The organism is Chryseobacterium sp. L12 (assembly GCF_056133985.1).
Window position 1 is genome coordinate 1 of sequence record NZ_JBVYOF010000028.1, and the last position, 97,162, is coordinate 97,162.

Below are 97,162 nucleotides of genomic sequence, written 5' to 3' on the forward strand. Positions count from 1 at the left end.
AATTTGTATATTATGAATTGATTTACAAACTAAACCGTAGATAGTTTGAAGACAGATTCTTTGAAAGGTTCGTTATTGCTAATATGACAGGATTATTATTAATTGCGGATATTCAAAATTAATTTTAATGTATTTGTTTTAAATGTCTTAATAAATTTAATTATATTTATAAATATTTATTTATTGCTATTAATTAATGTGGTATTTAGCTTTATTTAACCTATTCACAATATTTTAATTTTAAAAATGATTTTTATGAAAAAAAAATTACTTTTTCTAAATGCAGTTTTTCTGCTGAGCTCATCTTTATACAACGCACAGATCAACAGAATTTCTTTTGAGACCTCAGAAGGATATACTGTAGGAAATCTTGGCAGTCAACAAGGCTGGACTTATTGGGGTGGAATACCGCCTGCAAATGCACAGATCGTTAATAATAATGCAACGCACGGGGTAAATTCTCTGAATGTAATCAGTAACGAAGATGTACTTGATTTCTGCGGAATGGAAAAAAACATCGCTTCTTTAGTAACCAGCAATGATATTGAAATTTCTTTTGATTATCGTTTTAGTGGTCTTGACGGATCTGATTATGAAATGGCAGTGTATAATGATGGTACAAATTATTATTATACCGCAGCCTTTAAAATCAGTTATCTGACAGGAGCATTAAGTTACAGAACGTCAACCGCATTTGTGGCAGGTCCTGTTTTGGCACCTAATCAATGGCATAATCTGAAAATGGTTATTAAAAAATCTGACAATACATTACAATATTTTGCTAATGGAACTCAAATTTATACCGGCGCACTGGGAACATATAAGAATTCACAGATTATAGATTTTATTTACGATGATTATGGTACAGGTTTCAGGGTAGATAATATCAGTATTAATAATCTTTCCGTTCTTTCTACTCAGGATAGTTCAAAGAAAGAAAGAGTTAATGTTTTTCCTAATCCGGCTACAGAAAAAATAAGCATTGAAACCGAGAGTAAAATTGAAACGATTGCCATTTATGATGGTCAGGGGAAAATGATGAGAAATTACGCTGAAAATGGAATTTCGAACGGTAAAATTATTGATGTTTCAGATTTTGCATCAGGAATGTATCTGGTGAAAGTAAAAACCAAAACGTCTGAATTTACTAAAAAAATCATTAAGAAATAATATTGAGAAACTGTAATCAGCTGTCTTTTAAAAGCTCATAGTTTTAATTCTGATAAAATAATTTTTAAACAATTTGTTTGAAGGCTTTTTATTAAATTAGCACCAATAAAATTTTATTATATGATTTCCGGAAAATATCTAGAAAACCTACAGAACGAGTTGAAAAATATTGAGAATGACGGTCTTTATAAAAGAGAAAGAATCATCACATCTCAGCAAAGTGCCGAAATTGAAGCTAATGGAAAAAAACTGCTGAACTTTTGTGCCAATAATTATTTGGGACTTTCTAATCATCCGGAAGTAATGAAGGCTTCACAGGATATGATTGCTTCTCATGGTTACGGGATGTCTTCTGTACGTTTTATTTGCGGAACTCAGGATATTCATAAGCAGCTTGAAGAGAAAATTTCTACTTTTCTTGGTTTGGAAGATACTATTTTATATGCTGCTTGTTTTGATGCTAATGGTGGTGTATTTGAACCTTTATTTACCGAAGAAGATGCGATTATTTCAGATGAACTGAATCATGCTTCAATTATTGACGGAGTTCGTCTTTGCAAAGCGGCAAGATACCGTTATAAAAACAACAATATGGAAGATCTGGAAGCGCAGCTCATTGCAGCTTCTGAGAAAAATCACAGATTTAAAATTATTGTTACGGACGGCGTTTTTTCTATGGACGGAATTGTTGCTGATCTGAAAGGAGTGTGTGATTTAGCAGATAAATATGATGCTTTGGTAATGGTAGATGATTCTCACGCTACAGGTTTCATAGGGAAAACAGGGCGTGGAACTCATGAAGCTAATGAAGTAATGGGCAGGGTAGATATTATTACCTCTACTTTAGGAAAAGCTTTGGGAGGTGCTTTAGGCGGATTTACTTCTGGTAAAAAAGAAATCATTGATATGCTTAGACAGCGTTCCAGACCTTATCTTTTTTCAAATTCTCTGGCTCCGGGAATAGTTGGTGCAGCAATGAAGGTTTTGGATATGATTTCCGATGATACAAGCCTTAGAGACAAAGTGATGGAGAATGCAGAATATTTCAGAACAGAAATGAAAGCAAAAGGTTTTGATATTCCTGATGGTGATGCAGCTATTGTTCCTGTAATGCTTTACGATGCTCCTTTATCGCAAAAAATGGCAGAAAAACTGATGGATGAAGGTATTTATGTTATCGGATTCTTTTACCCTGTTGTTCCGAAAGGAAAGGCAAGAATCAGAGTTCAGCTTTCAGCGGCTCATACAAGAGAGCATCTTGATAAAGCAATAGCAGCTTTTGAGAAAGTGGGTAAAGAATTGGGTGTCATTTCATAACAAATTGCAGCGTATTTAATATTTGAGAATAATAATATCAAAGATTATATTGAAACAATAAAGCCAAAGCTGAAATTCAGCTTTGGCTTTATTTATATTGTAATATTTTTTAAACTAGAATTTCAAATCTCCGTTTACTTCTCTTACCGCTTTTGCAGCTTCAGCAAACTTCGCTTTTTCTTCTTCTGTTAAAGTAATGTCTACGATTTTTTCTACTCCGTTTGCACCGATGATTGCCGGAACTCCAAGGCAGATATCGCTTTCTCCGTATTCTCCGTCAAGCATCAGTGAGCAAGGGATCATTTTTTTCTGATCACAAGCAATTGCCTGAACCATTACAGAAACTGCTGCACCTGGCGCATACCATGCAGAAGTGCCTAGAAGTTTTGTTAAAGTAGCCCCGCCTACTTTAGTTTCTTCAATAACATATTTCTGCTTTTCATCATCAAGAAATTCTGTTACCGGAACACCATTTCTTGTAGCTTTGCTTAATAATGGTAACATTCCTGTATCACTGTGAGCAGCGATTACCATCCCGTCTACATCAGAAATCGGAGCTTCAAGAGCTTCTGCCAATCTGTATTTGAATCTGGCAGAATCTAATGCACCACCCATACCAATGATCTTATGCTTAGGAAGACCGGAAGTTTTGTGTACAAGATAAGTCATAGTATCCATTGGGTTAGATACCACAATAATGATTACTTCAGGAGAATTTTTTACTAAGTTTTCAGTAACTTCTTTTACAATTCCTGCGTTGATACCAATTAATTCTTCTCTTGTCATTCCCGGTTTTCTTGGGATACCAGAAGTGATTACTGCTACATGAGAACCTGCTGTTTTGCTGTAGTCTCCTGTTGTACCTGTAATTTTTGTATCAAATCCGTTCAAAGATGCAGTCTGCATCAAATCCATTGCTTTTCCTTCTGCGAAACCTTCTTTAATGTCTACTAAAACTACCTCTGAACAGAAGTCTTTCATTGCGATGTATTCTGCACAACTTGCTCCTACCGCGCCTGCACCTACTACAGTTACTTTCATAATGTGTACTTTTTAATTATTTATTTTTGTTTAGTCTTTCTTTTTATTTGAACTTCCCAAATGTACAAATTCCCGAAAAATTGAGCAATTTTTCAGGAATTTTAATTTTTATTTAAGATCTAACCGATGTTGATAAGAAATTCATACATTTTCTTTGCTCCGGACAAGACCTTATCATGGTTTTCTTCTTTTATCTGATTATCCAGAACTTCTTTAAAGCTTTTCCACATCGTTCCGGTCTTTTCCTGATAACATCCAAAAAAATAAAAGCTTATATCTTCAAATCCTTCAGTCTTAGAAAGCTGTTTAGCAATAACATTTCCACCCAAAGTAGATCCTTCAATCACATATAGAGCTCCCAAAGCTTCAGATTCATTAGAAATATCAAACGAAAATGTTGAATCATTTTTCAGCTGAAGTGATGAAAAATCCTTTTCGATAAGATGAAATTTTTTTCTGTTTTCCAGCTGAAGCTTTTCGCTGTATTTTTCATTTAAAAGATTAAAGATTTTCTCTTCACTATGAAGAAGCATCAGGTAATTGTTATAAATGATTTTCTTGTAATCTTCTAAGGTGAAAGTTTTACTGAATATTTTATGTGATTGAAAAAGTTTTTCGGCGGTATCGTGATATTCGGCTGTATTTTGTTTAAGATATTCAGAGAGCATTATTAACTTCGTTTTTGATGATGGAAGGTTTTTGAAAAGTAAGTATAAAACAGGTTCCGTTTTTATTGCTTTCATAATCAACACTTCCTCCCAGTCTCATCATGATTCTGTGCACGATAGATAATCCTACACCATTTCCTTTAAATTGTTTGGCATTATCCATCCTGTTGAAAATCTTAAACATTTTGTGTTTGTTTTCTTCAGGTATTCCGATTCCGTTATCTTTTATCCGGTAGATAATTTTATCACCTTCATCAGTTCCTTCAATCTGTACGACCGGCTTTTCCTGATTTGATGAATATTTTATTGCATTGTTAATAATATTTAAAAATACCTGATGCAGCATGGTTTTATCTGCGAGAACTTCAGGACATTCTTTTATAACGATCAGACTCTTCGGACTACCAAAAGTGATTTTGGCGTTTTCGGTTATTTTTTGAATGGTAGCATTCGTCTCAATTGTTTCCAGCTTAATCTCAATATGTTTTGCTCGGCTTAGCTGAAGGACATTCTGCATCATTTCCGCCATACTGTCAATTTCTTCTATGATCGAATTGATTTTGTTTTTCTCGGCAGTTTCGCCAAGAGATTTTAAAAGCATCTGTGCATTAAGTTTCATTACAGTAAGCGGAGTTCCCAGATCATGCGAAATGGTGTACGAAAAACTGTCGAGTTCTTCGTTTACCCTTTTGAGCTGATCGTTAAGTTTTTTTATGGTAATGTATTGCTTGTGCGAAGTCTCCAGAATTACGTCCCTGATCAGACTAACAGAAATAATGTTGTTGGAACTCCATTTTTTGGAGCTTCCTTTAATGTTTTCAGTAAATACTTCAAAAGATTTTCTTGGTGAAACGGTATGTTTTTCTATACCGTTATCCAGAAAAACATCAATTTCTTTCTTTGGATTTCCTGCCCAGTTAATATGTTCATCAAATTCTTTTCTGAACCAGATCATCATTTCGCGTTTTGTTCTTTCTACAAAATAAATAATGATACCTGCTGTTTTATAATCTAATCCTAGCTCTTCTCCGTGATTCTTCAGAAAACTGTTGCTGCTGAAAATATTATCTGTGGTATTTTTGTAAGCCCATTCAATAATTGAGAATATTTTTTTCTTATCAGGAGTAATTCCTTCAAGTACCATATCCTGATCCGAAACAATAGCGAGTCCGTCTGCTTTAGGGATTTTTCTTAGCTCTGCTTTGTTGGCATCAAGAGCTTCAAACAAAGTTCCGTGCTTCAAAAATTCAGATTTAAGAAAGTTTAATTTTTCGTTTAAATTAATCCTGTATTCCAATTCTCTTTTAGATTTAAAAGAAGAATAGGCATTAGAAGCTAAAACGGTAAAAATCCCGGCCTGCACTCGATCTTCAAGATCAATATGTTTTGGATCTTTGTTTTGGCAGGTTACCAATCCCCAAAGCTGATCTTCTATAATAATAGAAATGCTAAAACTGGATGAAGATCCTGAATTTTTGATATATTGCCCATGAATAGGTGCCATGGCTCTTGTTGCGGCGAAAGTAAGATCAATATCTTTTTTGGTATGGCTTAATATTTTTACTGGTTCGGAATAGACATTAGAAAAAATTCTTTTTCTCTTTTTTTTGTACAATTCTCTGGCTTGTCTAGGGATGTCATATTCGGGATAATTCAGCCCCAGATAACTTTCGAGGTTGCCGTTGTTTTTTTCAGCAACAACTCTTCCGGAACCGTCTTCCATAAACTGATAAACCATCATCCTGTCATAATTTATGATCTTCGAGATGGTTGTAAGAAGCTGATCCCAGATTTCCTGTTCAGTGTCAATTATATAAAAATTATCATATTTGCTGGTAATTCTTTTATTTCTGTTTTCAATAACCGCTTCGAACTCTAAAAATATATATTGATTGGATCTGAATACAGAAAAATGATAAATTTTCTCATTAATGGTAATTTTGTCAAAATAAGTTTCGTTTTCTCTTCTTGAAAGAAAATCTGCATTTTCAAATATATCTGATGCCAAAACTGTCTGAAAAGTTTCAGGGAAATCTGAAATTTTTTTACCTAAGAGAGAAGATGTGTTTTCAATTTTGAAAACATCTTTAATATTTTCGCTAAAAAAAGAAATGGTATGATAAGCTGTGTCAACGCCAATCAGATAACCAAAACTTTGGATGTAACCCGGTGTATGTATGGGTTCATCGTGGCATTCCACAAAATTCATATTAATATAATAATTACCAAAGATAAAAAAATATTATGCAAAATGACATATGGATAGTATGTAATATTAGATCTTTAATAATAATTAACAAAAATTAAAATTTATAAATATATTTTTGGTGGTTGAATTAGATTTATTATACATATTCTTTTATCAAAGTTAATTATTTATAAAAATAGATAAAAGAATGCTCTTAATAATTCATTAAAAATATTTAAAAGCTACAATATTTGCCTGCAATATCATAAAAGGCTATTTTAGTCTAAAATTTTTCAAAACATTTTTTTAAGAAAAATAAATCAAATTTAAAATGAAAATTTATACTAAAACAGGAGATAAAGGCGAAACAGCTTTGTACGGAGGAACAAGAGTTTCCAAAGCCAGTGCAAGAGTGGAAAGTTATGGTACTATTGATGAACTCAATTCTTTTATAGGAATTGCCAAGAGTCATATTGACGATGAGGAGGTTTTGAAGCAGCTTAAAAAAATTCAGTTTGATCTATTTACTGTGGGCTCTGAAGCCGCAACGCCCGTTGATAAACTTTTTTTGGCAAATGGAAAATCAAGGCTGACACTTGTTATTTCGGATAAAGAAATAGAAGAACTTGAAAACTGGATGGATGTTTTTGATGATAAGCTTGAACCTCTACAGTATTTTATTCTTCCGGGAGGCGGTAAATCTGCAACTTTTTTGCATGCAGCACGAACGATTTGCAGAAGAGCGGAGCGGTCTTTAGTTTTCTTAAATGAGTCTGAAGAAGTACGTCCTGAATTGATTAAGTATCTAAATCGTCTTTCAGATTATCTTTTTGTTTTGGCGAGATATATATCAAAATTAAACAACGAACCGGAAGAATACTGGAATCCGAATGAAAGATAAAGCATTACTTTTCATTAACGGAGAAGCTCCCAAATCTCTTCCGGATTTAGAGGACTATTCTTTTATCGCCTGTACAGACGGGGCTTTTCATTATTTGAAGCGATTAGGTTTTCCTTTAGACGAGCTAGACTTTATCTCCGGTGATTTTGACTCGCATTCCGGAGCAGACGAAAATGTATATGAAGATAAATTTATTTATACTCCCGATCAGAACAAAACAGATTTTCAGAAGGCTTTAGAAATTATTTCAGAAAAAGGCTTTAAAAATATTGATGTTTTGGGCGGAAGCGGCGGTGAGCAGGATCATTTTTTGGGAAATCTCACAGTTGCTTTTTCTTTTAAAGAAAATTTAAACATAAAGTTTTACGACGAGTTTTCTGAATATTTTTTTATTCCCGATAATTTTGTGTTGGAAAATGTAAAAGATAAAATGATATCTCTTTACCCTTTTCCCTATGTTGAAAAGATTTCTACGTCCGGACTTAACTGGGTTTTAGATAACGAAAACCTGAGCATGACCTCAAAAATCGGAAACCGTAATTTTGCGGTAGAGAATGAGGTGAGCATTAATTATGAAAAAGGAAACCTGCTTGTTTTTATAGGAAAAAAGTATGTGTAGATGCTGCAATTACAGTATTTTATTTTTTGAAAATTTTAATAGAATTTAAAACCCAAAAACCAAACTTTTTTAGCAATTTTGCATTCTTAATTTACTCGTTCAAAAATGAAGATAAAATACTCGGAACTTATTGATCAGACCTTATATTTTCCAACGGAAGAATTTAATGTTTCTGAGAACAATTTGTTGTTTCATGATATTCCGCTGATGGATGTCGTTGAAAAGTTTGGAACGCCTCTAAAGGTAAGTTACCTCCCGAAAATTTCTCAGAATATCCAGAAAGCAAAAGGCTGGTTTAAAGAAGCTTTCGAGAAAATTGATTATAAGAAAGAATACAGATACTGCTATTGTACCAAATCCAGCCACTTCAAGTTTGTAATTGAAGAAGCGTTAAAAAATGATATTTCTATAGAAACTTCATCGGCTTATGATATGGATATTGTAAAGTCGCTTTATAATGAAGGAAAGGTTTCTAAAGATATTGAAGTAATCTGCAATGGTTTCAAAACGGATGATTATCTGGCGAAAATTTCAGACATGATCAACAGCGGTTTTGAAAATATTACCCCGATTCTTGACAATTACCGTGAGCTTGATAAACTTACGGAAAGTATTGATAGTACTTTTGATATCGGAATCAGGATAGCTTCTGAGGAAGAACCGAAATTTGAATTTTATACTTCCAGATTAGGAATAGGATATAAAGACATTATCCCGTACTATAGCCAGAAAATTGCGGAGCATCCTAATGCAAGACTGAAAATGCTTCACTTTTTCATCAACACCGGGATAAAAGATACAGCTTATTATTGGAACGAATTATATAAGTGTCTTCGTGTATATGCGCGTCTGAAGAAAATTGCACCGGAAGTCAATTCTCTGAATATCGGAGGTGGTTTTCCAATCAAAACTTCTCTCAACTTTGATTATGACTACCAGTATATGGTGGAAGAAATTGCTTCCCAGATCAAAAAATTCTGCGAAGAGGAAGGAGTGGAAGAACCTAATATTTATACAGAATTCGGAAGTTTTACGGTAGGAGAGAGTGGTGCTAATTTATACAAAATTATTTCTCAGAAACGCCAGAATGACAGAGAAAAATGGAACATGATTGATTCTTCTTTCATGACTACACTTCCCGATACATGGGCAATTTCGAGACACTTTATCATGCTTCCTTTAAATCGTTGGGAAGATTCTTATGAAAGGGTTTTTCTCGGTGGATTAACTTGTGATTCAGACGATTATTATAATTCTGAGCAGCATACCAATGCTATTTACCTTCCTGTTTTCAGCGATACTAAACCTCTTTATATTGGCTTTTTCCATACCGGAGCTTATCAGGAAACGATAGGAGGTTATGGAGGTGTGCATCATTGTCTGATGCCACAGCCAAGACATATTCTGATCCAGAAAGATGAAAACGGTGAGTTTCAGTATGAAATTTTCAGAGAAAAACAGGAGCCGGAAGATGTTTTAAAATTATTGGGATATTAAACAATCTTCTCAACTACATAGTTTCTAAAAGGAATTTATAAACAGCCTTTATCATCAATAAAATTAAATTATCAGGTTTAGGCTGTTTATGAATAATACTTTAAAAAGGATTTTCTATCCTAAGTAATGTCTTTTGCAAAGCTGCAGTTTATAAAAAAGTAGAATCAAAATAAAACGGAAGCAAATCTTTTATAGATGAAACTTTGATGATATCATCATTCAGATTCGCAAAATACAGTTCAATATTTTCATTTTGTTTGGTTTCATATTCCATAATACTCTGTCTGCAGGCACCACAGGGAGGAATCGGTGGATTTTTTTCTGAAAATTCTTTCGGTCCGCCCACAATAAATATTTTCTTAATTTTTTGATCCGGATAATTTGCTCCAATCCAGAAAAGTGCTGTTCGTTCTGCACATAACCCGGAAGGAAAAGCTGCATTTTCCTGATTGTTGCCGGAAAAAATCTCACCATTCTCCAAAAGAACTGCACAACCGACAAAAAACTCAGAATAGGGAGCGTAAGCATTTTTTCGTGCGATTTTTGCCTGCTCGAAAAGTTTTTGTTCTGTTTCTGTCAGTTCAGTTTTGCTTTTAAAATGATTGTACTTTATTGCTATGTTTTTTTCCATAATGTATTTAAAAAGGGGGCGTAAATGTAAACTATTTTAATGACTTGGGCAATAAACCTTTCTCAATCTATTTTTTGTATTTTTAGTGCATTAAAAATTAAGCTTAATGTTATATTCTCCAATAAAATTCAGAAATGTAGAACTTAAAAACCGATGGGTAATGTCCCCTATGTGTATGTATTCTTGTGAAAACGGACTTGCAAATGATTTTCATTTTGTACACTACGGCAGCAGGGCTCAAGGCGGAACAGGACTTTTGATCGTTGAAGCAGCTGGTGTAGAACCGAAAGGAAGGATTACGAACCACTGCATGGGAATCTGGAATGACGAACAGGCTGAAGAATTAAAAAAAATTGTACAATTTGTACATCAGCATTCAGATAGTAAAATAGGTATTCAACTCGCTCATGCGGGAAGAAAGGCTTCAACGTGGAACAATGTTCAGACTTCATTGGAAGATGGCTGGGAAACTCTAGCTCCGAGTGCAATTCCTTATCAGCAAGGAGAAAGGGTACCTCATGTATTGACTCTTGAAGAAATAAAAGAACAAGTTCAAAATTTTAAAGAAGCTGCAAGAAGATCTGTAAAAGCAGGATTTGATGTGATTGAAATTCATGGTGCGCACGGCTATCTTATACATCAGTTTTTATCACCATTATCCAATATCAGAAATGATGAATATGGCGGGAGTTTTGAAAACAGAATCAGATTTCTGATTGAAATTGTGGATGCCGTGAACGAAGAGTTAAATGAAAATGTTGCGCTTTTTGTAAGGATTTCGGGTACAGAATATGCCGAAAATGGCTGGAATATTGATGACAGCGTGAAACTTGCGCAGGTTTTAAAGAATCATGGAGTAGATTTGATAGATGTTTCCAGCGGAGGAAATATCCACGGAGCTAAAATCTCTGTATTTGACGGTTATCAGGTGCCTTTTTCTTCAGCAGTAAAAAATCAGGCAAATGTACAGACAGGAGCAGTAGGATTGATCACTACAAGTCAGCAGGCAGAAGAAATTCTTCAGAATGGTGAGGCAGATCTTATTTTTGTAGCAAGAGAGATCCTAAGAAATCCTTATCTTGCTGTTCAAGGCTCATTTGAAATGAAAGAAGATTGTTTTTTTCCTCATCAGTATTTGAGAGCAAAAATTTCTTAGATTTGTGAAATAATAATTAACAGACGATGCACATAGAAGATTTTATGCTTCCGTGTCCCAGCAAAAAGTTTTTGGGAATAGAATGTTTTGGCTGTGGAACGCAGAGGGCAATTGTTTTGGTATTTCAGGGGAAGTTCTCAGAAGCATTTCAGATGTATCCTGCGGTGTACACTCTTCTGATGTTTTTTGGCTTTGTAATACTCAATTTTTTAGACAAGAAAAGAAATTACGGTCAGATATTGATATTTTTAGCCATAATTAATGCAGTCATTATGGTTTTTTCTTATTTTTATAAACATTTTTCAGCTTTTTAAACTAAACATTAAAAATTATATTATGAATCAACAAAAATTACCCAATGCTACAGCTGTTCTTGTTTTAGGAATTGTTTCCATTGTGGGGTGCTGCTGTTACGGAGTTTTAGGGCTTATTGCAGGTATTGTAGGACTTGTGCTTTACAAGAAAGATATTGCACTTTACAATGCCAATCCGTCTCTTTATTCTGATTACAGCAATCTGAATACGGGTAGAATCTTATGTATCATCGGTTTGATATTAAGTGCTCTTTACTTAGTAATTAATATCATTTTCATTGCGGTGTTTGGTCTTGAAGCAATTTCTGATCAGGAATTGATGCAGGAAAAAATGAGAGAGCTTTTAGGGCAATAAGATATTATAGATAGATATAATGGCTGTTTTATTCTAAATAAAGCAGCCATTTTTTTTGAGTAATCAGCCATTTTATTTAGTTGTTAATACATTGAATTTATACTTGTTTTTCTTTTTGGAATAATTATTGGCTTTTTATCAAAAAATTATTTTATGAATTCAGACACTATTAAAACAATCGCGAAATACGGATTAGGAGCAATGTTGATTACCGCAGGAATCGGACATCTGACCTTTGCAAGAAAAGAGTTCCAGGCGCAAGTTCCGGAATGGGTTCCGCTCGAAAAAGATGATACTGTTGTTTATTCGGGAATTGTAGAAATTGCGATGGGAACCGCCATTATTGCAGCACCCAAAAAATATGAATCTTTTGTAGGAAAACTTGCCGCAGGATTATTCACCGCTGTTTTTCCGGGAAACTATACCCAATACAAAGAAAGAAGAGATGCTTTCGGACTTGATTCTGATAACAAAAGATTAGCCAGACTTTTTATGCAGCCACTTCTTTTGCTTTGGGCGGTTAAATCTACGGATTAATCAATTAATGTTTTAATATATTGACCTGTTTTACAACAGGTTTTTTTATGATTGATATATAATATTGATTATATTTGTATCAGTATTAGACATTAAAATAAATAAGATTATGATAGCTGAAATTGAAAAATTTATTGAAATACAAAATAATATAGATGAGATTTTAAAAAAATCTCCTTTTAAAATGTCTTATATCATTGAAAAATCAGGAATTAAAAAACCAACATTTTTTAAAAAGCTAAAAGAGAAAAGATTTACTCCTGAAGAGCTTTTAAGAATTTCAAAAACTATTGAGCCCATTTGGAAAAATGAAACTAAAGAAGAGATTCTTGAATCACTAAAAAAAAGTGAAGAAGATTTTCGAAATGGTAGAGTTCATGATTACAAAGAGGTAATGAAAATGACAAGATTACGTTTGGAAAACTATAAACATGGAAATTAATTTTTCTGACGAATCACTTTCTGATTTAAAAAATATTGAAGAATACCTTCTCAAAAAATGGAATATCAGCGTTTTTGAAACTTTCTAATAAAATTAGATGAAGTTATTGATATTATTACTGAAGGTAATGTAGTTTTCCAAAATTACGAAAGTACTAAAGACCATAAAATTTTAATTACGAAACATAATACTTTGATCTATATTGTTGAAGACAATGTTTTAAAAATAATCAAAACTCTCCAAAATTATCAGAATCCATCAGAAAACTATAAATCCATTAAAGATTAAAAACTTTATTAACCGTGAACTTAAAATTTAAACCGATTATTTTTATTTTTCTTTTTGTACTGATGGGATTTTATGGTATTCAGGATATGAAGTTAATGTATCCATCATATTTCCCCAAACCTGTTTATAATTTCAGGAAAAATCCGCTCAAGAGTTCTACGGTAGAACTGGGAAGAAAGCTTTTTTATGATCCGATTTTATCCCGGAATAATACCATTTCCTGTTCATCCTGTCACAATTCTAATCAGGCATTTTCCCACGCAGGAAATCATTTAAGCAAAGGAATTGAAGAAGGAATCGGAGAACGAAATTCACCGGCGATCTTTAATCTGGCGTGGCAAAAAACTTTTATGTGGGATGGAGTGGTGACTAATATTGATGTGCAGGCTTTAGCTCCGATCAATCATCCTAAAGAAATGGGAGAAGACATTAATGCGGTAGTAAGAAGACTGAATAAATCAAAAGAATATAAAACGCTTTTTTACAGAAGCTTCGGTGACAGCATTGCAACGGCAGAACGAGCCATGAAAGCACTTTCGCAGTTTCAGCTCACGTTTGTTTCTGCTGGCTCAAAATATGATAAAGTAAAGCAGAAAAAAGCCCAGTTTAGCCAATCTGAGCAGGATGGTTACGAGCTTTATAAGGCAAATTGCAGCTCATGTCATGCAGAGCCGCTTTTTTCAACCTATGATTTTGCCAATAATGGACTTCCTATTGATCCCGCACTTAATGATTACGGAAGATGGAATAAAACGATGGAACCGAAATATAAACAGATGTTTAAAATTCCGAGCCTTAGAAATCTGGCATTTACTTATCCTTATATGCATGACGGAAGGTTTCAAACTTTGGACGAAGTTCTGGATCATTACGAAAAAGGAATTGAAAAATCTCCCACTTTAGCAAGCCAGCTTCAAAAGCCAATTATTTTTAGTGCAAAGCAAAGGGCTGATCTTCTGCAATTTTTGTCAGCTTTGAATGATTCTGCATTTATTTCTAATCCTGCATATCAGAAAAAATAGATACATCAGTTAAAGATAATCAGTAAGCGATCTCCATTTTTACCTTTTTATTTTTCAGTCTTTCAGAGCTTAGCTTTTTGAGTAGTGCATTGACTTTGCTTCTGGAAACCGCAACATAAGAAGTAGTGTCTTTTACTTCGATCAATCCCACATCTTCTTTTTGGAGCTCACCTTTTTTCATCAGAAATCCTACAATATCTACTTTGTTAACTTTATCTTTTTTTCCTGCGCTGATATATATCGTCTGAAACGGAGTTTTTTCCGGAACTTTGGTGAATTCTTTTACGTCTTCAACCGGAACATCGTTTTTGATGAAAGGAAAATTTTCCTCTTCCGTCATAATGAGATATACAAAACCTTTGGCATTCATTCTTGCAGTTCTTCCGTTTCTGTGAATAAAAGCATCTTCTTTGGGCGGAAGCTGATAATGAACAATAGATTCCACTTCAGGAACATCCAGTCCTCTTGCTGCAAGATCGGTTGTAATTAAAACTCTCGCAGAATCGTTCCTGAATTTCAGCAGAGCACGCTCTCTTTCATCCTGTTCCATTCCGCCATGAAAAGTTTCACGGTCAATGCCTTTATCTTTTAAAAGCTCAGAAATACGGTCAACAGCTTCTCTGTGATTGCAGAAAATAAGCGTTCTTTTGTTTCCTATTTTGCAGATGAGGTGAAATAAAGTATCCAGTTTCTCTTCTGAAATGGTCATTACTTTTCTCAGCTGAATATCAGGTTTGTTTTCTCCCAGTTTCAGGAAATCAACCAATTTTTCATTCTGAAGTCCTGTAAATTTTGGGATTTCGTTCATTGCTGTAGCAGAAGTCAGGATTCTTTGGGATAAACCTTTTAAATTTCCGATAATATATTCCATATCTTCCTGAAAGCCCAGTTCCAAAGCCTTGTCAAATTCATCCAGAACTAAAGATTTAATGGTGGAAGCATCAAAGTTTCTGTTTTGAAGATGGTATTTAATTCTTCCCGGCGTTCCTATCAGTACAGCAGGAGCTTCAGTCAGATTATTGATTTCAATTTTTTTATCGTGTCCTCCGTAGCAGACGGAAACTTTGAAATCTGTTCCCATTGCTTTAAAAACCTGCTCAATCTGCAGTGCGAGTTCTCTTGCAGGAACCAATATCAAAGTCTGAACTCCAGATATGTTTTTTTTAAGATTTCTGAGAACCGGAAACAGAAACGCCAGCGTTTTTCCCGAACCTGTCGGAGATAATAAAATAACGTCTGTATTTTTTTCTGTTGCTTTGAATGCAGATTTCTGCATCTGATTCATCTCCTGAATCTTAAGATTCTGATAAATTGACTGTAATTCCATGTTGCAAAGGTAAGCGAAAGATTTTTACTGTAAATTGAATAAATTTAAAGAAATTTGCTAAACCTTAAACCTTAAAAATGTCTCCCGAAAAAAGAAAGCTCATTACCGACAGTTTCAACCGTTCCGAAACCTTAAAATTCTACAAAGCAGAATTACTGGAAGCTGAAACCGATTTTATTTCCATTAAAATTCCGAAAATGGAACTCATGACCAGAAAGGCAGGAATGTTTAACGGAGCTATGATTGCTTCTTTAGTTGATGTTTCTTCCGGTTATGCAGCAGTAAGTCATTACGAAGAAGATTGCTACGTTGTGACGGTTGAGCTTAAAGTTAATTATCTGCGTCCTGCGATTGGTGATGCGTTGGTTTCAAAATCTTATGTTGTAAAAGGAGGTTCTAAAATTAGTGTGATCAGAACTGAAATTTATATCGTCAACGATAATAATGACCATGAAAGTCATGTGGCTACTTCTCTGGTAACGATGATGAAAATCAAATAACCGCCGTAATTAAAAAGTTTTTTATAATTTTAATAAATAAATTTCAATATATGAATCTGATTATCCGTTTGCTTATTACTGCAATAGTTGCATTTTTTCTCACAAAACTTTTGCCAGGTGTTCACTTTCAGAGCTTTTCAGCGGCAGTTATTTTTGCAATTGTGCTGGGAATTTTAAATCTTATTGTAAAACCGGTTCTGAGCCTTTTCAGTCTTCCGCTTACGATCATTACATTAGGTTTTTTTGCATTGGTTATTAATGCCGTTATTGTTCTTATCGCAGATTACTTTATAGACAGCATGAATGTTGACGGATTCTGGTGGGCTTTTATATTCAGTATTGTTTTGTCATTTATTACTTCTCTGGCAAATTCCATGTTTTCAAAAGATTAATGGTAATTTTCTTCAAAGTTAAAAATAAAAAGTTCGGCAATTTTGCCGAACTTTTCTTTTTATATGTAACAGGAATTAAATTCCGTCAATGATTTCATTCAGAACAGTACTTGGTCTCATGGCTGCATAAGTTTTATATGTATCTGTCTTATAATAACCGTCAATTTCCTGCGGTTTACCTTGAGCACCGATCAATTCAGCATTGATTACGTCCTCATTTTCCTTCATTGCCTCTGCAATCGGAGCAAACTGTTTAGCCAATTCAGCATCAGAAGTCTGGTTTGCTAATGATTCAGCCCAATACATTGCCAAGTAGAAGTGAGAACCTCTGTTATCAATCTGTCCTACTTTTCTTGCCGGAGATTTGTCTGTAGCTAAAAACTTAGCATTGGCTTCATCTAATGCATCAGCTAAAACCTGTGATTTTGTATTTCCCTGAGTTTGTGCCAAATGTTCCAAAGAAGCCTGCAAAGCAAGAAACTCACCTAAAGAATCCCATCTCAGATAACCTTCTTCGATGAACTGTTCAACGTGTTTCGGGGCAGAACCACCCGCTCCTGTTTCGAATAACCCACCACCGTTCATTAATGGAACAATAGAAAGCATTTTTGCAGAAGTTCCAAGCTCCAGGATTGGGAAAAGGTCTGTTAAGTAATCTCTTAAAACATTTCCTGATACAGAGATCGTATCTTTTCCTTCTCTTGCTCTTTTTAAAGTTTCGGTCATGGCATCTTTTACATCAAGGATTTTGATATCAAGCCCGTTTGTATCATGATCAGCTAAATATTTTTCAACTTTTTTGATCATTTCTCTGTCGTGCGCTCTTCCTTTATCCAACCAGAAAATTGCCGGAGTATCAGAAAGTCTTGCTCTGTTAACCGCTAATTTTACCCAATCTTGGATTGGAGCGTCTTTTGTCTGACACATTCTGAAAATATCTTCTTTTTCTACTTTCTGAGAAAGAAGGATATTTCCGTTTTCGTCCTGAACCTCAATACTTCCGTCAGCGGATGCCTGAAATGTTTTATCGTGAGAACCGTATTCTTCAGCCTTTCGAGCCATCAAACCAACATTCGGAACAGAACCCATTGTAGTAGGATCCAATTTTCCGTGAGCTTTCATATCATCAATTACAGCCTGATAAAAACCTGCGTAAGACCGATCCGGAATAATGCACACCGTATCTTCTTCGTTTCCGTCTTTATTCCACATTTTTCCTCCGCCTCTTACCAATGCAGCCATAGACGCATCAACAATAATGTCAGAAGGAACATGGAAGTTGGTAATTCCTTTATCTGAATTTACCATCGCTACTCTTGGACCGTTGGCTAATGCAGCTTCAATATCACCTTTGATATTAGCTTCCTGCTCATTTCCTTTGATTTTTTCAAATAAGTCAGCTAGACCGTTATTTGGATTGATGTCTAAAGATTTAAAAGTATCCGCATATTTAGCAAAAACATCTTTGAAGAAAGTTTCAACAATAGCTCCGAAAATAATAGGGTCAGAAATTTTCATCATCGTTGCTTTCAAATGAGCAGATAACAAGACGTTTCTGTCTTTAGCTTCCTGAATTGCTTTTTCAACGAAAGTTTTCAAAGCATTCAAATTCATTACGGAAGAATCAATAACTTCTCCAGCCTGAAGAGCAGCGAAATCTTTTAATTGAGTTTCAGAACCATCATTTCCTTTAAATACAATTTTAAATTTTGTTGCGTTTTCTACTGTTGTTGAAGTTTCTGTTCCGTAGAAATCACCGCTTTCCATGTGAGCAACATCTGTTTGGCTGTCTGAAGCCCAGTTGCCCATTCTGTGAGGATTTGCTTTTGCATAGTTTTTAACGGCTTTTGGAGCACGTCTGTCAGAATTTCCTTCTCTTAACACAGGGTTTACAGCACTTCCTAAAACTTTAGCGTACTTCGCTTTGATCGCTTTTTCTTCATCATTTTTAGGCTCTGCCGGATAATTGGGAACCGCAAAACCTTTGGACTGCAATTCTGCGATTGCTTCATCTAACTGAGGTGCAGATGCAGATATATTGGGTAGCTTGATAATATTTGCATCAGGTTGAGTAGCCAATTGCCCCAGTTCAGCCAAAGCATCACCAATCTTTTGATCTTCTTTCAAAAACTCCGGGAAGTTAGCAAGGATTCTTCCGGACAAAGAAATATCAGGAACGGCAATCTCAATATTTGCAGATTTTGTAAACGCTTTTACAATCGGTAAAAACGAGTGTGTTGCCAACATAGGAGCCTCATCCGTAAGTGTGTAATAGATTTTTGATTTTTCTGACATTATACTGTTCGTTTATTGTTTGAAATTTAAGATTCACAAATTTAGTTAAATTTTAAATTCTTTAATTTAATTATCAAGGAGATTTTCCAATTTAAGATTAATTTAACCTTTATATCATAGGAAAAATTTTCTTTTATGACTAAATTTGAAAAACTTTAAAAAATAAATTATGTCAAAAATTACCCTGAAAGGAAACGAAGTAAATACTATAGGAAATCTTCCTGAAGTTGGTTTTACAATCAGAGATTTTGCTTTACTAGATGCAGGTCTGAATGTAAAAACTCTTGAAAATTTTGAAGGAAAGAAAAAAGTATTCAATATTTTCCCAAGTATTGATACGCCTACTTGCGCATCTTCTGCAAGAAAGTTCAATGAGCAGGCTTCTGCATTAGACAATACGGTAGTTATTAATGTTTCTAGAGATTTGCCTTTTGCATTAGGAAGATTTTGTGCTGCCGAAGGTTTGAATAATGTAGAAACATTATCAGATTTCAGAAGCAGTTTCGGAGATGATTATGAAGTAACAATCACCGATTCTCCAATGAAAGGACTTCTAAGCCGTGCCGTGATCGTGACGGATGAAAATAATAAAGTAGTCTATACTGAGCAGGTTTCGGAAATTGCTGACGAACCAAATTATGATGCAGCTTTAGCAGCATTAAAATAAAAACTTAAAATAGAAAGCCTTATGAATAGATTCGTAAGGCTTTAATTTCCATAATCAAAAATCTAGACAGTGAAACGCTCCGGAACCGCTACATTACCTCTTCACTACGGCAAAGTACCACCTTGGCTGTATGAGCGTATGTCGATTCTCGGGCTTTCAATTGTAGAAGTCATTCTTGCAGATTACGGAAAAAACGAAGTTCTCAAAAGGCTCGCAGATCCGTTTTGGTTTCAGAGTTTTGGTGCGGTGATGGGCATGGATTGGCACTCTTCAGGAATTACAACGTCTGTGATGGGCGCTTTGAAACGAAGCATCAATCCTCATTCTAAAGAGCTTGGAATTTATATATGTGGTGGTAAAGGTAGGTTTTCAAAAGAAACACCCAACGAATTGTTGGTGATTGCAGACAAAACCGGACTCAATGGAAATGAGCTGGTTAGAGCAAGTAAGCTTTCTGCAAAAGTTGATAACACAGCAATTCAGGATGGTTATCAGCTGTATCTTCATAATTTCATTTTGTCGGATGAAGGGAGCTGGTCGGTTGTTCAGCAGGGAATGAATGACTTAGACAGAACAGCAAGACGTTATCATTGGCATTCAGAAAATATGGAATCTTTTGTTGAAGAGCCTCATAAAGGAATTCAGGGAATCAATCGTGGAAATATTCTGAATCTGACAGCCAGTGAAGCTCAGGAAAACCGCAAAGGTATTCTGGAGATTTCGCACACCAACTCAGAGAAAATCATGCAGGATTTTGCAAATCTGATTCTGCCTGCTCATCACGATGTACGTGCTTCGGATGTAGATCTGAAAAAACTGGGAACACTTCTTTATATGACCAGAGAAAATCAGCCCGAAAATTTCGAAGAATTGTTGCTGTTGAAAGGCGTTGGTCCCAGAACTTTACAAAGTCTTGCTTTGGTAAGTGAAGTTATTCATGGTGCTCCTTCAAGGTTCAGAGATCCGGCGAGATTTTCTCTTGCACATGGCGGAAAGGATGGTCATCCGTTCCCGGTTCCTATTAATGTATATGATGAAACAATTTCAATTTTACAAAAAGGAATTGAAAAATCAAAGTTGGGAAATTCAGATAAATTAAAGTCTGTTAATCATTTACATAAGATAATTTCTGATGCTGAGAAAAATTTCACTCCGGATTTTGATATTAATGATGTAATTGAAGAAGAAAGGCAAAACTCATGGCGTTTCGGAGGAAAAACCGTTTTTGGTGATGCTAAAAAACCTGCCGACACAAAACCTATTCAGCTTTCTCTGTTTTAGTTACGCCTTTGCTGAATTTATCTCTATTTTGAATTGAAAAACATCTATGTTTTTGTAGAATTTATAGTTTTTTCGATAAATTAGATCCGACGGTAAAATATTTCACGCTCTATTCCAATAAAAATTTTAATTTTAAGACTCAAAAAACGAATTGTGAGTAATAAAGCTTTAGAAATATGTTATGATTTCCCGTTTTTCTTAGAAGAAGAGCTTGAAGAGATTTTTCAGGCACATCAAAGAGTAAGCTTTCAGAAAGGAGACTTTATTTTACAGGAAGGAAAAACAGCCAACGAGTATTATATTTTGGAGAAAGGTTTAGCTCGTTCTTTTGTAAATGATTTCAACGGAAATGATGTAACAATCACCTTTTTTACAGAAAATGAAATTATTATTGAGGTCTCATCACTTTTTCAGAGGATTCCGACTCAGGAAAATATTGTCTGCATTACAGACTGTGAATGTTGGAAATTTAGTTTTGACAGTTTTCAGGAGCTTTTTCATAAAATTCCTAATCTCAGAGAATGGGGAAGGGCATGGATGTCGCAGCAGCTTTTCATCGGGAAACAGCGTTCCGTTGAAATATTTACGCTTTCAGCTACCCAACGCTATCTTAATCTTTTAGAGCAAAAACCTCATGTCATCCAGTTTGCGCCTCTTAAGCAGATCGCCTCTTATCTTGGCATTACAGATACCTCATTAAGCAGGATCCGAAAAGAATTGGTTTCTCATCCCACAAAAAATTAAAACTTGTCTTATGGCAAGTTGTTTTTTTGGATTAAACTCTAAATTTGAATCAATAAAATACAGTTTATCATATAATTTTTATCAATTAAAATTTATATAACCATGAAAATAATTAAAACAATAGTATTCGCCATTTTCGCTTTGATGTTTATCAATGCCGGCTTAGATAAATTTTTACATTATATGCCTGTTCCGCCAATGCCGGAAGCGCTTCAGAAAGTGAATGAAGCAATAATGTCTCTCCATTGGCTTATTCCGTTAGTCGGTTTTATAGAACTGCTCAGCGGAATTCTAATTCTGATTCCTAAAACAAGAGCATTGGGTGCTGTTATGGTTTTTCCGGTAATGGTAGGCATTATTTGCCACAATGCGACTTTTATGCCTGAAGGATTGATGATTTCAGGAATTTTCTTTATCATTAATCTATGGATTCTTTTTGATAATAAAGAAAAAATTAAAATGCTGATCAATTAACTGTTAATTCTATGGATACACCACAATCAACAAAATTAGACATTATCATTCCTGCATTTCGTGGTCACAGCCAAAATTTTCTGATGGCTCTGGATCAAATTTCTGAGGGAGACGCTTTAAAAAGAATAGAAGGAAAAACCAATCACATCATTTGGATGGCTGGGAATTTTCTTGACATGCGCTATGCCATGGGAAATGTTTTAGGACTTAATGAGGAGTTTGAATTTAAAGATTATTTCTTTCAGGGAAAAACTCTGGATGAAAATTTAGATTACCCAGCCTTGAAACAGCTTAAGGAAAGTTTTCATAAGATTTCTCCTTTGGTATACAGGAAATTATTGGAAGTATCGGATGAATATTTAGATAAAGCTTTTCCGATGGGAATGAATATTGATTTTTTTCCGGAAACTGTGCTGAATTTCGTTGGAATGTGCATTGGAAGAGAAGATTATTTGTGCGGACAAATAGGATTGATGCGCAGAATCTTAGGATATGAAGGCATGAAATATGATTTTGACGAAAATATGAAATATTAACATTTAAAAATAATATCATGGCTAAATTAAACCCTTATTTAAATTTTGATGGAAAAGCAGAAGAAGCCTTCCGTTTTTACAAATCTGTTTTTGGAGGCGAGTTTGTGGGAGAAATTCATAAGATGGGAAATGCTCCGGGAACTGAAAATCTATCAGATGAAGAGAAAAACAGAGTAATGCACATTGCCCTTCCAATCGGAAATGATCTGTTGATGGGATCGGATATTATTCCGGGTTTCGGACAGACACTGAATATTGGAAACAATAATTATGTTTCGGTTTTCCCGGAATCCAGAGAAGAAGCAGAGTTGCTTTTTAAAGGACTTTCTGAAGGAGGAAATATAGAAATGCCTTTAGAAGATCAGTTTTGGGGAGATTATTTTGGAAGTTTTCAGGATAAATACGGAATTTATTGGATGATTAATTATAACGAAGAATACACAAAATAACCCTATCTTTAAAACTAAATGATAAGAATTGTGCAGAAATAAAATCAATTTAAAATAATATTATGGAACCTATAAAAATAGATATTACCATTTTGGCTCCCGTGGAAAAAGTATGGAATTATTATAATGATCCGCAGCATATTACCCAATGGAATTTTGCTCATGAATCGTGGGAATGTCCACACTCGGAAAATGATCTTCGGGTAGGTGGAAAGTTTAAAAACAGAATGGAAGCAAAAGATAAAAGTTTCGGATTTGATTTTGAAGGAACTTATGACGAAGTAAGTTCTTATCAGAGAATTAAATATCATCTGGACGACGGAAGAAAGGTTGATATTGTTTTTGATGAGCTTGATGCCAATACAACAAATATTGAAATAACTTTTGATCCCGAAAATCAAAATTCTCCGGAAATGCAGCGAGAAGGTTGGTATGCAATACTGGATAACTTTCACAAACATGTAGAAAATAATTAGTAATTTCTTACCACATGATCAACTTAGTAATCATGGCAAAAAGTTTACGTTTGTTTTCACAGGCGGAGCAAGAGCAATATGGTTTGTTTTTAGAAGGACTTATTGCAGCGCCGGCAAGGCGTGCATTGGCAAATGAGAAAATAGATTCATGGGAAAAACTTGCAAAATATTCAGAAAAAGAAATTATGCAGTTTCACGGATTTGGGAAGAATACGATGAAAAAACTCAAGATTTACATGCAGGAGAATCAAATTTCCTTTAATAACTAATACTGTTAGTTAATGTCGAAATACTATTTAAATAAACGATACTAAATTCAAACTAAGCAATATGAACAACAATATTTTCCCTTGTCTGTGGTATGATGGGGATGCAAAAGAGTCAGCAGACTTTTACTGTACAGTATTTAACGGGAAAATTACTGCAGATACACCTATGGTAGTCAATATAGAAATCTTCGGTCAAAAGTTAATGTTGTTGAATGGAGGACCGCATTTTACAAAAAATGCGTCAGTTTCGTTCATGGTTATTTGCGAAACGGAAGATGAGGTTCAGAAATACTGGGATCAGCTGACCGATGGGGGAATAACTTTGATGGAGCTTGGTGAATACCCCTGGAGTAAAAAGTATGGTTGGGTTCGCGATAAATTCGGTGTTACTTGGCAGGTTTATCTCACCGGAAACAATGATGTGGAACAGAAAATAATTCCAACTTTGATGTTTATTCATCAGAACAACGGCAAAGCGATGAAAGCGATGGAGTTTTACACAAATATTTTTCCTGATTCCAAAATTGGAAGTATTCTGAGATACGGAGACGGAGTAGGAAACGAAACTCATGAAATTCCTGAAAATATACAGCATGCCCATTTTGAGATCAATGGATATTCATTCTTTTGTATGGATAATTCTTACGATCATCAGTTTGATTTTAATGAGGGAATTTCTATGGTTGTGATGACAGATAATCAGGAGCAGACAGATCATTACTGGAACAATTTAATAAGCGGCGGTGGGAGAGAAAGTATGTGCGGATGGCTGAAAGATCAGTTCGGATTCAGCTGGCAGATTGTTCCTAAAAGATTGATAGAGTTAATGAACGCTTCAGATCAGGAAAAAGCACACAAAGTAGTAATGTCAATGATGAAAATGCAGAAAATTATCATTCAGGATTTGGAAAACGCTTACAATTCTTAAATATTTGGCTGAAAGCTTGATTTTGGAGGTCGGAATTAATATTAAGTCTGAAAATAACTTCCAACATCCAGCTTCAATCATCCGACTTTTTTCTCTTCGGCTTGCTGTTTGATAGTATTCATGAAAAGATTTGCTTATGAAAACACAGAACAAGTCAGACGCTAAGTCAGAAGTTCCGCAGGAAGGTCTGTTTCCTGAAATTATTCGAGAAAATTACAGAGGAAGCGATAAATTACTTAACAAAAAAGCCCTGATTTCCGGTGGCGACAGCGGAATCGGACAGGCGGTTGCAGTACATTTTGCAAGAGAAGGAGCTGATGTTGCCATTATCTATAAAGAAAGCGATGACGATGCTAAAGAAACCCAGAAACTGGTAGAAAAAGAAGGTAAAAAATGTCTCTTGCTTAAAGGAGATATTTCCAAAAAAGCTTTTAGGAATAAGTGTCTGGATAAAATTAAAAATGAATGGAAGACATTGGATATTCTTGTCAATAATGCTGCAATTCAGTTTCCGAAAAGTGATGTTGATCAAATTACTGATGAGCAGATTAAAGAAACTTTTGATGTCAATATACTTTCAATGATTTCTTTTACCCGCGATTCTTTAGCATTGATGAAAAAAGGCGGAAGAATTATTTGTACTACTTCCGTTACGGCGTATCGGGGAAGCGATCATTTAATTGATTATTCTTCTACCAAAGGTGCAATTGCAACTTTTATACGTTCTTTAGCAACAAGCATTGCAGAAAAAGGAATTCTGGTGAATGGAATTGCTCCCGGACCAATCTGGACACCCCTTGTGAAAGAAACTTTTGATGATTTGTCAACTTTTGGAAAAGACAATCCGTTAAAAAGAGCAGGACAGCCTTCTGAAGTTGCTCCGGCTTATGTTTTTCTCGCTTCAGAAGATTCAAGTTTTATTACAGGAGAAATTATTCATATCAATGGAGGAGATTTCGTAGGAGGATAAATTAGTTTGTAGTAAACCAAATATTATTAAATGAAAAAATTACATTACGAAATAAAAATAAATGCCGAACCTGAAAAAGTGTGGACTACACTTTGGGAAGATATGCATTACAGGCAATGGAGTTCTGCTTTTTGTAAAGGATCATTCTATCAGGGAACTTTGGATGAAGGGTCAACCGTAAAGTTTTTTGACCCCGAAAATAATGGAATGTTTAGCAGAGTGATAAAAAATATTCCCAATCAGGAAATGGTTTTTCTTCATCAGGGTGAAATTCATGATGGAATTGAAATTCCCCAGGATTGGGAAAACGCTACGGAATCATATATTCTGGAAGAGACTGAGAACGAAACAGTTTTGAAGGTTGAAGTAAATTCTTCCGAAGAATTTGAGAGTTTTTTTGAGGAAGCGTTTCCAAGAGCATTGCAAAATGTGAAAAACCTTGCAGAAAACCAGCTTTAATTTACAATATCTAAAACGAATAATTATGGAAACTCTATCGTACGAAATTATTATCAACGCTTCTAAAGAGAAAGTCTGGGATGTTCTTTGGAGCGGAAATACCTATGCTGAATGGACTCAGTTTTTTGGCGCAGGTTCCCAAATGAGAACAGATTGGAAAGTAGGAGGAAAGACCTATTTTGTGAATGCTGAAGGCGAAGGAATGGTTTCTATCATTGATAGTCTCGAAAAACCTGATCAGATTATTTTTAAGCATTTGGGAATGGTTGATAAAGAAGGAAATGAAGATACTCAAAGCAAAGAAATTATGGAATGGAGCGGATGTTTTGAAAAATATATCCTGATTGATTATGAAGGAAAAACAAAACTTCATGCCGAGGTACAGACGCATAAACAATGGGAAGATCACATGAATTCGGGATTTACACAAGGTTTAGAAGTCGTAAAAAGACTTGCTGAGTCAAACTAATATGGCTTGAATATTTTATATAAAGAGGTTTTCCCGAAAAGCCTCTTTTTTTATTTATCTTTAAAAAATATTGTCGTATAGATGATGATTATCAAAATTATAAAATCATGAAATTGTTACTCATTCTTTTCATCACCTTTATTGCCGCACTTTTAGCAACCAAAATTTTTCAGGATAACTGGGATTTTCTCTTTTCAGGAAACCTGGGCATGGCAGTTTTCATTATTTTCACAGGATTATCTCACTTTAAATTTCAAAAAGGAATGGCAATGATGATACCTGATTTTATTTCGGCAAAGATGTTTTGGGTTTATTTTACAGGAATTCTGGAAATAGCAGCGGGAATAGGATTAATGATCCCTTCTTTAAGAATGATGACGGCAATATTTTTGATTATTTTTCTGATATTGGTATTTGTTGCAAATATTAATTCTTCTCAAAAAAACATCAATATTTTCAAAGCAGATTTTTCAGGACCTGGTATGAATTATTTATACAGAGAACGCATCCCTATGCAGATTATCCTTATTTTGTGGACCTGGTTTTTTGGAATTTATCTGTAATTAATCATAAATAGCCTTGCCCGATTTTAATAAGGCTGAAATCGGTTTTTTCAATTTTCAACTCTCGCAGAAATTCTTTATTTTTGCATATCTAAAAAAGTAAAGTAAAGAATGAATTCCTACAAAAATCCATTGGAAGAACGCTACTCCAGTGAAGAAATGTTATTTAACTTCTCACATAACAACAAATTCCAGAATTGGAGAAAACTTTGGATTGCTCTTGCTGAAATCGAAAAAGATCTTGGTCTTGACATTACAGACGAGCAAATCGCCGAGTTGAAAGCCAATGCAGAAAATATTGATTATGATGCAGCGGCAGCTTACGAGAAAAAATTCCGTCATGATGTGATGGCTCATGTTCACGCTTATGGTGACGTAGCACCTTCTGCAAAAGGAATTATTCACTTGGGAGCAACTTCCGCATTTGTAGGAGATAATACCGATTTAATTCAGATCCGTGACGGACTTTTAATCTTAAAGAAAAAGTTGGTCAACGTAATGAAAAATCTTTCAGATTTTGCCATTCAATACAAAGATTTACCAACTTTAGGATTTACACACTTTCAGCCGGCTCAGTTAACGACTGTCGGAAAAAGAGCAACACTTTGGTTACAGAGTTTGGTTCTTGATATAGAGGAACTTGATTTCTTTTTAGAAACTCTGCGTTTCAGAGGTGTGAAGGGAACAACGGGAACAGCAGCAAGCTTCTTGGAGCTTTTCAACGGAGATTATTCTAAAGTTAAACATTTAGATAAAGAATTGTCTAAAAGATTTGGTTTCGAAAAAGTTTTCGGAGTTTCCGGACAGACTTACGACAGAAAAATCGATGCGAAAGTTGTTGCTTTATTAGGAAACATCGCACAATCGGCTCATAAATTCACCAACGATATACGTTTGCTTCAAAATTTAAAAGAAATTGAAGAACCATTCGAAAAGAATCAAATCGGTTCATCGGCAATGGCGTACAAGCGTAATCCGATGAGAAGCGAAAGAATCGGAGCATTGGCAAAATATGTAATGTCTTTAACGACAAGTTCTGCAATGGTCGCTTCAACACAATGGTTCGAAAGAACTCTGGATGATTCTGCAAACAAGAGATTGACGATTCCTCAGGCTTTTTTAGCGGTTGATGCAATCTTATTAATCTGGAACAACATTATGAACGGAATTGTGGTGTATCCTAACAGAATCAACAAACATATTATGGAAGAGCTGCCTTTCATGGCGACGGAATACATCATCATGGAAGAAGTGAAAGCTGGTGGCGACCGTCAGGAAATCCACGAAGTAATCAGAGTTCATTCTATGGAAGCGTCCAAAAAAGTAAAAGAAGAAGGAAAAGAAAATGACCTTATTGAAAGAATCTTAAATGATGATTCATTGAAATTAGATAAATCAAAATTAAAAGAAGTGCTTGATCCTAAAAACTTCATCGGTTTTGCACCAATTCAGACGGAAGAATTCATTGCCAATGAAGTTCAGCCGATTATTGATGCCAACAAAGATTTGATAGGATTGGAAGCTGATCTTAAAGTATAATATGGTATGCAGTCCTTTTGGGCTGCATATTTTATTTAATTTTTGACTTACGATTTAATTTATTCCGGAGGAATAAAATCTGTGTAGAAAAAGCGGCTGTTGTGATGGCGGCATTCCGTAGGAATGCTATCTTTGTAAAGATGATGAAAATAAAATTTTATGCCCAACACCTATACACAAATTTACATTCAGGTTGTTTTTGCTACAAAAGGACGTGATATTAAAATTAAATCAGAGGTACGAGATGAAATTGAGAAATATATTTGTGGAATATTTCACAATAAGAAACAAAAGGTATTAGCAATTTATGCAAATCCTGATCATTTACATATCTTCTTTAGTTATAAAAATTTGCAGATAACAATTCCTGAATTGATAAAAACAGTTAAGATTGAGTCGACAAATTTTATAAATGAGAAAAAACTTTGTTTAGGCAAATTTTCCTGGCAGGAAGGTTACGGTGCTTTTTCTTATGCAAAGAGTCAGAAGGAAAAAGTTATCAATTATGTTATGAATCAGGAAAAGCATCATTATAAGAAAAGTTTTAAAGAAGAATATCTTGAAATGTTGAATGCTTTTGAAATTGAATTTAAGAACGAATATTTGTTTGAATTCTATGATAATGGAAAATGATTTTGTAGCTGAAAGAAAAAGATAGCAGTCCTACGGACTGCCCCATCCTTACAAACGGGATTTCTACACAGATATGATTCCTAGCGGAATCAGCTTGAAGATTTGTAGTAAAAATCATTCCAGAAGACTGTTATCTGTGTAGCAAACAATAAGTATCAATGAATTGCAGTCCGTAGGACTGCTATCCAATCAATGGTTTAATGATTTTAAATCAATGTCAATTAAATTTGACAAAAAAATAATTAAAATAAATCTAATAAATATCTGACATCTAATGTCTCAAAACAAAAGAATTTTCGTAGAAAAAAGAGGAATTTTCGATGTAGAAAGTCCAAAAATTTTTGATGAAGTAAAAGCGGTGGTTCCATCTGTCAAAAGTGTAAAAGTTTATAACATTTACGATATTTTCGGATTAAATGACGGCGAGTTTGAAAAAGTGGTTAACAGTACTTTTGTTGATCCGGTTACTGATATTCTAATCGAAGAAAATCCTGCAAAAGGAATTCATTTTGCATTAGAATTTTTACCAGGGCAATACGATCAGCGTGCAGATTCTGCCCAACAATGCATCGCTTTACTGACTGGAAATGAGAAGTCTAAAGTAAGAAGCGGAAAACTAATTGAGTTCGAAGGTGTTTCCGAATCTGATTTAGTAAAGATCAAAGACCTTTTAATCAATAAAGTAGAATCTCAGGAAAAAGATTTAACCATTTTAGATATTCCTGCGGAAGAAACACCGTCAAAAGTTATTATCCACGAGAATTTCATTAACTGGAGTACTGATGAACTAACTAATTTTTACAATAATCACGGTTTTGCTTTAGGGTTGGATGATTTGAAATTCATTCAGGAATATTTTAAAACTGAACAAAGAAATCCTACCGAAACTGAACTTAAAGTTTTAGACACGTATTGGAGTGATCACTGTCGTCACACAACATTTGAAACAGAGTTGTCAAATATTGAATTTGAGGGACAGTTTAAACATACATTAGAGACCATTTTCAATGATTATATTGAGAAAAGAAAATTCTTAGGACGTGAATTGAAACCTATTTCCTTAATGGATCTGGCGACCGTTTGCGGAAGATATTTCCATAAAACAGGTCAGTTGGAGAACTTGGTGGTTTCTGACGAGATCAACGCCTGTACAATCCAGATTGAAGCGGAATACGACGGTAAAAAAGAACCTTGGTATTTATTATTCAAAAATGAAACACACAATCACCCGACAGAAATTGAACCTTTTGGGGGTGCTTCAACTTGCTTAGGGGGTGCAATCAGAGATCCTTTGTCCGGACGTTCTTTCGTTTTCCAAGCGATGAGATTAACCGGTGCTGCAGATGTCTTGGAACCGGTTGACAAAACTTTGCCGGGTAAATTGCCTCAAAAAACAATCACAAAACAGGCTGCAAATGGCTATTCTTCTTACGGTAACCAAATCGGTTTGGCGACTACAATGGTTTCTGAAATTTATGATGAAGGCTACAAAGCGAAAAGAATGGAAGTTGGTTTCGTTGCCGGAGCCGTTCCTGTAGACTGGGTAAGACGTGAAAAACCTGCAAATGGTGATTCCATCATTATTTTAGGAGGAGCGACTGGTCGTGACGGTGTTGGTGGAGCAAGCGGAAGTTCGAAAGAACAGGACGAAACTTCGATTCACACGATGAGTTCTGAAGTTCAGAAAGGAAATGCCGTTGAAGAGCGTAAAATCCAGAGATTATTCAGAAATCCTGAAGTGACGAGATTGATTAAAAAGTCTAATGACTTCGGAGCGGGAGGCGTTTCTGTAGCTATCGGTGAAATTGCTGATTCTTTGGAAGTTAATTTGGATGTTTTACCTTTAAAATATGAAGGTTTGAACGGAACCGAGCTTGCTATTTCTGAATCTCAGGAAAGAATGGCAGTTGTGGTTGAACCAAAAGATAAAGAACAGTTCATCAAGTTCTGTGAAGCTGAAAATATTGTGGCTGTTGAGGTTGCAAAAGTGACAGATTCCGGAAGGATGCAGATGTTCTGGAAAGGTGATAAAATTGTTGATCTTTCGAGAGCGTTTTTAGATACGAACGGTTGTTCAAAAAGTCAGGAAGTTAAGATTACTCACTTGAATGAAGTAAAAGAAGAAACTCTTGCATTCAATGAAGAGAATTTTTTAAAAGTATTAAGCGATAAAAATGTTGCTTCTCAAAAAGGATTGCTGGAAATGTTCGATTCATCAATCGGTGCAACTACAGTTGCGATGCCTTTAGGTGGAAAATATCAGCAGACTTTGATGGAAGGAAGTGTTCAGACATTGCCGATTATCGGAGCAAAAGACATCGAAACCGTTTCTTTAGCGAGTTGGGGATTTGATGCCGAAATTTCTAAACAGAATTCTTTACTGGGAGCTTCTTATGCCGTGGTTGAAAGTGTGGCGAAAATCGTTGCGATGGGTGGTGATTATAAAAATATAAGATTCAGTTTCCAGGAATATTTTGAAAAGTTAGGTCAGAATCCTGAAAAGTGGGGGAAGCCTTTAGCGTCTCTTTTGGGTGCTTATGATGCTCAGATTAATTTTGGTTTAGCGGCAATTGGAGGTAAAGATTCAATGAGTGGAACGTACCAGGATTTGAATGTTCCGCCAACCTTGATTTCATTTGCTTGTGCTAATGGAGAAAAGAAAAATATCATCTCTCCGGAATTTAAACAGGCAGGTAATAAACTGTATTTCTTCAATCATATTCCGCAGGAAAACGGACTGCCAAACTATAATAAATTGAAAGCAGTTTACGAGTTAATTTTCGAAAATATCAAAGCTGGAAAAATCGTTTCTGTGAAAACTGTAAAAGATGGTGGAGTTGCAGTTGCTTTGGCAAAGATGAGTTTTGGAAACAGATTGGGAGCTGACATAAATATTGCTGATGAAAACATTTTATTAGCTAAAAATATCGGAAGTCTAATCATTGAGGCAACTGAAGAATTAAGTCCTGTTGAGCTTCAATTAATTGGTGAGGTTAAAAATTCAAATATTCTCAAAATCAGTAATTTTAGTTTTGAAATCGAAAAATTACTTGAAGCAAATGTATTTACTTTTGAAAACCTATTTCCAACCATTGAAAAAGAAAAAATTACGGTTAAAATTGATGAGAAATTAAACTCGATCAATCCAAGAAATATCATTATCAAGAAACACGGATTGACGAAGCCGAGAGTTTTCGCACCTGTGTTTCCGGGAACAAACTGTGAGTATGATACATTGAATGCTTTTGCAAAAGAAGGGGCAATTGTCAACAGTTTACCATTGAAAAATATCAATCATCAGTTGCTTGATGAAAGTATTGATGCGTGGATAAAAGAAATTAAACAGTCACAAATCTTAGCATTCTCCGGAGGGTTTTCTGCGGGTGACGAACCGGACGGTTCTGCGAAGTTTATCGTGAATGTTTTAAAGAATGAAAAGATGAGAAATGCCGTTCACGAATTGCTTGACAGAGACGGAATGATTGTCGGGATCTGCAACGGTTTTCAGGCATTGGTGAAATCAGGATTGCTGCCTTATGGAAGAATTAAGGATTTAGATGAAAGTTCTCCGACTTTAGCTCACAATGCTATCAGAAGACACATTTCTCAGATGGTGAATGTGAAAGTGTTGAATGACGAATCGCCTTGGCTGAAAGGAATGAAAGATCAGGTATATACGATTCCTATTTCTCACGGTGAAGGCCGTTTTATAGCTTCGGAAGGTGAAATTCAGAAGTTGTATGAGAACGGACAGATTGCCACGCAGTATTTAGATTTAGACGGAAATATTGCTCACGGACTGCCGTTTAATCCAAATAATTCTTTGTTTGGGATTGAAGGAATAACATCTCCTTGCGGAAAGATATTTGGCAGAATGGGTCATCCGGAACGTTTTGCAGAGGGACTGATGAAAAACATTCCAACCGTAAATTATCACAATATCTTTAAAAATGGGGTGGAGTATTTTCAGTAAGAACTAGCCTTAAAATTATAAGTTTTTATCCTAACGGGCTCAAAATCCGTTAGGATTTAACAGATTCGCAAAGACATATTTCCAATAAACTATCATTCCAACAGCTACAGAAAGTATTGCTGTCAAAATAACTGCTCCTGCTGAAATATCTTTGATAAAACCAATTCTCTGATCAAATTCCGGCTGAATAAAATCGCAGATTTTTTCTATGGCTGTATTGAATATTTCTGCCGCCAAAACGGCAAAAGAAACAACGAGAATGAAAATTGCATCAGTTTTGGATAATTGAAGGTAAATAATGAGAAAAATATTAGCAGCAAATGCCAACAGTTCAAGCTGAAAATTTCTCTCGGATCTGATCATTAGAAAAAGACCACGAAAAGCATTCAGAAAACTTTTATGAAGAGGCGGTTTGCGCATTTTTGTTATAAAATAAGTCTCTTTAAGGGTTTTTAGATGTCATTCTTATATCTTGCAATATTCTGCATCAAAGATAAACTTATTTTGATGTTTGTTAATAACTCGTTATATTATTTTTCTTTATCTGTTTTCTATTTATTATATTTGTAAAAACTTATTTTAAATCTATGAAATTTATTGTTTCAAGTGGTGAACTGCAGAAGGCTTTACAAACTGTAAGTGGTGTAATATCAAGTTCTCAGTCGAGACCGATTTTAGAGAATTACCTTTTTGAGCTTAACGAAAACAACCTTACCATTACTGCATCTGATGGCGAAACAACCTTAATTACTTCTTTGGAAGTAAAGTCTGATGATTCGGGTAAATTTGCTGTTCCTGCGAAAATTTTTCAGGATTTTATAAAAACTTATGGCGAACAGCCTCTTACTTTGGCGGTAAAAGACAACGCTGAAGGAACAGGAAGCCAGCTTGAAATTTTAGACGAAAAAGATAACTTTGCTGTTGCTCTGGACAACGCAGATGATTATCCTGATATTCCTGAATTTGACGCTTCACAAAGTGTTACGATGGCTGCAGGAATTTTGTCTGAAGCTTTAACCAATACCCTTTTTGCAACCAGTAACGATTCTCTTCGTCCTGTGATGACTGGAGTTTTGTTTCAGTTTGGTGAAAATGAGACCAATTTTGTGTCTACAGATTCCCACAGATTGGTGGTGTATAAAAGAACGGATCTGATGAATGCCGAGCCAATGGAATTTATCATGCCTAAAAAACCATTGAATATTTTTAAAAATATATTGGCTTCTTCCAACGAAGATGTGACGATAGATTTTAACGAAAATATGGCTAAATTTACTTTCGGTCAGCATATCTGGATTTGTCGTCTGATTGATGGAAAATACCCGAATTATACTGCGGTAATCCCGAAAGAAAATCCTAATGTTTTAACAATTAACAGAAACCTTTTATTGAGTGCGATCAGAAGGGCTTCTATCATGTCTAATAAATCTACCAATCAGGTGAGGTTTAAGCTTTCAGGAAATATTCTTCACCTTCATGCAGAAGATACGGAATATGCAAACAAAGCAGATATGCAGATCCCTTGCGATTATAACGGCGAAGATATCAATATTGGTTTCAGTTCTAAGTTTCTGACAGAAATGTTGGGAATTTTAGGAGCAGACGATATTACGATGAAAATGTCTCAACCAAACAGACCTGGAATTATTGAGCCGCTTGACGGGCTTGAAGAAAACGAAAATATCTTAATGCTTTCAATGCCTGTAATCGGATTGTAAGATTAATAAAACAATATAATAAAAAAAGGATTTCAAATTTGGAATCCTTTTTTTATTTTAATGATTGTTTGTCATATCTAAAGCTTAATTTTAGTATGATTATTACAAAACAAAAATCCGTTTCAAATTTATTGAAACGGATTTCATTATATTTTATTAAAGTTTATTTCGTTAAATCAAGACCTCCGAAATTTCCGGAACTCATCATCATATAAACTCCCTGCGTTTTGTCTAAAGTGTTCCAGTACTGATGTAATTCCTCCGCATTGGTAAATACGGTGAGATTTTTGTTTTTAAATTTCTCTTTGATCAAATCGGGAGAAATAGGTTCCATTCGCTTAATTTTAAGCGCATCTTCAGAATAGAATACGACAGCATGGTCTAATCCGTCCATAGCATGGTCATACTGCTCAAGAAAAACAGGATTGAGGCTTGAATAGGTGTGAAGTTCCAGGAAACCATATTTTTGCTCATCTTTAAATTGTTCACAAAAAGCTTTCACTGCAGCTTTTACTTTACTTGGAGCGTGCGCAAAATCTTTATATAAAATGCCTTTATCGTCTCTTTCTACTTTTTCCAGACGTTTTGATGCTCCTTTAAAGCTCATAATTGCCTCATAAAATTCTTCGTCCATAATTCCTAAAGTCTGACAAATATGTCTCGCTCCCTCAAGATTCAGCAAATTATGGGCTCCGAAAACAGAAAGCGGAATGTCTCCCATTTCAGTTTTCAGTAAAACTTTTCCGTTGGCAATCTCATATTCCGGGGTCTTGTAGGGCATTTTTCTGAAGTAGTTTTCAGCATTTTCTACTACTTTCACAACCTCAGGATCTTCTTCGTTATAGACTAAAACACCACCCGGTGTAATACTGGCAATAAATTTTCTGAATTGTTCCACATAATCATCAAATGTTTTAAAAACATTGATATGATCCCATGCAATCCCGCTCAGCAAAGCGATATTTGGCTGATATAATAGAAATTTGGAACGCAGATCAATAGGAGAAGACAGATATTCATCACCTTCCAGAACCATAAAATCATTATCCTCCGTCAATTTTACCATACAGTCAAAACCTTCAAGCTGTGCACCTACCATAAAGTCGACTTCTTTCTGATGAAAATTCAGAACGTGAAGAATCATAGAAGTAATAGTGGTTTTACCGTGTGATCCGGCAATTACAACTCTTGTTTTGGTTTTTGACTGTTCGTAAAGAAACTCAGGGTATGAGTAAATTTTCAGACCTAATTCTTTTGCTCTTGCCAGTTCGGGATTATCCTGATGAGCATGCATCCCCAAAATAACAGCATCAATATCTGAAGTAACTTTTTCGGGAAACCAGCCCAATTCTTCGGGTAAAATTCCCTTTTTTTCCAGTCTGGATTTTGAAGGTTCAAAAATAGCATCGTCTGAACCTGTTACATGATATCCTTTGTCTTTCAGAGCAATGGCAAGATTGTGCATGGCGCTTCCGCCAATAGCGATGAAATGAGTTCTCAAATTTGTGTTAATTTTTGATTTTTTTATTGATAATTTTCTGGAAAGCTGTTACAATATTTCTCCAGTTAGTTTCATAATTTGGCATTATTGCACTTCCGTCATTTTTGCTTCCTTCATTTGCTCCTTTCTTTATATTGATAGACGTGGTGATATTATCATACATTTTCTTATGATCTTCCTGAATCTGTCTGAAATTATTTTTAGACAAAACTTCATTAAGATTTTTAATTTCTGAATTTGAAACTTTAAACGTCTTCTTTACCTTTTTTTCCTGTCCTTCAAAAGAATAAAAAGCTTTGTTGTTTTTAATCAAAAGATTTTCGTAGGTAGGAGCAAAGCCTCCGCTACGGGAGAAACTGATGTCATAATCCGAGTAAATTTTCTGGTTATTGCAGGAAACTGCGAATAATATTACTAAAATAATTCCTAAAATCTTTTTCATCGATCTTTAGTTTTGAGATTTATTCTGTTCAGATTTTTTAGCTTTAATCTCTTCATCATAAGTGTGAAGCACATTGAAGTCTTCCGTCTGCTCAATAGCAGTCATGATTTTGTGAAGGATTTCCTGTGCATTTTCGTTGTCATAATCAATGTCTAATGGTTTTTTAAATTCCATTGTTGGTTTTACACCAGTTACTTTTACACGGAGTCCTTTCTTGTCAAATGCTCTTCTGAATCCGTTTATTTTAATCGGAATAACGATCGGTCTCTGGTTTTTGACCAGCTTGGCGGTTCCCTTTCTGCCTTGTGCAAAAGCAGCAGTAGTTCCCTGAGGAAAAGTGGCAACCCAGCCATTATCCAAAGCCTTCATGATATTATCAATTTCATTAAGGTCAACCATTCTGTTGACATTTTTGCCTTCTGCTCTCCAGGTTCTTTTTACCGTTACTGCGCCTGCAATTTTAAAAATTTTAGGAAGAATGCCTTTATTCATGGTTTCTTCCGCTGCAACGTAATAAAAGTCTACTCTTGGATTCAGCAGATAAATAGGATTTTTAATTGTATTGAGATATCCGTTGTTTACGGCACAAAATGCATGATACATTGCCGCCACATCTGCAAAATAAGTCTGGTGGTTGGAAACAAAAAGCACATTGGAATCGGGAAGATCTACCAAATTTTCTGTACCTGTGATTTTAAGTTTGTTGAAACCATTAAATCTTCTGTAAGAAATAATTCCCAGAATAAAAATGATTAATCTTTTTAAAAAATAAGGTGTTCCGAATGAATCGGTGAAAATGTTTTTCTTCGCCATATTTCAATTAAACATAATATTTGCAAAGTTACATTTTTTTAATCAACTGGCTGAATTCACTTAGAATCATTGCTGTTGCTCCCCAAATGATGTATCCGTTGAAATTAATTACCGGAACCTCGTGTCCTCCTGCTCCCGGAAGTGCCATTATTTGAGGTGTATCAGAAAGATTCAGAAACGATGTTATAGGAAACTCAATAACTTCAACTGCTTCAGATTCCTGCAAAATAAATTCAGGATTTCTTTTGGTGTAAGAAATATAAGGATAAACGTAAAAATTACTCGGTGGAATATAGATAGGTGACAAATCGCGGATGATCTTCACATAAGGTTTTTCAATACCGATTTCTTCGGAAGTTTCTCTGACGGCAGTTTCAGCAAAATCCTGATCCATTTCTTCTCGTTTTCCTCCGGGAAGAGAAATTTGTCCGCTGTGTCTGTCATGCTGATTCACAGATCTTACAATTAGAGGAAAATGCCATTCATTATTTTTAAGGTATAAAACAATATTTACTGCTGCAAATTTTGGATTTTTTTCTAAAATCTGCTCATGACTGAACAATGGTCTGTAAGGCGGAGAGAAAATTCCGTGTGCATTCTGACCTTCAAGAGAAGCATTTTTTATTTTTTGTAATAAATCTTTTCCAAAACTTTCCATATTCAAATTTACTAATATATCCTGATAAATAGGGAAAAACTGTGGCTGACTAATTTAAAATTTTAGAAACTACCGGACATAGTGTTTTCACGGTATATTTTGTAACTGTAATATGGTATAAAGGATTTCTGTAAATGGTTACAAATAGCATGGTAATTGGTGATTTTGTTAATTTACAAGATTTACATGATTTTTGTCATGTTTTATAGTTCTAGCTTTGTATCACTAACCAACAAAAAATTTCACCATGAAAAAATTAGTTACCGGAGCTTTCGCTTTATTATCAGCCAGCTTCATCTATGCACAAAGTACTAATAGTTCAAACACGGTTTCCCAAGACGGAAACAACAATTCAGCTACAGTCTCGCAGAAAGGTCTCGAACAAATTAACGAATCTACACAGACCGGAACTCTCAATTCTGTAAATGTAACCCAAAAACATCAGTATAATGAAGCTGCGACTGTACAAAACGGACTAGGAAACAACGCGACTGTTGTACAGGGAATTGCCTGGGCAAACAAAAACTATGTCACTCAAAATCAGGATGGTATTTTGAATAATGCTAGTGCTACTCAGGACAAAACCTACATGAATGAGATCAATCAGGAGCAGGACGGAATGCTAAATGAAGCTACAGCTTCACAAAGCGAAGGTTCTAGAATGTATATTGACCAAATTCAAAACGGAATGGGCAACTCGGCTACTGCTTCGCAGGTCGGAGATTCAAGCCCGGCAAGCTTAAGTGCAGATGCTAATGATATTTATCAATGGCAGGATGGTCTTTTCAATTCTGCATCTGCTTCACAATCCGGATGGAAAAATGATCTGGATCAGATTCAGGATGGAAATTTTAACTCTGCAAACTCAAGCCAGACTGGTTATTTTAATATCGCCAACCAATCTCAGACCGGAAATTTGAATGACGCTGATGTAATGCAGGAAGGAGATGAGAACTCTTCTATGCAGACTCAGGCGGGAAATAATAATGATGCTGAAGTTCTTCAGGATGGTAACAATAACATGGCAACACAAACTCAGACAGGAAACGGAAATGATGCTTATCTTTCTCAGGTGGGAGATATGAATTCCGGCACACAAATTCAGAGTGGGAATAATAATGATGCTACCGGCGAACAGCAAGGTAATTCAAATATGTTATCTTCTACACAGACAGGAAATGGCAATGCAGCGTATGCTTCCCAAGTTGGAAACTCAAATTCAGCAATGCAAATTCAGACAGGAAATAACAATAACGCATCCGGCTATCAGTTAGGAAACGGAAACTCATTATCATCTTCACAGATCGGAAATGGTAATATGGCTTACGTTTCTCAGGATGGTGATTCCAACCAGTCTTCTTCTGTACAAACAGGAAATAATAATGACGCTTGGGCTTATCAGACAGGGCTTTCTAACCAGTCTACTCTTATCCAGACAGGTAACGGAAATTATCACATGGGCACACAAACAGGTAATGGAAATTCTATCACAGTAACACAAAACTAGAGTTTCTTTCAAATGTATAGGAGAGCAATCTCCTATACATTATACCAAAAAAAGGCTATGAAATCAATTGTCATCATATTATTGCTATGTTTTCCGATGGTGTTTTTTGCACAGCAGAATATTTCTTTCGAGAAAATCAACAGCCAGAATATTCTTCACTTATATAGTGAAGGAAAGATAATTGATAACTCCGTTAATACAGTTGTGCAAATCGGAAATTACAATGATGTGAAAGTTTATGATAAAAATCCTAAAGAGCTTACGATTGTTCAGCAGGGAGATTACAATACAACACTTTACATCAATGCAGGAAATAATCCGACAAAAGCATCTGTAAGCACAAGAGGAGACAATAATTATATTGATATTACGGGAAGCAACAGTATTTCCGAAAAGATGAAAATCAATATCAATAACAGTAACATGACCATTTTTGTAAGAAATTACTAGCCATGAAAATTCGTTTTTACTTTTTCGTTTTGTTTTTGCTTAGTATGAGCAGCATTTCTGCACAATACGAGAATCTGAGCGGAAAAATGAAAGCGAGAATCATTTCTGAAAACGCAGATGGTCTGTATAATTTTGCGGCAACAGCCGAAAACAATTCGGAAATCCATTACCCAATCAAATACATTCTTTTAGCTTTAAAAAAAAGCAGTACCGGAAATACATCTACTAACAAACAGGAAGGCAAATATGTGGTGAAGCCCGGCGAAACCCTTAAGCTTTCTGAAATAAAAACCAATCTTGATAAAAATGATGCATTGAAGGTATACCTTTTTATAAAAGATGAAGAAAACGACAAAGTTATTTCTAAAGACAGCATTGAAATTAATCCTGAAAAATCAGCAGCTAAAAAACCTCAGTATATTCCTGAAAATGATATAGAATTAGTAGGTCTTACGATAGATGAAACCCGTACCAAAATAGGGAAACATTATTACGATCAGTTTTTTATGTATTATCTTCAGAACGATAGAAAATTTCCGGGAACCGTAAAAATTGTAGAAATTCCGGGACTGGCAAGAAGTACAAGAATATCAGTTTTTTATAACGATCAGGAAATTTACAATTTCAATACAACTCCGGATGAGGAGACTACAGAAAACGAAGCCAGAAATACTTTGGAAATTTTAAAAAGAATCACATTACCTAAAAACGAATTGTTAAAAAGTTCAACTTAAAAACTTTAATCATGAAACTCTTTTTTAGCGGATTACTATTTCTTGTTACCACAAGCAGTATATTTTCCCAGCAACTGGTTTATACACCAGTCAATCCGGCATTCGGAGGCAATACATTCAATTATCAGTGGCTGCTCAGTTCGGCTACTGCCCAAAATCAGTTTGATGACGATAAAGGGAATCTCTTTTCTAATCAAAGTTCATTAAGCAGTTTTACTGAGAGTTTAAACAGACAGCTTCTCAGTCAGCTTTCCACAAAATTATTCGGTGAGCAGTTTGGCGACGGAGATCTTAAACCGGGAACGTACGTTTTTGGTTCTATGTATCTTGAAGTTATCCAAACCAGCAGCGGAATGATGATCAAAATTCTAAACACCAGTACCGGTGAACAATCTGAAATTGTAATTCCCGGTGCTAACAAATAATTTATACCATGAAAAATCTAGTTCAATATCCAAAATTTTGGGTAACGATACTGTTGATTTTTTTGGTGTTAAACAGTTGCAGTACATTATTTAATTTACCAACAGACAGCGAAAGATCAACTTTAGGAGAAGTTACTCAGTACACATCCAAGATTAAAAATCTTCCATTACCAAACGAAAAAATAGTTGTAGGGGTGTACAAATTCAGAGACCAGACTGGTCAGTACAAGCCATCAGAAACAGGAGCCAACTGGAGTACCGCAATTCCTCAGGGAACAACTACAATACTTCTGAAAGCTCTTGAAGACAGCAAATGGTTTACACCCATTGAGAGAGAAAATATAGGAAATCTTCTCAACGAAAGACAAATCATTCGTACCACACGAAAAGAATATATGCCGAATCAGAGTAATGAATCTGGCAATCTTCCTCCGCTTTTATATGCAGGAATTATTCTTGAAGGTGGCGTTATTTCTTATGACACCAACATTATGACGGGTGGAGTGGGAGCAAGATACTTCGGAATCGGAGCGTCAACGCAATACCGTCAGGACCGTATCACTGTTTATCTTCGTGCAGTTTCTACCCAAAGCGGAGAAATTCTTAAAACAGTATATACCTCAAAAACAATTTTGTCTACCAGTATCAACGGAAGTTTTTTCAGATACGTGGATACCGAAAGGCTTTTTGAAGCTGAAGCAGGTTTTACACAAAACGAACCGGTGCAGCTTGCGGTAACCGAGGCTATTGAAAAAGCAGTACATTCTCTGATTGTGGAGGGTGTGAGAGACAGAGTTTGGAGCAAAAGAGTACATGATCCCAATAAATTTACACGAATTATTGAAGAATACAATGCTGAACAGAATAAAAATAATGACCGGTTGATCGGGGATAAATTTCCTGTGAGCCAAAGAGGAAAATCTTCTTTATTTGTGATAGCAGAAGGCACTCAGATCAAAGGTGATTATGCCAATCCTAAAATGAATATTGGCGGAAAAGCGGGCTTTAAATATTTTATTACAGATCATCTGAATGCTGAAGCCAATGTTGGTTATCTTACTTTTGAAAACGAAAATATTTATCAGGCAAATGTTTTTACTACAGAAGCCAATATTGAATATCTTTTATTTCCTAAATATAAAGTTACACCTTATTTGTACGGGGGTTTAGGCTCATTGTTTTTTAAAAATAAAAATGAATTTAAGATGCAGCTTGGTGGTGGAATAGAATATCTTTTTTCTAAAAGCTTGGCGGTGAGAATAGGAACGCAGTATGATTTCGGATTCAACGACGGATGGGACGAATATGTCGGCGGAAAACGAAATGACCAAAGTATAAGAGTTGGTCTTGGATTGAACTGGTACATCAACAACAGACCTTTCAAAAAAAACTAAATCATGAAAACTTTTAATCTATTCTTATCGTCAATTATATTCTTGCTCTTCGTTGGGTGCAGCGAAGATCTGGTTGAAAAAGAACTCAAAGGCACTATAAAAGGAGTTGTGGTAGCAAAAGGAACTAATACGCCAATTGCTAATGCTAAAATATCTACAAGTCCTTCTACAAGCAGCCTTTTTACAAAATCTGATGGAACATTTGAAGTTACTGATGTTGCTTTGGGCGACTATTCTGTGAAAGCAGAAGCTTCAGGATATGTAGCATCTTTTCAGGGAATCAATCTGAAAAGTGAAGCTCAGACAGTTAATATTATATTTGAACTGGCAGATGATAATTCCCTCAACTCGCCTCCTACAGTCCCGGTTTTGGTTTCGCCAGCAGATAATTCTGAAAATCAGCCACTTTCCGTAAACCTCACCTGGACCTGTACAGATCCGGATCAGGATGATGTTTTAAAATATGATCTTATCATTAAAAACAGCATCAACACCAGTGTTTTAAACATCAATGATATTTCTGCAACCAATTATACATTAAATAATCTTCAGTTTGGGGTTACTTATTTTTGGCAGGTTGTTGTTTCTGATGGTGTCAATCCGAAAGTTTACAGCGAGATAAAGCAATTTAAAACCAGCAGTACGCCCAACAACAGATTTCATTATGCAAAAAAAGCAAACGGAAATTATTATCTGGTATCTACTGATGAGGCAGGAAATAATTTTGCGGTTACTTCACAGTCTCAAAACAGTTTCAGACCACGATTGAATAATGATGCCAATAAAATTGCATTTTTGAGAAATGTAGGCGGAAACTTTCAGATTTTTACGGCTAAGAGGGATGGTTCAGATGTTACACAAGTTACCAATCTTCCCGTAACGGGTTTCAATAATGCGGAAATAGATTTTTCCTGGAATACCAACGGAAATCAGTTTATCTACGCTAATTTCAACAAGCTGTACCGAATTAACAGCGATGGAACCGGTCTTACCTTATTGTATACTACGACAGACGGAAGCCTCATTTCGGAATGTGACTGGAGCTATGACGGCAGTAAAATAGTTTTGAAAACGAATGGATTGAATGGTTACGGCGTTAAGATTTTCATCATAGATATGGCAGGAAATGTCATCAAAACAGTTTTATCTTCTGTAACAGGCGGAGCAGGAGGAATCAATTTTTCAATTGACGGAAAAAAACTTTTGTATACCAGAGATGTTTCAGGGTTTGAAGACGTTGCTTACCGACAGTTAGATTCCAGAATATTTATATACAATCTTGAAAATAATACCGAAATAGATTTATCAAATTTAAGTCAGAAATCCAATGGAACCAATGATCTGGATCCTAGATTTTCGCCTAATGATTCGGAAGTAATCTTCGTCAATACTTCCAATGATAATATTTCGCCAAAAAATATTTTGAAAATTACCATCAATTATAACAACAATACCTATCTAAGGACCACACTTTTTACCAATGCAGAAATGCCCGATTGGGAATAAAAGTCAATCACCTTATCTATTCTAGGAGAAGTGCCTTCCGTTTTTGGAAGGCACTTCGTATTTTATTTTTTACGGGAAAAGTTACTCTTGTTTTTTGGTTTTTTATAACCGGCTTCTTTTCTTTGCTGAACAGGATTTGCGGGTTTTGGCTTTGGTATAAAAGGTTTGTTGTTAGAATCTCTTTTTTGTACTACCAGATCATCTGTATGAAAAGGATGATCTTTTATTACAGGAATTTTCATCCCGATCAGTTTTTCGGTATCTTTTAGGTTCAAAAGATCCAATCCGTCTACAAAAGAAATAGAGCTTCCTTTTGCTCCAGCTCTCCCGGTTCTTCCGATTCTGTGAACATACGTTTCAGCGACATCAGACAATTCGTAGTTTACTACGTATTTCAATTCATCAATATCAATTCCGCGGGCTGCAATGTCGGTAGCCACCAAAATTCTGGTTTTCCCGGATTTGAAATTGTTCAAAGCATTTTGCCTTGCATTCTGGGATTTGTTTCCATGAATGGCTTCTGCCGTAATTTTGCTTTGCTGAAGTTTTCTTGCAATTTTATCGGCACCGTGTTTTGTTCTTGAAAAGACAAGTACAGAATCCGAAATATTATTTTGTAAGATGTGCGTAAGCAAATCCAGCTTATTTTCCTTCTCTACAAAATAGACCGATTGTTTAATGGTTTCAGCAGTAGAGGAAATCGGTGTTACCGATACTTTAATCGGCGTATTGAGTATAGAATCCGCAAGTTTCTGAATTTCACCGGGCATTGTTGCAGAGAAAAAAAGAGTCTGCCTTTTCTGAGGTAAAAGTTTGATAATTCTTTTTACATCGTGCACAAAACCCATATCCAGCATTCTGTCGGCTTCATCCAATACAAAAATTTCAAGATTTTTTAAACTGATGATTCCCTGTGCAATAAAATCCAGTAATCTTCCCGGTGTTGCTACCAGAATATCAACACCTTTTTTTAAAGCGGCTTCCTGATTGCCCTGTTTTACGCCGCCGAAAATCACCAGCTTTCTGAGAGGAAGATTTCTTCCGTAGGCATTAAAGCTTTCTTCAATCTGTATAGCAAGCTCTCTTGTAGGCGTGAGGATTAATGCTTTTATGTGATTGTTTTTCGGAGCTTTTCTTTCGGTAAGATTCTGAAGGATAGGAATGGCAAAAGCTGCCGTTTTTCCTGTTCCTGTTTGGGCTGTTCCCAAAACATCTCTGTGTTCTAATATAGAAGGTATTGCCTGTTCCTGAATGGGTGTCGGTTTTTCATAACCCTCGTTTTGAAGCGCATCCAGGATGGGCTTAATCAATTTTAAGTCGGTAAATAACAAATTCTTAATATGTATTTAAATAATGCGGTCGAAGCAGTTTACTTCATCATTTTTAGCAGATCTGCTAATTTTCGTAACAGAATTTTTAAGTAATATCAATTACTTTCTGGCTGAGAATGCCGCCGAATATTCTGCAAAGATAATGTAAATTAATTAAAGCCCGTTACTGTATCTTTTGCCATTCCTGATTATGCTTTAAATCTTCAAAAAACTGATAAACAACAATCAGTTCTTCGGTTCCTCTTTTACCATAATCTTCAATTGTTTTTGCTGTGCCATTACTGGGTTTTATTCGAAGATAAGATGTTGGCAGATCAGTTACATTTCGTGTGCCGTATTTGTCTTGCAGATTTTTGATTTCCAGTTCATCAATAAGTCTCACCAGCTTCAGATAATCTTCTTCTTTGATTGTTGTTTTAAAAGTTCCTTCTCTTGATTTATTAAACTCACCTTTAGAAAAATCTTTTGAAAAGTTAAAATGTTCAGCTTCCAAAACAGCAGTTCGATCTCCCTGAATGGTCATTTTATAAATCGGACAAGATCCGAAACATGCTCCGGCTTCATATTCAATTTCCGAATATTTTGCTGATATTTTTTGAGAATTGCAAGAACACAAAAAAAGAAGTGCACAGATAGCAAATAAATATTTCATTATAAAATTTTTCTAATGTCTTCCAATAGTTATTCCAAAAAACAGATGTTGGTGTCCATATCATTATTTTGGCTGCAGATTTCTTCTAAATGGGTGAATTTGTATAAATTTTTGTTATTTTGAAGTCAGAAAAAGTATTTCATGTATAATTTCCTAAAAGCGGTTGTAAAAAATATCATTCCTCAAGAAATTCTTATCAATAATGAGGACAGGTTCAGAAAGCTTCTAAAGCCTTTTTATCAGGGGAAAAATCATGAATGTACCATCTGCTCTGCACGTCTTAAAAAATTTGCAGTGCTGGAAAACGGTCAGCTTATCTGTCCTGTTTGTGGAAGTTTACCCAGAACAAGAAGACTCAATCAGCTTTTAGATCAGGAGTTTTTAAAAGCCGGGATGACTTTTCTGGAATTCTCACCTTCTAGAATGCTGTATAAAAAGTGGAAAAAAAGAAATGATATTTCCTATTATCCTACCGATTTTGAAAATGAATTTCTTTCTGATTATCAGTTTGATATAACGAACATAAGCTCTGAAAGCGAAAAATTTGATCTCATTGTATGTTATCATATTCTGGAACACATTATTGATGATAAAAAAGCAATGAGCGAATTGTACCGTGTCCTGAAAAAAGGGGGTACAGCGTTAATTCAGACACCTTTTAAGGATGGTGAAATCTATGAAGATTACAGTATAGTTACTCCGGAAGATCGTCTGAAACATTTCGGGCAGGAAGATCACGTGAGAATTTACTCGGTTTCAGGATTGAGAGAACGGCTGCAAAATGCAGGATTTAAAACCGAGGTAAAAGTTTTTGATGAGGATAGTTATCAAGGGTTTGCGAACAATGAAATTGTGATGGTCTGTAAAAAATAAAGGAGAAATGTCATATTTCTCCTTTTGCTTTTATTTAATTTTAAAATGAAATCACTCATTTATTTTTATCCGTGAAGTCTTTTCCAGATCGCGTCTTTCAGCTCCATCAATCCTTCTCCGGTGACTCCTGAGAAAAACAGCGGTTTTCTGTTTTCAGGAAATTCTGCAGATATTTCTTTTTTCAGTTCATCGTCCAGAAGATCAGATTTGGAAACTGAAATAATGAAATCTTTATCCAAAAGTTCAGGATTGTATTCTTTCAGCTCATTTTCCAGAATCTTAAACTCCTGAAAATGATCTTCAGAATCTGCCGGAATCAGAAACAATAAGATTGAATTTCTTTCAATATGTCTTAAAAAACGGTGTCCCAAACCTTTCCCTTCAGCTGCTCCTTCAATAATTCCCGGAATATCTGCCATTACAAAAGATTTGTAATTTCTGTAATCCACAATACCCAGATTGGGTGTTAAAGTGGTGAATGCATAATTGGCAATTTTAGGTTTTGCAGCAGATACAGACGATAAAAGGGTAGATTTTCCTGCATTTGGGAAACCAACCAATCCTACATCTGCCAGAATTTTAAGCTCGAAAACTACATAGCCTTCCTGGCCTTCCATTCCCGGCTGTGCAAATCGGGGAGTCTGGTTGGTAGAGGATTTGAAGTGTTCATTTCCTTTTCCGCCCATTCCACCTTCCATCAGAATGATTTCCTGACCGTCTTCCATAATTTCACCGATGATTTCGCCGTCTTCGTTTTTAGCGATCGTGCCAATCGGAACCTCAATATAAACATCGGCTCCGTAAGCTCCTGTTAACTGGTTTTTTCCTCCGTTTTCACCACGTTCGGCTTTTACGTGACGGGTATAGCGTAAAGGAAGTAAAGTCCATTCATTAGCATTTCCCTTCATGATTACATGGCCGCCTCTACCGCCGTCTCCGCCATCAGGACCACCTTTGGGAATATATTTTTCACGGCGAAGATGGGCAGAACCTGCACCTCCATGACCGCTTTTACAATGAATCTTTACGTAATCTACAAAATTTGACATAATTTTAATTCAAGGTTTAATGTTGAAGGTTCAAAGTTTTAACCTTGAATTTGTACTTTGAACCTTGAATCAAAAAATTTTAATTTTTGAATTTGAATATTAAATCAAAAATTATGAAAATTTTTGAACTTCAGCAAAAAGTTTTTCGGAAATTTCATTGATGTTTCCGACACCGTTGATCTCTACATATTTTCCTTGCTGCTTATACAACTCGGCAACTTCTGCTGTTTTTGTATAATATTCTTTTATTCTGTTTTGGATGATCTCTACGTTGCTGTCGTCTGATCTTCCGCTGATTTCTCCTCTTTTCAGAAGTCTTTCAACTAAAATTGAATCTTCAACAACTAAAGAAAGACAAACATCAATCTCATCATTCAGTTCTTCTTTTACAATTTTTTCTAAAGCTTCTGTCTGAACTGCCGTTCTCGGATAACCATCAAAAATAAATCCGGCTGCATCAGTAGGTTTTCTGATCTCGTCAATCAGCATATCTGTAGTTACCTGATCCGGAACCAATTCTCCTTTGTCGATATAAGATTTTGCCAGTTTTCCAAGTTCAGTATCATTTTTCATATTGAATCTGAAAAGATCGCCTGTTGAAATCTGCTTCAGATTAAATTTCTCAATCAGGTTTTGAGCTTGTGTACCTTTTCCGCTTCCCGGAGGACCAAACAGAACAATGTTTATCATAATTTTCTTTCGCTTCCGGCAATGGGCAGTTGGCTTCTTGCTTTTAGCTTTATTTAGTTATTATTAAATTTATTTCTTATTTATTTCACTTTTTTAAGCTAAAAGCTATCAGCTAATAGCCAACAGCGTTTTAATGATTGATTTGTCCGTCTTCCAATTGGTACAAATTCGGTAAGTTTCTTCCGAGCTCATCATAATCTAATCCGTAACCCAGAACAAATTTGTTCGGAATTTCTTTTCCGATATAATCAAGCTTGAAATCTTTCTTATATACTTCAGGCTTTAATAAAAATGAAGCTAATTTTACAGATTTCGGACGCTGTGTTTCTTTAAAATATTTAAAAAGACTCTCAACCGTATTTCCTGTATCCACAATATCTTCTACCAGAATAATGTGGCGGTCTTTTACATCCTTGGTAAGTTCCATTTTCTGGTAAACGATACCGGTAGATTCTGTTCCTGCATAAGAACTCATCTGGATAAATGCAATCTCACAAGGACCCGGATAATGTTTTAAAAGATCTGAAAAAAACATGATGACACCATTTAAAACTCCAATGAAAACCGGTGTTTCATCTTTGTAGTCTTCGTATATTTTTAAAGCGGTTGCTTTTACGATTTCCTGAATTTCGGCGTCCTTTAAATAGGGTACAAAAGTTTTGTCGTGTACTTGAATACTTTCCATAAAATTTTTCGTAGAGTGCAAAGTTACATTTTTTTGATTAAAAAATAAGGACGTTTAGTATTGCAGTTTTTACACAATTACTTGTAAAGTGTTTGGCTAAGCTTATTTAATCAGCAAAAAGCTTTCATTTAGAATTACTCAATACAAATATAATCTTCAAATCAAAATATTCAGAATAATTTGATTTTATGTTGAAACATGTTTTGATATTTTAATATTGATAATAATTTACATTTTTTGTAACAAACAATGCAAAAGTGAGACTTTTTAGTATATAACTCAATTTACATGGAAAAAGTTTTATCAGTAAAGAATCTGACAAAAAAATTCAAAAGAGTAGTGGTAAACAATATTTCTTTCGATGTAGAAAGAGGTAATGTATACGGACTTCTCGGTCCTAACGGAAGTGGAAAATCTACTACGTTCGGAATGCTGCTTTCCACCATCAATCCTACAAGCGGCGACTGGTTTTGGTTTGGTAAAAAAGGAACTGATCCCGAAACGCTGAAAAAAATTGGTGCGATTATAGAACAGCCTAATTTTTATCCTTACCTGAGCGCAGAAACCAATCTGAAAATTGTTGCGGAAATTAAAGGAACTCCAGTATCAAGAATTGATGAAGTACTGAATACCGTTAAGCTTTTAGAAAGAAAAAAAGATAAATTCAAAACTTTTTCTCTGGGAATGAAGCAGCGTTTGGCAATAGCATCAGCTTTGCTGAATAATCCTGAAGTTCTGATTTTGGACGAACCGACCAACGGCTTGGATCCTGAAGGAATTATCCAGATCAGAGAAATCATCGCAAGTATTGCAAAGCAGGGAATTACGATTATTATTGCAAGCCATCTTCTGGACGAAATAGAAAAAATATGCAGCCATGTGATTGTTCTGAAAGAAGGTAATTCTATTTATTCCGGAAGAGTAGATGAAATGACCAGTAATCAGGGCTTTTTTGAACTAAAGGCAGACCAGAATACAGTTCTTTTGAGTGCGCTGGAAGATTTGCAGTGGTTTAGTTCGGTTTCTGCTGAAGGGGATATCATCAAAGCTTATATACGTGATGATGCTTCAATTTCTGCTTCTGCACTCAATCAAAATCTTGCCGAAAAAGGTATTTACCTTTCTCATCTGGCTAAGAAAAAGAAATCTCTTGAAAATCAATTCCTTGAACTTGTAAAAAACAATAACTGATCATGATGAAATTATTAAAATTAGAGTATTATAAAAACCTGAATTATACGCCGTTTAAGGTTTTTACTATGATGTATTTTGCTATTCTGATCATCTTCCTTTTTATGGGTTTGGCAGATTTTGAACTGTTTGGTGGCACTATTAATCTGAAAAAAGAAGGAGTGTATAACTTTCCTGAAATCTGGAACTTTACGACCTGGACGGTGGCATTGCTGAAAATTTTTCTTGGTTTTATCATCGTATTTTCTATTTGTCAGGAATTTAGCAACAGAATGTTCAAGCAAAACACAATAGATGGTCTTAGCAGAGAAGAGTTTATCGGCTCAAAGCTTTTAACCATTACTGTTTTTACGATTATTTCCACCGTTCTTGTTTTTGGGATTACGCTATTTTTAGGATTAAATTATTCTACAAAAACAGATTCAGCTTTAATCTACGAAGAAATCTATTTTATAGGAAGTTATTTTCTTAAATTATTTACTTTCTTCTGTTTTCTGATGTTTCTGTCTATACTTTTGAGAAAATCAATGTTTGTATTCTTGGCGTTTTTTGTTTTATGGGTAGGTGAAAATATCATTGGTGGACTTGAAACCTTTATGAAAGTAAAAGGAACACAAGCGGCAGAACGAAATGAGATTCTTCAGAATGATTTTTTTGTTAGCAAATTGTTGCCTCTGGAAAGTATGTCAAGTTTAATTCCTAATCCAATGTTGAGGCTTAATATGGCTAAAGCATTGGGATTAAAATATGAGTTTACCTATCCTGTAGAAAGTATTTTTGTTTGTTTGGTTTGGTGCGGTTTATTCATTTTGGGATCTTATCTGATTTTAAAGAAAAGAGACTGGTAAAATTTTCTCAATATTATTCAAACAAAAAGTGATTCCATTATTGGAGTCATTTTTTTTATCTCGTCCTTTTTTCAGCGAAATCATTAAAGCAAAAGCCCCGAAATTAAAATTCCGAGGCTTTATTAAATTATTTTAATGATAATTTATTACCCAAGATATGGATACTTATAATCTTTAGGCGAAACAAAAGTTTCTTTAATTGATCTTACTGAAGTCCATCTCAGTAAATTCATTTTAGAACCTGCTTTATCATTTGTTCCGGATGCTCTTCCTCCTCCAAATGGCTGCTGACCAACAACAGCACCGGTTGGTTTGTCGTTGATGTAGAAGTTTCCGGATGCATTTTCTAATGCTTTGAAAGCTTCATTCACAGCATATCTGTCCTGCGCAAAAACAGAACCGGTTAATGAATAAGGAGAAGAAGAATCTACCAGTTGTAAAGTTTCAGCCCATTTTTCGTCTTCATAAACGTAAACAGATAAAATTGGACCGAAGATTTCTTCTACCATACTTTCATACTGAGGATTTGTGGTTTCAACAACTGTAGGATGCACGAACCAGCCTTTAGAATCATCGCATTTACCGCCGATAATTACCTCGGCTTCGTCTGAAGCATTGGCTCTGTCGATATATCCTTTACATTTTTCGAAAGAATTTTTGTCTATTACAGCGTTTACAAAGTTAGATGGGTCTTCCGGAGAGCCTACTTTTATAGAAGAGATCTGAGTCTCCATTACTTTTTTCACATCAGCCCAAATAGACTGAGGGATATAAGCTCTTGAAGCTGCGGAACATTTTTGTCCCTGATATTCAAAAGCTCCTCTTACCAAAGCAGTAGCAACCGCTTCTACGTTTGCAGACGGATGGGCGATTACGAAATCTTTTCCACCTGTTTCTCCAACGATTCGTGGATAGGTTCTGTAGTTGTGAATATTATCGCCAATCATTTTCCACATTCCCTGAAAAACTTTTGTAGATCCTGTAAAGTGAAGTCCTGCAAAATCTCTGTGTGCCAAAACTTTATCCGCAGTTTCTCTTCCGTCTGTGAAAATCATGTTAATTACCCCTGCAGGAAGTCCAGCTTCTATTAAAACATCCATAATTACTTTTGCAGAATAGATTTGTTTATCAGAAGGTTTCCAAACCACTACGTTTCCAAGCATTGCCATACAAGTTGGTAAATTCCCTGAAATTGCTGTAAAGTTGAACGGAGTTACCGCAAAACAGAAACCTTCCAAAGGTCTGTATTCTACTCTGTTCCATATTCCTGCATCAGAAACCGGTTGTTCTGAATACATTTCCGTCATAAATTCTACGTTGAATCTTAGAAAGTCGATGAACTCACAAGCGGCATCAATTTCAGTCTGGTGAACATTTTTAGACTGTCCGATCATGGTTGCCGCATTGATGATATCTCTGTATGGACCTGCCAAAAGATCTGCTGCTTTTAAGAAAATTGCTGCACGGTGCTCCCATCCAAGCTCATTCCACTGTTTTTTTGCGGCTAAAGCTGCATTGATGGCATCATCCACATGCTGCATGGTTCCTTTGTGATAAAAACCGAAATCGTGAGCATGATCCTGTGGAGACTGTAACTGAACTTTGTCACCTGTTGTTACTTCTTTTCCGTTAATGATCATTGGGATTTCAATCTTTTCAGACCACATTTTTTTGTAAGTAGCGAGAAGTGATTTTACTTCTGATGATCCCGGTTCGTAAGAAGTTACCGGCTCATTTACTGCAAATGGTACTTGCGAAATTGCTTTTGACATATCGTTGTATTGTTTGTTTTGCTTTTTTACAAATTTACAACATTTTAAAATTTATTATGTTATAAAGTACGAATAGTCTATTATCATTGATTATTGATTTCCATTTATCAGTTCAGAATGATTTTTAGCTGCTCTCAAATCTGACAGCCATTTTTCACTATGCTTATCCTTTTCTAATTCTGAAACGCGGTCGATTAAATATTTTCGCAATTTTTCAACTGACCAGCTTTTTCCGGTTGATTGAAAAATAATTTCTCGCTTCCATACATTGGGAATGAATCGTAACCAGTGTCTCCATTTTCCTTGCAATTCATATTTTCCAACGGGAATAAAGATATTTCCGTCACAATCAATAAAATGTTGATTTCTATAGAATTGGTTAAATATTGATTCGTTGTCAGAATATATAAATTCATCAAAAATAATATATTCAAGCAGATATTCTGCATCCCATTTTTCAGCAGATATATTAATTATTGGAAAGTTCATCATAAAATGGTTACCACCCAAAAATACATCAAAAATTAATAATGGAGTAATTATGATTTTAGATATTAGAATTTTTCCTTACATCTTCTCTGTTTCCAGAATTTTCAGAACCAGTTTTTCTTCATGGGTAAGATCTGCTTTGCCGTCATTTTTTTCAATAACTTCCAGTTCATCAAGATATTTCTTGATTGTATTATTTTCATAGAGATTGATGACCAGAGGATGCACATAATATTTTCTGCATACGGTACTTGTATTTCCCAGATGTTCAGCCACAATTTCCAAAGCCTCTTTTACTTTTTTCTTGTATTCTTTATTGGTTTCGGCGTAGCCGATTTCCTTAAAAGCAATAAGCGCATTTACAGTTCCTGACCAGGTTCTGAAATCTTTTGCGGTAAAATCTTCACCACTGATTTCTTTAATGTATTCGTTAACCATTCCGGAATCAATTGTATGTCTGTTTCCTTCTTTGTCAATATATTGAAAAAGCTCTTTGCCAGGGATTTCTTTACATTTTATAATCAGCTTTGCAAGACGTTTGCTTTTAAGGCTTACATCATGCATTATTCCTTTTTTTCCTTTAAATGAAAATCTTATTTTCTGCCCTTCAACTTTAACGTGTTTTCCTTTCAGGGTTGTGAGTCCAAAAGATCCATACAGTTTTTCGTAGATGCTGTTCCCTATACGAATATTGGTACGCTGCATCAGGCTTACGATTAAGGCTAAAATTTTTCTTTTCTCAAAATTTCTTAAAGCAAGATCCTTTTCCAGATGAAGGCGCATTTCTGGTAGAGCATAGCCAAACTGAAGCATGCGGTAAAACTTGGTGTGATTTCTCAAAGCACTCCATAAAGGGTGGTAGCGGTATTGCTTTCGTTTTCTGGCATCCAGACCGGTTGCCTGAAGATGACCGTTGTCTAAAGCGCATATCCACACATTTTCCCATGCAGGCGGAATCACCAGCTTGTTGATTCTGGCAATCTCTTCCTTGTCTTTGATTTTCTCTCCGTCCCTAAAATACTGAAATTTTTTTCCTCTTTTTTTTCGGATAATACCGGCAGTTTCCGCATCAGAAGTATAAATAAGGTTTACTGCTTTTGCAGAAGCCACCGGATCTTTCATAATTTTAATAATCTTTGAAGGCTTCAGATGAGAAATAATCTCTAATTCCGGCTGATCCATAAAAATTTTGGTTAAGAGTTTCTACCCCTTGAAAACAGCCATAGTAATAAACCTATAACTCCGACAACCAGAATGATTCCCCACCACATTCCTGCTTTAAAAATAGTTTCTACTGCTTCACAGCTTGTTAAAAGCATTAAACTCATTACGGTAATACTGAATAGTGTTATTTTTTTCATAAGTAAATATTTTATTGTTTTAATTTTTCAGGTTGATTGGTGTATAATAATTATTATCTATTTGATTTTATTGATTTGAATTATTTAAATTCTGTGGTAATCTCCTTTCCATTTTTTAATGGCTTTTTTTATTTCATCCCCGGAGATTTTTTCTCTTAAAGCTTTATTCAGGAGTTCCTTAAATTCATCATCGTAAGCAAAACGCAGTGCGGCAATCTGCCCAAAGCTTAGATTTTCTTCTGCTTCATCTGATCTTTCACCATAAATCTCAAAATATCTTTGCTTAAATTCAAGTCTTACCAGGCGGTTTTGTAATCCTAAAGCATAATGCTGACGAACCATAATAGATAAATACAGCAGCAGAAAAATAATAACTGAAAACAAAATCCATACAAGTTGGTTTTCATCATTTTGCAGAGATTTGTAAATCCCGTAAATCTGTAATGCCAGCAAAAGCGGAAGATAGATAAAATGATGTGGCGGATAGAATTTTCTGTGATTCTGATAATTTTGGGTGTTCATATATTGTATTGTTTTAAAAATATGGATTGAATTAGTCGGGTGCAAAGTCTGTAGTTTAGTAACAGCGATACACAGAGCTATAATAGCAAGAATCTTTCCAATTTTTTTTTGATTTGCAGCAGGGAAGAGGTGGGCAGAAGGATACTATAGGTCGGAAGTGATTTTAGATCTGCAATTTATGGTCAGTTTTGTTATAAGAAATTTACCGAATAAAAGAAAATCTTAATAGGGTATTTTAGTCAGACTCCGCGTCCGGGATCAGAAAACACTTAAACTTTGTATATATTTTAACTTTCAGGTTTATCTGCAAATCTTAAAAATCCGTAACTTTCCGTTTTTAAATCAGATAAAATGACTTCAAAAGATAGAGTAGCTGCGCTTCGGGAAGAAATGCAGAAAAATAATGTAGATGCATTTATTGTTTATTCGGCAGATCCTCACATGAGTGAATACTTACCCGAGGAATGGCAGGAAAGGGCGTGGCTTTCAGGTTTTATGGGTTCGGCTGGTTTTGTGGTAGTTACAAAAGATAAAGCAGGTTTGTGGACCGATGGAAGATACTTCACCCAGGCTCCTATAGAATTGGCAGGCTCCGGAATTGATCTTTTTAAAGACGGTATGGAAGGAACTCCTCATTATATTGACTGGATAATTTCTGAAATTGCGGCTGAAGGAAAAGTGGCGGTGAATGCTTTGGCAACTTCTCATGCCAACTGGGAAATGCTTCATTACAGATTTAACGAAAAAAACATTCAACTTGTAGATCTTCCGTTATTAAAGGAAGTCTGGAAAGACCGCGGAACTCCATCTCAGAATCCTGTTTTTGTACACCCTGTAGAAAGGGCAGGCAAATCTGTGACCGATAAAATCTCATCCATTCGCCAGAAAATGGAAGAAATGGAAGCAACAGTGCATGTTATTTCCAGCCTTGATGATGTAGCCTGGACCTTAAATCTGAGAGGAAGTGATGTAGAAAGCAATCCTGTGTTCCTTGGTTATATTATCATTACTAAAAATGATGCAATCCTGTTTACCGGACTTGAAAAAATGGAAGTGGAAGCCAGAAAACAACTGGATGAATCTTTCGTGAAAATGATGCCTTATGAAGAATTTTACAATCATCTGAAAACTTACAAAAACGAGAAAGTTTTAGTCTCACCCAACAGCAACCAATCAATTTTTGAAGCATTGAAAATTGATAATACATTTATAAAAGCTGCGCCTCCGGGAAATCTTATGAAGGCTCAGAAAAATGAAACCGAGCTGGAAGGTTTCAGAAAAGTAATGGTGAGAGACGGAGTGGCGATGGTAAAATTTCTGTATTGGCTAACCCACACTGCGGGAAAAGAAACGATGAATGAATATTCTATTGGTGAAAAGCTGCGGGAATTTCGTGCTGCAGGAGAAAATTTTGTAGGTGAAAGTTTTAACAGTATTATCGGATATAAAAATAACGGCGCTGTAATTCACTATTCAGCAAAACCGGAAGGAAGCAATGAGGTAACCAACGAGGCCAGTATTTTGGTAGATTCAGGAGGGCAATATCTGGAAGGAACGACGGATATAACAAGAACTTTAGCTTTGGGAGCGGTTTCGGAAGAGTTTAAAATTAATTCTACATTGGTTTTACAGGGAATGATCCGTTTATCGATGGTGAAATTTCCAAAAGGAACAAAAGGAGTACAGCTTGATGCCATTGCAAGACTGCCTTTGTGGATGAACGGAAAAGATTACAATCACGGAACCGGACATGGTGTCGGAAGCTTCATGAATGTACATGAAGGTCCGCAGAACATCAGAAAGGATATGAATCCTCAGGAGCTTTTGGCAGGAATGGTTTGTTCTAATGAGCCGGGATATTATGTAGAAGGCGAATACGGAATCCGTCACGAAAATCTGATTGCCGTAAAAGAAGCTGAAACAACAGATAACGGAACTTTTTATGAGTTTGAAACCTTAACGATTTGTCCGTTCTTTAAAGATACGATTGTGAAAGAAATCCTTTCTGAAGAAGAAATCAACTGGCTGAATGCTTATCATAAAACCTGCGAAGAAAAACTTGCTCCGCATCTGGAAGGAGAGGTAAAAGAATGGTTTTTAAACTTAGTCAGTCCTCTGTAATGGTATAAATAATCACTATTGATGTTGAATTGAGCTTTTTAGAAGTGTTTCTAATAGAAAACTTTGTGTTTTTCAGTAAAAACCCTGATGTTTTATTGAATAAATGATTTTATTTTTGACACCGTTAAGCCCAATAAAAGTATAATTAATTTTTGCAATCATCTTTTCGAAGGTGATTGTTTTGTTTTTAGGGATGAAGTTAGCCCTGATGTTCTATGTTAATATTCAAATTCTTCAAGTTAAAATTTTAAAGTTTTTCTGATAATCTTGTTGATATTTAATTCTATTTTTCACTACACCAAAGCAGATTCTTAAAAGTTTATTGCAAACAGCGATCAAAGCTAATTTCTTTGGTTTGCCTTTTGCCAGTAGACGAAGGTAGAGCTCCTTACAATGAACATTATGTTTCATTGCAGTCCAGGAACATACATATAGCAGACTTCTGATATGGGTTTTCGATGTTCTGCACTTTCCGGGCGAATAAGATTTCTTGCCCGATTGGTAAATCCTGGGAGCCAATCCAAAATATTTGACCAATGATTTTGCCGAATCAAAATTCTTAAAACCCGAAGTGGCTGTCATCAGTTGTAATGAGGTCTTCTCTCCAATTCCGGACACACTTTGTATTAAATCCTTTACTTCTTTAAATTCCTCATCCTGAAGCTGTGGAAGACGAAGCTCTACTTCTTTAATCTCTTTTTCCAATTGCTTCAGCCGCCTTTCATAATGCTTTTCCGTGTTGGGATTGAGATAAGGATTAAAACGAAGCGCTTTTAGCTTTACTGCATACCTGCGCTTTTCTTCCTCCAAATCGTTCAAAAGCTTAATCTCCTGATCCAAATATTCAATTTCAGTACTTTTGGGAATATAATTCTCTGGACGGAACATCTCACCATAAAGTCTGATTAATTTAGCATCTTCGGCGTCAGTTTTTGCAATGATGTTCTTCATCCTTGCAAAATGCTTGACAGACATACAGTTGATCAGGCTCGTTTCAAAACGCTTTCCTAAAGAAAGATGAAGTATCCTGCTGCTGTAATTCCCGGTAGCTTCGATAACCAGACAATAATCATCTGACGATATTTTCTTTAAAAATGATAAAATTGAGCGCTGATTGTTTTCGATATTACAAACCTGATCCTGATTATTAGAATCCTGGAAACTCATTGTTAAAATCTTTGCGCCTACATCTACTCCAATCACTTTTTTTGGTAATTTTGTCATCATAAATCTTTTTTATAAAGAGGTTTTCTTCTGATCCATCATGGTAAAAGTTTTTACCAACAATGTTCTATCCGGATTTGGAAGAAAACAGCAGCAGGGGAATAATATCAGGGACGATATCTAAGTATCATTGAAGCGTCTGCCTTTATCCTGCTGCTTTTCTTTTAGTTAATTTTTTTAACTAATTTAAGAATCAATGAAGTTTAATGCAAACTTACCATTGAACGGCGTGTCTGAGCTCTTTTTGCAGAAAGGATAAAGAAATGGCGCAAAAAAGCGAGTAGTGAAAGCAGGTTCCCGGCTTCCAGAAAAAATACATTTAGTGTGGCTAAGTTCTGTTCTGTATCTGTAACTTTAATTTTAAATGTTTGCCGGTTAAAATTCCTTAATTTTGCAGTATGAATCAGGATACCATCTGCGCATTGGCAACAGCCAACGGAATAGGAGCAATCGGAATTATAAGAGTTTCGGGAAACCAGTCTATTGAAATTGTAAACAAAGTTTTTCAGGGTAAAAATCTTGAAAAAGCCGATTCTCATACCGTACATTACGGGTTTATAGTTGATGATGAGATTAAGGATTCGAGATTTGAGATTCGAGATTCTGAAAATTTCAACCAACAACTAACAGTCAACAACCAAATTGACGAAGTGATGGTTTCGGTTTTTCGTGCGCCCAAAACTTTTACCACAGAAAATTCGGTGGAGATTTCCTTTCACGGTTCACCGCATATTGCCAAAAAAATTCTTGAAGTTCTCATCAAAAACGGAGCAAGAATGGCAAAAGCAGGCGAATTTACCATGCGTGCTTTTATGAATGGCAGAATAGATCTTTCGCAGGCGGAATCTATAGCAGATCTGATTGCTTCGGAAAATGAAGCATCCCGAAAAGTAGCTTTAAACCAATTAAAAGGCGGAATCACCAATGAGATTTCTGTTTTACGGGGAGATTTGCTCAATTTTACGTCTCTTATTGAACTGGAACTCGACTTCGCAGAAGAAGATGTGGAATTTGCAGACCGTACTGCTCTGAAATCACTGCTCAAAAAAACTGAAGAAAAATTACGCTCATTAATAGACAGTTTTCAGTACGGAAATGCCATTAAAAATGGAGTAGATGTTGCCATCATTGGGAAACCGAATGCCGGAAAATCTACTTTGCTGAATACTTTGCTGAAGGAAGAACGCGCGATTGTTTCGGATATTGCAGGAACAACAAGAGATACTATTGAGGAGGTTTTGCACATCAAAGGAACGGCTTTCCGTTTTATTGATACGGCGGGAATCCGTGAAACCACTGATCTGATCGAAGAAATAGGTGTTAAAAAAGCCAAAGAAAAAATAGAAAGCGCCAAAATTCTTCTGTATCTGTATGATGAGACAGATTCTACACCGCAAGAAGTTATTGATTTTATAAAGGAGTTTTATCGGAAAGATCTGAAAATCATTCTTCTTCATAATAAAATTGATCTTCAGAACGGTTATTTTGAAAACGAATTTGACAAAGCATTGAAATCTGCACTTTTTCCTGATTACACTACCCAGATCATAGGCATTTCTGCCAAAAACCAAACCGGAATTGAAGCTTTGAAATCAGAACTTTCAGAATATATTCAGAATCTGGAAACTCAGGAAAATACCATCATCACCAATCAACGTCATTACGAGGCTCTGCAAAGATCTCTGGAATCTGTAAAGAAAGTGGAAGATGCCATTTCCGGAAGTATTTCTACGGAATTACTCGCATACGAACTTCGTTACGCTTTGGAATATCTCGGCGAAATTTCCGGAGAGTTTACGAATGATGAGGTTTTAGGGAATATTTTTTCTAAGTTTTGTATCGGAAAATAGTTTGAACAATAAATACTAAAGTATTTGTCTTTAATAAGATTTCCAGGTATGATGATAATAAAAAGGTTAAAAATTAATGAAGATTTAGAATATTCATAAAAAACAATTGTTCAGTCAATTTGCTACTGAAAACTCAAACATGATATGAATGAGAAAAAGAAAATAAGACAGATGATTTAGTAAAAAAATATAGGAATGAATAATCCAAAAGACTGGTATAATACAGTAAAACATATAAAGACCGAATTAGAGGAAAGAAAAAAGAATGGTAAATTCCATCCATTGAATATAAAAATAGGTGAACAAGTAGACGAAATTCTTCAACTTTTTAACGAGTGTGAATTTGTTGGATTTCCAAAAGAAAATCCTGAAACATCGATTATTATTTTAAATACTATGGAAGCAGTACAAAAATCAGTCCCTAACGATTTAGATTTTATGCCTGATCATCCCTTTTTCAATTTATACATCGACTTATGTTTTTTGAGGAAAGTTTTAGACATTATAAAATACGAGTATGAGATTAATTTATGTGTGACAATTGAGCACCTCGAAAATCTTATTTATAAAAATGAAGACTATCAAAATTTAATGGAGGTTTCTCGAAAGATTGGAAGAAAAGTAATAAATAAACAATATCATCCTAATTTCTCATTGTTAAAAGAACATATTGACGAACAACTTAAATATATTGATCGAAAGAAAAGTTTAAATAGTTTTCCCAAATTAGAAAATAAAATCAAAGCAAACAAATTAGCTGATATAATTACACATCCAAATACAATTAATATTGTTAAAAGCATTAAAATTCAATACAAAAACATTAAGGGAAAGCGTTTAAAACTCTTACTTCTTGCGATGCAGGAATTGAATTTATTGCCAAAGGAAGGAATAGCAAAAAAGTTTCATGAATACTGTAAAACTGAATTTGATTGGAATATTGCAAGTTATCCGGCAATGAATGATTATGGATATAATAATATTACTGATGAAAAGGAACTTACAGAGATGAAAGTATTTCTTTCAGATATTATCAACTCAAAATAACTAAATTGTACGAACTTGTATTTTCTTGAATTACAAGTTTATTCAACTGGAAATCAATAGATTGAACTAATTATTCAATATAATTTTGTCCTGTTTAACAAGATAATTATTGAATAATGGAAGCATTAACATTCGAGCAGTTACCAACTGCAGTAACATTGCTAACTAAAGAAGTTAGCGAACTAAAAGCTTTACTGTTAAAAAATAGCGAGCAACAACTCAACCAATTACAGGACGAATTTTTAACTACATTGTACAGCAGATTTTCAATACGGGAACTTCCTGTAATGAAGCGGAGATTTTTATACTTTCCCCGAACCGAACTAAGTAATTACAAATCAGTAGATAATAGTCTGAAGCATGCACGAAGATGTAAAAATGCAGTTTTTGGAAATCAATTGAAAACCCTATTTCAATATTTACAAAATCATATTGCAACTGCTTCAATGATTGCGAAAGCGACTGGTATTCCCCAAAAAAATATTTGCAGATATAAAAGAGATTTAGAAAAAGCCGGATTGCTTTGGGAAGTGGAGAAAAAGAAATGTAAAGAGACAGGTTTTAGAGCTTGGTATATTACTGCCAATTCTGATTTCTTACCAAAGTCTGAACAATTAAGTTTATTTTAATTATGAATGCTAAACAAGCCGTTTTCGTTTGTTTTAAAAACATTTAGGTGAATTAGTATGTTTATTGTGGATAAATCAACGATAAGATTAGTACGAAGTAAATTTCATATTTTATTAATATCTTTGTGATAATATCAAATGATACTATCATCAATGCGACCACCTTATACCATAACCGATAAAATTGTAGCGTTAGTGGCTTCTATTTCAGAAAAGATAGGAGAAATTAACGCTACTCATTTATATAAACCCGCCACAGAATTAAGAAAGAAAAACCGAATTAAAACCATTCAATCGTCTTTAGAAATTGAAGGCAATACATTGACCGAAGAACAAATCACGGCGTTATTAGAAAACAAAAGAGTTATTGCTCCACAAAAGGATATTTTAGAAGTTCAAAATGCGATAAAAGTATATGAACAACTCAATACATTCAATCCTTTCCAATTAAAAGATTTAGAAAAAGCTCATGCTATTTTAATGAATGGATTGATTGACAATGCAGGAAAATTAAGGACTACCAATGTTGGAATTGTAAAAGGTTCAAAAGTAGAACACATTGCACCAAGCGGAACTATGGTAAACGGATTGATGAAAGACCTATTTCAATATCTGAAAAAAGACAACGATTTAATCCTCATCAAAAGTTGTGTGTTTCATTATGAATTTGAATTTATACACCCATTTTTAGACGGTAACGGAAGAATGGGCAGGTTGTGGCAAACTTTAATTCTAATGCAACAATACCCAGTGTTTGAATATTTACCTGTGGAATCATTAATAAAGCAAAAACAAAGCGATTATTACAACAAATTATCCGAATCCGATAAAAAAGGAAATTCAACACCATTTATCGAATTTATGTTGGAAATTATTTTAGAGTCATTAGACGGACTCTTACAATCTCAATCTGTAACACTTCATACAGAAGATAGAATACGCTTATTTGCAGCCAAAATAGGCAAGAATACATTTAGCAGAAAAGACTATATGCAGCATTTTAAAAACATATCTGCACCAACTGCAAGTCGGGATTTAAAATGGGCAGTTGAACAAAACCTTTTAACTAAATTTGGAGCATTAAGATTAACGGAATATCAATTTCGCAATGAATGATATGTTCCGATTTTAACCGATAATTTTATTTGTTTTCATAAGTTTTGACACAGAATAGGAATAAAAACCTTTAAAAACCTTTTATTAAATAAATATATTTCATTTTTTGTATCGGGAAATAATTTTACCGTACGTATATTTGTTCGCAAAGCAAATTTAATGTTCAAAAAAATAAACCTTGTAATTATTCTTGGCTTTTGTACGGTTTTTTGTACAGCTCAACAGGTTCGGCCTTCAAAATCATCTGAAATTTACCGTGACATCAAAACCCTGAAACACTTACCTAAAGTTTTATATCTTGCGGCTCATCCCGATGATGAAAATACGGGATTGCTTTCCTGGCTGATCAACGATCAAAATGTAGAAACAGCTTATTTATCATTAACACGAGGTGATGGCGGACAGAATTTATTAGGCACAGAACAAGGTGCTGCATTGGGATTAATCAGAACCCATGAGCTTTTAGAGGCAAGAAAATTAGACGGAGCCCAACAGTTTTTTACCAGAGCAATTGATTTCGGGTTCTCAAAAAATACGACTGATACCTTTAAACAATGGAATGCAGATAATATTACAGACGATGTAGTTTGGGTAATCCGTAAATTCCGTCCAGATATTATCATTTGTCGTTTTCCTCCTTCTTCTGCTGCAGGTCACGGACAACATGCGGCTTCGGCAGTTGTTGCGGAAAAAGCTTTTAAGCTTGCCGGAGATAAAACTGCTTTTCCGGATCAACTAAAATATGTTAATGTTTGGCAGCCTAAACGTCTATTATGGAATACGTTCCGGTTTGGTTCTGTAAATACAACCGCTGAAAATCAACTCAAAATTACGGTTGGGCAATATGATGCACAACTGGGAATGGGATATGGCGAATTGGCAGGATTAAGCAGAAGTTTACATAAAAGTCAGGGTGCAGGAACACAGTCTGTTGCGGGAATTAAAACGGAGTATTTTTCCCACGTTGACGGAGAACCTGCGAAATCTACACTCTTTGACAGAGTAACAAAAACCTGGACTTCACAGGGAAATGCAGACATCGATCAATCCTTAAATAAAATTATTTCCGCTTTCAATTTTAATAATCCTGACCTCAGTTTACCTGATTTGCTTGTTTTAAGGAAAAAAGTGATGGCGCTAAAGGATTCAGACCTGAAAAACGATAAAATTAAAGCTTTAGACCAAATCATTTTAAGCTGTGCCGGGTTTATGGGTGAAGTAGTCACCAATCAGGCTGAAGCTGTTGCAGGAGAAAATCACAATTTTAAATTAAATCTGATTTCAAGAGCTGAAAATCCTGTCGTTTTAGAAAATGTAAAATGGTTAAATCAATCAGAAAATTTCAACAGAAAACTATCCAAAGATTCTTTAATTACTATTGAACATACGATTCAGATTCCTGCCGATGCAGCGCTTACAGAGCCTTACTGGTTGGCAAAACCAGCCGTGAATGCGGCGACTTTCTCTGTTCCGGATGATACTTTAGTCGGTTTGCCTGAAGCAGAATCACCACTGAATGTTTTGCTAAGTTTAAGAATCGGTTCAGAAAATTTTCAGGTTAAACTTCCTTTGTCTTTCAAGAAATTAGATCCGGTACGTGGTGACGTCGTTGAAGCTTTGCGTATTGTTCCGGCATTGGAACTGAAATTTACACAACCACTTTATCTGGCTAAAGAAAATGAAGATCTGCCTGTGAGTTTAAATTTTAAAGTTAATTCAGACAAACCGTTCAATAATGGTAAAGTCAACTTTATGTTTAACGGAAAAAGATTAGGCGGAGGCGATTTAAAATCAATCAACGGCAAAGATTTCACGGTTGATTACGTAATTCCAAAAAGTGAACTTGCTAAATTAAATTCATCTCGTCTACAATTGGATGCTAATTTTGTTGCAGATGGAGTTACTTACAATAAAAAGCAGGTATTAATTCAGTATCCTCATTTACCTTCTTTACAGTATTTTGCACCTGCAACGGTAACCGTAATGAAAGGTGATATTAAGGCGAAGGTTAAAAAAGTAGGTTACGTACAGGGAGCGGGAGATTTTATTCCTGAATTTCTGCGCATTGCGGGAATTCAGGTAGATGTTTTGAAAGACGAAGATTTTTATGGCAGTTTAGATGGAAACGGCAGCCAAAATAAACTTTCACAGTATGATGCCATTGTCTTGGGTGTTCGAGCCAATAATACAGAGAAAAAGTTAGGTCGCTGGATGCCTTTTTTATGGTCTTATGTAAAAGCCGGAGGAAATCTGGTGATGCAGTATAACACCAGTCAGGATACGACAGTCGATCAACTGGGAATCTACAATTTCCGTATTGCCAATAAGCGGGTTACCGAAGAAAATGCTGAGGTTAAATTTTTAAATCCGAATCATAAATTACTGAACTTCCCGAATAAAATTACATCAGATGATTTTAAAGGCTGGGTACAGGAACGCGGCGCTTATTTCCCTGATCAATGGGATGCATCGTATGAACCGCTTTTTGAAATGCACGATACCGGTGAAGAACCTTTGCAGGGATCTACTTTATATACCAAATACGGAAAGGGTAATTTTATTTATACACCGTTGGCATTTTTCAGACAGTTGCCTGCCGGAAATTTAGGAGCAGCACGTTTATTTTTAAACTTTTTATCTGCACAGAAAAACTGATGAATAAGCCATTTAAAAATTGGAATATCTGGTACATACTATTAGCTTTTGCATTAGTATCTCAAATCGTATTTTATTATTGTTTTACTAAATTCTGGGCATGAGTACGATAGACTGGACGGTTCTTATTGTGACACTTGTTGCAGTGGTTGTATACGGCGTATTCATCGGGCGTGGACAGAAAAGCAACAAATCTTATCTGAAAGCAGATAATAAAATGCCGTGGTACATTGTGCTTATCGGTATTATGGCAACGCAGGCAAGTGCCATTACCTTTCTTTCCGCACCGGGACAGGCGTATACAGACGGGATGCGTTTCGTTCAGTATTACTTTGGTCTGCCTTTGGCGATGATTGTGATCTGTATTACTTTCATCCCGATTTTTCAGCGGTTGAATGTTTATACTGCTTATGAATATTTAGAAAACCGATTTGATAAGAAAACAAGGGTTCTTACTTCACTGCTTTTTCTTTTTTCGAGAGGTTTGTCGACAGGAATCAGTATTTATGCTCCGAGTATCATCTTATCAAGCGTTTTAGACTGGAATATTTACCTGACGAATGTTTTAACAGGCGGAATTTTAATGATTTATACTTACGTTGGTGGAGCGAAAGCCATTGCTCACACTCAAAAACTACAGTTTCTCATTATTTTAGGAACTATGGCTTTTGCGGGGTATTTACTTATTGAAAATATGCCGAATGGCATCGGTTTTAAAGACGCACTTTATCTGGCTGGAAAATCAGGAAAGCTGAATGTAATTACTACAGAATTCGACTGGAAAGACAAATACAACATCTGGAGCGGATTGATTGGTGGTTTTTTTCTTGCATTATCTTACTTCGGGACAGACCAGAGTCAGGTTGGGAGATACATTACGGCGAAAGACAATACCAACGCAAAAATGGGCTTGCTGCTGAATGGATTAGTTAAAATTCCGATGCAGTTTGCGATTCTTTTAATTGGGGCTCTGCTTTTTGCCTTCTTTTCTCTGAAACCGGCTCCGATTTATTTTAATGAACGTTCTTATCAGTATTTAAAGGAAACAAAACCTGAACAGGCAGCGGTTTTTGAAAAAGAACATCAGGATTTGCAGACAAAATTTAATGTAGAATCGAAGGAAATTTTACAATTAAAACAAAACAATTCTTCTCAGCTTGAAACAAAAATTCAGGATTTTAAAAATACGCAGTCTCAGGTAAAAGCACTTCACGGAAGGGTAGAGGAAGCCATCAATCAGTCAAACTATAATGCAGAAAAAACCGATACCAATTATATTTTCCTTTATTTTGTGAAAAATACTTTGCCTGCAGGAATGATAGGGTTGCTGTTTGCCGTCATTTTTCTGGCAAGTTGGGGCTCTATTTCGGCTGCGCTGAATTCCCTTGCCGCCTGTTCCTTAAAAGATGTTCATCTGATCTTTAAAAAAGACATTCCCGATGATGCCACTGAATTAAAATACAGTCGACTTCACACATTAGCGTGGGGAATTTTCTCCATCGGAGTAGCGATGTTTGCGACACAAATGGGTTCTCTTATTGAAGCAGTAAATGTATTGGGTTCTCTTTTTTATGGTCCTATATTAGGGATTTTCCTTGTTGCTTTTTACTTTAAAAAAATCAATGGAGCGAATGTATTTATATCTGCCATTTTATCTGAAATTACGGTGATTGCCGTTTATCAGTTCGATATTGTTTCCTTTCTGTGGCTTAACGTGATCGGTGCAGCGGCGGTGATTATATTTTCGGCAATCGGGCTATTGTTTTATAAGCCGAAAGCAGTAAATTCGTAAAGGAATAACAACAATTAAATTAACAAATAAAAAATAGTATGAAAACAATTTTCAAATCTGCTACCGTTCTTGTGGCTGCTATGACGCTTTCTGTAAATGCATTTGCACAGGAGACGAAAAAACCTGCGAGTCCGGCAATGACGGCAACGGGAAAAATTAAAGATGCCAACATCACCATTGCTTACAGCAGTCCGTCTGTGAAAGACCGTAAAATCTGGGGAGATTTGGTTGCTTATGATCAGGTTTGGCGTGCGGGAGCTAATGAAGCTACCACTTTTGAAACAGATAAAGACATTACCGTTCAGGGTAAAAAGTTACCTGCAGGGAAATACAGTTTTTTCTTAATTCCTAAAGAAAGAGGAGTATGGACTGCCATTTTCAACAAAGAGCCAAAACAATGGGGTTCTTATAAATACGAACAGGCAAAAGATGCTTTGCGTGTAGACGTAAAAACAAAAGCGCTGCCTGCAAAACAAGAAGCTCTGGTTTACAAAATAAATAAAAATGGATTTACTGTGGATTGGGATAAAGTTTCTGTTCCTGTAGAGATTAAGTAAATTTATATTTGAAAGTTTAAAATCCCGGTTGTCCGGGATTTTTTTTTTGAACTTCAAGCGAAAACGAAGATTTTATTTTCTATTTATTAAAGCTTCATAAATTACATATCTTAAATATTCGGAAGCTTCTATATCTTCATTTGCTAAAACTTGGATATTATTGAAAAGATGTAAGAGATCAAGAATGTTTTTCGTCGTAGTTTTTGTTAATTCATTTAGGATAGATACTCTAAATTTTTTAATATCTTCATTTTTAGCATTATCGATTTTTCTACGAATTAAGAATTTTATTTGTTCCGTGTCCTTGATCTTTTTTATTGTCTTAATATCTTCATAAAGTTCCTTATGTACATTATCTACATTTTCAAAATCAGCAAGACTCTTTAATCCATTTGCTGGTTTTTGATTATGCTTAATTGTTAGAATTTTTGACTTTATATCTCTTGGCTTAATATAAATTTCATTTTTTTTCTTGTTAACATCATAAACAATTGTGCAGACACCTGAAAAACGTAATGCTTCTCTTTTAATTTCATCATTTGAAATCTCAACGATATTTCTTACATTTCCGATTCCTTCAAGTTCTTTTTCGACAGTTGTATCAAAAAACATTCTGATATTTGATTCGTTGTATTCGCATAATTTAAGAGTATAAGCAATTCCAGAAGATTTTACTTCCTTATAAAGTGTCAACAGCGCAATAACTACAGCAATTGAATTGTTGTAATCATGGTAATTATCAGTCGAAACGATAGCACGTAAATAGTAATTGTTGTCAGGCTTATAATGTATTAATCTATATTTTTTGTCTTTGATCTTTTGTGCCTTTAACAACTCAAGATTTGTTTCAACAATTTTCTTAAAACCTTTATCTATAAGTTTTTTTGCATATTTATCCATGCTGAACAAGCTTCCAAAAAAATCACGTTGCGCAGAATATTTTGGATATGTTGTAAGTGTTATATTTCCTTCAAATTTTTCTCGATCAGTAATATTATTAAAGTTAATTGTGAAATTGTTATCCGAATAGAAAGAAATGTTTTCAATACTAGAAATTAAATCTTTTTTGATATAACTTTTGTTTTGAACAATTTGAGAATTGACAAGAGTATAAGCTCCTGGAATCGGAATGAATTCATCTTGTTCAAATTGTTTAATTAGCACTTCTTTAATCTGACTTGCTGTTTCATCTGTTGAAATTAATAATTTAAATAGATCTCTAATTAATATCCCTTTATCAGATTTAGGAATATCTAGTTTTAATATAGATCGTTTTTTTGTTTCCATTAGTTGATTTTTTTAAATTTCTAATTTTCAGATAGATAGTAAAGTAAGTTTTGTAATATTCAAATTTACATATGGATATTATTATTTGATTACGGTTTACCGCAAGTAGCAAAAATAAAAATCATTACACGATTGTAAATCAGTATTTTCCCTGAAATTTTTAATAAAACAAAAGCTCAACATTCATCAAACTCCCAAATTTATTTTATAATCAATCTTTCAAACACAATGAAACTATACTACAATCTATACCTATGAAATCCCATCTGAAATTGTATATTTGAAAGAACTTATTGATGATGAATCTTGACGTAAGCGAATTTTTAACAAGATTTCGGAAGAATAAAATTACTTTCAAAACAAACTTTAGTTCTTATGTAACAAAAGTAGCGGTACAGCTTTTCCGATATATTCAACTTTGCATCATAAAGTTGAGAATATGGAAGTTTTTGGATATATCGCTTCGGTTTTAATAGGCATTTCATTAGGTTTAATCGGTGGAGGTGGAAGTATTCTCACCGTTCCCGTTTTGGTTTATCTTTTCGGATTAGACGCTTTTCTGGCTACAGAATATTCACTTTTTATTGTCGGGATCAGCAGTATGGTTGGTTCCGTTTCCTACTTCAAAAAAGGATTGGTCAATATAAAAACCGCTTTAGTTTTTGGGATTCCTTCTATTATTTCAATATTTCTGACCAGAAATTATATTCTTCCGTTGATTCCCGATGAGGTTTTTACCATCAGAGCTTTTGTGGTAACCAAAGATATTTTTCTTCTTTTGATTTTTGCGGGATTAATGATTCTCGCTTCCTATAAAATGATTCAGAAAAGCACGGAGTTACACATCGAAGCAGTTCATTCTAATAAAAACAGCGCGATTTTGGCAGCAGGAGAAGGTTCGGTTGTAGGAATCTTGACAGGCTTAGTCGGAGCAGGAGGCGGATTTATGATCATTCCCGCTCTTGTTAATCTTCTCAAAACCCCGATGAAAGTTGCTATCGGAACATCGCTTGTCATCATTTCCCTCAATTCCCTTATCGGTTTTTTTACCTCAATGCACAATGTTGCCATAGACTGGAAATTACTTGCAACAGTATCATCTATCGCTATTGTCGGGATCATTATAGGATCACAATTATCCAAAAAGATTGACGGAAAAAAACTGAAACCGGCTTTTGGATGGTTTATTCTCGTAATGGGAATTTACATCATCGTAAAAGAAGTTTTTCTCTAATTATTTTTTGGGCAGCTATTTCCGTCCTCCGTTCCCGCTTTTTTTTTCCGCTCCGCTGCACAAAAAGAGCTCCACTCAGGCCGGGCTGCAAGAGATTCGTTTTCTGGTAAAGAATAACATAATATCAAAGTTCTGTAACAAAAGTAGCGGAGCAGCAAATTCTAAAAATATAATTTTGTAATATAATAATCAATAACAATGGTAGAAATCATAAAACAACCTTGGCTGTGGTATGTTGCCGGACCGTTAATTGGGCTTACCGTACCGGCTTTGCTCATTTTGGGCAACAAATCTTTCGGAATCAGTTCATCTCTAAGGCATATTTGTGCAGCCTGCATTCCTGCCAACATCGGCTTTTTCAAATACGACTGGAAAAAAGAACTCTGGAATTTATTTTTTGTCCTCGGCATTTTGCTGGGCGGCATTATCGCATCTCAATTTTTGATGAACCCCGGAGAAATAACAGTCAATACAAATCTGAAAACCGAACTTGCAACTTACGGCATTACCGATTACAGCAATCTCGTTCCTGTTCAGCTGATGAATTTTGCGAGTCTTTTAACGCTTAAAGGTTTCATTACAATGGTTGTCGGCGGATTTTTGGTAGGTTTCGGAACCCGTTATGCAGGTGGTTGTACCAGCGGACATGCCATTATGGGATTGGCAAATCTGCAGTTACCATCGCTTATTGCGACAATATGCTTTATGGCAGGCGGTTTTTTAATGGCGAATGTCATTTTGCCGATAATTCTTTCACTTTAATTTTAAAAAAAAATGGCAACAGAAAAAGATATACGTCATCAGGACAGCGTTTGTACCAACGAAAGTCATCTGACGCACAAATGGTATTACAATCTGAAATACCTTTTTGTCGGGGTTTTATTCGGGATTGTATTTGTAAAAGCAGAGATCATCAGTTGGTTCAGGATTCAGGAAATGTTTCGCCTGCAATCGTTTTTTATGTATGGTGTGATAGGAAGTGCAGTATTAACAGCGATGATTTCGGTTTTCATCATTAAAAAGTTCAATATTAAAACAATTTATGGAGAGAAGATCTCTATCGCACCGAAAAAATTCAATAAAGGTCAAATCTATGGCGGGCTGATCTTTGGATTTGGCTGGGCAATGACAGGTGCTTGTCCGGGACCGCTTTTCGCACAGATCGGAACAGGTGCTTTGGCAGTAGCAGTCACATTGCTTAGTGCTATTTTCGGAACTTGGATCTATGGATATTTGAGGGACAGATTGCCCCATTGATTCTGCACTTATGTAACAAAAGTAGCGGTATAGCATTGTGCAAAACCCGAAATTTGTACTATAAAATTAAAAAAGTATAACCCTAAAAGATTACATTATGTTTTTTCAGCATATTTATGATAAAAGCCTTGCGCAGGCAAGTTATTTAATCGGATGTCAGGCAAAAGGCGAAGCCATTGTTATTGATGCCAAAAGAGATATTGACACCTATCTTCAGATTGCCAAAGAAAATAATCTGACAATCACACACATTTCCGAAACCCACATTCACGCCGATTTTTTGTCGGGTTCCAGAGAACTTGCAGAAGTAACGGGAGCAAAAATGTATCTTTCGGACGAAGGTGGTGAAGATTGGCAATATCAGTTTCCGCATATCGGATTAACCAATGGAGACACTATAAAAGTCGGAAATTTAACTTTAAAAGTCATTCACACGCCGGGACATACGCCGGAAAGCATCAGCTTTTTATTGACCGATCATCCTGCAACGGACGAACCGGTAATGATTTTCACGGGAGATTTTGTTTTCGTCGGCGATATTGGAAGACCGGATCTATTGGAAAAAGCTGCAGGAATTACCGGAACTCAGGAAAAAGGAGCGAAAGAAATGTTTCATTCTGTTCAGGATTTCAGCAAGTTGCCGGAGTTTATTCAGGTGTGGCCAGGACACGGTGCAGGTTCGGCTTGCGGAAAAGCTTTGGGCGCAGTTCCGAGTTCTACAGTGGGATATGAAAAAATCAGAAACTGGGCTTTTCAGTATGAAGAAGACGAGGATGATTTTGTAGAATACCTGTTGGAAGGACAGCCGGAACCTCCGAAATACTTCGCAATGATGAAGAAGCTCAACAAAGTAGAAAGGCCTTTATTGACAGAAGTTCCAAAACATCCGAAACTTTCCAAAGAAGAATTTTTGAAAGCTTATCAAAGCGGTGTTAAAATTATAGACACAAGAAATAAAGTAGATTTTGCCGATGGTTTTATACCAAACAGCATCAATATTCAAGGTAATAATTCGTTTTCCACATGGATGGGATGGATCGTCAATTATTCTGAGCCGTTTATTTTAGTTGCTCAGGAAGAACAAATGGAAGATCTTACCCGAAAACTAATGAGAATCGGGATGGATCAGATGATAGGATATATTGATGATGTCAAAAATCTAGACTTAGAATTACAGACTGCCGATATTATTAATATTGAAGATTTCAAATCATATCTGAACAGAGATGATATTCAGGTGGTTGATGTAAGAAATAAAACCGAATATGACGCAGGACGTATTGAAAATGCTGAGAATGTCTTTGTGGGAACTTTAGTGGATAATCTGGATAAAATTTCCCGTGAAAAGCCAATTGTAATCCATTGCCAAAGTGGCGACAGAGCGGCGATTGCCTATTCTGTGCTGAAGAAAAACGGTTTTGAGAAAGTGAAAAATTTCTCCGGTGGAATGAAAGAATGGATGGAAAAAGCAAACCCTGTAAAAAATTAAGATGGATTTATTATCAATGTTATTCGGAAAAAAAGACAATGCTGCGCTGGAAAATGCGTTGAAAGAAGGTGCTTTTTTGGTAGATGTAAGAACGCCCGGAGAATTTGCTTCGGGAAGTGCAAAAGGAGCTGTTAATATACCTTTGGATGTCGTCAAAGATCAGATTTCCAAGTTCAGGAATAAGAAAAGCATCATTGTTTTCTGTAGAAGCGGAAACCGTAGCGCAATGGCAAAAGGAACATTGGAACGAAACGGAATCACGAATGTTCTCAACGGAGGCAGTGTACAGAATATGATAAAACTAATGGAACAATAATGAAAGATTTTTGGGACGAAAGATACCGCCAGTCAGATTTTGTGTACGGAGATCAGCCTAATGTCTATTTTGCAGAAAAATTGGCTGAACTCACTCCCGGAAAAGTTCTTTTTCCTGCTGAAGGAGAGGGTAGGAATGCTGTTTACTCCGCAACTCAAGGTTTTGAAGTGGAAGCTTTTGACCAAAGTGAAGAAGGCAAAAAGAAAGCGATGCAGCTTGCAGAAAAAAACTCGGTAAAAATAAATTACACAACGGTTTCGGCAGACACAATAAGTTATGAAAAAGAAAGTTTTGACCTTTTAGTAATGGTATTTGCCCATTTTCCTGAAACATTGAGACGGGATTTGCACAGACGGATTTCATCGCTCGTGAAGAAAGGCGGTAAAATTATTCTGGAAGGTTTCAGTAAAGAGCATTCTAAATTTCAGGACGAAAATCCAAATGCAGGCGGACCAAAACATTGGGAAATGCTTTATGATTTAGACGAACTGAAAACTGATTTTTCCGATTTCGATTTTCAGGAAGCATATATTTCCGAAAACGTAATGAATGAAGGTGCTTATCATCAGGGAAAAGCTTCGGTTATACGCTTATTTGGTACAAAAAGATAAAGAAAATTATGGATAATTTATTTAAAAACTGGAACTTTGTAAGACTGCTTCGTTTGGCAATGGGAGTTTTCCTTGTTGTAGAAGCCGTACAATCTGGAATGTGGATTTTGGTGGCTGTCGGAGCGGTTTTTGTTGTAATGCCATTATTGAATATTGGCTGTTGTGCCGCAGGAAACTGTTCCGTACCGAAGAGCAATTCAAAAAACAGCAGTGATGAAGTACATTATGAGGAAATTAAATAAAATAGAATGAATAAATTTCAGGAACTTATCAGTCAGGATAAACCCGTATTGGTAGATTTTTTTGCAGAATGGTGCGGTCCGTGCAAAATGCAGGCTCCCATTCTTCAGGATCTCAAAAAAAATATAGGAGATGCAGCAAGCATTGTTAAAATTGATATTGATAAAAATCAGGCCGTTGCGGCGCAGTTCGGAATCAGAAGCGTTCCTACTCTGATGATTTTTAAAAAAGGTGAAGTGAAATGGAAACAATCTGGTGTTTTTCAGGCAGATGAACTGGAAAGATTAATTAAACAAAACATCTAAATGTATAAAAACCTAATCGTTTTATTTTTTGTCATCCTATTGACAGGTTGTGGAAAAGCTCAGAATAATGGCGAAAGCAATCTTTCTGCTATAAAATTTTCTAAAAAATTAAACCAGACTGAAGATGCACAGTTGGTAGATGTGAGAACACCGGGAGAATTCTGGAACGGACATTTGAAAAACGCAATGAACATCGACTGGAATGCAGATGATTTCGCTGAAAAAGCAAAAGCTTTAGACAAAGACAAACCTGTTTTTCTGTACTGTATGAGCGGACCTAGAAGTACGGCTGCAGCGGCAAAACTTCAGGAGATGGGTTTTAAAAATGTGTATGAAATGCAGGGCGGAATGATGAAATGGAGAAATGCAAATCTTCCGGAAATCAAGGCTTCTACTTCCGCAGGAATGAGCCTTTCTCAATACCATGAATTGCTGAAAAGCGATACGCCGGTTTTGGTAGATTTCTATGCAGAATGGTGTGCTCCGTGCAAAAAAATGGAGCCGTATCTTACGAAAATGTCCACCGAAATGCCTGATAAAGTGAAAATTGTCAGAATTAATGCTGATGAAAATACAGAACTTTGCAAAGCATTAGATGTTTCTGCACTTCCTGTTTTAAAACTTTATAAAAATGATCAGTTAGTCTGGGATAACCTGGGTTTTGCCGGCGAAGAGCAGGTAAAAGCGCAATTGCTACAGATAAAAAATTGATAATTTGGAAAAATTTAAAATATGGTTTCGGAAAAACTGGAGTACAACGATTCTGGTTCTAGTATTTATCGTATTGCTGGTAAGTCCGGATGTAAAAGCCTGGCTGATGAGACAGATTATTTCAACTGGTCTTCTGAATTCAAAGATTGAAAAAAAGAAAGCAGAACCAAGTTCTGAGTCGAGTTCTTTAGCCATCACTGAAAATTTCAGCATCAGAAACGAAAAAGGAGAAGTTATCAATACTTCTGAACTCAAAGGAAAAGTGACTTTCATTAATTTTTGGGCATCGTGGTGTCCGCCTTGCCGGGCGGAATTTCCATCAATTCAGAAGTTTTACAATCAATATAAATTAAATAAAGATTTGGTTTTTCTAACGGTAAATTTGGATGAAAAGCCTGCTGTAGGTAAAATGTATCTCGAAAAAGAACAGTTTACAGTGCCATTTTTAGTTCCGGAAGGTTCTATTCCGTCTTCATTTTTTAATGGCTCACTTCCTACGACGGTAGTTTTGGATAAATCGGGAAAAATCAGGATGCATCACGCAGGAATGGCAGATTACAGCAAAGATTCTTTCTATGAAGAGATTGATCAACTTTTAAATGAACATCTTTGACAATATGATAAAAGTAATGATTTTGTCTGTTTTCCTGATCGCCTTCACAAGTTTTTCCCCAAGATAAAACCGTTTGTGAATCTGTAATTCGCAAGGGTTCATATTTAAATTTATTTATAAGTCAATATTAACTATTTTTGTGTCAGAGATTTTTTAATTAAATACATTACTAAAACATGCAGCCCTCCATACTTGCTTCAGAATTCACTTCTTCACCTGAATTGCTTGAAAAACTCTATAAGTATGGAGTAACAAAAATCTATCAGGAAGGAGATGTAATTTTAGATGAAAATTCATCTATCCGTTCCATTCCTATTGTGATGAAAGGGATGATGAAAGTCATTCGTACGGAAGAAGACGGACGCGAAATTCTCTTGTATTACATCAAAGCAGGGGAAAGCTGCATCATGTCTTTTCTTGGTGGTATGCACAATGAAAAAAGCATCGTAAAAGCCGAAGTAGAAGAAGATACGGAAATTCTTTTTCTGCCTGTTGATAAAGTTTCGCTCTTTATCAAAGAATATCCGGAATGGCTGGATTATATTTTCAGACTCTATCATAAAAGGTTTGAAGAACTGTTGGATATTATCAACGCTATTGCATTCAAAAAAGTAGATGAAAGATTATTGAATCTTCTTCATAAAAAATCTGAGAATCTTAATTCAAAAACCATTAATGTCACCCACGAACAACTTGCCAACGAACTCGGTACGGCAAGAGTTGTTGTTTCAAGACTCCTCAAACAGCTTGAGGATTCAGGGAAACTTATGCTCGGACGAAATAAAATCACGCTTTCAGGTAATCCTTAGATTTTCTGTAACAAATTAGCAATATATCTTTCCGAAATTCAATTTCGGGTACATCGCCTCGGCTTCAATAGAAATTTTATTTGGCTTAATTTGCGGTAGCGGAAATATTATTAGCTTTCCTATTTTTTTTAGACATGTTTTAGCGACATACTATTCACTTTTTACATGGGCTTAGTATGACTTGTGATTATTCCTGTTATTGTCTATTCTAAAAAAATCCAGTCTGTGTTCCCGTTTTTTCCGTTTTACTTTATAAATAGAGAACTATTCATGCAGGATTGCGAAATATTCAGTGTTAGAAAGCAGCAATATTGCCCAGCATAATGAAAATTAATTAATAGTTCTTTTATAAAGATTATCTGCTTTATGAACTTAAAACAACGAAAGTCAAAAACTCTGGCAAATTTTAAAAAATAGAAGTCTTTTATGTAACAAAAGTAGCGGTATATAAAATCTCAAACTCAGAAATTTGTATCAGAAAAATAATTAAAATTTAAAATCATAAAAAATGAAAATAGAACAGATTTATACAGGATGTCTTGCACAAGGTGCATATTATATCGTTTCAAATGGTGAAGCAGCAATTATAGATCCATTAAGAGAAACGCAGCCTTATATTGAAAGATTGAAAAAAGATGATGTTACTCTTAAATATATTTTTGAAACACATTTTCATGCAGATTTTGTAAGCGGACATTTGGATTTAAGCAGAAAAACAACAGCACCTATCGTTTATGGACCGACTGCAAAACCAGAATTTGAAGCCATTGTTGCAGAGGATAATCAGGTTTTTGAGATCGGAAATATCACCATAAAAGTTCTTCATACACCTGGTCATACAATGGAAAGTTCATCATTTCTTCTTATTGACGAATATGGCAAAGAGAAAGCATTATTTAGTGGAGATACTTTATTTTTAGGAGATGTAGGCCGTCCCGATTTGGCTCAGAAAGCAGCCAACATGACACAGGAAGAACTGGCTGGTTTACTATACGATAGTTTGTATCAGAAAATTTTGCCACTTGATGATAATATTACCGTTTATCCGGCTCACGGAGCAGGTTCAGCATGCGGGAAAAATATGCAGAAAGAAACGGTAGATTCATTAGGAAATCAAAAGAAAACCAATTATGCGCTCAATCAGAAAGATAAGCAAAGTTTCATCAAAGCGGTTACAGACGGACTTCTTCCACCTCCTGCTTATTTCGGAATGAATGTGGCAATGAATAAAAAAGGTTACGACAGTTTTGATGAGGTTTTGTCAAAAGGTTTGCAGGCACTTTCTCCAGATGAATTTGAAGAAACAGCAGAACATTCCGGAGCTTTGGTTTTAGACGTTAGAAATGATGAAGATTTTGCGAGGGGATTTGTTCCGCAATCCGTTAATATCGGTCTGAACGGAGATTTTGCACCTTGGGTCGGCGCTTTGATTGTGGATGTGAAACAGCCAATTCTTCTCATAACCAATAAAAATGAAGAAGAGGAGACTGTGACCCGATTAAGTCGTGTAGGATTCGATAATGTTCTTGGATTTTTAAAAGGCGGATTTGAAGCGTGGAAAAATAGCGGAAAAGAAACCGATTTCGTAAAAAGAATTTCAGCACAGCAATTGGAGGATGAAATTAAAGAAAAAGAAGTCAACATCATTGATGTGAGAAAAGAAAGTGAGTATAATGCAGAACACTTAGATGGAGCATACAACAAACCTTTAGCTTATATCAATAATTGGATACATCATATCAATCCGGAAGAACATTTTTATCTGCATTGTGCAGGAGGTTACAGAAGCATGATGGCAGCAAGTATTCTACAAGCAAGAGGTTACAGAAATTTTACAGAAATAGAAGGCGGATTTAACGAAATTTCCAAAACAGAACTTCCGAAAAGTGATTTTGTTTGTCAAAGTAAAGTTTTAAAATAAATTAAATAGCAAAAGATACAGAAGATTTATCTTCATTAAAGTAACTCATAAGCCGAAAGAAATGGGAATATTTAAAAATTTTCATTTTGTATTTGATATTTTTTATTTAAAAATCAATAGTTTGTCTTCTGTTTCTTTTGCGATTTAAATTCAATTTACAGGTACAATAATATCTTAAAATTGATAATGATTTAATACATCATCAATGTTAGAGAAAAAACATCGAAAAAACCATTTTCATAGTGTTTAAAGGACTTTTGATCGAAGTATTACTTTTTTAATATCATAGAATAATTTTTCGCAAATTTGCAGATATTTATTCCAGATATATGGGCAGAAATTTATCAATAGATGTACTTAAAATTATTCTTGCTTTTTTTGTTGTCTTTCTGCACATGAATTTCCTTAAAGAAAGCAATCCGCAATTGAGCTATGTTTTGGTTAACGGGCTTTTCAGGGTGGCTGTTCCTGTTTTTTTAATTATTACAGGGTTTTATTTTTTTCACATTGATGATACAAAAAAGCTTAAAAAATGGCTTTTCAGGACATTTGTTCTGTACATTATCTGGATGGCGGTGTATTATTCTTTCTGGAAAAGCAGCGAGAATATTCTCCTTACTATTATTTTCGGATATCATCATTTGTGGTATCTCATAGGAACTTTTTTTTCAGGAATTATACTTTATCTTTTGAGAAAAAGCTCTTCTGCTTTTTTATTAAGTATTGCTCTGGGCTTGTTTATCATAGGTTATATCATTCAGGTTTTGGGTAATCTTCATTACTTCGATAAGGAAAATGATTCTTTACTTAATAATTATTTAATATACCGTAATTTTCTGTTTGTCTGTTTACCATTTTTAAGTATTGGTTTTTTAATTCATAAAGAAAAAATAAACCTTTCACAAGTCAAAAGTTCCACACTCGTGGTAGTTCTTTCCTGTGTTTTGGTGATTGCTGAAGCGTATTTTAACTATAATAACATCAGTAAAGAAAGCACCGATATTCTGCTGTCGCTTTTTTTAACAAGTCCCGTTCTGTTTTTGTACGGACAGGAAAAATATATCAAAAGCAGTTCAAAAATTTTAGCAACATTATCTACAGCTATTTATTTTGTACATCCTTTTCTGATGAAGTCTGAATGGTTCTCCAAAATAGAATCTTACAGGGTTTTAATTTTTATTGTGGTGCTTATTCCGGTAAGTTTAGGATTGGTCTTAATCAATAAAAGAATCAAATATTTATTATGATTAAATAACCGAAGGCTGCTTAACAAGAGATTACATATTAATAAAGAAGAAAACGATTATCCATAAAAAAAGACCGAAACAGAAATTCCGGTCTTTTATATATTTATTAACGTATTATTCTACAATAAATTTCGTAGAAAAACGCTCAGTTTTCAAAATATATACACCTTTCACTATTCCGTGTAAATTGATTTTATTAGAATGTCTGAAAGGATTTTCAATACTTCTGATCATTTTTCCTGAAAGATCATAGATTTCAGCTTTTGTAATGTTTTTAAGATTTTCTCCTTTTACAGATAATTCCTGATTTTTTACCGGATTAGGATAGATTGTAAACTCAGATTTATCTTTTGATACTTCTGAAGTTGATAACGATGAATTGTAGCAAGTCCAGCTTAAATCATCAATAGAAATTCTTTTTCCTTGTTCTGCATTGATTATCTTAATAACAACATTATTGGAAACATTAATATTGTTGATTGTGGTGGTCGTAGCTGTGGTGCTAAAAGGGATAGTTCCCACATTATTTCCGTTGATCTGTATAATAAGATTGCCAGCTGAATCCGAGAATGGCAATTTGGTAGTAACTGTTAAACTGCCTATACCTCCAGAAATGGTAGAACTTGTAAGATTTCCGTTTCTGATAGTGATTGCTTTACCGTTAATTGTTTGGTCAATTCTTGCGTCTGTTGCAGTCCATGTAATGTTATTGTTTGTCCATATCTGTGTACTGTAAGCAGGGTTGCTTGTAGCAGGGATATTTGAGAAATCTTCTGTACCGCACGTTCCGCTTCCGCCGCCGGATCCTGCGAGAGTAGTCTCTGTGGCAGTATTGCTCTGAGCGGAAGAGTTTCCGGCTGCATCTTTAGCAATAATATAGAAACTGTATGTTGTTGACGGATTCAGGTTTGAAATAGTTGCTGTTGTTGTAGTAACGGTGGAATGTAAAACTCCGTTTACATAAATTGCATAGCCTGTAACGCCCACATTATCGGTAGAAGCTGTCCAGCTGAGAGATATTGTGCTTGAAGTAGGGTTATTGGCAACCAGGTTGGAAGGAGCTGTCGGAGCCTGGGTATCTGTTGTCGGACTTCCCCAAACTAAATTTACGTAATTTGGATTGTCAATATAAGGATTTCTGTTTCCCTGATAAACATAAGAAGCATTATTTCTACCGATTTCAGTAGAAGAAACAGGATCTAAAGCATGCCAAGCCAGTAATTGATCCAGCTGCCATTGCTGAAGTCCTGGATAAGCAGAATTTCCAAGCATATTTCCTGAGCTGAAGCCAGATAATTGCGTTTCGTATCTGGTCACAAAATAGAAAATCATTCTGGCAACATCTCCTTTAAACTCATCAATAGGTTCAAAAACAACTCCGGAGTATCCCGGTGAAACAGAGTTTCCTCTTTTTGATCCGTTATTTGAAATATAATTGGTAACTCCAACTTTACCAAAAGGAAGACTTCCCCTCATGTTGTTTACATAGCCGTCTGTAGCACGTATAAAATGCACATCAGAAACCATCGGTGATGCTTCATTGAACAAACTTTGAGGAACGATGTGCTCTCTGTTATAGCAATCAGCTTCGCTGTTGTAGCTGCCACACTGATTGGCTCCCACAGTATAGTTATAAGGATCTGCAGCTGTTGGATTTTCAGAATAGATATCTAAAATTGTTCCGTCATTTTCGTAGTAATAATCGCGGTCTGTAGTTTGATAGGCCGTCCATAATCCGTTATAAGAACCGGGATTGTGTCCTGCGGTAATGATGTTTTTCAATTGAGTCTTCAGCGTAGCACCTGTTCCGGTAGCTGTGCTGTAATAATTAGCAGGAGCCTGAGCCGATATACTTACTGCTAAAAGACTTATAAGAAGAGAATAAAAAATTTGCTTCATTTTTTTTGAATTGGACGGCAAATTTACGAATATTCTTACTATATAAATATTAATTTTTGGTAATATAATTTTTACTGATTTTTGAAAAAAACCAGGAGATTAAAATCCCGAATAGGGCTGCAATAGCGGCTACCGTAAAATAATTTTTTGTGACAATCTTCACCGGAAATGGTAAATCTTCTACAGCTTTAAATAATTCGGTGTAAATCTGAAAATAACACAGGGCTGTTCCCAAAAGCAATCCTGTAATAATACCTGTAACAACGATCAGAATACCGGTATAGAAATAGGTCATTCTAAGATGGCTCAACGGAAAACCTAACGAAATCAGTGATTTTGCCTGTTCTTTTTTATCCAGCTGAAGAATGATAATAGCTCCTGCAAGATTAAAAGTAGTAATGAAAATAACTAGAGCAAAAATAAGATAGATAAACAGCTTTTCGGTGTTAATCATCTTCCAGAATGCTGCATTTTCTTCTTCTTTTGTTTTAATTTCAATATTTCCGCCAATTTTTTTTAGTAAATCTTGCTTTACCGAATCTGCATTTTGCGGATTTTTTAATTTAATAACTATTTGATACGCTGAGTTTTTTGGAAGACCCAGAAGTTCTTCTGTAAGTTCAACTGGAGCAATGATATAACTGTTGAGCTGTTCATTTCCAGGAAAAATACCGGTAACGATAATCTCTCTTTTATTGTAGATATCTTCTTCTTTATTGATGATTCCCGTCCCTGATTTAGGCATAAAAACAGTGGTGAAATCAGTTTCGGAATCTACAGCTATTCCCAGTCTGTTCTGTAGATTATGTTCCATGATTACCTCATTGGTATATTCAAAAGATGGGTATTTACCGTAGAAAATATTTTTGTTGACAGGATTTACTTTGGTATAATTGGTATCTACTCCCCGCAAATATGCAATATCACCTTTACCGTTAAAGCTTACGTAAGCTTTCTCTTCTATAATTCTGGAAAAATCGGCAATTTCTTTTTCTTTCTTTAAAATTTCATTGATTTTGCTGAAATTCTGGATGGTCTTACCAGATGTACTTTTAATTGTAAGATCAGCATGAAGATTGGAAATAAGATTTTTATTAAAATCTTCGAGTCCTGAAAAAACCGATATAATCACAAACATTGCTGCAACCGCAACACTCATCGCCACGGCAGCAAGCCAGGTAATAAATGTTACAGCAGTACTTCCTTTTTTTGATAAAAGGTAGCGTGAGGCGATATAAAATGCAATGTTTCTCAAAGCGAGTTATAAAACCGGGTTTTCGCCTTCTCCACGTAATTCTTTCTCAATTCTCTCTACATCATCCAATGTAGTGTCAAGATAGAAATTCAATTGAGGAATGATACGCACTTGTTTTGCCATTTTCTGACCTATAAAGTTGCGGTATTGTGGTTTGTTTTCTTCGATTTCTTTCATTATTGCAGTGCGAAATTCCTGTGGAAATATGCTGAGATAAATTTTGGCAATCCCAAGATCAGGAGTTACTTTCACGTCAGAAACAGAAACAAGAATATTTTGTTTGCTTTCTGACGACTGCTTTCGGAAAAGTTCTGCGAAATCTTCCTGTATAATCTGTGCTACTTTTCTTTGTCTGTTAGTTTCCATAATTTATGCAAATTTAGTACTTTTGTTTGAATTGATCGGCTGAAATTGGAATACAAGATAATAAACTTGTTTTAAAATTTTAGGACAATCACAAAATTCATATTGTTTTACTTTAAATCCTCTGTAATAAAAGCCTATGATACAATGTAAACAATCATATGATTTCGTAAAAAATAGTTTATCGGTCAATTTTGCTATAAGTACCGCTGAAAACAACGAATAATAAACAATAAAAGAAATAATATTTACGTATGAAATTAGAGCATATTGGTATTGCTGTGAAATCTTTGGGAGTTTCAGATGAACTTTTTGCCAAACTTTTAGGAAAAGAATCCTACAAAAAAGAAACAGTTGAAAGGGAAGGCGTAACAACATCGTTTTACGAAACTGGCGAAAGTAAAATTGAACTTCTGGAAGCGAACAATGCTGAAAGTCCTATCGCTAAATTTATTGATAAAAAAGGGGAGGGTATTCATCATTTGGCATTTGGTGTCGAAAATATCTTTGAAGAAGTGGAAAGATTAAAAAAAGAAGGATTTCAGTTTATTTCGGAAGAGCCTAAAGAAGGTGCTGATAATAAATTAGTTGTCTTTCTACATCCTAAATCTACCAATGGCGTGCTTGTAGAACTTTGTCAAGAAAAGTAAAAAAATATTTTGTAGAGAAATAATTTTTACTATTTTTGCAAACACAAAATTTAACCAGTTTTGCGGTCCTATAGCTCAGTTGGTTAGAGCACCTGACTCATAATCAGGTGGTCCCTGGTTCGAGCCCAGGTGGGACCACTTTTTAAGAGCCCAAACAAAACGTCAAGTTTGTTGGGCTTTTTTTATGCCTTAAAATCAAGGTTTTATATTCTTCTTTTTTTCTAGATCACTCTCATTATCTTTTAAATCTACAATAAAAAGATCCCCAAAAGGAACCCCATCCTGAGAAATAGGAACCCCATTATAACCCTCATTAATACTAGAAAAATGACAATTAAAATATTATTTGTATTAGATAAATCAAAATCTAATAGTAAAGGTCTAGCTCCCTTAAAGTGTAGGATTACTTACATGGGGGAGAGAAAACCTTTTGCTACAGGGTTATTTATTAATCCTCAAAACTGGGATAACAAACAGCAGAAAGTTAAACCACCTAATTCTGAAAATGAAACTATTAATACACAATTAAGCCTGATTAAGAATAAAATTAATCAGGCTTTTTTGTTTTTACAGGTTAATGCAGAAGAGTTTGATGTGGAAGATGTTTTCTTGCGGTATAAAGGAAGTACTCCTAAAAGGAACAAAACTATATTACAGCTCTTTCAAGAACATAATGATAGAATTGAAAAGCTGATAGATAAGGAATATTCTATATCAACCTTATGGAAGTTTAAACAAGCAAGAGAACTATTAAAAGATTTTATTAAATATTCTTTTAATAAAGGAGATTATGATTTCAAAGATTTGGACTTAAAGTTTATTCAAGATTATGAATTCTTCCTAAAGGCAGAGAAGTCTTTAGCTCTTGCAACTACTAATAAGATGATACAGAGGTTCAGAAAGATAGTCAAGTTGGCTATATCTCAAGATATTATACATAAAGAACCATTTTCAAGCTACAAAGTAAAGCATATCAAAAAAGAAATTACTTATTTGACTAGGGAAGAGCTAGCTAAAATTGAAGAGTATCAATTTAAAGCAGAGAGATTACAAATAGTTGCAGATATGTTTGTTTTCTGCTGTTATACAGGTTTGGCATACAATGAAATGGTAAACCTTGAAAAATCTCATATTATAATTGGTTTTGATGGTAATGAATGGATTAATATGATTAGAGGAAAAACTCAGCATTTATTATCAATACCATTACTCTCTAGAGGTAAGAAGATAATTGAAAAATATGGTAATGTTGATGAAAAGAGAGTTTTACCTAAGTTTAGTAATCAAAAGTTTAATGCTTATTTAAAAGAAATAGCTGATATAGTAGGGTTGGATAAAAGACTTACTCATCATCTAGCAAGAAGAACCTTTGCTACAACAGTATTACTCTTTAATGATGTTCCTATGGAGATTGTATCAGAGTTGCTAGGTCATTCAAAAATTACTATTACTCAAGATCACTATGCTAAAGTTGTTAAGAGCAAGGTTGGTGAACAGATGAATAGGTTAAATTCTAAACTAAAATAACAATAAATTAACTGCTTTGTGGTATTTTTACAAGGCAGTTAAACCTTTATTAAGCATGAATTTACCTAATAACCACTTTGAAGATTTTCCTATTGAATTCAAACAAATTAACCCTGAAGATTTTCCCAACTTCCAGACTAATGAAAAGATCATTATTTCTCCTGATAGTAATGGATATATTAAAACACCTTTAGTTAGCCACCTTAAGCTACAAGACAAGAATACTGTAATTATTAACGCAGGTGTAGGACAGGGTAAAACTACAGCAATAATTGATATTGTAAAGCAATACTATGACAGCACTGATTATATTGTTTTCTTAGCATCTCCTTTTGTAAGCCTTGTAGAGCAATATCATAAGGATATATTACAAAAAGAAATCCCTGAAAGAGATGTATTTAGGTACGAAACATTAGGAAATGAAGAACCAGCAGATTTCTGGCATAAGAGAATTCATATAGTTACAGCAAATTGTCTTTTAGGAAATCCCGGAGAGGATGCTTTTATAAACTCCAGTATCAAAAGGTATTATATCAATAGGCTAGTTAAATATTGTGAAAAACAAGGAAAGAAAGTTGTCTTTATATATGATGAAATACATGATGCTATTCATAATTTTAAAGAAAAATACATTTTCAATCTCTGGAAATGGAGAAATGTGATCCTGAAAAACTACATCATCAGTGCTACATATAATGAAGCTTCAAAAGTTGTTATTGAGTACCTTGCTGAGCTGACTGAGGATAAAATACAAATCATAGAATCTCAAAGAATTAGGTTTCCTGAGAAGCAGAGTGAACTATTTTTACACTATAATAATGAACAGTTTTATACTTATGATGACAAGACTATTACTAACCTAATACAAGAGCTAATCTATTTAGGTAAGGATATTGACATCTTATCTTACTCAAAGACACTAGCAGATAATATTATTAAAAATAAAGAGTCAGGGATTGGAAAGGAATTATATTCAAAGTATGATAGAATAAATAACTGTACTTCTGAATTAGTTCTAAACCAGAGAAATGATAGGGCTACACCCCAAAACAGATACAATTCAAGTATGTGTAATGTTGGTACCAATTTTAAAACAGGTGTAAGTATTAAAAAGGAAAATCACGCTTATGTTATTATTTTACCCCCTAAAGGAGCTAAAATGCCTTTTAAAAACAACTATGGAATATTCTCTGGAGGTATAAATTCTATTATTCAGGCACTAGCAAGACAAAGAGCAAAAGGAGAAATACATCTCATTCTCCCCAAACCAAAAGATTTTGACTTTGAATCCTTACAGTTTGAGGAAGTAGAAAAGAAAGAAACATTCGAAGAATTTTATACTTCAGTAATGGATCTCCAAGAAGTAGAGTATAAAGTGAAATACCTTCCTTTATCATCACAGGATGAGCTACTTAGTATTTTTTACGAAAAAGAAATTAAAGAAAATATTAAACAAGAAATTGATTTTGTTAAGTCACTAGACAGATTAAATAAGGGTAGATTAGATTTTCCTGAGTACAGGTTATTTAAGCTAGATGAGGGAGAAGCTGTACTAGCTAAAAAATATGATTTCTATGGAAATGATCTATCTTCCTATATCACCTATTGTGCTATTACCAACCAATTTATCAATTGTAAACTAGTTTCAAATAATAAAATACCAACCTTAATCTTTAAATATGGAGAGATACAAAAGGGATTGAAAGAATATTGTAATACATACTACTTCAAAGATGATAAGAGAATGCATATATATTATTTTTATAATGATTCGCAGTTTTATAACATATTCAGAGATGATTTATTCAATAACTTTCAACTTATATTGCAAACTTCTAGTGGGCAAAATCTACCTTTAAAGAAGAATGGAACAGCTAAGCACAACAAAAATTTTGAATTACAACTTCTTAGCTTTGTACAACATTTTGGTTACCCCAATAATCCAGTGAATAAGTATAAGTATTTTAAAGATGGAGAGCTTTATGATGGACAATATGATAGAAGCCAATATTTTCTTGAAGGTTTAGCTCATGCTGAAAGAATAAACATTGATGATGTTCAGAACAATCCATTAGCCACTAGAAGACTTAAAGCTTTTAAATTTTTATCATTTCTAAGGCAACAAATAATCAATTCAGAACAAACTATTACCACTCAACAACAAGGCACATTTCAATTTGTATTAAATAAGCCTCATGCTGATTTTATCCCACAAGACAGAATAGAAGAATTTGGGGAAATGCTAAAACATTTCCTAGAAGAAGATGACATACTGGCAAAATATGAGTTTAAGGATAGGCTTTTGAAAAAAGAAAGAGATAAACAAATTGAATCTCTGTATAGTATCCTTATAGCAGACTTTTATAAGACTGAAAACTATAAAGAAGCTACAGGAGATAGAAGAAATGGAAAGAAAATTCATCACATTAAACCTATTCCTAGTTATGGAGTAGTAGATTATGTTTCTCAGCCTGATTATGACTATGAAACTTTACCTGAAGGCTTTTTTGAGGCAAATGCACTTTCTGAGGAAGAAGTAAAAAATATAACAGAACAAATAAGAAGAAATTAATCCGTCCATAATCCCTAAGTATATATATAGGTTTTGGGAAAAATGGACGTGTGAAAAATATAATCCCTGTACTCTAGAAGCACAGGGATTTATTATTTTAGTTTAATTCTCTTTTCTGTATGAAGAATATATTACCCTCCTGCTGTACTAGCCTTAAAATGGATAGTTTTCAGCTAATGACACAAGGGGTTCTTTTTAAATCTCCCCAATCTTAAAAATCTATGATTTAACAACGCACGAATTCAGAGGAGGACAACTCTGTTGTAGTTTTGTTCCAAAACTTTTGGTATACAAAATTACAAATTTTTCAGGACAATATCAATAGCTTTAGCCCTATTCATAAATATTTGAAGCTAATAGCCAAATTGTAATTCACTCATAAAATAATTCATTTTTCAACCTTCTAAATTTTAAAAATTATGCAATTAAAGCAATCACAAAGACAACAAGTCAAGTTAAGACTTGGCTTGTCTGGAGCTAGTGGATTTGGAAAGACCAAATCAGCCTTATTATTAGCCTATGGAATGACACAAGATTGGAGTAAAATAGCAGTAATAGATACTGAAAACTCTTCTGCTTCCTTATATTCTGATTTAGGAAACTATAATGTATTGGATCTACAAGCTCCTTATTCACCTGAAAGGTACATTCAGGCAATTGAATTATGTGAGAAATCTAACATTTCAGTGGTAATTATTGATAGTGCATCCCATGAATGGAATGGTACAGGAGGTTGCTTAGAAATCCACGAGAAGTTAGGTGGAAGATTTCAAGATTGGGCAAATATAACTCCAAGACACCAAGCCTTTATCAATAAGATTCTACAATCTAATTGCCATATCATTACTACTACGAGGAGAAAGATTGACTATTCTCTTGATGTTGGAAGCAATGGTAAAACACAGGTAGTAAAACATGGAACTAAAGAAATCACAAGAGATGGTTTTGAATATGAGCTAACTATTAACTTTGAGCTTATCAATGAGAATCATCTTGCTAAGGCTTCAAAGGACAGAACAGGATTATTTATGAATAAGCCTGAATTTCTTATTACTTCTGATACAGGAAAGCTGATTTTAGATTGGTGTAATTCAGGCTCAAAAACTAATCAGACTCCAAGTTTTGCCCCGAGTTTTACAGGAAGAAACTCTATGCCTCAAATAAACCCAAAGGATGCTTTTGAGTGTCATGATAATGAAAATGGATTTATTCCAAGTCAGGACTTATCAGATACTTCTGAATTAGAGGTATTTGAATCTATTGGAAAGTGTAATACCATTCAAGAATTATATACTCTTTACAAAGCATTTCCTCAGTTTCAAGCTAGTTTAAAAGTAGATTTTGAAGCTAAAAAATCATTAATTACCAATCTAACCAACCCTCAAAACTTTTCACAAAATGGACACTCAAAGTTTCAGTAAAACTCCCAACATTATAGAGGTAAGTGTAAGACCTCAAGAAGCCCCTGTAAATCTAAAGCTGAGAAGTGTAAGCAATACTACTTCTGTAGAAAATAAATCAATTAGAGACATTTTCCTAGATGATAATGAGAGCTTTGAAGATGCAAAAGTATTCTATCCCAGCAAGATGAATGAAGAATCTAAGCCTGAACCTAAAAAAGTAGTTCAGGCTTTTTTAATACCTGTTTCAAAGGAACAGAATTATGGCGATACCTCTGCTGAGCTAGATAAAAGTGGAGACAATCAGCATAAACCTTTTATTGTTGCCAACACATCAGAAGCAACATTACATCATCTACAAAATGATTGTATCATTCCTGTATTTAGTAAGGACAATGAAAAAACTATTGCACATCAGGAGTTTATTGAAGTTGTTTTAAGTGCTGTTCAGAAAGTTTTTCCACATCACCGTATTACAGAACCCGAAATTAAGGTTTCTCACCAAATAAAAGGCAGAATTCCAAGTGCAATCCATAAGCCTGTAAAGGAACTTTTAGAACATGAAAAGACTATGTACTATGAGAGAATGGCATTCATTGTAAAAGTTCCAACTATTACGGATATTGTAAATGGAAATGAACTTTCTCTTACCATTGGAGGAGTACGAAGTTACAATTTGGAAAACCTTTACAATAAGAAGTCTCTGGAAAAGTTCAAGTTCTTCATAGGTTTTCAAAATCAAGTTTGTATGAATCTCTGTGTTAGTAGTGATGGATTTGTAGAAGATATGAAAGTTGGAAGTTCACAAGATTTATATTCTAAGGCTTTAGAAACCATGCAGAATTATAATGCAGAGCTTCATCTCATGGAAATGAAAGAGCTTACACAGGATTATCTTTCAGATCATCAGTTTGCTCAGCTTATAGGTAGAAGTAGATTGTATCAGCATTTACCCAAGTCTGAAAAACAGAATATTCCTTTGTTAAACTTTAATGACAGTCATATTAATACTATGGCAAAGGATTATTATGAAGATAAGAACTTCTGTAGATTAGAGGATGGTAGAATTAATCTATGGGATGTTTATAATCTCTTCACACAGGCTAATAAGTCTTCTTACATAGATACTTTCCTAGATAGAAATTTGAGTGCTTTTGAATTTACAAAAGGTATTCAGAAAATACTCAATGGTAGTTCTTATTATCATTGGTTTTTGAGTTGAGATGTATCCCATAGAAATATGGGATACTTTTAATATATTTATAAAAATCAACAAAACAATGATATTTGACATAGCAGGTAAGTCTAAAGAGATACAATCAATAATTTCAAGGTACACAAAAGAAAGTTTTGTGACTTTTTTAGCTGATTTTATTCGCAACAATAACTTTAGAGGTGCTACTGGGTTTTCTGAAATAATGAAATCTAAACTTAAAGATTCACTATACCTTATTGCTTTAAGACTAAGTAGTAAAGAGAAAGGAAAAGAAGAGTTTAAATACAATGTTCCTAATGAAATCATATTAACTGATGTAGTTGGGAGATTAAATGGTATTATAAGTAATTATCTAAGTTCAAACTATACGCCCTCATATTTAAATGGAAATGTTGATGAACAAAAAAAAATAATTATACATGAAGGTACATTTTACAGTTATTTTTTAAATGGTGTTTTAAATTATAGACAACAAGAAATAAATCATGTTGTTAGTATGTTTTCACCTTATAAAGATAAAATTAGAGAGAAATTAGGAATAGAATTAAATACTTTAATTGATATGTGTAATCATTCTGAAAACTTATATAGTAAAAAAGTCAAGAATGGCTATGCCAAAATAATCAAATCACCAGAACTCTTAAATTTATTTGATCAGGTTAATAAAATAGGATCTACAGAATTCAATCAACTATTGTCAGAGTTACCACCTAGTGAATTTGACCTGTTTATGGATTTTTATGAAAAACCTCATTCTGCATTAATCTTTACAAAACAAGATTTTTATAGTAAGTTTAATGAAAAAGAAACAAATATTTTTTGTGAATTATTTTCTATTGATATTAATAACGAAATAGACTATTTGTTTTATACAAATACTAATCCTCTCGAATTGAAGCCAATAATTAAATTGAATGATAATGAATATTTAAATATATATCAAAAGCAATTACCAACATCTTTATATAAAATACTGTATGATATTTTAGGTACTACTCAAAAAGAAAAAACACATCTTAATCACCGAAGAGGAAAAGTTGTTTTTGAAAAAAAGGTTATATCCTTGTTTAAGAAAATCTTTTCAGATTCAAAAGACTTTAGACTTTATGATAACTATTATGTAAATGGTAATGAACAAGATTTATTAATTATTTGTGATAATTACGCATTTGTAATAGAATGTAAGTCTTCAAAAATTAGGGAACCCTTAAGAAATACAGAGAAAGCCTACAAGAAAATAAAATCTGAGTTTAAAGATTGTATTCAAGCTGGGTACAATCAATGTTATAGGGTGGAGAAATGTTTCTATAATGAACAAGAAGTGATAATAAAAGATAAAGTTGGCAATGTTTTAGAAATAATTAAAACAGAAAATATTAAAGACATTTTTTCTTTGGTCATAACTTTAGAGAGATTTGGTCCTATACAAATAGATTTAAGTTTGCTGTTGGAAAGAGAATCTAATGATTTAGTCTATCCTTGGTCTGTAGGAATAGATGATTTAGAAACATTCTTGTTAACTCTAAAGAAAAAAACAAAAGATCCACTGACTAAATTCATAGACTATTTAACATTACGTGAGCTTTTAAATGAAAAGGTTATATCAAGTGATGAGCTAGATATATGTGCATCATATATGAAAAATCCTAAAAAATTTAAAGAAATTGCAAATAGTAATCATGATTTTATATTGATAGAGCCAACTTTACAGAACTATTTTGATAATTTATATCACGCAAATATTCTTAATTTTAATTAGTTACTTATATCCCAATAAAAAAGGCTGTTTTTAGACAGCCTTTTTTAATTTTATACATCTGATAATATGAATTATTTACGATTTAATCTGAAAGTTGATATTATTCAACCTTATAACATCCTGCGATGTCTCTAGGTCTTTTACTTTTTAAAAGATAACAGAATGAATTATCTATTGATATAGCAATATAATTTGATTTACTTTCTTTATCTAACAATTCTTTTTCCTTTATTAATCTGATTTTCCAATTAGGCATTCCAGAAGGAGGAGTGAAATTATCAATGATTTCTTCAACAGTATTATTAAATAGATGTTGTATTAATTTTTTCAAATAGACATCATGGTCTGTATAATAAACATAATATTCCAATTCTCTAAAGTTCTCTAATAGACATCTTTTGTTAGCGTCACCAACATACCAGTATGAGGACCAATAATCATAAAATAAGTATTCATTATTTATTTCTATTGTCAATAAGGCTCTTCTTATATCATTTGAAATCTTATCACTTTCAGCACTATTAAAATGCTCATTAATAATATTTAATACCTTTTCAAAATTATTTTGTTCAAAATTTTCAATATTCCCATCATAGTCAATACAATCAAATGCAAATTCTATCCTGCCTTTAAAGAAGCTTTGATCTTCCATTCTATTGATTATGTCTTTGTACGAATCAGATTCTAAAATTAATTTAGCCTTTTTAATTTCTTCATCTGATTGATACCTTGCAAATGAAGAATTAATTTTTTCTACTTCAGAAAGATGTTTATAGATGTCTGCACATCCTGCTGATAATTCATTAACCAAATTAATAATTCCATCAAAGGTTTCAGGACTTCTTATTATGTCAGGTCTAGAACCCCCTTTCTCAACACTTCCTCTAGCAATTATATTTCTTACAACTCGTAGCCAATCTTCAAATTTAGTTTTATCAAAAACAGGATTTCTTAATAGATACTCTGTTTGAGCAAAAAATAGAACTTTTTGTGTGTAGGATGCATTTCGATCTGTTGTTACAATTTCATTTAAGAAGTCAATTGTTGGGGTATGCCTCCAAAAAGGAAAATTTAATTTTAAGCAATCAAAATTCTCTAGATTAGAGTAGATTTCAAAACTTTTATATATGTACTCAAAAGTATCTTTGCTAATTAGATTTGCTTTAATATTATTAAAATTATCTTGGATTTGAGAAATTAAGGTAACCCTATTTGCATTTCTTTCTAATGATATTCTTATCATTAATAAAGTTGAAATGAACTTCATTAATGGTACATCTATACTATTGTTTTTTTTAAAATTTTTCCAGAAAAAATCAGTCCAGTTAGTATCAATCTGAAATGCAAAAGTTTTACTTTTTTCAATATCCTCTTCCCAATTATTATCTTCAATGTACTTTTCAAAACTTGCCTTAAAGTTTTCATATGATGATAATAACTTACCTCTAGCATTCATTTTTATATACAAGTCATCAGTAAGTCCAATGTCTTCTAATAAAACATAATAAAAAGATAATAATTTCTCCTTAATTAACTTATTTAAAAGGTCTTCTACTGGGAAAAATATATCATGAATATCATCCAAAGTTCTTAACATTGAATTGATTGTAGGATCATTATCCCAAGAAAGAAAATACCATTTAGAATCTCTAATCCTATCACTTATTTTTTCTCCTTCAACAATAGCAATATCATTTTTAATTAGTGCTTCACAAAACTCTCTCGATGATATTCTTGTTTCATAAGTAAATTTTAATAATTCTTTTTTTAACTCATCTGAATTGGTATTTCTATTAGCACCATACCAATGAAGTAAATATAATGTTGTTAGCCTCTGCTGACCATCAAGAGGTTGAAAATTATCATCAACTTTACTCCCATAAATAAAATCTAATTGTATAGGTTTGCTCGAAACTAAACTATCATATATAGCATTTAAAAAATTTTGTCTGAGGTCCTTTTTGTCAACTCTTCCTTGTGCATAGTCTCTTTGGATGATAGGAATTTCTATTTTAGTCTCATTATTTAATAAATCAATAAAACTAATTATATTATTTTGTGTTGTCATTTTAAGCTAGATAATTTGATAATATTTTCTTTAAATCATTTTCATAATTCACTCTGTCTTCTTGTGTCCAAAATGAAATCTTAGGAGGATAATCACTAAAATATTTTAAAAAAACATTTTTTGTACAAAGTGGAATAAATATCCCATTTTTATCTCGATCTATAATAGTTTTTCTTTTTAGGGGAAAGACTGCATTTTTATAACTTCTATTAGTTTCTGAATCTAATAAAGTTAAATTAGATATATCATTTAAATCATCATCAATTATTTTACTGTTAAAATGAGCAATAATATCTTCATACAATATTTTAAATATTTCGTCATTTTTTGAATCTTGTTCAGAAAGTGCTTCTGCTCTTTCCCTCAGTTGCCTACCTTCCTCATTTTCTAAATCAATAAATATTTTTGCATCTGAAATCCATTCAAACCTGTTTTTATCTGGCATGTTATTTTTTATTGATGTGATATGCTCAATATCCCATTGCCCATTTTTAAAATACTCAAAGGGAAAATATGAGTTATCTTTATCATTATTTAACATGGTAACAATGTTATATAACAATAATACTTTTCTCACATTATCTTTGTCAAAATACTGTAATTCATCAATAAAAATATCTTCAACACTTCTTTTAATTAGTGAATCTAAATAATCTAAAAATTCACTCTTTGACATTTCTGAAGATTTTTCATAAAGTTCTTTAATATCTATGAAATCAACAGATATAAGATACCCTATCTTATGAAACAATGTTCTATTGTCAAACCATTCATTGAATCTTTGAAAACGCTTTTTAATATCTCCCCAAACCTCTTCTATTTCTTTTTTTGAATGCCTTTGAAATTTATTACTAAAAAATCTAAAAGTTGAATATTTATCATCCTTGTCAATTTCTGTATTCATCAATTCAAATATGAATTCTATTCTATTGATCGCTTTTTTATTTGCAGTAAGAAAATACCAGAATTTGTCTCTTTGTAATGCTTGCTCAATAGCATCCCATTCAGAAGCTATTTCTAATTGCCTTAATTTCAATTTTTCATCATGAAAGGAGAAATTTGAGCTATTTAAAAATAATGCTTTAATTAGTTCAGAGTTTGTAAGGGGGATTTTACCAATATTAATCCTTGTAAATAAGGCTACAGAATCTTCTTCTTGACTCTCGTACCAGATAACTTTAGTGTTAAACTTAAAATTTGATTCAAAGTCATTTCTATTAAAATCATTTCCTTTGCTCATAAACCAACTTTTGATTGCTTCATAAGCTCTTTTCATATAAAAGTAATCTATGTTATCATAGTTTTCTTCTTGATGTATTGTTTTTAGAAAATCTGTTGATGTTGGTCTGGTTTCATAATCCAATTCATAAAGCTTCATTCTAAAATCTTCAGCATAATATTGATTTAAGTAAAAAAGTAATATGTAAATTGAAGTAAGTCTTTGTTGCCCATCTATAACTTCATAATTATTGTCACTAATTTTTTTTACAACAATAGGTTGTAGACAGTACCAAGTCTTATTATCAGAATTTTGAACTTCTTTAGGCTTAAAGTCAGCAATATCTTTTAATAGATCTTCTATTTCATTTACTGACCATCTATAGCCTCGCTGATATTTTGGAATAAAAAAATCAAATTCTTGAAGTTCATTAATAGTTTTAAGTGATAGACTATTTTCCATTTATTCTCTTTCGGGTTTAATTAACCCAAATCACGCAGTT

General features: G+C 34.4%; 94 protein-coding genes and 1 tRNA gene. 67 read left to right on the forward strand and 28 right to left on the reverse strand.

Features of this window, described 5'->3' with window-relative positions; all coding sequences use genetic code 11:
* The first annotated feature begins 255 nt into the window (after window positions 1-255).
* Window positions 256-1,170 carry a T9SS type A sorting domain-containing protein gene (locus AC0NBN_RS14395; RefSeq protein ID WP_160812030.1) on the forward strand — a complete coding sequence of 305 codons (915 nt, stop codon included), beginning with the start codon at window positions 256-258 and terminating at the stop codon, window positions 1,168-1,170.
* Between the two features lie 120 nt (window positions 1,171-1,290).
* The gene (gene kbl / locus AC0NBN_RS14400) at window positions 1,291-2,487 is read left to right on the forward strand and encodes a glycine C-acetyltransferase (RefSeq protein ID WP_143883427.1); all 1,197 of its coding nucleotides are present in this window, start codon (window positions 1,291-1,293) and stop codon (window positions 2,485-2,487) included.
* 114 nt (window positions 2,488-2,601) lie between these two features.
* On the opposite strand, the gene AC0NBN_RS14405 is transcribed toward kbl, so the two are convergent.
* The 3 genes from AC0NBN_RS14405 to AC0NBN_RS14415 form a co-directional block, all read right to left on the reverse strand.
* Entirely contained in the window at window positions 2,602-3,528 is a 927-nt protein-coding gene (locus AC0NBN_RS14405) for a malate dehydrogenase (protein ID WP_160812031.1), read from the reverse strand.
* Window positions 3,529-3,647: 119 nt separating this feature from the next.
* A complete protein-coding gene (locus AC0NBN_RS14410) occupies window positions 3,648-4,196 on the reverse strand; it encodes a biliverdin-producing heme oxygenase (protein ID WP_160812032.1) in 549 nt (182 codons plus the stop codon).
* The gene (locus AC0NBN_RS14415; RefSeq protein WP_160812033.1) at window positions 4,186-6,405 is read right to left on the reverse strand and encodes an ATP-binding protein; all 2,220 of its coding nucleotides are present in this window, start codon (window positions 6,403-6,405) and stop codon (window positions 4,186-4,188) included. The genes AC0NBN_RS14410 and AC0NBN_RS14415 overlap by 11 nt, the downstream gene beginning before the upstream one ends.
* 310 nt (window positions 6,406-6,715) lie before the next feature.
* On the opposite strand from AC0NBN_RS14415, the gene AC0NBN_RS14420 reads away from it, so the two are divergent.
* The 3 genes from AC0NBN_RS14420 (at window position 6,716) to AC0NBN_RS14430 (ending at window position 9,401) form a co-directional block, all read left to right on the forward strand.
* Window positions 6,716-7,285 (forward strand): cob(I)yrinic acid a,c-diamide adenosyltransferase, encoded by a 570-nt coding sequence (locus tag AC0NBN_RS14420; protein WP_143883430.1) that lies wholly within the window; start codon window positions 6,716-6,718, stop codon window positions 7,283-7,285.
* Window positions 7,275-7,904: a thiamine diphosphokinase gene (locus tag AC0NBN_RS14425; RefSeq protein WP_143883431.1), complete on the forward strand. Its 630-nt coding sequence runs from the start codon at window positions 7,275-7,277 to the stop codon at window positions 7,902-7,904. Before AC0NBN_RS14420 ends, AC0NBN_RS14425 begins: the two co-directional genes overlap by 11 nt.
* Before the next feature lie 105 nt (window positions 7,905-8,009).
* A complete protein-coding gene (locus AC0NBN_RS14430) occupies window positions 8,010-9,401 on the forward strand; it encodes a type III PLP-dependent enzyme domain-containing protein (protein WP_160812034.1) in 1,392 nt (463 codons plus the stop codon).
* A 148-nt stretch (window positions 9,402-9,549) separates the two neighbouring features.
* Here AC0NBN_RS14430 and cdd read toward each other — a convergent pair whose 3' ends face one another.
* Window positions 9,550-10,032, reverse strand: a complete 483-nt coding sequence (cdd, locus tag AC0NBN_RS14435) for a cytidine deaminase (RefSeq protein WP_160812035.1) — start codon at window positions 10,030-10,032, stop codon at window positions 9,550-9,552.
* Between the two features lie 106 nt (window positions 10,033-10,138).
* On the opposite strand from cdd, the gene namA reads away from it, so the two are divergent.
* The 6 genes from namA to AC0NBN_RS14465 all read left to right on the forward strand — a co-directional run bounded on the left by namA (window position 10,139) and on the right by AC0NBN_RS14465 (window position 14,146).
* A complete protein-coding gene (gene namA / locus AC0NBN_RS14440) occupies window positions 10,139-11,188 on the forward strand; it encodes an NADPH dehydrogenase NamA (RefSeq protein ID WP_160812036.1) in 1,050 nt (349 codons plus the stop codon).
* Window positions 11,189-11,214: 26 nt separating this feature from the next.
* Entirely contained in the window at window positions 11,215-11,502 is a 288-nt protein-coding gene (locus AC0NBN_RS14445; protein WP_143883434.1) for a DUF2752 domain-containing protein, read from the forward strand.
* A gap of 22 nt (window positions 11,503-11,524) precedes the next feature.
* Window positions 11,525-11,857, forward strand: coding sequence for a CCC motif membrane protein (locus AC0NBN_RS14450; RefSeq protein WP_143883435.1), 333 nt, complete (start codon window positions 11,525-11,527; stop codon window positions 11,855-11,857).
* Between the two features lie 153 nt (window positions 11,858-12,010).
* On the forward strand, window positions 12,011-12,394 hold the full coding sequence (locus AC0NBN_RS14455) for a DoxX family protein (protein ID WP_143883436.1): 384 nt from the start codon (window positions 12,011-12,013) through the stop codon (window positions 12,392-12,394).
* Window positions 12,395-12,503: 109 nt separating this feature from the next.
* On the forward strand, window positions 12,504-12,836 hold the full coding sequence (locus tag AC0NBN_RS14460; RefSeq protein WP_143883437.1) for a hypothetical protein: 333 nt from the start codon (window positions 12,504-12,506) through the stop codon (window positions 12,834-12,836).
* Window positions 12,837-13,138: 302 nt separating this feature from the next.
* Window positions 13,139-14,146, forward strand: a complete 1,008-nt coding sequence (locus AC0NBN_RS14465) for a cytochrome c peroxidase (protein WP_160812037.1) — start codon at window positions 13,139-13,141, stop codon at window positions 14,144-14,146.
* 19 nt (window positions 14,147-14,165) lie between these two features.
* Here the strand turns inward: AC0NBN_RS14465 and AC0NBN_RS14470 are convergent, their stop codons facing one another.
* On the reverse strand, window positions 14,166-15,473 hold the full coding sequence (locus AC0NBN_RS14470; protein ID WP_160812038.1) for a DEAD/DEAH box helicase: 1,308 nt from the start codon (window positions 15,471-15,473) through the stop codon (window positions 14,166-14,168).
* Window positions 15,474-15,550: 77 nt separating this feature from the next.
* On the opposite strand from AC0NBN_RS14470, the gene AC0NBN_RS14475 reads away from it, so the two are divergent.
* Complete coding sequence (locus tag AC0NBN_RS14475) at window positions 15,551-15,973, forward strand: PaaI family thioesterase (RefSeq protein WP_143883440.1); 423 nt, start codon at window positions 15,551-15,553, stop codon at window positions 15,971-15,973.
* Between the two features lie 50 nt (window positions 15,974-16,023).
* Complete coding sequence (locus AC0NBN_RS14480) at window positions 16,024-16,365, forward strand: phage holin family protein (protein ID WP_143883441.1); 342 nt, start codon at window positions 16,024-16,026, stop codon at window positions 16,363-16,365.
* Window positions 16,366-16,440: 75 nt separating this feature from the next.
* On the opposite strand, the gene AC0NBN_RS14485 is transcribed toward AC0NBN_RS14480, so the two are convergent.
* Window positions 16,441-18,660 carry an NADP-dependent isocitrate dehydrogenase gene (locus AC0NBN_RS14485; protein ID WP_160812039.1) on the reverse strand — a complete coding sequence of 740 codons (2,220 nt, stop codon included), beginning with the start codon at window positions 18,658-18,660 and terminating at the stop codon, window positions 16,441-16,443.
* 169 nt (window positions 18,661-18,829) lie between these two features.
* On the opposite strand from AC0NBN_RS14485, the gene tpx reads away from it, so the two are divergent.
* The 16 genes from tpx (at window position 18,830) to AC0NBN_RS14565 (ending at window position 33,090) form a co-directional block, all read left to right on the forward strand.
* Entirely contained in the window at window positions 18,830-19,327 is a 498-nt protein-coding gene (tpx, locus tag AC0NBN_RS14490) for a thiol peroxidase (RefSeq protein ID WP_160812040.1), read from the forward strand.
* Between the two features lie 69 nt (window positions 19,328-19,396).
* Window positions 19,397-20,608: a DUF763 domain-containing protein gene (locus tag AC0NBN_RS14495; RefSeq protein ID WP_160812041.1), complete on the forward strand. Its 1,212-nt coding sequence runs from the start codon at window positions 19,397-19,399 to the stop codon at window positions 20,606-20,608.
* A 153-nt stretch (window positions 20,609-20,761) separates the two neighbouring features.
* Window positions 20,762-21,352, forward strand: a complete 591-nt coding sequence (locus tag AC0NBN_RS14500) for a Crp/Fnr family transcriptional regulator (RefSeq protein WP_160812042.1) — start codon at window positions 20,762-20,764, stop codon at window positions 21,350-21,352.
* Window positions 21,353-21,454: 102 nt separating this feature from the next.
* Complete coding sequence (locus tag AC0NBN_RS14505) at window positions 21,455-21,826, forward strand: MauE/DoxX family redox-associated membrane protein (RefSeq protein ID WP_143883446.1); 372 nt, start codon at window positions 21,455-21,457, stop codon at window positions 21,824-21,826.
* Window positions 21,827-21,837: 11 nt separating this feature from the next.
* Window positions 21,838-22,362 carry a DinB family protein gene (locus AC0NBN_RS14510; RefSeq protein ID WP_160812043.1) on the forward strand — a complete coding sequence of 175 codons (525 nt, stop codon included), beginning with the start codon at window positions 21,838-21,840 and terminating at the stop codon, window positions 22,360-22,362.
* Window positions 22,363-22,379: 17 nt separating this feature from the next.
* Window positions 22,380-22,811: a VOC family protein gene (locus AC0NBN_RS14515; protein ID WP_143883448.1), complete on the forward strand. Its 432-nt coding sequence runs from the start codon at window positions 22,380-22,382 to the stop codon at window positions 22,809-22,811.
* Window positions 22,812-22,873: 62 nt separating this feature from the next.
* Window positions 22,874-23,287: an SRPBCC family protein gene (locus AC0NBN_RS14520; protein WP_160812044.1), complete on the forward strand. Its 414-nt coding sequence runs from the start codon at window positions 22,874-22,876 to the stop codon at window positions 23,285-23,287.
* Window positions 23,288-23,319: 32 nt separating this feature from the next.
* On the forward strand, window positions 23,320-23,556 hold the full coding sequence (locus AC0NBN_RS14525; protein ID WP_474468679.1) for a helix-hairpin-helix domain-containing protein: 237 nt from the start codon (window positions 23,320-23,322) through the stop codon (window positions 23,554-23,556).
* A 61-nt stretch (window positions 23,557-23,617) separates the two neighbouring features.
* Complete coding sequence (locus tag AC0NBN_RS14530) at window positions 23,618-24,484, forward strand: VOC family protein (RefSeq protein WP_160812046.1); 867 nt, start codon at window positions 23,618-23,620, stop codon at window positions 24,482-24,484.
* Between the two features lie 136 nt (window positions 24,485-24,620).
* Window positions 24,621-25,454, forward strand: coding sequence for an SDR family oxidoreductase (locus tag AC0NBN_RS14535; RefSeq protein ID WP_160812047.1), 834 nt, complete (start codon window positions 24,621-24,623; stop codon window positions 25,452-25,454).
* Window positions 25,455-25,484: 30 nt separating this feature from the next.
* On the forward strand, window positions 25,485-25,913 hold the full coding sequence (locus AC0NBN_RS14540) for an SRPBCC domain-containing protein (protein ID WP_143883453.1): 429 nt from the start codon (window positions 25,485-25,487) through the stop codon (window positions 25,911-25,913).
* A gap of 25 nt (window positions 25,914-25,938) precedes the next feature.
* Window positions 25,939-26,382: an SRPBCC family protein gene (locus AC0NBN_RS14545; protein WP_160812048.1), complete on the forward strand. Its 444-nt coding sequence runs from the start codon at window positions 25,939-25,941 to the stop codon at window positions 26,380-26,382.
* Window positions 26,383-26,489: 107 nt separating this feature from the next.
* Window positions 26,490-26,945 carry a DoxX family protein gene (locus AC0NBN_RS14550; protein ID WP_160812049.1) on the forward strand — a complete coding sequence of 152 codons (456 nt, stop codon included), beginning with the start codon at window positions 26,490-26,492 and terminating at the stop codon, window positions 26,943-26,945.
* A gap of 111 nt (window positions 26,946-27,056) precedes the next feature.
* Window positions 27,057-28,484 carry an adenylosuccinate lyase gene (gene purB, locus AC0NBN_RS14555; protein ID WP_160812050.1) on the forward strand — a complete coding sequence of 476 codons (1,428 nt, stop codon included), beginning with the start codon at window positions 27,057-27,059 and terminating at the stop codon, window positions 28,482-28,484.
* Between the two features lie 159 nt (window positions 28,485-28,643).
* Window positions 28,644-29,117, forward strand: a complete 474-nt coding sequence (locus AC0NBN_RS14560; protein WP_160812051.1) for a transposase — start codon at window positions 28,644-28,646, stop codon at window positions 29,115-29,117.
* A 274-nt stretch (window positions 29,118-29,391) separates the two neighbouring features.
* Window positions 29,392-33,090 carry a phosphoribosylformylglycinamidine synthase gene (locus AC0NBN_RS14565; protein WP_160812052.1) on the forward strand — a complete coding sequence of 1,233 codons (3,699 nt, stop codon included), beginning with the start codon at window positions 29,392-29,394 and terminating at the stop codon, window positions 33,088-33,090.
* A gap of 39 nt (window positions 33,091-33,129) precedes the next feature.
* On the opposite strand, the gene AC0NBN_RS14570 is transcribed toward AC0NBN_RS14565, so the two are convergent.
* A complete protein-coding gene (locus AC0NBN_RS14570) occupies window positions 33,130-33,510 on the reverse strand; it encodes a diacylglycerol kinase family protein (protein ID WP_160812053.1) in 381 nt (126 codons plus the stop codon).
* Window positions 33,511-33,677: 167 nt separating this feature from the next.
* Here AC0NBN_RS14570 and dnaN point away from each other — a divergent pair, with 167 nt between their 5' ends.
* Window positions 33,678-34,808, forward strand: a complete 1,131-nt coding sequence (dnaN, locus tag AC0NBN_RS14575) for a DNA polymerase III subunit beta (RefSeq protein ID WP_143883460.1) — start codon at window positions 33,678-33,680, stop codon at window positions 34,806-34,808.
* A 163-nt stretch (window positions 34,809-34,971) separates the two neighbouring features.
* Here dnaN and AC0NBN_RS14580 read toward each other — a convergent pair whose 3' ends face one another.
* From AC0NBN_RS14580 to AC0NBN_RS14595, 4 genes are read right to left on the reverse strand one after another with little or no spacing between them, the layout of a single operon-like run.
* Complete coding sequence (locus AC0NBN_RS14580; RefSeq protein WP_160812054.1) at window positions 34,972-36,309, reverse strand: Mur ligase family protein; 1,338 nt, start codon at window positions 36,307-36,309, stop codon at window positions 34,972-34,974.
* Between the two features lie 7 nt (window positions 36,310-36,316).
* The gene (locus AC0NBN_RS14585) at window positions 36,317-36,751 is read right to left on the reverse strand and encodes a hypothetical protein (protein WP_160812055.1); all 435 of its coding nucleotides are present in this window, start codon (window positions 36,749-36,751) and stop codon (window positions 36,317-36,319) included.
* Between the two features lie 6 nt (window positions 36,752-36,757).
* On the reverse strand, window positions 36,758-37,564 hold the full coding sequence (locus AC0NBN_RS14590) for a lysophospholipid acyltransferase family protein (protein WP_143883463.1): 807 nt from the start codon (window positions 37,562-37,564) through the stop codon (window positions 36,758-36,760).
* A 28-nt stretch (window positions 37,565-37,592) separates the two neighbouring features.
* Entirely contained in the window at window positions 37,593-38,222 is a 630-nt protein-coding gene (locus AC0NBN_RS14595) for an NUDIX hydrolase (protein ID WP_160812056.1), read from the reverse strand.
* Window positions 38,223-38,469: 247 nt separating this feature from the next.
* On the opposite strand from AC0NBN_RS14595, the gene AC0NBN_RS14600 reads away from it, so the two are divergent.
* The 6 genes from AC0NBN_RS14600 to AC0NBN_RS14625 are packed head-to-tail and all read left to right on the forward strand — an operon-like array spanning window position 38,470 to window position 44,238.
* Window positions 38,470-39,729 carry a hypothetical protein gene (locus tag AC0NBN_RS14600; RefSeq protein ID WP_160812057.1) on the forward strand — a complete coding sequence of 420 codons (1,260 nt, stop codon included), beginning with the start codon at window positions 38,470-38,472 and terminating at the stop codon, window positions 39,727-39,729.
* A gap of 57 nt (window positions 39,730-39,786) precedes the next feature.
* Complete coding sequence (locus AC0NBN_RS14605) at window positions 39,787-40,179, forward strand: hypothetical protein (protein ID WP_143883466.1); 393 nt, start codon at window positions 39,787-39,789, stop codon at window positions 40,177-40,179.
* Between the two features lie 2 nt (window positions 40,180-40,181).
* Entirely contained in the window at window positions 40,182-40,913 is a 732-nt protein-coding gene (locus AC0NBN_RS14610; protein WP_160812058.1) for a CsgE family curli-type amyloid fiber assembly protein, read from the forward strand.
* A gap of 11 nt (window positions 40,914-40,924) precedes the next feature.
* The gene (locus tag AC0NBN_RS14615) at window positions 40,925-41,338 is read left to right on the forward strand and encodes a curli production assembly/transport component CsgF (protein ID WP_160812059.1); all 414 of its coding nucleotides are present in this window, start codon (window positions 40,925-40,927) and stop codon (window positions 41,336-41,338) included.
* A gap of 8 nt (window positions 41,339-41,346) precedes the next feature.
* Window positions 41,347-42,732: a CsgG/HfaB family protein gene (locus AC0NBN_RS14620; protein ID WP_160812060.1), complete on the forward strand. Its 1,386-nt coding sequence runs from the start codon at window positions 41,347-41,349 to the stop codon at window positions 42,730-42,732.
* Between the two features lie 3 nt (window positions 42,733-42,735).
* Complete coding sequence (locus AC0NBN_RS14625) at window positions 42,736-44,238, forward strand: carboxypeptidase regulatory-like domain-containing protein (protein WP_160812061.1); 1,503 nt, start codon at window positions 42,736-42,738, stop codon at window positions 44,236-44,238.
* A gap of 62 nt (window positions 44,239-44,300) precedes the next feature.
* On the opposite strand, the gene AC0NBN_RS14630 is transcribed toward AC0NBN_RS14625, so the two are convergent.
* Window positions 44,301-45,569, reverse strand: coding sequence for a DEAD/DEAH box helicase (locus AC0NBN_RS14630; protein ID WP_160812062.1), 1,269 nt, complete (start codon window positions 45,567-45,569; stop codon window positions 44,301-44,303).
* Window positions 45,570-45,732: 163 nt separating this feature from the next.
* Window positions 45,733-46,221 carry a DUF6438 domain-containing protein gene (locus AC0NBN_RS14635; RefSeq protein WP_160812063.1) on the reverse strand — a complete coding sequence of 163 codons (489 nt, stop codon included), beginning with the start codon at window positions 46,219-46,221 and terminating at the stop codon, window positions 45,733-45,735.
* A 141-nt stretch (window positions 46,222-46,362) separates the two neighbouring features.
* Here AC0NBN_RS14635 and AC0NBN_RS14640 point away from each other — a divergent pair, with 141 nt between their 5' ends.
* Window positions 46,363-47,094: a class I SAM-dependent methyltransferase gene (locus tag AC0NBN_RS14640; RefSeq protein WP_160812064.1), complete on the forward strand. Its 732-nt coding sequence runs from the start codon at window positions 46,363-46,365 to the stop codon at window positions 47,092-47,094.
* A 65-nt stretch (window positions 47,095-47,159) separates the two neighbouring features.
* On the opposite strand, the gene obgE is transcribed toward AC0NBN_RS14640, so the two are convergent.
* The 3 genes from obgE to hpt all read right to left on the reverse strand — a co-directional run bounded on the left by obgE (window position 47,160) and on the right by hpt (window position 49,518).
* A complete protein-coding gene (obgE, locus tag AC0NBN_RS14645; protein WP_143883474.1) occupies window positions 47,160-48,143 on the reverse strand; it encodes a GTPase ObgE in 984 nt (327 codons plus the stop codon).
* A gap of 111 nt (window positions 48,144-48,254) precedes the next feature.
* A complete protein-coding gene (locus AC0NBN_RS14650; RefSeq protein WP_160812065.1) occupies window positions 48,255-48,833 on the reverse strand; it encodes an adenylate kinase in 579 nt (192 codons plus the stop codon).
* Between the two features lie 130 nt (window positions 48,834-48,963).
* Window positions 48,964-49,518 (reverse strand): hypoxanthine phosphoribosyltransferase, encoded by a 555-nt coding sequence (gene hpt / locus AC0NBN_RS14655; protein WP_143883476.1) that lies wholly within the window; start codon window positions 49,516-49,518, stop codon window positions 48,964-48,966.
* A 288-nt stretch (window positions 49,519-49,806) separates the two neighbouring features.
* Here hpt and AC0NBN_RS14660 point away from each other — a divergent pair, with 288 nt between their 5' ends.
* Both AC0NBN_RS14660 and AC0NBN_RS14665 read left to right on the forward strand, forming a co-directional pair.
* Window positions 49,807-50,709 (forward strand): ABC transporter ATP-binding protein, encoded by a 903-nt coding sequence (locus AC0NBN_RS14660; protein ID WP_143883477.1) that lies wholly within the window; start codon window positions 49,807-49,809, stop codon window positions 50,707-50,709.
* Between the two features lie 2 nt (window positions 50,710-50,711).
* Window positions 50,712-51,557, forward strand: coding sequence for an ABC transporter permease (locus AC0NBN_RS14665; protein ID WP_143883478.1), 846 nt, complete (start codon window positions 50,712-50,714; stop codon window positions 51,555-51,557).
* Between the two features lie 146 nt (window positions 51,558-51,703).
* On the opposite strand, the gene pruA is transcribed toward AC0NBN_RS14665, so the two are convergent.
* The 5 genes from pruA to AC0NBN_RS14690 form a co-directional block, all read right to left on the reverse strand.
* Complete coding sequence (gene pruA / locus AC0NBN_RS14670; RefSeq protein ID WP_160812066.1) at window positions 51,704-53,329, reverse strand: L-glutamate gamma-semialdehyde dehydrogenase; 1,626 nt, start codon at window positions 53,327-53,329, stop codon at window positions 51,704-51,706.
* Window positions 53,330-53,419: 90 nt separating this feature from the next.
* Entirely contained in the window at window positions 53,420-53,821 is a 402-nt protein-coding gene (locus AC0NBN_RS14675; RefSeq protein ID WP_160812067.1) for a hypothetical protein, read from the reverse strand.
* A gap of 75 nt (window positions 53,822-53,896) precedes the next feature.
* Entirely contained in the window at window positions 53,897-55,000 is a 1,104-nt protein-coding gene (locus tag AC0NBN_RS14680; protein ID WP_160812068.1) for a DNA topoisomerase IB, read from the reverse strand.
* Window positions 55,001-55,011: 11 nt separating this feature from the next.
* Complete coding sequence (locus AC0NBN_RS14685) at window positions 55,012-55,179, reverse strand: phosphatidate cytidylyltransferase (RefSeq protein ID WP_143883482.1); 168 nt, start codon at window positions 55,177-55,179, stop codon at window positions 55,012-55,014.
* A gap of 84 nt (window positions 55,180-55,263) precedes the next feature.
* Window positions 55,264-55,701 carry a DUF6526 family protein gene (locus AC0NBN_RS14690; RefSeq protein ID WP_160812069.1) on the reverse strand — a complete coding sequence of 146 codons (438 nt, stop codon included), beginning with the start codon at window positions 55,699-55,701 and terminating at the stop codon, window positions 55,264-55,266.
* Window positions 55,702-56,052: 351 nt separating this feature from the next.
* Here AC0NBN_RS14690 and AC0NBN_RS14695 point away from each other — a divergent pair, with 351 nt between their 5' ends.
* Complete coding sequence (locus AC0NBN_RS14695) at window positions 56,053-57,822, forward strand: aminopeptidase P family protein (RefSeq protein ID WP_160812070.1); 1,770 nt, start codon at window positions 56,053-56,055, stop codon at window positions 57,820-57,822.
* A 234-nt stretch (window positions 57,823-58,056) separates the two neighbouring features.
* On the opposite strand, the gene AC0NBN_RS14700 is transcribed toward AC0NBN_RS14695, so the two are convergent.
* Entirely contained in the window at window positions 58,057-59,049 is a 993-nt protein-coding gene (locus tag AC0NBN_RS14700) for an IS110 family RNA-guided transposase (protein WP_228400651.1), read from the reverse strand.
* Window positions 59,050-59,444: 395 nt separating this feature from the next.
* On the opposite strand from AC0NBN_RS14700, the gene mnmE reads away from it, so the two are divergent.
* From mnmE to AC0NBN_RS14735, 7 genes are all read left to right on the forward strand, one after another.
* Window positions 59,445-60,896, forward strand: coding sequence for a tRNA uridine-5-carboxymethylaminomethyl(34) synthesis GTPase MnmE (gene mnmE / locus AC0NBN_RS14705; RefSeq protein ID WP_160812071.1), 1,452 nt, complete (start codon window positions 59,445-59,447; stop codon window positions 60,894-60,896).
* Between the two features lie 195 nt (window positions 60,897-61,091).
* Window positions 61,092-61,943 carry a hypothetical protein gene (locus tag AC0NBN_RS14710; protein WP_160812072.1) on the forward strand — a complete coding sequence of 284 codons (852 nt, stop codon included), beginning with the start codon at window positions 61,092-61,094 and terminating at the stop codon, window positions 61,941-61,943.
* A gap of 116 nt (window positions 61,944-62,059) precedes the next feature.
* Entirely contained in the window at window positions 62,060-62,572 is a 513-nt protein-coding gene (locus tag AC0NBN_RS14715; RefSeq protein ID WP_474468699.1) for a hypothetical protein, read from the forward strand.
* A gap of 153 nt (window positions 62,573-62,725) precedes the next feature.
* On the forward strand, window positions 62,726-63,688 hold the full coding sequence (locus AC0NBN_RS14720; protein WP_474468708.1) for a Fic family protein: 963 nt from the start codon (window positions 62,726-62,728) through the stop codon (window positions 63,686-63,688).
* Between the two features lie 159 nt (window positions 63,689-63,847).
* A complete protein-coding gene (locus AC0NBN_RS14725) occupies window positions 63,848-66,343 on the forward strand; it encodes a PIG-L family deacetylase (RefSeq protein WP_160812074.1) in 2,496 nt (831 codons plus the stop codon).
* A 100-nt stretch (window positions 66,344-66,443) separates the two neighbouring features.
* Window positions 66,444-68,135: a sodium:solute symporter family transporter gene (locus AC0NBN_RS14730; RefSeq protein WP_160812075.1), complete on the forward strand. Its 1,692-nt coding sequence runs from the start codon at window positions 66,444-66,446 to the stop codon at window positions 68,133-68,135.
* A gap of 38 nt (window positions 68,136-68,173) precedes the next feature.
* Window positions 68,174-68,692 carry a DUF2911 domain-containing protein gene (locus AC0NBN_RS14735; protein WP_143883488.1) on the forward strand — a complete coding sequence of 173 codons (519 nt, stop codon included), beginning with the start codon at window positions 68,174-68,176 and terminating at the stop codon, window positions 68,690-68,692.
* 72 nt (window positions 68,693-68,764) lie between these two features.
* On the opposite strand, the gene AC0NBN_RS14740 is transcribed toward AC0NBN_RS14735, so the two are convergent.
* Entirely contained in the window at window positions 68,765-69,979 is a 1,215-nt protein-coding gene (locus tag AC0NBN_RS14740) for a hypothetical protein (protein WP_160812076.1), read from the reverse strand.
* Window positions 69,980-70,418: 439 nt separating this feature from the next.
* Between AC0NBN_RS14740 and AC0NBN_RS14745 the strand changes: the two genes are divergently transcribed.
* From AC0NBN_RS14745 to AC0NBN_RS14805, 13 genes are all read left to right on the forward strand, one after another.
* On the forward strand, window positions 70,419-71,213 hold the full coding sequence (locus AC0NBN_RS14745) for a sulfite exporter TauE/SafE family protein (protein ID WP_160812077.1): 795 nt from the start codon (window positions 70,419-70,421) through the stop codon (window positions 71,211-71,213).
* 198 nt (window positions 71,214-71,411) lie between these two features.
* Window positions 71,412-71,975, forward strand: a complete 564-nt coding sequence (locus AC0NBN_RS14750; protein WP_160812078.1) for a YeeE/YedE thiosulfate transporter family protein — start codon at window positions 71,412-71,414, stop codon at window positions 71,973-71,975.
* Window positions 71,976-71,987: 12 nt separating this feature from the next.
* A complete protein-coding gene (locus AC0NBN_RS14755) occupies window positions 71,988-72,470 on the forward strand; it encodes a DUF6691 family protein (RefSeq protein WP_160812079.1) in 483 nt (160 codons plus the stop codon).
* A gap of 97 nt (window positions 72,471-72,567) precedes the next feature.
* The gene (locus tag AC0NBN_RS14760; RefSeq protein WP_160812080.1) at window positions 72,568-73,959 is read left to right on the forward strand and encodes an MBL fold metallo-hydrolase; all 1,392 of its coding nucleotides are present in this window, start codon (window positions 72,568-72,570) and stop codon (window positions 73,957-73,959) included.
* Between the two features lies 1 nt (window position 73,960).
* Complete coding sequence (locus AC0NBN_RS14765; protein ID WP_160812081.1) at window positions 73,961-74,275, forward strand: rhodanese-like domain-containing protein; 315 nt, start codon at window positions 73,961-73,963, stop codon at window positions 74,273-74,275.
* Window positions 74,275-74,886, forward strand: a complete 612-nt coding sequence (locus AC0NBN_RS14770) for a class I SAM-dependent methyltransferase (protein WP_160812082.1) — start codon at window positions 74,275-74,277, stop codon at window positions 74,884-74,886. The genes AC0NBN_RS14765 and AC0NBN_RS14770 overlap by 1 nt, the downstream gene beginning before the upstream one ends.
* A gap of 8 nt (window positions 74,887-74,894) precedes the next feature.
* Window positions 74,895-75,128: a hypothetical protein gene (locus tag AC0NBN_RS14775; protein ID WP_160812083.1), complete on the forward strand. Its 234-nt coding sequence runs from the start codon at window positions 74,895-74,897 to the stop codon at window positions 75,126-75,128.
* Between the two features lie 6 nt (window positions 75,129-75,134).
* Window positions 75,135-75,431, forward strand: a complete 297-nt coding sequence (trxA, locus tag AC0NBN_RS14780; RefSeq protein WP_160812084.1) for a thioredoxin — start codon at window positions 75,135-75,137, stop codon at window positions 75,429-75,431.
* Complete coding sequence (locus AC0NBN_RS14785) at window positions 75,432-76,142, forward strand: thioredoxin domain-containing protein (protein WP_160812085.1); 711 nt, start codon at window positions 75,432-75,434, stop codon at window positions 76,140-76,142.
* A gap of 4 nt (window positions 76,143-76,146) precedes the next feature.
* On the forward strand, window positions 76,147-76,755 hold the full coding sequence (locus AC0NBN_RS14790) for a TlpA disulfide reductase family protein (protein WP_160812086.1): 609 nt from the start codon (window positions 76,147-76,149) through the stop codon (window positions 76,753-76,755).
* A 176-nt stretch (window positions 76,756-76,931) separates the two neighbouring features.
* On the forward strand, window positions 76,932-77,564 hold the full coding sequence (locus AC0NBN_RS14795) for a Crp/Fnr family transcriptional regulator (protein WP_160812087.1): 633 nt from the start codon (window positions 76,932-76,934) through the stop codon (window positions 77,562-77,564).
* Window positions 77,565-78,072: 508 nt separating this feature from the next.
* On the forward strand, window positions 78,073-79,485 hold the full coding sequence (locus AC0NBN_RS14800; RefSeq protein ID WP_160812088.1) for an MBL fold metallo-hydrolase: 1,413 nt from the start codon (window positions 78,073-78,075) through the stop codon (window positions 79,483-79,485).
* 329 nt (window positions 79,486-79,814) lie between these two features.
* Window positions 79,815-80,732 carry an acyltransferase family protein gene (locus AC0NBN_RS14805; protein ID WP_160812089.1) on the forward strand — a complete coding sequence of 306 codons (918 nt, stop codon included), beginning with the start codon at window positions 79,815-79,817 and terminating at the stop codon, window positions 80,730-80,732.
* Window positions 80,733-80,846: 114 nt separating this feature from the next.
* On the opposite strand, the gene AC0NBN_RS14810 is transcribed toward AC0NBN_RS14805, so the two are convergent.
* From AC0NBN_RS14810 to rbfA, 3 genes are read right to left on the reverse strand one after another with little or no spacing between them, the layout of a single operon-like run.
* Window positions 80,847-82,631: an endonuclease gene (locus AC0NBN_RS14810; RefSeq protein WP_160812090.1), complete on the reverse strand. Its 1,785-nt coding sequence runs from the start codon at window positions 82,629-82,631 to the stop codon at window positions 80,847-80,849.
* Between the two features lie 49 nt (window positions 82,632-82,680).
* Complete coding sequence (locus AC0NBN_RS14815) at window positions 82,681-83,886, reverse strand: ABC transporter permease (RefSeq protein ID WP_160812091.1); 1,206 nt, start codon at window positions 83,884-83,886, stop codon at window positions 82,681-82,683.
* Window positions 83,887-83,892: 6 nt separating this feature from the next.
* Window positions 83,893-84,252: a 30S ribosome-binding factor RbfA gene (gene rbfA, locus AC0NBN_RS14820; RefSeq protein ID WP_160812092.1), complete on the reverse strand. Its 360-nt coding sequence runs from the start codon at window positions 84,250-84,252 to the stop codon at window positions 83,893-83,895.
* Between the two features lie 251 nt (window positions 84,253-84,503).
* Here rbfA and mce point away from each other — a divergent pair, with 251 nt between their 5' ends.
* From mce to AC0NBN_RS14855, 7 genes are all read left to right on the forward strand, one after another.
* The gene (mce, locus tag AC0NBN_RS14825; protein ID WP_160812093.1) at window positions 84,504-84,899 is read left to right on the forward strand and encodes a methylmalonyl-CoA epimerase; all 396 of its coding nucleotides are present in this window, start codon (window positions 84,504-84,506) and stop codon (window positions 84,897-84,899) included.
* A 64-nt stretch (window positions 84,900-84,963) separates the two neighbouring features.
* A tRNA-Ile gene (locus AC0NBN_RS14830) sits at window positions 84,964-85,037 on the forward strand.
* 189 nt (window positions 85,038-85,226) lie between these two features.
* Window positions 85,227-86,426, forward strand: coding sequence for a site-specific integrase (locus tag AC0NBN_RS14835; protein WP_160812094.1), 1,200 nt, complete (start codon window positions 85,227-85,229; stop codon window positions 86,424-86,426).
* Between the two features lie 55 nt (window positions 86,427-86,481).
* Window positions 86,482-88,998 (forward strand): DEAD/DEAH box helicase family protein, encoded by a 2,517-nt coding sequence (locus AC0NBN_RS14840; protein WP_160812095.1) that lies wholly within the window; start codon window positions 86,482-86,484, stop codon window positions 88,996-88,998.
* Between the two features lie 419 nt (window positions 88,999-89,417).
* Window positions 89,418-90,419, forward strand: a complete 1,002-nt coding sequence (locus AC0NBN_RS14845; protein ID WP_160812096.1) for an AAA family ATPase — start codon at window positions 89,418-89,420, stop codon at window positions 90,417-90,419.
* A complete protein-coding gene (locus AC0NBN_RS14850) occupies window positions 90,397-91,620 on the forward strand; it encodes a DUF3871 family protein (protein ID WP_160812097.1) in 1,224 nt (407 codons plus the stop codon). The genes AC0NBN_RS14845 and AC0NBN_RS14850 overlap by 23 nt, the downstream gene beginning before the upstream one ends.
* Window positions 91,621-91,678: 58 nt before the next feature.
* Complete coding sequence (locus AC0NBN_RS14855; protein WP_160812098.1) at window positions 91,679-93,373, forward strand: NERD domain-containing protein; 1,695 nt, start codon at window positions 91,679-91,681, stop codon at window positions 93,371-93,373.
* Window positions 93,374-93,473: 100 nt separating this feature from the next.
* On the opposite strand, the gene AC0NBN_RS14860 is transcribed toward AC0NBN_RS14855, so the two are convergent.
* Both AC0NBN_RS14860 and AC0NBN_RS14865 read right to left on the reverse strand, forming a co-directional pair.
* Entirely contained in the window at window positions 93,474-95,441 is a 1,968-nt protein-coding gene (locus AC0NBN_RS14860; RefSeq protein WP_160812099.1) for a DUF262 domain-containing protein, read from the reverse strand.
* 1 nt (window position 95,442) lies between these two features.
* Complete coding sequence (locus tag AC0NBN_RS14865; RefSeq protein ID WP_160812100.1) at window positions 95,443-97,122, reverse strand: DUF262 domain-containing protein; 1,680 nt, start codon at window positions 97,120-97,122, stop codon at window positions 95,443-95,445.
* Window positions 97,123-97,162 lie beyond the last annotated feature (40 nt).

What these genes read in the sequence shown, in the direction of transcription:
- AC0NBN_RS14395 (WP_160812030.1), top strand. Translation starts at nt 256, where the DNA reads ATGAAAAAAAAATTACTTTTTCTAAATGCAGTTTTTCTGCTGAGCTCA.
- kbl (WP_143883427.1), top strand. Translation starts at nt 1,291, where the DNA reads ATGATTTCCGGAAAATATCTAGAAAACCTACAGAACGAGTTGAAAAAT.
- AC0NBN_RS14405 (WP_160812031.1), bottom strand. Translation starts at nt 3,528, where the DNA reads ATGAAAGTAACTGTAGTAGGTGCAGGCGCGGTAGGAGCAAGTTGTGCA.
- AC0NBN_RS14410 (WP_160812032.1), bottom strand. Translation starts at nt 4,196, where the DNA reads ATGCTCTCTGAATATCTTAAACAAAATACAGCCGAATATCACGATACC.
- AC0NBN_RS14415 (WP_160812033.1), bottom strand. Translation starts at nt 6,405, where the DNA reads ATGAATTTTGTGGAATGCCACGATGAACCCATACATACACCGGGTTAC.
- AC0NBN_RS14420 (WP_143883430.1), top strand. Translation starts at nt 6,716, where the DNA reads ATGAAAATTTATACTAAAACAGGAGATAAAGGCGAAACAGCTTTGTAC.
- AC0NBN_RS14425 (WP_143883431.1), top strand. Translation starts at nt 7,275, where the DNA reads ATGAAAGATAAAGCATTACTTTTCATTAACGGAGAAGCTCCCAAATCT.
- AC0NBN_RS14430 (WP_160812034.1), top strand. Translation starts at nt 8,010, where the DNA reads ATGAAGATAAAATACTCGGAACTTATTGATCAGACCTTATATTTTCCA.
- cdd (WP_160812035.1), bottom strand. Translation starts at nt 10,032, where the DNA reads ATGGAAAAAAACATAGCAATAAAGTACAATCATTTTAAAAGCAAAACT.
- namA (WP_160812036.1), top strand. Translation starts at nt 10,139, where the DNA reads ATGTTATATTCTCCAATAAAATTCAGAAATGTAGAACTTAAAAACCGA.
- AC0NBN_RS14445 (WP_143883434.1), top strand. Translation starts at nt 11,215, where the DNA reads ATGCACATAGAAGATTTTATGCTTCCGTGTCCCAGCAAAAAGTTTTTG.
- AC0NBN_RS14450 (WP_143883435.1), top strand. Translation starts at nt 11,525, where the DNA reads ATGAATCAACAAAAATTACCCAATGCTACAGCTGTTCTTGTTTTAGGA.
- AC0NBN_RS14455 (WP_143883436.1), top strand. Translation starts at nt 12,011, where the DNA reads ATGAATTCAGACACTATTAAAACAATCGCGAAATACGGATTAGGAGCA.
- AC0NBN_RS14460 (WP_143883437.1), top strand. Translation starts at nt 12,504, where the DNA reads ATGATAGCTGAAATTGAAAAATTTATTGAAATACAAAATAATATAGAT.
- AC0NBN_RS14470 (WP_160812038.1), bottom strand. Translation starts at nt 15,473, where the DNA reads ATGGAATTACAGTCAATTTATCAGAATCTTAAGATTCAGGAGATGAAT.
- AC0NBN_RS14475 (WP_143883440.1), top strand. Translation starts at nt 15,551, where the DNA reads ATGTCTCCCGAAAAAAGAAAGCTCATTACCGACAGTTTCAACCGTTCC.
- AC0NBN_RS14480 (WP_143883441.1), top strand. Translation starts at nt 16,024, where the DNA reads ATGAATCTGATTATCCGTTTGCTTATTACTGCAATAGTTGCATTTTTT.
- AC0NBN_RS14485 (WP_160812039.1), bottom strand. Translation starts at nt 18,660, where the DNA reads ATGTCAGAAAAATCAAAAATCTATTACACACTTACGGATGAGGCTCCT.
- tpx (WP_160812040.1), top strand. Translation starts at nt 18,830, where the DNA reads ATGTCAAAAATTACCCTGAAAGGAAACGAAGTAAATACTATAGGAAAT.
- AC0NBN_RS14505 (WP_143883446.1), top strand. Translation starts at nt 21,455, where the DNA reads ATGAAAATAATTAAAACAATAGTATTCGCCATTTTCGCTTTGATGTTT.
- AC0NBN_RS14510 (WP_160812043.1), top strand. Translation starts at nt 21,838, where the DNA reads ATGGATACACCACAATCAACAAAATTAGACATTATCATTCCTGCATTT.
- AC0NBN_RS14515 (WP_143883448.1), top strand. Translation starts at nt 22,380, where the DNA reads ATGGCTAAATTAAACCCTTATTTAAATTTTGATGGAAAAGCAGAAGAA.
- AC0NBN_RS14520 (WP_160812044.1), top strand. Translation starts at nt 22,874, where the DNA reads ATGGAACCTATAAAAATAGATATTACCATTTTGGCTCCCGTGGAAAAA.
- AC0NBN_RS14525 (WP_474468679.1), top strand. Translation starts at nt 23,320, where the DNA reads ATGGCAAAAAGTTTACGTTTGTTTTCACAGGCGGAGCAAGAGCAATAT.
- AC0NBN_RS14530 (WP_160812046.1), top strand. Translation starts at nt 23,618, where the DNA reads ATGAACAACAATATTTTCCCTTGTCTGTGGTATGATGGGGATGCAAAA.
- AC0NBN_RS14535 (WP_160812047.1), top strand. Translation starts at nt 24,621, where the DNA reads ATGAAAACACAGAACAAGTCAGACGCTAAGTCAGAAGTTCCGCAGGAA.
- AC0NBN_RS14540 (WP_143883453.1), top strand. Translation starts at nt 25,485, where the DNA reads ATGAAAAAATTACATTACGAAATAAAAATAAATGCCGAACCTGAAAAA.
- AC0NBN_RS14545 (WP_160812048.1), top strand. Translation starts at nt 25,939, where the DNA reads ATGGAAACTCTATCGTACGAAATTATTATCAACGCTTCTAAAGAGAAA.
- AC0NBN_RS14550 (WP_160812049.1), top strand. Translation starts at nt 26,490, where the DNA reads ATGAAATTGTTACTCATTCTTTTCATCACCTTTATTGCCGCACTTTTA.
- purB (WP_160812050.1), top strand. Translation starts at nt 27,057, where the DNA reads ATGAATTCCTACAAAAATCCATTGGAAGAACGCTACTCCAGTGAAGAA.
- AC0NBN_RS14560 (WP_160812051.1), top strand. Translation starts at nt 28,644, where the DNA reads ATGCCCAACACCTATACACAAATTTACATTCAGGTTGTTTTTGCTACA.
- AC0NBN_RS14565 (WP_160812052.1), top strand. Translation starts at nt 29,392, where the DNA reads ATGTCTCAAAACAAAAGAATTTTCGTAGAAAAAAGAGGAATTTTCGAT.
- AC0NBN_RS14570 (WP_160812053.1), bottom strand. Translation starts at nt 33,510, where the DNA reads ATGCGCAAACCGCCTCTTCATAAAAGTTTTCTGAATGCTTTTCGTGGT.
- dnaN (WP_143883460.1), top strand. Translation starts at nt 33,678, where the DNA reads ATGAAATTTATTGTTTCAAGTGGTGAACTGCAGAAGGCTTTACAAACT.
- AC0NBN_RS14585 (WP_160812055.1), bottom strand. Translation starts at nt 36,751, where the DNA reads ATGAAAAAGATTTTAGGAATTATTTTAGTAATATTATTCGCAGTTTCC.
- AC0NBN_RS14590 (WP_143883463.1), bottom strand. Translation starts at nt 37,564, where the DNA reads ATGGCGAAGAAAAACATTTTCACCGATTCATTCGGAACACCTTATTTT.
- AC0NBN_RS14595 (WP_160812056.1), bottom strand. Translation starts at nt 38,222, where the DNA reads ATGGAAAGTTTTGGAAAAGATTTATTACAAAAAATAAAAAATGCTTCT.
- AC0NBN_RS14600 (WP_160812057.1), top strand. Translation starts at nt 38,470, where the DNA reads ATGAAAAAATTAGTTACCGGAGCTTTCGCTTTATTATCAGCCAGCTTC.
- AC0NBN_RS14605 (WP_143883466.1), top strand. Translation starts at nt 39,787, where the DNA reads ATGAAATCAATTGTCATCATATTATTGCTATGTTTTCCGATGGTGTTT.
- AC0NBN_RS14610 (WP_160812058.1), top strand. Translation starts at nt 40,182, where the DNA reads ATGAAAATTCGTTTTTACTTTTTCGTTTTGTTTTTGCTTAGTATGAGC.
- AC0NBN_RS14615 (WP_160812059.1), top strand. Translation starts at nt 40,925, where the DNA reads ATGAAACTCTTTTTTAGCGGATTACTATTTCTTGTTACCACAAGCAGT.
- AC0NBN_RS14620 (WP_160812060.1), top strand. Translation starts at nt 41,347, where the DNA reads ATGAAAAATCTAGTTCAATATCCAAAATTTTGGGTAACGATACTGTTG.
- AC0NBN_RS14625 (WP_160812061.1), top strand. Translation starts at nt 42,736, where the DNA reads ATGAAAACTTTTAATCTATTCTTATCGTCAATTATATTCTTGCTCTTC.
- AC0NBN_RS14635 (WP_160812063.1), bottom strand. Translation starts at nt 46,221, where the DNA reads ATGAAATATTTATTTGCTATCTGTGCACTTCTTTTTTTGTGTTCTTGC.
- AC0NBN_RS14640 (WP_160812064.1), top strand. Translation starts at nt 46,363, where the DNA reads ATGTATAATTTCCTAAAAGCGGTTGTAAAAAATATCATTCCTCAAGAA.
- obgE (WP_143883474.1), bottom strand. Translation starts at nt 48,143, where the DNA reads ATGTCAAATTTTGTAGATTACGTAAAGATTCATTGTAAAAGCGGTCAT.
- AC0NBN_RS14650 (WP_160812065.1), bottom strand. Translation starts at nt 48,833, where the DNA reads ATGATAAACATTGTTCTGTTTGGTCCTCCGGGAAGCGGAAAAGGTACA.
- hpt (WP_143883476.1), bottom strand. Translation starts at nt 49,518, where the DNA reads ATGGAAAGTATTCAAGTACACGACAAAACTTTTGTACCCTATTTAAAG.
- AC0NBN_RS14660 (WP_143883477.1), top strand. Translation starts at nt 49,807, where the DNA reads ATGGAAAAAGTTTTATCAGTAAAGAATCTGACAAAAAAATTCAAAAGA.
- AC0NBN_RS14665 (WP_143883478.1), top strand. Translation starts at nt 50,712, where the DNA reads ATGATGAAATTATTAAAATTAGAGTATTATAAAAACCTGAATTATACG.
- pruA (WP_160812066.1), bottom strand. Translation starts at nt 53,329, where the DNA reads ATGTCAAAAGCAATTTCGCAAGTACCATTTGCAGTAAATGAGCCGGTA.
- AC0NBN_RS14675 (WP_160812067.1), bottom strand. Translation starts at nt 53,821, where the DNA reads ATGATGAACTTTCCAATAATTAATATATCTGCTGAAAAATGGGATGCA.
- AC0NBN_RS14680 (WP_160812068.1), bottom strand. Translation starts at nt 55,000, where the DNA reads ATGGATCAGCCGGAATTAGAGATTATTTCTCATCTGAAGCCTTCAAAG.
- AC0NBN_RS14685 (WP_143883482.1), bottom strand. Translation starts at nt 55,179, where the DNA reads ATGAAAAAAATAACACTATTCAGTATTACCGTAATGAGTTTAATGCTT.
- AC0NBN_RS14690 (WP_160812069.1), bottom strand. Translation starts at nt 55,701, where the DNA reads ATGAACACCCAAAATTATCAGAATCACAGAAAATTCTATCCGCCACAT.
- AC0NBN_RS14695 (WP_160812070.1), top strand. Translation starts at nt 56,053, where the DNA reads ATGACTTCAAAAGATAGAGTAGCTGCGCTTCGGGAAGAAATGCAGAAA.
- AC0NBN_RS14700 (WP_228400651.1), bottom strand. Translation starts at nt 59,049, where the DNA reads ATGATGACAAAATTACCAAAAAAAGTGATTGGAGTAGATGTAGGCGCA.
- mnmE (WP_160812071.1), top strand. Translation starts at nt 59,445, where the DNA reads ATGAATCAGGATACCATCTGCGCATTGGCAACAGCCAACGGAATAGGA.
- AC0NBN_RS14710 (WP_160812072.1), top strand. Translation starts at nt 61,092, where the DNA reads ATGAATAATCCAAAAGACTGGTATAATACAGTAAAACATATAAAGACC.
- AC0NBN_RS14715 (WP_474468699.1), top strand. Translation starts at nt 62,060, where the DNA reads ATGGAAGCATTAACATTCGAGCAGTTACCAACTGCAGTAACATTGCTA.
- AC0NBN_RS14720 (WP_474468708.1), top strand. Translation starts at nt 62,726, where the DNA reads ATGCGACCACCTTATACCATAACCGATAAAATTGTAGCGTTAGTGGCT.
- AC0NBN_RS14725 (WP_160812074.1), top strand. Translation starts at nt 63,848, where the DNA reads ATGTTCAAAAAAATAAACCTTGTAATTATTCTTGGCTTTTGTACGGTT.
- AC0NBN_RS14730 (WP_160812075.1), top strand. Translation starts at nt 66,444, where the DNA reads ATGAGTACGATAGACTGGACGGTTCTTATTGTGACACTTGTTGCAGTG.
- AC0NBN_RS14735 (WP_143883488.1), top strand. Translation starts at nt 68,174, where the DNA reads ATGAAAACAATTTTCAAATCTGCTACCGTTCTTGTGGCTGCTATGACG.
- AC0NBN_RS14740 (WP_160812076.1), bottom strand. Translation starts at nt 69,979, where the DNA reads ATGGAAACAAAAAAACGATCTATATTAAAACTAGATATTCCTAAATCT.
- AC0NBN_RS14745 (WP_160812077.1), top strand. Translation starts at nt 70,419, where the DNA reads ATGGAAGTTTTTGGATATATCGCTTCGGTTTTAATAGGCATTTCATTA.
- AC0NBN_RS14750 (WP_160812078.1), top strand. Translation starts at nt 71,412, where the DNA reads ATGGTAGAAATCATAAAACAACCTTGGCTGTGGTATGTTGCCGGACCG.
- AC0NBN_RS14755 (WP_160812079.1), top strand. Translation starts at nt 71,988, where the DNA reads ATGGCAACAGAAAAAGATATACGTCATCAGGACAGCGTTTGTACCAAC.
- AC0NBN_RS14760 (WP_160812080.1), top strand. Translation starts at nt 72,568, where the DNA reads ATGTTTTTTCAGCATATTTATGATAAAAGCCTTGCGCAGGCAAGTTAT.
- AC0NBN_RS14765 (WP_160812081.1), top strand. Translation starts at nt 73,961, where the DNA reads ATGGATTTATTATCAATGTTATTCGGAAAAAAAGACAATGCTGCGCTG.
- AC0NBN_RS14770 (WP_160812082.1), top strand. Translation starts at nt 74,275, where the DNA reads ATGAAAGATTTTTGGGACGAAAGATACCGCCAGTCAGATTTTGTGTAC.
- AC0NBN_RS14775 (WP_160812083.1), top strand. Translation starts at nt 74,895, where the DNA reads ATGGATAATTTATTTAAAAACTGGAACTTTGTAAGACTGCTTCGTTTG.
- trxA (WP_160812084.1), top strand. Translation starts at nt 75,135, where the DNA reads ATGAATAAATTTCAGGAACTTATCAGTCAGGATAAACCCGTATTGGTA.
- AC0NBN_RS14785 (WP_160812085.1), top strand. Translation starts at nt 75,432, where the DNA reads ATGTATAAAAACCTAATCGTTTTATTTTTTGTCATCCTATTGACAGGT.
- AC0NBN_RS14795 (WP_160812087.1), top strand. Translation starts at nt 76,932, where the DNA reads ATGCAGCCCTCCATACTTGCTTCAGAATTCACTTCTTCACCTGAATTG.
- AC0NBN_RS14800 (WP_160812088.1), top strand. Translation starts at nt 78,073, where the DNA reads ATGAAAATAGAACAGATTTATACAGGATGTCTTGCACAAGGTGCATAT.
- AC0NBN_RS14805 (WP_160812089.1), top strand. Translation starts at nt 79,815, where the DNA reads ATGGGCAGAAATTTATCAATAGATGTACTTAAAATTATTCTTGCTTTT.
- AC0NBN_RS14810 (WP_160812090.1), bottom strand. Translation starts at nt 82,631, where the DNA reads ATGAAGCAAATTTTTTATTCTCTTCTTATAAGTCTTTTAGCAGTAAGT.
- rbfA (WP_160812092.1), bottom strand. Translation starts at nt 84,252, where the DNA reads ATGGAAACTAACAGACAAAGAAAAGTAGCACAGATTATACAGGAAGAT.
- mce (WP_160812093.1), top strand. Translation starts at nt 84,504, where the DNA reads ATGAAATTAGAGCATATTGGTATTGCTGTGAAATCTTTGGGAGTTTCA.
- AC0NBN_RS14835 (WP_160812094.1), top strand. Translation starts at nt 85,227, where the DNA reads ATGACAATTAAAATATTATTTGTATTAGATAAATCAAAATCTAATAGT.
- AC0NBN_RS14840 (WP_160812095.1), top strand. Translation starts at nt 86,482, where the DNA reads ATGAATTTACCTAATAACCACTTTGAAGATTTTCCTATTGAATTCAAA.
- AC0NBN_RS14845 (WP_160812096.1), top strand. Translation starts at nt 89,418, where the DNA reads ATGCAATTAAAGCAATCACAAAGACAACAAGTCAAGTTAAGACTTGGC.
- AC0NBN_RS14850 (WP_160812097.1), top strand. Translation starts at nt 90,397, where the DNA reads ATGGACACTCAAAGTTTCAGTAAAACTCCCAACATTATAGAGGTAAGT.
- AC0NBN_RS14855 (WP_160812098.1), top strand. Translation starts at nt 91,679, where the DNA reads ATGATATTTGACATAGCAGGTAAGTCTAAAGAGATACAATCAATAATT.
- AC0NBN_RS14860 (WP_160812099.1), bottom strand. Translation starts at nt 95,441, where the DNA reads ATGACAACACAAAATAATATAATTAGTTTTATTGATTTATTAAATAAT.
- AC0NBN_RS14865 (WP_160812100.1), bottom strand. Translation starts at nt 97,122, where the DNA reads ATGGAAAATAGTCTATCACTTAAAACTATTAATGAACTTCAAGAATTT.